Below are 114,440 nucleotides of genomic sequence, written 5' to 3' on the forward strand. Positions count from 1 at the left end.
CCGCTTTTTTTGAAGTTTTCATGAAACAAAAAAACCTTATTGAAACCGCTTTCAATAAGGTCTTAATATTTAATTCAATATCAGATAGTTAGAGGGTGTTTCACCAACTATTTTTGACCATTAGATCTTTATTTGTCACACCTTAAATTTCTCTTTTAGATAAGCTATCGCCATCCCGTAAGCTTCCTTACTGGCAGCTTCGTCATACTTTGGATTGCTTGGATTGGAAAATCCATGAACTGCCGGGAAGATTTTGTAAGTCAGTTTTTTGCCTGCTGTTTCCATGTTGGTAGCAAACTCCTTAATGACTGCTTCCGAGATGTACTGCTCAGTGGCAAAGAGACCCAATACATCCGAATTCAGAGTTTTGAGTTTTTCTACATCCCGGACGGGCATGCCATAATAGATCACCGAGCCGAGATTTTGCTGCCCATTCAGTAAGGCGGATTTCAATGACCATGATCCACCAAAGCACCAGCCTACATTGGCAATTTTTGCTTTGGCTCCGGCTAGCTGACGGGCACCTGCCACGATATTTTCCAAACGCGCTTCTTTTACACCCTGCATAAATTGGCCTGCTTCCTGTGGATTGGAAGTGACCTTTCCGTCATACATATCCAAGGCGATTACATTTACTTTTCCTCCCAAGTCCTCATAGAAAACATCAGCTTGATGCTTGATGTGGTCATTGAGTCCCCACCACTCTTGGTAGACAAACAGCCATTGGTCGGTAGGAGCAGTGGCGTTGATTACGTAACCTGAGCCGTTTTGGCCATCAGGGGTAGGAAAGGTGGTCATTGCTCCTTTTCCCTCAAAATCAAAAGCGACTGGAGAAGGGTGAAACGCAGCAAATCCCGGCGCGTTTACAAACTGGGCCATGTCGTCATTGTAAGAATGACATACTGTGATACCCGAAAATGGGTCGTTGTTTTCTGGTAGATCGGCAGCCTTAGGCCAAAAAAACCAGCTAATCAGAAAAAGAATGAGGGATAGAATTGATTTGATCATGAGTAAATGGGTTAATTGGATGGAGAATGAAAAATTAACCATCGAATTCATAAATAGGTTTGATGATTGACCAAAAGAATATGAATAGGGAGAATTACCACCACTATGTAGAAGCTGAACTTAGCCTGTGGCTGATGGAGGTAAAAAAGCCCCCTAGCTTCTTTGGTAAGATTTCGAGTGGCATTCAGGGAAAGGTAAACTCTTGGATTCCGGAGAAAGTGCACAAGGCGATTTCTGTGGCCATTGAAAACATGGTTAAGACCGTATTGGCTGGTTCAGATCTGGTGAAGCCCACTCCGAAGGCTTCGCTGACATTCATGGAGCGTGAACTCCTAGTGCGGAAAAGAATCAAATGGTTTCGAAACACAGCAAGTGCTGAAGGAGCAATTACAGGCGCAGGAGGGATATTGCTGGGCTTGGCTGATTTTCCGGCCTTTCTCACGATCAAAATGAAATTGCTTTTTGATATCGCTTCGATTTATGGCCTTGATGCCAAATCGTATCAAGAGCGTCTCTTTTTACTTTATGTTTTTCAGTTAAGTTTTTCCAGTCAAAGCCGAAGAAATGACCTGATAGGATTGATCGAAAATTGGGATATGCATGTGTCAGACTTGCCAAAAGAGCTGACGGATTTTGATTGGAAGACTTTCCAGTTGGATTACCGGGATTACATTGATTTGGCCAAACTATTCCAATTGGTACCACTCATTGGTGCGCCTGTTGGGGCAATCGCAAACTATAAGCTCACCGATCATCTTGGTCGGTACGCGATGAATTGCTATAGATTGAGAATGAAGGCTAAAGTTGATGTGGGATAAAAACAACAAAACCTCCCTTTTGAGGAGGTTTTGTTGATCCACTAGGGCTCGAACCTAGACTCTTCTGAACCAAAATCAGACGTGTTGCCAGTTACACCATGGATCAGTATTGAAAGAAAACACGTTCGTTTTCTTTAAAGTGTCACAAAGGTAGATTTATGAGTTATTTTTTCCAAGTGGCCTTGTAAAGATTTTTTGCCCAAAAGGCTAATATCCTTGAATTCAGACAGAAAAAAATCATGATCAGACTGGGTTGTTTTTCTGGTTTTTGAAGAATCAATACTGTTTTATGTGAGGATAAGATAGTTTGGAAATCGATTGAAATTTGTATTTTATCTAATTGAAAGCCTAATTATTTGCATTTTTTCAAATATTTATATTCTTTTGATAATAAATTGAAAACTAAATCAACAAAATAATACACAAATGGACGCAGTAAAAATTGAGAAAGTGGTGGCTGAAGTCATCGGTAAGTTGGAGAAAATCAAAGAAACTGAATTGGCTTCAGAATTAAGTTGGTGCTGGGTAAGTTTCCAAAATGATGGAAATCCGGTAGGTGTAATCGAAAAAGGAACTCTTGCCTTGGCGGCATTTAAAGAAGCTAGAGAGAAAAACAGCAAAGCAGTCGCTAAAAAGCTGGTTGACGATTTGGAAAAAGCCTTGGCTTAAAACTAAAAAAGGCTCGCAGAGATGCGAGCCTTTATTTTTTTGGATGTGGAGGGATTATTCTCCTACCACCACAAATTTCACTTTAGTTTTTACTTCCCTGTGAAGGTCAACGTCAGCGGTAAACTCACCGGCACCTTCTACAGGAACTGTAATTGCGATTTTCTTTCTATCGATTTCAAAGCCTTGGGTTGCCAAAGCATCTGAGATCTGAAGTGTCGTCACTTTACCAAAGATTTTCCCTGAATCACCGATTTTTGCTTTGATTTCAAGAGTTACCTCTGCAAGTTTTGCTGCAATGTTTTCGGCTTCAGTTTTGATCTTTTCAGCTTTGTGAGCCGCCTGCTTGATGTTTTCAGCAAGGATCTTCTTGTTTGAGTCAGTAGCAAGTACAGCAAAACCTTGAGGGATCAAGTAGTTTCTGCCATAGCCTGGCTTTACCTCTACCAAGTCATTTTTATATCCAAGACCTTTGATGTCTGTTTTTAGAATGATTTCCATTTGTAATGATCTTTTTTGATTGAACGATACAAGACCGAATTATTTCAAACCATCGGTTACGAATGGCAACAAAGCCAAATGTCTTGCTTTCTTGATAGCCTGAGCTACTTTTCTCTGATACTTCGCAGAGTTACCGGTAAGTCTTCTAGGAAGGATTTTACCTTGCTCGTTTACGAATTTCAAAAGGAAGTTTGGATCCTTGTAGTCGATGTACTTGATTCCATGCTTCTTGAAGCGGCAATACTTCTTTCTGATTTCGCCTCTGTTGATAGGTTCGTTTACTAGTGTCATTAGGCTTGCTCCTCCTTAGCTTCAGCTTTTTTGTTAAATTCTCCTTTTCTTCTTCTTTCGGCATACACGATAGCGTGCTTGTCCAATACAGTAGTAAGGAATCTCATCACTTTTTCATCACGTCTGAACTCCAGTTCAAACTTTCTGATGACGGTTGGATCAGCCTTGAACTCTACCAATACATAGAAACCAGTTGTCTTTTTTTCGATAGGATAAGCCATCTTCTTAAGACCCCAGTTTTCCACATTGATCACATCTGCCCCCTCTTCTTTTAACAAGTTCACAAACTTGTCGACAGTATCCTTCATCTGAACATCAGATAAAACGGGAGTTAAAATGAATACCGTCTCGTAACTTCTTTGGAACATTTCTTAATGTGTTTTAGGAAATTTGAATAAACAGACCGCAAAAGTAGGGGAATCACCACTGTATTCCAAATCCTTGCTGAAAATCAATTAGGAATAAATGAAAAAGGCCTCCAAATAGGAGGCCTCTGGTCATGTAATCAAATAGGATTGGTTATTTTACAGTGAAGGTTTTTGAACCCACTTGGTAGTTGTCTACGAAAAGCTTGATCTCGTGATTTCCTTTTGCATATTCGGAGCCTTTTTCATAATAAAACACCAGGCTCTGACCGGAATTATCAAAAATGATATCCTGCTTCACCGTGTAGAATTGTTCTTGTCCATTGATCATGAAAGTGCCTGAGCCTTTGGCTACATCAAATATTGGCTGGCTATTTGGACCTAATACCTGTACGTAGACATTTCTAGGCCCTTTTTCAGCAACTTTATTGTCGGAGATTTTGAAGCTCACTTTTAATCTTTCGATTTGACGGTTTCTAAAATCTTTGGTAGTCTCTACACGCTCTTTGCCTCTTGAGTTTACTGCTGCAATTACAATATTTTCGGCCTTTAGCATAGAGGCTACATCTACTTTGGCCTGCAGGTTTTGCTTTTGAATGTTAAGCTGTGCCACTTCCTCCTCAATTTGAGCCTGGGTGGTCTTGAGATCTTGGTTTTCTGAGAATAGTTGCTGGTTTGCAGCTCTCAACTCAAGGATTTCCTGATCTTTTTGTGCAATAAGGCCATTGAGGTTGTTGATTTTAGAATTCAAAGCTGATATTTCAGCATTGCTACGCTGTTTTGAAGAGTTTCTTTCTGAGATCAGTTGGTCTCTCACTGCTTCTAGTGCTTTAACATCCCCACCGAGCTTTTCAATTTCTTGAATGCGTAAGTCTAGTTGATAGGTGACTGAGTCAAGTCTTCGATTCAATTCATTGTTTTCGGTGGATAAAAGGAGGATCTCCTCAGTCTTTTTGGTTCTATCCACGTAGTCAGTGTACAGCTTAATACCGCTGATGATGACGAGCAAAACCAAAACAATGATGATGATATTCTTGCTTTGATCTTTTTTTTGATTGGATTCGTTTTCGAAATTAGAATTCATAATTGTGAGTAAAAGGGCTTATGAGATGTTGATTTTAGACGAAGAATTTTGGAATTCCAGATATGAAAATGGCTATACCGGATGGGACCTTGGCTCTCCTTCTCCACCACTTTATCAATATCTTTGCCAAATTGAATCAAAGGAAATTGAGGTATTGATTCCGGGTGCAGGTAATGGCTACGAAGTAGTTGCAGCCTTAGAGTTGGGTATCAAAAATGTACATCTCCTAGATATTGCTTTAACTCCTATTGTTCAGTTTTTGAAAAGCAATCCCTTATTTCCCAAATCACAAGTTCATCATCAAGATTTTTTTGATCATGAAGGGAAGTACGATCTAATTCTTGAGCAAACTTTCTTTTGTGCGTTGGATCCAAGTCTAAGGTCATCCTATGCTAAAAAAATGCATCATTTGCTCAAGCCTGCCGGCAAGTTGGTGGGAGTACTTTTTGATCGTGAGTTTGCAGGTGGACCACCCTTAGGGGGAACGGCCAAGGAATATCAGGCCTATTTTTTACCATATTTTAAGATTGAGAAATTTGAGCCTTGCTATAATTCAGTCGGACCTCGCAAGGGATCCGAACTATTTATGATAATGAAAAGGCTAGATGTCTAGAATCAAATGAGTTTTTGGTCCTGAATAATCAAAAAACAGGACTCCACATTCAAAAAAATCAAATGTCAGTTTCACGGTTGGATCTTCTTTAATTGCTTTCCAAGCCCTTTCCATTTCCTTGGACCAATGAATGTCTCCGATAATCATAATGCTCTTTGGATGGATTTTTTCCAGGCAAGTGTTAAATGAGGTCATTGTCCCGTGGTAAGTATGGTTGGCATCAATCAAGGCAAAATCAAGTTTGGGAATTTTTCTGATGATCGGAGGTAATTTTTTTGAGATTTCTCCTAATACAAATTCAGTTTTTTCAGGGCGGGGATTAGCTTGTGCAATTTGCCAAAGTGCTTCTGAACCCTCTATGGTCAATAGATTTCTCTCTGTGACCTTACTCAGATATCTAGTGGTGATTCCTACACAAGTGCCAAGCTCCAGGACGTATTCAGCGGGTGTTAGTTGGCAGAAGTATTGGTAAAGCGTAGCAAACTTGGCAGAACTCGTGGAGTATCGAGTGACTTTGCTGACGGTTCGGAATTGATCATTTACTTTCTTTGATCCTGCGCCAAAGTCTTGGATGGCAAAGCTTCTTTTTTCGCGCAGAAGCTGTTTTCTGAAATCTTCGATGTCTGAGTTGAATTCAGTAGTGGACTTAAGGTAGCGGGTAAGCTTAGAATAAACGGAAAAGACGAAGGTGGATTGCTGACTGTAAAGATCCTCTTTGCGAAGCCAATAGTTTAAAAAAGGAAGTAAAGGTTCTACTATTTTGATCAATATTAATTATCAAAAATAGTGGCAATCAATTGGAATTCGGGAATGGACACCTCCAAAAGCTGACCATCAAAAAGCTTTTCCATGGTAAAAGTACCCTTCATTTTACCCATTCCTGAGATTAGATTACATCCTGATACATAAGTATGCACTTCACCTGGTTCCAGAATGGGTTGTTGGCCTACCACACCGAGACCTTCTACCATCTTATGGTTATCTGCGGCATCAAAAATCTCCCATTTCCTTTTCAGCAACTGGAAGGTATGCTGACTCTTATTGATGATTGTTACTTTATAGGTAAAGACATAATGGTGCTGATGCGGGTTTGAAAATTCCGCTTGGTACTTTGCCTCGACGTCAACTTGAATGCCTTTTGTAACCGAAGTGACCATATTGTCTTTTAATTTGGGTTGAAATTACAATTTCTAATCCTTAATTCAACAACTAATCCATGGATGTCAAAATTGAAGATAGTTGGAAAAACTCATTAACAAATGTTTTCCAAGCTCATTTTTTTAAGGAACTGGCTGAATTTGTCAAATCTGAATACCAGAATCATCAGATTTTTCCTCCTGGGAAAGAAATTTTCAATGCTTTTTGGCATTGTCCTTTGCCTAAAGTAAAGGTTGTGATTCTAGGACAGGATCCTTATCACGGGGAGGGGCAGGCTCATGGACTTTCATTCTCAGTGAAACCCGGCATTCCTTTTCCTCCGAGTTTATTGAATATTTTGAAAGAGCTCAAAAATGATTTGGGAAAGGATATGCCACCAAATGGGGATTTGACTCGTTGGGCTGATCAAGGTGTGTTTTTACTTAATGCCACGCTTACGGTGAGAGCCAATCAGGCTGGTTCACATCAACATAGAGGTTGGGAGATTTTCACTGATGAGGTGATTAAAGTAATCAACAAGGAGCGTGATCATGTGGTCTTTTTACTTTGGGGTGCCTATGCTCAAAAAAAAGCGGAGCTTATTGATAGCTCAAGACATTTGATTCTTAAAGCTCCTCATCCAAGTCCCTTGTCAGCCCACCGTGGGTTTCTGGGATGTGGTCACTTTTCAAAAGCAAATGACTACTTATCGAAAACCAATCAAGACCCTATTGCTTGGTGAAGTTCGTATTCCAAATTGATTCCAATACAAAAAGAGGCTGCCTTAGTTAGACAGCCTCTTTTGCTTATTCAATTCCTTTCAGGAATCTACTCCAGCGTATTTTGCTAAACATAGATTCAAATTTGTCGAGGGATAACCATAAAAACCAAGCTTTGCCCACCACATGATCCTCAGGTACAAATCCCCAGTACCTTGAATCCAAGGAATCATGACGGTTGTCACCCATCATGAAGTAATAGTTTTGTTTGAAGGTGTAGCTATCGGTTTTTACACCGTCTATGAATAGAACGCCATCTTTTACTTCGACTTTCTGATGTCCTTCATACTTTTCGATTGTAAACGAATATTTTATGACATTATCCGGTGTCATTTCGACCTTCATATCTTTTCCAGGGATTAGAAGAGGACCAAAATTGTCGCGGTTCCAGCCATAATTGGACCCATTCGGAAAAATATTTGATTCACCTTCTCCTTTTGGCATGATCGCCTTTGTTACAGATGTAATTACCGGGGAGGATTTTAACCTTTCCACGGTTTGGTCAGTAGTCCAAATCATATATCTATTGCCTTCTGGAGCAGTGTAGAAGCTTTCTCTATTGATTCCATAATCCCCCAAAAACTCTACCGTCAAAGGTCTGTTTGTTTTGATTTCATAAGAATATTGCATCTCTTCTGGCTTCAAAGCGGGTTCATTATTGACAAATAATTCTCCTTCTTTGATTTCGATCACATCTCCAGGTACCCCAACTGCCCTTTTGATGTAGTTGGTCTTCAGATCATTGGGGTATTGAAACTCAACAGGGTAATTGAAAACTACCACATCATTTCGCTTCACTTCAGTAAATCCCGGAAGTCGGTAATAAGGTAATTGAATTGCATCGGAGTAGGAGGAGATTTCAGTTCCCCAGATTTTTTGATGGGTCAAAGGAAACTGAAGAGGAGTCTTGGGTATCCTCGTTCCATAGTGCATTTTGCTTACAAATAGAAAATCTCCCACTAAGAGGGATTTTTCCATAGATGCCGTAGGGATGGTGAATGGTTCTAGAAGAAGCCATCGAATCAATGAGGCAGCTACTACTGCAAAAATTAAGGCGTCTGCCCATTCTCTGGCGGCAGATTTTTTAGGTTTGGATTGGCTCATTAGTTCTAATTTGACTTAAAATAAAAGAAAATCGTCCATAGAAAGCACTCCTTTTTTTCCAGGGATCCACTCGGCTACCAAGACGGCTCCGAGAGCAAATCCTTGTCTACTGTGCGCAGTGTGGGTGATTTCTATATCATCGATAGGAGAGGAATATTTTACGATATGGGTACCTGGTGCAGGATCAATTCGCTTCGCAGTGATAGCGAGGGATTGGGAATTTTCTTCTCCTTCACCCACGAGATGCCATTCCTTCAGCGATTTGTAATTTTTTAGAATTCCTTGTGCTAACGTGATTGCTGTTCCGGAGGGGGCATCTTTTTTCTCTGTATGATGAATTTCTTCCAAAGAAACCTGATAACCTTTGGTTTCATTCATCAGTTTGGCAAGTAGTTCATTGACTTTGAAAAAGATGTTTACCCCGATGCTGAAGTTAGAAGCATAGAAGAAAGCGCCATTTTTCTCAAGAGTAAGTCGGTTGATTTCCGGTTTTTTGGAAATCCAGCCCGTGGTGCCAGATACAATCGGTATTCCCCGTTCCAAAGCCCATTTGATATTTTCGATGGCAGCCTCAGGCTGGCTAAATTCGATAGCCACATCAATTTTGCTCGGGTCGAGAGTTAGGAGTTTTTCTCTATTGTCTATGTTTATTTTGGCAGCGATGGTATGGCCTCGGGATTCAGCTAATTCGCTGATAATTTTTCCCATTTTGCCATATCCGAGGATTAGTATATTCATTATTTAAACTGAAGTTTTAATGTGATTCCGTAGGGTGAGGTAGATGCTGAAATACCGGAAGCACCAGGTTCTATTTTTAGGGCAAGATCATCAGAAATATCAAAACCTGAAAGATGGGCATCCACATTGGCATCTACCAGATTTAAGGCATAGATTCCAACCAGGAGAAGGATAGTCATGTCTCTATTTTGTCTCCAATAATCCACATTTCTTACTAAGGAGTTTCGATTGAGAGAGGGGAATTGGTTGGACTCACCTGCATCAAAGGCAAATAGTGCCTCTCGGAAAGTCTCGTATCGTTTGTTATTGAAATTGATGAAATAGATATCCGTCATGAATCCTGCATAGAGGATGGGTACTTTCCAGATTTTGCCGTTGTATACCTGCCCTGCTCCGGGTAAAATAGCTGAGAGAATGGTGGCTTTTCTAGGGTTTTTCGGAATTAGGGAATAGTCTGGTTTTTCTTTTTTGGCTTTTTCTGCAGTTGTATTGGTGATTTTTGTGGTTTGGCTATACCCAGACACAGAAAATACAAATACAAAAAGCAAAAGCCCCATGAAGAGCCATGGGGTCTTTACAAACTTACTTCTATCTGTAGAAATGCCTGTCAATCTTAAATGATCTCTAAAATTTCAAGAATTCTGTTAAGGTCGGAGGCAGATTGGAAAGGGATTTTTATTTCTCCCCTGTTTTTTTGATCTGCCTTAAGAGCCACCTTGGTTCCAAAATGAGAAGCCAAACGCTGCTGAATTTTATTCATCTCGTATTTCTTCACGGGATCGAGTCCAGGCTTTTCGCTTTCTTTTCCGGATTTCCCTTCATTCAAAGCTTTTACCAGTGCCTCTACTTTCCTAACGCTTAACTCTTCTTCTAGTGCTTTTTTGAAAATTGCCAATTGCTTGTCTACATCTTCAATGTTGATCAGGGCTCGGGCATGTCCCATGGAGAGCTGCTGATCTCGGATAGCTGCCTGAATGGTAGGAGGGAGTTTTAGCAATCTGAGGTAGTTGTTGACAGTTGTTCTGTTTTTTCCTACTCGATCTCCGAGTTCTTCCTGTTTGAGATTGCATTCCGCCAATAAGCGCTGATAGGATTGGGCGATTTCGAGAGCATTGAGGTTTTCTCGCTGGATATTTTCAATCAAAGCCATTTCCAGCATTTGCTGATCGTTGGCAGTGCGGACATAGGCCGGTACAGCTGTGAGCCCTGCTAGTTTGGAAGCTTGAAATCTTCGCTCGCCTGAAATCAACTGAAATTCATTTGGGGCTAGTTTTCGCACAGTGATGGGCTGTATGATTCCCTGAACTTTGATCGATTCGGCTAATTCCTGAAGTGCGTCTTTGTCAAAGTGGACTCGAGGCTGATAGGGATTGACTTGAATTTCTTCCAAGGGGATTTCAAAAATCCCTGTTTTAGCTACTTCAGGCAGGATATCCTGAGATTTGTGTTTTGCCGGGCTGTCTTCTAAAAGTGCCCCCAACCCTCTTCCTAATGCGTTTTTTCGAATCGGTTTTTGATCTGACATAATCAATTCACTTTTTGAAGACCATTTTTCTGGGCAATTTCACCTGCCAAGTTGAGGTATGCAATTGAGCCTTTGCCTTCCGCGTCGAATGCAATCGCAGGTAATCCATAGCTAGGGGATTCTGAAAGCTTTACATTTCTTGGGATAATGGTATCAAACACCATGTTTTTGAAGTGAAGTCGGACTTCCTCGACCACCTGGTTGGATAGTCTGAGTCTAACATCATACATAGTGAGTAATATACCTTCAATCTCCAAATCAGGATTAAGTCTGGTTTGGATGATTTTGATGGTGTTAAGCAGCTTCCCGAGCCCTTCCAATGCGAAATATTCACACTGTACCGGGATGATGACTGAATTTGCAGCAGTCAGCGCATTGATGGTGATCAAACCCAAAGATGGCGAACAGTCAATGATGATAAAGTCATACTCGTCCTTAAGATCCGCAATGACACTCTTCATTTTCTCCTCTCTGTTCTCCATGTTGATCATTTCGACTTCAGCGCCGACCAGATCAATGTGTGATGGTACCAAATAGAGGTTCTCTATTTCTGTTTTTGATACGATGCTTTTCACGTCAATACCCTCTACCATGCATTCATAAATGCTGGTTTCGATGGTTTTGGGATCGTGTCCAAGTCCTGAGGTTGTATTAGCCTGAGGATCGGCGTCGATCACCAGTGTTTTGTGCTCCAAGACTGCCAGACTTGCGGCTAGGTTCATTGCTGTGGTCGTTTTACCCACACCTCCCTTTTGATTGGCAATGGCAATTATTTTTCCCATGGATTGAATAAGGGTATTTTGAGCCCAATATTAAGCAAATTCGGAGCGAATCCTTGGATTGAATTTGCTTTTTTTGGCTTCAGTAGCTTGTGAAAAAAAGTTAACGGCTTGATTTTTTGGCTTGTAATGGAAAACTCGTTTCACTTTTGTCAATGGATGTCATAAAAAAACTGGAATCCGTCAGGACTCCAGTTTTCGGTTATTTTTTCTTGTTAGCGTCTGCTGCTTTCATCGCATCTTCCAATCGCTGTTGGAATTTTGACTTCTTCTTGTTCACATTCTTCAGCTTATTTTCCTCTACTTTTTGTCTTATGGTGGCATCATCCACAAAAAGCTTGATCAACGCCTGTTGACCAAAAGTGACCATGTTGGACACAAAGTAATAGAAGCTCAGACCTGCAGGATAGGAATTAAGTACAAACATGAACATCACCGGCATGATGTAGCCGAGATTTTTCATGGGTCCTGTGGCAGTAGTCAGCTGATTGTTGAAATGGGTATAGACAATCTGAGAAACAGTCATCAACAGGGTGAACAAGCTGACATGTGCTCCATAAAAAGGAATGGTGAATGGAAGCTTGATGAATTCATCATAGGTGGAGAGATCCTTAGCCCAAAGGAATGATTCCTGACGGAGTTCAATTGCATTTGGGAAAAAGAAGAACATCGCAAATAGGAATGGCATCTGAAGCAAAAGCGGCAAACAACCCGATATCGGACTGACTCCAAGTTGGGAGAAGAGTTTCATCTGCTCCTGCTGCATTTTGGTCGGATCATCGCCATACTTTTCCTTCAATTCGTCGATTTCAGGCTTGATGACCCGCATTTTTGCCATGCCTATGTAAGACTTATAGGTCAAGGGCATCAAGGCCAATTTGATAAGCAAAACGATGATGATAATGATGATGCCGTAGCTATTGAAGTATTTTTCCAAAAACTCAAAGAGGTGCACTACGATGTACTTATTGACCCAACTGACAAAGAAATACCCCATATCCACATTTTCCTCAAATCCTTCGGTGACTGCTTTGAGAGTTTTGTATTGGTCAGGTCCGAAGTAGTAGGAGAAACCTGCTTTTCCATTTTCCATTGGAATGGACAAGGAAGCTGTCATATCGCGCACAAAAGCGGAATCCGCCGGAGTGCTTTGGGTCAATTTTACGTTTTGGAATACCGAATCCGCAATAATTCCGGCTGTGAAAAACCGCTGACTGAATCCTATCCATTTTACAGGTTCTTCAACTGATGCTTCTTCAGGATCATCGCTCAATCCCAAATTTTCATAAGAGCCGTTGGAGAGATAGTAGTTTACCTGAGTTTTTCTTCTGGACTCTGCAAGATCCTTCTCTTGAGATCTGATTTTATCGGCCCACTGGAGCTGTAGGTTTTTACCGGTAAATACACCTTGGTAATTTTTCACCTCCCATGATTTTTCCACTACATAGCTACCTTCTGCCAAAGTTAGCGTCTGAACGATTTGGCCTGATTCTGTTCCGGCGCTTAGTGTTAAAACCTGAGTTTTTACTCCTTCAATTTCTTCGGATGATAGCGAGGGAGTAAAGTAAAAATCGTTCAGATCAAAAGTTCCAAAACGCGTTTCAGCTGTAAAGGACATAGTCGAATTGCCTTCCTCGAAGATTTTCAGAGGTTCATTTTTCCAGCTGGAATAATTTTTAAGGAGGACTTCCTTGATTTGCCCACCTTTGGTAGAAACAGTGATTTTTACCAAGTCATTTTCCAGGACTTCATCTTTTTCTTCTCCTAGCGTAAGTGGTGCAAGGACTCCATATTTAGCGGCTCTTTGTACATCTACCAGGCTGTCAGGAAGCACGGTTTCATTGGCTGCCGGAGGGGTAGAAGCGGGGCTTGATTCTACTTGTGTGGTTTTGGTTTCCTCAGTGGGCGGGATCTCTGGTCCACTCGCAAAAAATATCGAGTAAATCAGAATGACCGCTGCAAAAAGAATCAAACCTGTTGCTTGATTTCTATCCATACTTTTTCACTTCAAGGTTGATGGGATATCAACCGATTACACTTTTTTATTGTCTATGGCCGCTTGGATGAATTTGACAAACAAGGGCTGTGGGTTTAATACGGTACTTTTATATTCCGGATGAAATTGAACTCCAACAAACCAAGGATGATTTTTATGTTCTACAATTTCTACCAATCCGGTTTCAGGGTTTTTGCCTGAGGCGATCAGGCCTTTTGATTCCAATTGATCCATGTAATCATTATTGAATTCATAGCGGTGTCTGTGACGTTCCTGTATTTTAGTCTTGCCATAAGCTACTGCAGCCTTACTTCCCTTTTTTAGGTCGCAAGCATACGAACCAAGGCGCATAGTTCCGCCCATTTGATCTATTTTCTTTTGCTCTTCCATCAGGGCGATGACAGGAAATGCCGTATTTGGATCCATTTCAGTGGAGTTGGCTCCCTGAAGTCCCAAAACATTTCTTGCGAATTCGATCACTGCCACTTGCATCCCAAGACAGATTCCAAAAAATGGGACTTTGTTTTCTCGGGCATACTTAACAGTCTGAATTTTTCCCTCAAAACCTCTTTCGCCAAATCCTGGAGCGACCAAAATGCCGTCCAAATCCCCAAGCTTGGTTTGGTAATTATCGGAGTTGATTTCTTCGGAAGAGATGAGAGTGAGATTGACCTTGCATTCTACCGCTGCCCCCGCATGGGTAAATGATTCGATGATGGATTTATAGGAATCAGGAAGAGAGACATATTTCCCAATCAAGCCGATGTGAACTTCTTGTGTTGGGTTTTTCAACCTTCCCAAGAAGTCCTTCCAGTTTTCAAGGTCCAGAGGAGATTTGGAAGTTAATTTCAATTTGGAAAGAACCCGTTCGTCCAGTTTTTCTTTCTTCATCAAAAGCGGTACATCGTAGATGGATTCGGCGTCCATCGCTTCGATGACACTGTTTAGCTGTACGTTGCAGAAAAGTGCCAATTTTTTCTTTACCTCTGCAGGAAGCGGATGCTCTGTTCGGCACACGAGGATGTCTGGCTGGATACCTGCTTCCAGTAATTGCTTTACCGAATGCTGTGTAGGTTTGGTCTTAAGTTCTTTGGCAGCCTTTAGGTAAGGGATCAAGGTGAGATGAATTACCAAGAAATTGCCTGGCCCCAAATCCCATCTAGCCTGTCTCACCGCTTCAATGAAGGGAAGAGATTCAATATCACCTACGCAACCACCGATTTCCGTAATCACCACATCGTATTTTCCATCTTGACCGAGCTTGTAAAAATTGCTTTTGATTTCGTCTGTGATGTGTGGAATCACCTGCACCGTTTTTCCCAAAAACTCTCCCTTTCGTTCCTTAGTGATTACATTGTTGTAAATCCTCCCGGTGGTAATGTTGTTACTTTGAGAAGTAGCTACATTCAGAAAACGCTCATAATGACCCAAATCAAGGTCAGTTTCTGCACCATCTTCCGTGACATAGCACTCCCCATGTTCATATGGATTTAGTGTTCCTGGATCGATGTTGAGATAGGGGTCGAATTTTTGGATGGTTACACTTAAACCTCTGGCTTGGAGGAGTTTACCTAGGGAAGCAGCGATGATTCCTTTGCCCAATGAGGAAGTGACGCCTCCTGTAATGAAAATGTACTTAGTGGATGAAGCCATAAGAATGGTGTGCCGGGGATGATTTAGAGTAGGATTCTTATGGGGTTCAAAATTAGGGAAAATTCCCGATTAGCCTTCGGTTTACTTCGGTGAATTTTGGGATCGGTGGGATCAGTCTGTATTTTTTTTGAAAAGAAAGGCTTAAAACAACTTGTGACATTTTGTGTCAAATGATTTTTATTCTTATCTACTGGACATAGTTTAGCATCATGATTTACAGAAAGAATTTCTCACCGAAAAAGGAGGCTTATACCAAAGGCTAAAAGGTGAATAAATCAACTTGTGCTGATTATACAATCTATCGTTAACCCATATAAGGTCATGAAATCAATTAAGCAAAGAGTCGTTTTGACAGATTATTTAAGTGATGCCAATCCTCAGTCTTTACAATATAGCCAATGGTATGAACTTGATCCTTTGGTTTTATTTTCAAAATTGGATTGGACAAAATATGAAGAGGATGTTCAGGTCAATAATCAGATTTATTCTGAAGTATTTGATGAAATAGTGGTAAGTAAGAAATCTCTTCTTTGCTATTGGCCTTTTGATGATTTTATTGCTAGTGACTGGTTTGAATTACAAAAACTATTTGGCAAGAGAAAATTTGAGTTAGAATTTCATAAAAAAGAAAATGAATATTTTGAATCGAGCGAGATAAGCAAAACAATCTTAAAGAAATGGAAAGGATTTGTTGTTTTTTTGTTGGAAGCTCTTTTGGAGGATATTGCCATGAATGATCATATTGACCAAATAGCAACACTTACCAATGATGCAGGATCAATCGTACTATTTCGATTGGAGCATGAACATGGTTTAAGCTATTCGTTTGCCTCAACCCAAGTGTTTTTTGAACAGGTTCCTGTTCTTCTTCCAGATTTAGAACAATCTACCCATTCACTTCCGTTGTTTGATTCATTTGTGGATTTGCTTGAAAATTTAATGGGGGAGTTGGATTTGGAAGCTTACAAAACACAGTTTAGTGACAAACAACTTGAGAAAACTTATTACAATTGGATTTCTAAAGAATTTAAAATAAAAAATCTCATTCAAAATTGGTTAACTACCTATTCTCTCAATTGATTGAAATTATATAAGAATAGGTACTCATTGAACTTATTTGGTTTATAATTTTAATAGCGAATATGCTTAGTCAGTCATCTTGCCATCCCAAGTCAGATTATTTTATGTGAAATATCATTTCTTCCGATCAAATAATTTTTAACACAATTTTTTAGGATCGATTTTCGATTATGCAAATACTATTTTTATATTGCAATGATTTTTATTGTCAAATAAATTGTAAAAAAATGAGAGAACTAATTAAAGAATCCATTGTAGATCTAAAGAGAGCCGATGGATTTATTTATGTGACAGCTGAAGGAAAGAAAATCGATCTTCATGAAGCTGCAGCAAGAGGTATTGCAGTGACTCCGGTTAATCCAAAAGATGAAGTAATCAAAAAATTGGAAGCTGCAGGTTTATTTCTTACAGATAGTAAATTTTTGAGTGATCTTAATGATTTGATCTCTGCATTGAGCGGTAGTGCAGCAGCAAAATCAGGAGGAAAGAGAAGATCTTTCTCTGATTCAGAAAAAAATAAGATTGTCGAAGAGTGGAAAAAAGTAGAGGCGGCTGGCAAGAAAACCAAAGCAGCTTTTGCAAGAGAGATCGGCGTAGGTTATCAAACATTTATTAACTGGTTGAGAGGCTAATTTTCTCAATTCAAAGTAATCAAAAAGGCAGCTTAACGCTGCCTTTTTGATTATATCTAAATTTCAATTTTGAAATTCATCGATTACTTTATCCCTACACCGGATGTTCGCTTTTGTTGAGGTAGGATGATTCATTCAAAGTTTACCTGTGTTGGCCAGATAATATTTTTAATTTTGTAGCAAATATTTACACGCTTTGGACCCTATTTTATTAGTAAAGTCTTTTCGAGAAAGCGGAAAGATTGTAATCAAAGAAGGAAATGGCATTAATCTGACCATTTCTAAACCCGAATTATGGAAAGAGGAAATGGGTTCCGATTGGACTTATTTACTTTTTGACCTTTTCCAAATTAGATCGATTTGCGAGCCCTTCTCAGAGGTTTCACTCGATATAGTTGAGTTTGCTTCCAAGCCCACGGTATATCAAAGCCCTTCCAATAAACTGCTGACTAAGGGTCCTGTCACTAAGGGTATTGTCCGATTTTCTGTGATCCGTGATCCTGAATGGAATAAGCTCCTTTTTCAAATCGCTCAGCCTGTTATTTTGGGAATAGGGAAAGATACCACAGCCGATTTCATAACTGAAAAATATTTCCCACTCTTGGCACCTTCCACCAAAGAATTATTCCTTGGACCTGAAGGGGAAGTGAAAATCATTAAAGGATGAATCTAAAACATCGTCTGGATGAGCATGAGGTATTCCTACGCGTAGCCCAAGTTTCAGAACGATTGGGTTTGGAGACGTATGTGGTAGGTGGATATGTACGTGATTTAATTCTTGGAAGACCCAGCAAGGACATTGATTTTACCTGCGTAGGAAGCGGGATTGAGCTTGCACAACAAGTGGCAAGTACTTACGAGGAACATGTGCCGCTTTCGGTATTTAAAAATTTCGGAACTGCCATGCTCAAACTCCAGGATTGGGAGTTGGAGTTTGTAGGTGCAAGGAAAGAATCTTACAGATTGGAATCCCGAAAACCCATCGTGGAAGACGGTACCCTACTGGAAGATCTCGAACGCAGAGATTTCACGATCAATGCCATGGCCATTTCATTGAATCCATCCAACTATGGAGAACTGATCGATCCTTTTGATGGATTGGGAGATATGAAAAGGAAGCTTATCAAAACTCCACTTGAGCCAGGAATTACCTTCTCAGATGATCCATTGAGGATGTTGAGAGCGGTTCGCTTTGCAGCTCAGCTAAATTTTGACATTGAAGCTGACACCTTTTTTGCATTGTCAGAAAATGCATCCAGACTTCAAATCATCTCAGGAGAGCGGATTATTGACGAACTAAATAAGGTCATCCTTACCTCCAAACCCTCTTATGGGTTCAAATTGCTTTTTGCGTCCAGGTTGCTTCACGAGTTTTTTCCTGAATTGGTTGAGCTACAGGGAGTAGATTCAGTCGATGATAAATCTCATAAGGATAATTTCTACCATACGCTTCAGGTGTTGGATAATGTCTGCCAATTTTCAGCTGACCTGTGGCTGAGATGGGCTGCAATCCTGCATGATATTGCCAAACCCGCTACCAAGCGATTCAATCCTAAAGTAGGTTGGACATTTCATGGTCATGAAGACAAAGGTGCCCGCATGACTCCAGGAATATTCAGAAGGCTGAAGCTCCCGATGGATGATCGGATGAAGTATGTTCAAAAATTGGTGAAACTTCATCTTCGACCAATCGCTTTGGTGAAAGATGAAGTGACGGATTCGGCTTTAAGGAGGCTTTTATTTGACGCAGGTGATGATATCGACGACCTGATGAAGCTTTGTAGGGCAGATATCACTTCCAAAAACAATAAGAAAGTCCAGAAGTATCTTGATAATTTTGACAAGGTCGAAAAGAAACTATTGGAAGTGGAAGAAAAAGATCAAGTCCGAAACTTTCAGCCTCCCATAAGTGGTGAAGAAATCATGGAAACTTTTGGAATTTCACCCTCAAAAATTATCGGTGATATTAAAGAAGAAATCAAAGAAGCTATATTGGAAGGCCGAATCCAAAACAACCCGGAGGAGGCAAGAAACCTTATGATGAAAATTGCCCTGGAAAAAGGGCTTTCACCCCAAAGCAAATCTTAATCAGTATCAAATTATGTCAAAGCGAGTAGTACTAGTATTCTTAATGTTCATTTGTTCAGGTGTTGCTTTTAGCCAAACTGCCTCAGATTCTATTCCTAAACTGGACCCAAAAGTTAAAAACGCGCTCAATGTCGCCGACCAACTGGCATACCAGGCAGCATTGAAGTACAATGATTTGGAGGTAGCGAAAAATAAATTATTTGATCTCATCGTGCGCAATCCGGAAGACATCCGCTACATGGAGGCACTTGGGAGTTTGTATTTTGAATCAGGGATTAATGCCTCTGCTGCATTAGTGGCGATGGATATCCTCAAAATCAATGACAAGAATACAGGCGCCATGGAAATTGCCGCTTATGCTTTAGAGCAGCTAGGCGCTTTTGACCGTGCCTTGCCTTATTATGAAAGTTTACACTTGCTCACAGGTGATAATTTCAGCCTTTACAAATCTGCCTACCTTCAATATTCCATGAAGCGCTATGCAGAAGCGATGAATTCGGTAAACATGTTGGTAAAAAATGCGAAGCCAGATGAGAAAATCGGCTTTGCCGTGTCTGAGACAGAGACTCAGCAGGTGAATATGAAAGCTGCAGCGCTCAATTTGAAAGGTCTTATTTACCTAGATCAAAGTTCTAAAACAGAAGCCAAAGCCTCATTCAACGAAGCTATTTCACTGGAGCCCAATTTCAATCAGGCAAAAGAAAACCTTCAAAAAACAAACTGATCCTAGTAAAGGAATAGCAGCCGGACCACTTCCGGCTGTTTTTTTGGATGATATAATTAATATTTTAGGTATTCATCAGAATAAGATTAAAGAATTCACAACATAAAAGACTTTTTCAAAAAGAGGGGATTTCGTTACCTTGACCAAGCAGTAAAAATTATTCGGTATCCCCTTATCTCTCGCATGACTGATTTTAAATGGATTCTATTCCTATTTGCCTTCCTTATCACAGGCTCGTCTTATGGACAGAATCAAACCTACAAAGAACCCAAGTTTCATCAGGAATGGTCTAAGCCTAGTATTTATCCGGATCGAATCGTTTTAAATTTCGGACAGAACCCATCCTCAGAGGTCAATGTCACCTGGAGGACAAATTCTAAAGTAAAAAAAGCCTATGCTGAAATTGCTGTAGCCACCGCTGCTCCGGGATTCTGGAAAAATGGAAAAACGATTGTAGCCAAAACTGAACTTTTGGATGCAACTGCTATCGAAGATGCATCTGTAGTAGCGCACTATCACTCAGTGGAATTCAAAGAGTTATTGCCAAATACCATGTATGGGTATCGGGTAGGAGACGGAGAGCAATGGAGCGAGTGGTTTCAATTCCAGACTGCCTCAGAAAAGGCGGAAGATAAATTTTCCTTTCTCTACGTGGGAGATGCCCAGAATTATGTTTTGGAACTTTGGTCCAGATTGATCAGAGAAGGTTTTAGAAAGGCGCCCGAAGCGAGGTTTATTATTCATGCCGGAGACCTGATCAATCGGGCACATCGGGAACAGGAATGGCACGAATGGTTTACAGCAGGCGGTTTCATTCACAGTATGATCCCAGCCATGCCTACTCCCGGAAATCATGAGTACCGGGCTAAAGATCAAAAAGAAACTCTGGCTAAAGAACGAAGTCTGTCTGTCCAGTGGAGACCCCAGTTTACACTACCTCAAAATGGCCCTGAGGGATTAGAAGAGACTGTATACTACATGGATTATCAGGATGTCAGAGTGATTTCTCTGGATTCTAATCGAGATCAAGAAAGACAAGCAGCCTGGTTGGAAAGTGTATTGGCTTCTAATCCGAAAAAATGGACCATTTTGACTTACCACCACCCACTTTTCTCTGCTTCTAATGGTAGGGATAACTCAGAATTAAGGGCTCTTTGGAAACCCATTTTCGATAAATACAAGGTTGACTTGGCGTTACAAGGTCATGACCATGCGTATGCTAGAGGGAGAGTGGCGCCCGAAGGAAATGTCATGGATGGAGTAAATATTCAGGATCTTACTGGAACGGTCTATGTGGTCAGTGTCAGCGGTGGCAAAATGTACAACATGGGTGAGGATTGGACAGGTAAAGGGGCAATCAAAGATCGGGCTGCCGAAAATACCCAGCTTTTTCAAGTAATCACTGTGGAAGGAAATCGTCTAAAATTTGAATCCTTTACTGCCATTGGAGAGCTATATGATGCTTTTGGATTAGTAAAAGGAGAGAACGATCTCAATCAGTTTATCGAGCTCCGAGTCAATGCAGTTCCTGAAAAAAACAACTCAAACACGATTCCTTTTAAGGATTAAGGTTTATATAAAATAGAAAATAAGTTTTTTTGGAGGCCATCTTTTTCTTTTTCCGGCAAATAGGTATCAAAAAAATAGGTTCAGCATTTCTGCTGAACCTATTTTACTTACGGTCTTATTAACCTTAATCGAGTTTTACAGGCTCAATCATCACGCCAGCTCTTACTTTTGAGTCCAATGTACTTCCTACATCCACTCGCTCAAGCTGCTGATATCTAGCTCCGGAAGGTACTCCAGTGATCTGTTCAATTGCTTTTCGAAGCAGTAGCTCATTCACGTCTCCAAGTGGTTTTAGTCGCTCTGAAGACTCTTTTGCTTCAATGTTTGGCAGGAATCCATTGGTGTATTCCGATTGGTCTAAGCTATTGAAGCTTCTGGATACTATGGGTAGCATTCCATATTTATTGGCAGGGTTATCGTCATCTTCGAAAGGTACTGAGCCGACGTTTTTCCCTGTGGTTTTATCGCCTATGATAAAGACATCCATGTAAGGCTTGAGGCCATTGATGATTAATTCAGAAGCGGACGCTGTCCGAGTGGAAGTAAGTATATAGACTCTATTCCCTTTTAAAATTCTACCCAAATTCTCAGCCTTTTCTCTAAATGGAGTTTGAACATTTTTTAGGTTGTCAAACTGCATAAGGAAGCTGTTGTATTTGGTCTTCGAAAATATATCGGTGGTTTTTACCGAAGGGGCAATCAAGCTCGCGAGGTTTACTGCCGAAGATACAAATCCACCTCCGTTGTATCTGAAATCTAAGATCAAGTGTTGGATCCCCTTGGTTTTGAACTCGGCAAAAATCCCATCCATTTCTTGGTCATAGGCAGTGCTGTTATTGCCGGGTCCCGGAGCAAAGAAATGATAGATGACGTATCCTATTTTCTCACCATTTACAGTATATACCGAATCGAGGAAGTTTGGATTTTCGGACAATTCTACCGGTGTGAGAGAAATTTCAGGCTGCGCTACAAATCCGCCAGATGATTCATTAAACCTAAGCGTATTCAAGGTGTGCGGCTTGTCGATCAATCCCAGTACAGTTCGGTAATTTTCCAAAGTCATTTGGGTACCGTTGATCCGAGTGATGTAATCACCTCGCTTCATTCCTGCGGTAGCTGCAGGACTGTTTTTTTTGATGTAGGTGACTTCAGCGACGACATTATTATTAGATGAACTCTCCCGATAGAGGGTAAATTCATATCCAGCCTCAAGACTGATTCCGTTGAGGGATTTGATCAACTGCTGGTAATCAGGATAGATGACCGAAAATCGATCAGTAGGTCTATTTAGAAGAGATTCAAAATAATCCTTAGGCTCTGAAGTGTTTGCGATCGGTGTTTTCATTTCAGAAAGCCATAAGTACACTTCTTTCATGACATCATTGATCCATTTATTGATGGCAATATTTGGATTTGGCTCTTCTTTTACCGGTGGTTCAGTGTCCTCTTTTTCCTGACATCCCACGACTCCACCTGCTAGTAAAAAGAGGAGCATTAATCTGAACAGTGATTTAGTGATCATAAATAAAATGGTTGATATGTGCTAAACGGTCTGTGTAGAATACTTGTTTTTTTGACCCTCCAAAAATTCCGGATTCAATATGACGAACCAAAGGAAACATCGTGCAGTTGACTGTCCAGCAATTTTCCTTTTTCACATTTCAATACGCGATAAGGGAATTTACGAAGGAGCTCATGATTGTGTGTAGCCATCAAAATCGCTGTTCCTTGTTTGTTGATTTCTTGGAATAGTTTAAAAATACCATCTGCCACATCAGGGTCGAGATTTCCGGTAGGTTCATCTGCCAAAAGAATTGACGGATTATTTAGTAAAGCCCGGGCAATCACAATGCGCTGTTGTTCTCCACCCGAGAGTTGATGTGGCATTTTATTAAGGGCTTCCACTAGACCCACTTGAATAAGCACATCGCTGATGCGCTCTTTGATTTTGAGGGAATCTGTCCAGCCAGTAGCCTTGAGCACAAATGTGAGATTTTCACTGACAGATCGGTCGGTAAACAGTTGAAAATCCTGAAAAATGATTCCGATTTTCCTTCGTAGATAAGGGACTTCTTTGTTTTTGATTTTAGAAAGGTTGTATCCCACTACTTCTGCATGTCCGGATTTTAAAGGCAGATCAGCATAAAGTGTCTTGAGAAGTGAGCTTTTACCACTGCCGGTTCGGCCGATCAGAAATACAAACTCATGCTGTTCTACAGCAAAATTGACATCTGTGAGAACGGGATTTTCTCCCTGAAAAATGGTCGCCTGTGTCATAGACAACACGGGATGGGTACTGAAATCCATTGGTTTAGAGATCTAGTTTTTGAAGTTTTCCAAAAGGAAGGCTTTTGATGAGTTCCTCCAGCTTTTCTTCTTTGCCTTCCAATCCAAATTTTTCTACACTTTTCAGTGGACGGTCTGCCCTGAAGTAAGCCACGAGTACAAAATTTTCGTCCCGAATCTGAATGTAATCGGGGATTTTTGCTTTTCCTTTTACCTTGATGATGTACATAAGTTGGAATTGAAAAAGAGGCTGAATCTTTCCAGAACCAGCCTCTTGTGAGGTTTATTTGCCTGCTGCTTTAGCGTGGTCGGCAAGAAACTGTGCCAAACCTGAGTCGGTAAGCGGATGCTTCAGCAGTCCTGTGATGACTTTCAATGGACAAGTGGCTACGTCAGCCCCAAGCTCAGCACACTTGATCAGGTGCATGGTGTGTCGTACCGATGCAGCTAGAACCTCCGTGGTGTAGCCATAGTTTTGATAAATATGAACTATTTGAGCAATCAGGTCCAATCCGTCAAAGGAGATGTCGTCCAATCTTCCGATGAATGGAGATACGTAGGAGGCTCCGGCTTTTGCTGCCAAAAGCGCCTGACCTGAAGAGAAAATCAGAGTACAATTCGTCCGGATTCCTTCACTGTGGAAATATTTTATTGCTTTGACACCATCTCGGATCATCGGGATTTTTACCACGATTTTATCGTCGATTTTTGCAAGTTCTTTACCCTCTCGGATCATTCCTTCGTAGTCAGTGGCAATGACCTCGGCACTCACTTTATCATCTACGATATCGCAGATGGCTTTGTAATGAGCCTTGACATTGGCGTCACCGGTGATGCCCTCTTTGGCCATTAGGGAAGGATTGGTAGTCACACCATCCAATACGCCTAAATCATAAGCTTCGCGGATTTCATCCAAATTGGCGGTGTCAATAAAGAATTTCATATTAAAATAGGTTTTGGTTAAGAATCTCAATTTAAGCTCGCCCAGAAAAGGTGAATTCTAGGTAGCTGAACAAAGTTAGAAGATTAATCAGGAATAGGTAGCCGCCAAGGATTAGGATTTTGGAAAATGCGGACAAAAAAAGAGGCGACATCGCACCGCTACAACCGCCTACCCTTGCTTCCTTCCGGACCTGGGGGATTCAGCAGGAGCTGGTCGTGTCGCCGGTACAAAGGTAAGTCAAAATTCAGGCAAAGCAATGGGACTTTTTAATTTTGGTTTTATCGGTCAGGAAATCAAGTGTTAAATGTTTTAACTTCGGCATCTTCAAATCCTACAAGGAATAGATCACCCATGAAAAAATCCTTATATCTGCTGCTGGCAGCCACATCTTTATTGGCCTGCACCTCACAAAATAGCCATTACCAATTTCAAGTGGCTGACCTAGAACCCAACCTGATCACCTTGTCTTCGGATGAGTTTATGGGTCGAATGCCATTCACCGAGGGAGAAAAAATCACCACTTCTTTTTTGGAGCAAGAGTTTAAAAAGATGGGTTTGGAGCCAGGAAACGGTGATTCCTATTTTCAAGATGTACCCATGGTGTCCATCACCAGCAGCCCATCGGAAAAGATGGAATTTAAAGGTGCTAAGGGGAATCTCACTGCAGAAGGATTGAAAGATTTTGTGATCTGGACCCAGCGGACAGACAGCTTGGTGGCTGTCGAAAATGCGGAAGTAGTATTTGCCGGTTTTGGGATTGTGGCTCCTGAATACGGTTGGAATGATTACAAAAACCTGGATGTCAAAGGGAAAATCGTCGTGGTTATGGTCAATGATCCTGGATTTGGGACGGAGGATGCTTCACTTTTCAAAGGAAATACCATGACTTACTATGGTCGTTGGACCTATAAATATGAGGAAGCCGCAAGACAGGGTGCTTTGGGCTGCCTCATTGTTCACAATACCATTCCTGCTGGCTATGGTTTTAATGTGATTCAAAACAGCTGGAATGCATCCAAACTCTACTTGGATGATCGGGGAAAGGAGAAGTACAAATTGGGCTTCGAAGGCTGGATTACCTTACCTACTGCCAATAAACTTTTCGAACTCACCGGTATGAATGAGTCAGAATTATTGGCCAAAGCCAGAAAGGCTGATTTTGAACCTATTCCCATGGGAATCACGGCAAGTGCATCTATCCAAGTAAAAGCCGAATACAATGTCTCCCAAAATGTCGTAGCAAAAGTGACCGGAAAGTCTAAACCTGAGGAAGTAATCATTTACTCTGCCCATTGGGATCACTTGGGTATCGGCAAACCTGATGAAACAGGGGACACAATCTATAATGGCGCACTGGACAATGCTTCGGGAACTGCAGCGCTTTTAGCCCTAGCCAAAGCTTTCAAAACAGACGCTCAAACGGAGCGAACCGTGGTTTTTCTTGCAGTAACTGCAGAAGAGCAAGGGCTTTGGGGATCAGCGTATTATGCTCAAAACCCGATTTACCCCAAGGAAAAAACGGTAGCCAACATCAATATGGATGGCATCAACCCTTACGGGAAAATGAAAGATGTATCCATCATCGGGGTGGGTCAGTCCGAAATGGAAGATTTACTTAATGTAGAGTTGGAAAAATTGGGACGCTACAGTGCGCCCGAGCCTAATCCTGTCGCGGGCTATTATTTCCGCTCTGACCATTTCAACTTTGCCAAAATCGGGATTCCGGCATTGTATTTCGGTACCGGAATCGACCATGTAGAAAAGGGTAAAGAATACGGCAAACAGCTACAGGATGAATATACCGCGCAGTATTACCACAAGGCTTCTGACCAATACGATCCTTCTCGTTGGAATCTTGACGGAGCTGTTGACGATGTGCAGCTCCTCTATAATGTGGGAAAAAGCCTCTCAAACTCTGATAAATGGCCGGGCTGGAAAGAAGGCTCAGAGTTTAAAGCAGTGAGAGACGGGTACATGAAGAAGTGATCAATGACCAATTACCAATCCTCAAGTCTCTAAACAATTGATCATTGAAAATTGAATTTGCCCATTGATCATTTACCCCACCTTTATTCCCCACTTCCCCAACAATCCTGGAAGTCCCTCCAGATCAAATCTCGCGCCTTTGACTTTATTGATTTCAGGATCTAGGCGGTAATGAACTGCATCTCGGAAGTCGGCTTTTTCCAGATTAGTTCGGTCAAAAACGGCCCCGCTGAGATCTGAACCCTGAAAACTCACCTCTTGCAGTTCGGCTTGAGTGAAGTCGACTTCGAGTAGCCGGCTGTGGGTGAATTGGGATTTTTTCAGCTTCAGGTTGAAAAAATTGGAATAGTCCAGCTGACAGTGGTCAAACGTAAACTCCATCAAAAAGGCATTGGCGGTGTTAAAATGAACTCCAAGCACTTTGCAGCGCTCAAATCGGATATTCTGGAAACCAACTTTGAAAACCCTTGCATTGCTCAGGTCACAGTCACGGAAGGAACAATTTTCGAAGTTTGACCCATGAAAGTTCAGGTTAGAAAAATTGCAACCGATAAACGTGCATGATTCGTATTCTCCCGGCTCAAAATCGGAGGCGAGAAAGTTTTGGAAGGTTTGGTCGGAGTGGTTGGTCATAGTTAAATTATCAATAATCAATGATCAATGATCAATTCCATTAATTGAAAATTGAATTTGGTCATTGGTCATTGAAAATTTCACAACCCCGCCAAATCCCACTTCCGGATCGTCTCTTTGATCAATCCAGCGACTTTCGCATTGACTTTTTGAAAGTACTCTTTGGCTTGTTTTTCATCAAAGTTGGGATATCCTTGTCCTTCTTGGTAGAGTCCAATGGAAGAAGGAAAAGGTACTGCCGACCAAGTTCCTGTTTTGGGATAGGCAGTCGCTTGATCTGGGTTATAGCGGTCCTTGTGAACCAAGGTGGGGTCGATGGCCTGGATATAGGCCGTTTCATTTAATCCTGCATGTCCTCCGTCTTCCTTGAATACTTCCAGCGTCACATCGGAAGCATAAGACCACCAGTTGATGACCAAGGTCCGAACTCCAAGTTCATTGGCTATATCAGCTGCGACTTTTTGGAGTACTGCTGTCTGTCCACCACCGTGACCGTTGAGGATGATGATGTTTTTGAATTTGTTTTTTGCCAGGCCTTTCAAAATATCTCTGATAAAAGGGGCATAGGCTTCTTCCGAGATTTGAAATGCGCCGGGATAGGCAGCCATGCTCCCTGTGATTCCATAGTTTAGGGTAGGAGCGATCAGGGCATTGAGCTCATTGGCGATGGCTTTTGCCATGGCGAAAGGTGCCGTATTGTCTGCCCCATTGTTTACTACACCGTGGGGTTCTAGCGTACCGGTAGGAAGAATAACCGTGTTGATTTTCATGGGAACAAACTCGGCAAACTCCATCCAATTGATCCGATCCATCTCGCAGGTGGATGGGGATTGGGCAAAAAGGTTACTGGATAAAATGAAAAAGCCGAGTAGCGCAATAAATGATTTCATAGCAGGTGGTTTTGGATCCAAGTTAAAATAATCCTTTTTCAACAGGGCAGATTTTTTCGGGAAAACGAATTCAGCCAAGGCTATCCTTTCCAGCCTGATGAAAATATTTCCTTTTTTTTCAATTGCTCAAAATCCAATCCGATTGCCCACCTCGTAATTCCTCCCAAATCAAGCCAAGTGTTGATTTTTCCATGGAATCTAAACTGAGTATTAACCTAAACACAAGCCAAAAATGAATAATGAACTTTTCAAACCTCAGGGTTTGATTCAAAAGGCCGGCAGGAGGAAGTTTCTCAAAATGGGATCGCTCACTGTGGCAGGAGCCGGCCTACTGCTGATGGGGTGTAACGACGAGGACAATATGATGCCCTCTATGCCGGGAATGGTCAATTTGGGTTCAGGAGATGTCGGAATTCTGAATTATGCCTATGCCTTGGAGCAGCTGGAAGCAGCATTTTATGCGGAGGTAATGAAGGGAGGATATTTTGCCAATGCCAATGCGGAGGAAAAAACCATCATGGGTGATCTCGAAAAGCACGAGCGGGCGCACCGGGAGTTTTTCAAAGCGGCCCTAGGTACCAATGCTATCGGAAATTTGGAGGTAGATTTTAGCAGCATTGATTTCAACAACAGAACTTCGGTTTTGGCTGCTGCAAAGACCTTTGAAGACTTGGGGGTGGCAGCTTACAATGGTGCAGGTCAGTTTCTCACCAATGCAGACCTTTTGCTTATCGCAGGAAAAATCGTCTCCGTGGAGGCTCGTCATGCGGCGGCCATCCGTGACCTGATCAATCCCAACTCGGTGGATTTTGCCGGTGACGATCTGATCGATGCCAATGGGTTGGAGCGAACGCTCAATTTTCAGCAGGTGCTAACCGCTGCCAGTGCTTTTGTCAAAACTGAAATAGACTTCAGTCAACTTCCTCGCTAACCTTTTATCCTAAAATCAAGAACTCATGAATTTGATCAAGTTATTGGACAGACTCTGTCCTGATACCAAAGACGCAGATGCTAAAGACCGATTTTATTCCCGTAGGGATGCTTTCCGTCAGTTTGGGGATTTTGGGAAAAAAGTCGCCCTGGCGGCTGTCCCCCTTTCCGTTCTCAATTCCATTCCCCATATCGCCAAAGCCGATACAGCTTCCCTGATCAATGTCCTCAACTATGCGCTTACTTTGGAGCATTTGGAATACCGCTATTATCAGTTGGGACTGGATGCCGGCGTGGTGACGATGGCAGAGCGGCCAATTATTCAGAAAATACGAGACCACGAATTGGCTCACGTGCGATTTCTTACCGAAGTGATTGGCTCAGTGCTCAACGGGACACCCGTAGCTGAACCGGAATTTGATTTTACTGCAGGTGGCAACTTTAGGCCATTTCAGGATTATCCTACATTTCTCGCTTTGGCGCAAGCATTTGAGGATACGGGAGTGAGGGCTTACAAAGGACAGGCCGCCAATGTGATGGAAAGTGACGTGGTGTTGACGGCCGCTTTGTCCATTCATTCGGTGGAGGCTAGACATGCCTCCATGATCCGAAGACTCCGGTCCAAAAAAGGTCAGGATACCGTCAAAGGCTGGATTACAGGCAATTCGATCGGAACCCTTCCGGCTGCTGCAGCGGGGATTTATGCAGGTGAAGAAAACCTCACCCATGCAGGCGTAAATGTGTCTACGTTGACAGGAATCGATGCGGCTGGTGTATCAGAAGCATGGGACGAACCGCTCACCATGCAGGCAACACTTGGAATTGCAGGATTATTTTTGAAGAGCTCCAACTGACAGCTGGGTAGCAGTGGAGCTAGGCCATCCTCGAGAGGGGGTGGCTTTTTTTCTAGATGTTAGACACAAGACGAGAGACACAAGATATTAGACACAAGACAATAGACATAAGACAATACACATGTGATTTTTAGCCATGAAAAGAATATCGGTAGAGAGATTGGGGGAAATAGATTGAAGATAAAGAGATATAAAATTTAGGGATAGGATCAATGAGAATGGAAAATGGTCTTGGACTTTGTATTCAAGTGGGGGGAGCTTTTCCAGACTCAGATTGTGTTTTGAAAAATGGAAAGCCAGAAAGTGTTGGGTGAAATCATAAATCGGTACCGAACTAGGAGCAAATAAGGTTGGATTAAAAGAGAGACTTAGGGGTCCACTAGATGTCGTATCTCGTGATTCGTACATCTAAAATCCTAAATCATAGCACCACTTTATATAGCGTACATTGCCTCAACTGTGGATAGTCTTTGAGTTCGGAGTAATCAAACTCATAGCAGAAGTTCATACCGATTTTTTTCATTACCTGAACTGAGGCAAGGTTGGTTCCCGTAGCGTAAGAATACACCTCTTTGATTTTCAATTGTTGGGCAAAATCAAGGCAGGCTTTTGCGCCCTCAGAGGTCAAGCCTTGGTTCCACCATTTTTTTCCGATTCTCCAGCCGATATCCACGCAGGGAGTAAAGTCAGATTCGAAGGTCTTCCAGCCCAGCCCGATGGTGCCGATCAGTTCCTTGGTTTCCAATAGGTCCACAGCAAAATAGCAATGCCCTCGCTCCTCATACAAGCGCTGCATTCGATCCATCATGGCTTGTGTTTCTTCGCGGGTATAGGGTTTTTGGAAAAAATGCATCACCTCAGGATCCGCGTTGATTGCGGCAAAATCATCCAAATCAAAATTTTGCCAGGTTCGAAATCCCAATCTCTCAGTTGTAAACAAGTAGGAAGAACCCATACTAGGAGGCTTTTTCAAAAGTCAAATAAAGGGTGGTTCCTTTTTGATGCTCGCTTTCGATCACCAAAGTACCGCCGTTTGTCTCCATAAATTGCTTGACTAAAAATAAACCCAAGCCCGTTCCCTTCTCCTTGTTTGTGCCTTCTGTGGAGCTAACAATTGACTTCTTTTGTCTGATTTCATGAAGTTTCTCAGGTGTCATCCCGATGCCTTGGTCTTTGATGGTTAGATTGACTTGATTTCCCAGAACTGCAAGGTTTACGGTAATCTCACTGCCCACATGGGAGAATTTAATGGCGTTTTGGAGGCAATTTTGGAAAACGATCTGGAGTTGAGAAGGATCAGCAATGATTCTGAATATGGGTCCTTCTGTAGAGAATTTGATATGGATATTCTTCTTTTGAGCGATTACCTCATTTTGGTTGATGGTATCTTTGATCAGTTGGACTAGATCAATTGGTCGTTTCTCTGTCACAATCCCGCCCAATTGGGCATGGGACCATCTCAGTAGCTGTTCAATTTTTTGTTCAGTTTGCTTGACTTGTTTTAGTAATAATTTGTTGGATTCTTCTTTTTCCTGATCAGAAAGTAAATCCATTTCATGCAACTCGAGCATTTGTCGGATGGCATTCATTGGGGTTTTCAAGTCATGAGAGAGGATCGAAAAGAGTTTGTTCTTTTCCTCATTGAGTTGGTTGAGGGTGTCATTTTGTGCGATGATTTCCTTTTGCTTTTGCAAAAGCTGAAGGTTGAGTTCTTCTTTTTTATTCAGCCATCTTCTGTTCAATAAAATAATTACCACTAATAGGGCTAAAATGGCACTCAAACCGATAAGCGTGTAGTTGCTGATTTTGGCTTTTTGCTCTGCTATCAGATTTTTTTGCTCAAGAGTAGCCTTGTCTGCTTCCGCCATTTGGAGTTGGTGATAGCTGATTTCGGAGCTTTTATCATCGCTGTAGAGGGTGTCTGCATGGACTTTATTTAGTCTGGCGTATTGCAAGGCGTTTTTGTAATCTCCCAATTGCTCGTAGACCTTGGAAAGCAGACTGCTCGCTCGTTCCTGATCCCAATAGGCAGAGGCCAGTTTGGCATATTCATAGCCCCTTAGTCCGAGTTCCAGTGCTTTTTGGAGTTGGTTTTCTTCCAATGCGATGAGGCCCAGTCCGGTGGTGGCAAAAGCTTTTTCCCAGTTGGTAAGTTGAGGATATTCTTCCAAGACCATGTTAAAATGGGATTTAGCCTCGCTGAGGTTGCCAAGTTCAAGTAGGATTTGACCCTGCCGGTTGAGGATCATCATCCGTTGGGTAGATTCTTGGAAGTTGGTGGTAAAGTCATACCCCTTGGCCAATGCCTCCATTGCTTCCGAATACTTGTTTAACTCCGAAAGCGAAATCCCAAGATTCAGGTAATTAGCCCCGAGCGAAAGGCTGTCATTTCGTGCAAGATTGATTTTGATACATTGCTCAAAAAAAGAAGCCGCTTGGGCGTAGGCGTGCTGACTGAGGTAAATCAGCCCTCTTCCATTTAGGGCAAATGCTTTTTGATAGAGATCACTTTCTTTTTCAAGCAGTTCGAAAGCCTTAGAATATTCCTTGACTGAAGCAGAATAATCGCCCTTGATGTAATTGAGTGCGCCAAGTTGATTGGCAATCATTCCTACCTGGAGATTGGAGAGGTTTGGAATCGACTGAGCTCGCTGCATAGTTTGAAGAGCTCCTTCCAAATCTTTGTATCGAAGGTCCACGGCAACGAGTATCAAACTGTCAAACTCCGGATTGCCGGTAGGTTTGATATTTTGGGCGATTGCCTTGGTGCAAGAAAGGCAAATCAAGCCAAGAATAACTAGTGAAACTAATCTGGAAATCAAAGGCTAAAGGGTGTATCGCTTAAAGATAGGCGGATCCATATAAAAACAAAAATGCCAAGTGGTAGTCAGCCCATGTTTTTTGGAAGTAATGGAGTTTGAACGGGGGGGGGGGTGAAATTCCGATTGCTAAACGGTGTGATTTTCGTACAAATGAAATCTGGTATTTGAAGTAAAAAGGTTGCTTTTGATATGGAATCATCCTTTTTGAAAGTGTCTCTAGGGCAATTCTTTAGGAATCTAAAATTCTAACAGATGGGCATTTTTTTTTTCTCTGTTTGAAAAAGCTTAACCTGAACAGAAAAAGTATCCTTTTTTTCGGTTACGATTGTGCGATTGTTCCTTTTAGGTATTGACACTGACTTTCTTTCTACTGAGACTGCTTACTGACTGCTTTTTTCAACTTTCTCAAACCTCCATCCCATTAAACGGATTAAAACGTCTCCTTCCCACGCCCATGGCTACAGCGCGGCAGACGGTTTTGTCACCGTACTTCACGTTGAGCTTGTCGAGGGCTTGGTAGAGGTTGATTTGCTCTTGGCTGTCTTCGAAGAGCTTGATCTGATAATTGCCATAGACCAGATTACTGAAGCGCACGCCGATGAGACGGATAAGGAGTCGGCGGCTGTAGAGCTTTTTGAAAAGCTCCTTCACCACGGGCAAGAGCATATGGTCTGCCGAGGTGTAGGGGATGCGCTGCTGCATGGTATGCGTCTCAAAGTCCGAGTAGCGGATCTTCACGCTCACGCAGGCGGTGAGTTGGCCTTTTTGTCGGAGCTTGGAAGCAAGCTGCTCGCACATGGCGATCATCGTGGCTTCGAGTAGCTTGATGTCGATGGTGTCCTCTTCGAAGGTATTTTCGGAGGAGATCGACTTGGCCTCAGAGTAGGGGACCACCGGGGATCGGTCGATGCCATTGGCTTTTTCCCAGATCATCTTCCCGTTTTTGCCAAAGGTCGCTTCCAGGAGTTGGGAGGGCATCTGCTGCAGCGTATAGACTTTTTTGACCCCCATGTTGTAGAGCGTTTGGGAGGTTTTCTCGCCGATCATGGGGATTTTGCGCACAGAGAGTGGGGCGAGAAAGGGTTTTTCTTCCCCAAAAGGCACCTGCTTTTCATTGTTGGGCTTTGCTTCACCGGTGGCGACTTTGGAGACGGTTTTGTTTTCCGATAGGCCCATGGAGATATTCAGTCCACTCTCGCGGATGATGCGCTGCCGGAGTTCGTGGGCGAGCTTGAAGCAGCCGAAAAACCGATCCATCCCGGTGAGATCGATGTAAAATTCGTCGATGGAGGACTTCTCAAAGAGAGGGACGGACTCCTTGATAATCTCGGTGACTTCATGGGATTTTTGGCTGTATTTCTCAAAATCCCCCCGCACGATCACTGCCTCAGGGCAGAGTTGCCGCGCGGTCCGCATGGGCATGGCCGAGTGCACGCCAAACTTGCGCGCCTCGTAGCTGCTGGAGGCCACGACTCCCCGGTCACTCGACCCCCCGATCAGGATGGGTTTGCCATTCAGTCGGCTGTCAAAAAGCCGCTCCACCGACACAAAAAACGTGTCCAAATCCATATGCACAATACTTCGCTTCCCTTCCACGGCTTATTGTTAATTATTTTGACATTTTAATGTTTATAATTTAATCAAAAAGAGTAGATTTGGGTTAAGGAAGTGGCGTAAGTTGTCGGGGTTGGAGGAAATACGTGGAAATAGAGTAGAAATAAACCTCCCTATGGTCAGTGAAATAGGGCTCTTGAAATGCAATGGAAATACGCTTCGTGAAATACAGTTGAAATAATACCTCGCTTCGCTTGGTGAAATAAAATGGAAATACACTTTGCTGCACTTCGTGAAATAGGTTTAGCGAAATACTATGGAAATGGACTTTCTGAAATATAGTGGAAATAGGTCTCGCTACGCTAGATGAAACACAGGGGGTATCAAATTGATTATCAGGATTTTTCTAAATGTTTAAGTTATGGAACCCAATAGGAATTTTATCCCGCTTCCGGATTTGGAAGTCTATCGATTAGCGAGGAAGCTTTCAGCGATGGCTTGGGAAATTTATCAGCGACTGACTTATCAGCAGCGGAAAGTATGGGGAGATCAGATGCTTCAGGCAATAGATTCGGTAGGAGCGAATATTGCAGAAGGATACGCCAGGTATCACTATTTGGAAAAAAATCAGGTTCTATTACATATCCAGAGCTTCTTTGTCCGAAGGAGTAGAGCATTGGATTGATTTGGGTTTTGAACGGGGTCTTGTGTCTGACGTAGAATACGAATCATTCAATCGAATTAGGCCTGATATTCAAGTCAAATTAAATAACATGATCAAATCCACATACACAGTAAAGAATCAGCCTAAAAGTGATAATTAACCTCGTTTTCACCTTGCTTGTGAGGTTTATTTCAAGGCGTTTCTACTGTGTTTCTTCTTATAAATCAGTAAAAAACTATGTGTTGTCCCTCTATTTCGCTCCGCTTGCGGAGCTTATTTCCATCGTATTTCTACCTTATTTCAAATTCTTGATGACTTATGCATCTCCATTCCAACCTTAAGTTTTTGAGAAAAAAGAAAGGCTTGACTCAGCAGGAACTGGCTGATAGTTTGAAAATCACCCGTTCCAAACTAGCGGGTTATGAACTCAACATTACTCCACCTTTGGATACGTTGGTTCGGATCGCGGGGTACTTTAATGTCTCTTTGGATATTTTGGTTAAAGAAGACCTAACTACCTACTCGGAGTACAAACTCCGCGAACTGCTCGAGACAGATCAGTTTCTCCGAGGGCGAAGGCTACGGATTCTCTCTACCACGGTAGATGCTGAGGGACGTGAATTGATTGAGGTAGTGTCGCAAAAGGTCAAGGCGAGTTACTTGGCTGGATTTTCCGACCCGGAATTTATTTCCGAGTTGCCGCGATTTTCGCTGCCTTTTCTTCCCACAGACAAAAAACATCGGGTTTTCCAGGTGGATGGAGACTCCATGCTGCCGATTCCCGATGGGGCCTGGATCGTCTGCGAATACGTAGACGACTGGATGGCCATCAAAGACGGAGAGCGCTACGTGATCGTCACCGAGCAGGATGGGGTGACTTTCAAAATCGCTTACAACCGGATCAAAGTAGAGCAGAAGCTCTTACTTTGCTCCGCCAATCCAATTTACGTGCCCTTTGAAGTGTATATCGAGCAGGTGAGGGAAGTGTGGAAGTACCGTCTGGCGATAACGGGAAAATGACCAACGGGCAATTAACAATGTACAATGATCAATTACCAATGGATAATTATAAATGCGTTGGTCGGGGTAAACTTTGTCATTGAGTTTGGTAATTGATCATTGAGTTTGTTCATTGACCATTGAGTTTGATAATTGATCATTGAAATTGAATTATGCCCATCATCTCTTCTCCATTTGGTAATATCCTGCTCGAGTCCCGCGAAGGCTGTCTGAGCCGCTTGCAGTTTACCGAGGAGCAAACCGACGGTGAAATTCTCGATCAGGTGCTTTTAAGCGCGAAGGAGCAGCTAGAGGAGTATTTTACAGGGAAAAGAAAAAACTTCGATATGCCGATCGGCTTGGGCGGGACGGACTTTCAGCGCAAAGTCTGGATGGAAGTGGCCAAGATTCCTTTTGGGCAGACGACGACTTACATGAAGCTTTCGCAAAAGCTTGGAAATCCAGCAGCTATCCGAGCCGTGGGTGCAGCGATCGGTGCCAATCCAATTTTAGTCATTCTTCCCTGTCATCGTATTTTGGGAAGTGATGGTAGCTTGACTGGCTATGCGGGTGGATTGGACAGAAAAAAGGCCCTCCTGGAGTTGGAAGGCCATGCGTTTCAGGGAAGTTTGTTTTAGTGCTCAGTGGTCAGTGTTCAGTCGCATGTCTGTGAACACTGATCACTGCTTACTGAGACTGCTTACTTCTCCTCCAGCTCTACGATCACCTCGATCTCCACCGCCATGTTGTTTGGCAGGGAACCTACTCCGACGGCAGAGCGAGCATGTTTTCCTTTTTCTCCAAATACTTCCACCATCAGATCTGAAAATCCATTGATGACCGCAGGTTGGGCGGTAAACTCAGGGGTAGCATTGACCATGCCGAGTACTTTGACAAATTGCTTGATGCGGCTCAGATCGCCAGTGGCAGCTTTCAGCACAGCAATGATTTCTAACCCTGTGGCCCGGGCAGCTTCATAGCCTTGCTCCACGCTCAGATCAGCACCGACTTTGCCATAGATTTTTGGCCCACTGCCGGCCAGATAGAGGAGATTGCCCACTTGCTTCCATTTTACATAGTTGGCAATGGGCTGGCTCACCTCGGGTATGGTGAGCCCAAGTTGTTTGATTTTTTCCTCGGGGGTTTGGGCTTTTGCGGAGTGGGTGGCAAACGCAAAAATCATCAGGGAGAGCAGGAATATAACCTTTTTCATAAATCAGGGATAGAATTTACCGTTTCTAAGCTAATCCTTTCTTGCTACTTTTGGTAGGTTTTTCTCCTCATTCCTATGCAAGCTCTTGAGATTATTCCCTATTCATCCAGTCTTCAACCGCATTTTGAATCGATCAATAAGGCTTGGGTGACCAAGTATTTTTCCCTCGAGCCCTTTGACATCGATCAGCTTGAGCATCCGGAAGAGACTATTTTGGCTCAAGGAGGAGAAATTATTTTTGCTAAAGTAGGAGAGGATATCCTAGGTACGGTGGCATTAATTCCCAAAGAATCGGGAGATTGGGAAATGATTAAGATGGGGGTAAAGGAGTCAGCACAAGGCAAGGGAATCGGAATGGCCCTTGGCAAAAGACTATTGGAACTCGCAAAACAAAAGGGAGCAAGACGTGTAGTCCTGTATTCCAATACCAAGCTGGAAGCGGCCCTTAGAGTCTATGAGAAACTTGGATTTACACATTGCAACTTGGAGTGTGGAACGTATGGAAGATGTAATGTAAAAATGGAATTTGTTCTTTAAATACCTGATTTAGACTAACTTTTATCAGGTTTTGCACTGATTTTTCACAAATTAATTTCCAATAACTATGGGGAAATTTGGTCATACACCAAAATGATCTACCCCATGAAAACTATCGTCGTTCCTTTCGATTTTTCGGAATATTCGCTGGCTGCATTGCAGACAGCCCAAAGGATCAGTGTCAAGTCCGGAGCAAAAATTATCTGTGTCACCGTGGTGCCCTCTGAAGTTGATTGGGATTTATTACCTGTTGAAGGAAAGCAAAAATATCCCCAGCTCATCGAGCAAATTGAGGAAGCCAAAACTGTGATTCCCAATTACCTGAAGCAAATAGCTCCTGCAAAAGCTCCCATTGAAGTTTTAGTAAAAATAGGTGTTCCATCCGAACAGATTTTGCGTGTAATCGAAAAATTAAATGCCGACTTAGCTGTTTTGGGAGCCTACGGCAAAGGATTTTTAGACGGTAAATTCATCGGTTCCAATCTTCAAAAGGTGCTTCGTCTTTCTCCTTGTCCAGTGTTGGCTGTAAAAACGGCGATGGATGGAAATGCATTCCGAAAGATTGCCTTTGCCTCCATCTTTAATGAGTCCTCCAAAAAAGCATTTTCAAAAATCGTCCCATTTGCCAAGTTGTTTAAGGCATCTGTTCACTTGGTTTACATCAACACCCCGGAGAATTTTGTGAGCTCTACTGAATCCGAACACGAGATGTCCGGTTTTTCCAAGGGACACGAAGAATTGATTTTGCACACCCATGTATTTAATCATAAAAATGTAGAGCAGGGTATCATTGAGTTTTGCAAGTCTAAGGATATTGAATTGATGGCGGTAGTTTCCGGTGATCGCAAGGGAATGTCTTCCTATTTGATAGGTACTACTGATACGCTGATCTTCAAGTCTGATATGGGGATTCTCAGTGTCAAAGCTTCCTAAGTGAGCTTCTTTTTCGAAGCCACATCAATGAAAAGACCAAGCGAGAGATCTAGCTTGGTCTTTTGATTTTGTGCAATTTTTTGGTGATTACCAGAATCTGAATCGCTTTTCGTAAATCCTGTTTCGGAAGATCCAGTTGTCAAAAATATCCTCAGAAAGATAAATTTCCACTCCCAAACCTACCGTCATGTATCCGTCAAACCGGTGTGTGAGTCCGGAACCTCTACGTATCCTTCCTCCATTTCTCAAAATTCCATCCACATCAGGCTGACCATTATCCAAAACATACTTTGGATTTCGGATCGCTAGCCTTAGTCTGTCGGGATTTTGTCCCGATACATAATCCTGCACCAAATCCTGATAAAACTCGCTGACATTATACGCAGATATGTCATCCATGTAATCAGTGAGTGTCCATCGGTAATTTCCCTCAAACTTAAGGTCCATGTACACATTGAGCTTGTACTTGAATCCCAGTCCCATCGGGAATACCACGATGTATTTTTCATAAGGATTGTTTTCTAGCTGAAGAGGTCGCAGATCCACCCAATTTCCATCGAGTTGGGCTTGAGGATTATTGGTAGACATACCCACTCCAGCAAAAATGTAGGGATTCCACAAGTGACGGGTGATGTTGTTGACCTTTACGGGATGAAAATAATACTCGAAAATGCTTGATACCTCCCAATTCTTAGCTTGAAAATGCAGATTTCTGGGAGTCCGATAAGCTCGGGGATCAGAGGGTACATCTGTTCCTGACATTTTATAATAGGTCCCTTCCAGTCTTGTTTTGAGATGTGTGCCGAATATATAATTCACCGAAAAGTTAGCATGCCAGTCAGGTTGTACCCCTTCGTTATACCTCCAAAAGGAATATAATTCACCAAAGTATTGGGTAGGTCCAATGCTGGCTGAAATCGACCATGGCTCTTCAAATCGGTAGCGATAAAAACTTTGTGAGTGCGCTCCCAAAGAGATACTAAAGAATAAAACAATGAGTAACTTTTTCATTTTCACACTGGTCGAAGATATGCCAGTCTTATCCAACGCACAAAAATTAGCCTAATTTCCCAATTATTCAAATCCTTGAGTCTGAGTAATATCATTTCCATTGGAAGTGTAATGATCCGATTGAAGCCTTTGTTACAGTTTGTTTGATCATTTACCCGATTGAGATCCTTTCTTTACAATCTTGATCGGACTGATTCTCACGTTTGCCATAGGTGCATTTCCGGGTTATCCGTCTTAACATCTGGGTGAATTGATGTAATTTTGGCACATGAGTAAGCAAAGAGAAGAATTAGAACACCGACTCCGACTCCGCAACATCAAGCTGTCTGACTATGAGGATATCCGAGAGATCATGGTATCTATCTATAGAAATCAGGGCGGTGCCTGGACTAAGGCAGAACTTAAAAATCAGCTGAAAGTATTTCCGGAAGGCCAAATCTGTATCGAGGACAACGGAAAAGTAATTGCCGCTGCGCTGAGTATTATCGTGGATTATGCCAAGTTTGGAGATAATCACACCTATGATGAGATTACCGGCTATGGCAAATTTGACACTCATGATCCGGATGGTGATACCTTATATGGTACCGACATTTTCGTCCATGCCGACTACCGAGGGATGCGATTGGGTCGCCGACTCTATGATGCCCGAAAGGAGCTCTGTGAAAATCTTAATCTCCGCTCCATCATTGCAGGAGGCAGGATTCCCGGCTATTCCAAGTATGCAGATGAAATGACCCCCCGCAAGTACATTGACTTGGTTAAGAACCGTGAAATCTTCGATTCGGTGCTTTCTTTTCAGCTTGCTAATGAATTTCACGTTCGAAAAGTAATCACCAAATACCTCCCAGAGGACACTGACTCCCGAGCGTATGCAACCCTTCTGGAGTGGATCAATATCTACTACGAAAAGGACGAAAAACTCATCGGTAATAAGAAGTCGATTGTCCGTCTCGGACTCGTGCAATGGAAAATGCGTCGATTCTCCAATGTGGATGATCTGATGCAGCAGGTGGAGTTTTTCGTGGATACAGTCTCCGGTTATAAATCGGATTTTTGCCTGCTTCCAGAGTTTTTCAATGCACCCATGCTTGCCGAATTCAATGACATGGATGCTTCTGAAGCGATCCGAAATCTGGCTGATTATACCGATGAAATCGTCGGTCGAATGAGCGAATTGGCTGTATCCTACAACGTAAACATCATCGCCGGGTCAATGCCTGAATATGATGGTAAAAAACTTCGAAATGTCAGTTACCTCTGTCGCCGTGATGGCACTCAGGATAAACAATACAAACTCCACATCACCCCAGACGAAGCGGCCTATTGGGGTTTGCAGGGAGGCAATGGCATCAATGTATTTGATACCGACGCCGGACGCATTGGGATTTTGATCTGTTACGATGTGGAATTCCCCGAGTTGGGCAGAATTCTGGCGGAGCAGGAGATGGACATCCTCTTTGTGCCTTTCTGGACGGATACCAAAAATGCCTTTCTCCGAGTAAACACCTGTGCTAAGGCTCGGGCGATAGAAAATGAATGCTATGTAGCCATTACCGGTTCGGTGGGTAACCTTCCCAAAGTGGAAAACATGGATATTCAATATTCCCAAGCGGCTATTTTCTCTCCTTCGGACTTCTCATTCCCTCACGATGCTACCGTAGCAGTAGCTTCGGAAAATGCTGAGACGACCATCGTAGCCGATGTGGACCTGGATTTACTTACCAAGCAGCGTAAAGCAGGCAGTGTGCGAAACCTCGAACAGCGCCGACTTGACCTATATTCTATTCAATGGAAACAGAAAAAATAATTCAGGATTACCTGAGTCATGTACCCCAAGAGGTATTTGAAAAAGCAAAAGGGATCAAAGTCCTGATTACCGATGTTGATGGTGTGCTGACCGATGGAGGAATCATTTACGACGACCTCGGTACTGAGTATAAAAAGTATAATGTGAAAGATGGTCTGATTGTGCAGCATCTGAAAAAAGCCGGATTCTTGGTGGGTGCCATTACCGGTAGAGCTTCGCAAGTAGTCGAAAATCGATGCGAAGAGCTTCGGTTTGACTTTCATTACCATGGGGTCAAAGACAAGTGGAAAAAGCTGACTGAGGCTTTGGAGACGATGGAACTTACTGCTGAGGAAGTGGCCTACATCGGAGATGATCTGATCGATTTGCCCGTTTTGACCAAAGTGGGCCTGTCTGTAGCACCGGCCGATGCCTTGCCTTATGTCAAGTCACAGGTTCATTACACTTCTCCCTTTACCGGTGGAAAAGGGGTTTTCCGGGAGTTTGCAGATATACTTTTGCATGCCAAAGGGCAGCTGATTCCATTAATTGAAACTTTATCCCACAAGGAATAATGATACGAAATACCAGTCCCATGAAGATCCGAGAGGGTGTCGTTTTGGGAAGTGACAAACCGGTTCTATTTGCTGGCCCCTGTGCAGTGGAGAGCTTTGATATCTGTCTGGAAATCGGGACCAAGGTAAAAGAATGGGCCACTGCGCATGGATTTTCCTATGTGTTCAAAGCTTCTTTTGATAAAGCCAACCGCACCTCCTCCGGATCATTCCGCAGTATTGGCATGGACAAATCGCTGGAAGTTCTGCAGCGGGTTGGTCAGGCATTGGATGTTCCTTTGGTTACCGATATTCACGAAAGTTATCAAGCCGCTGAGGTTGCAGAGGTAGTGGATGTGCTCCAGATTCCTGCGTTTCTTTGCCGTCAGACAGACCTGTTGTTAGCAGCAGGCAATACCGGAAAGGCGGTAAAAATTAAGCGTGGTCAATTCATGGCTCCCGAAGACATGCAATATGCGGTCAAGAAAGTACGGTCGACTGGAAATGAAAATGTCTGTCTGACAGAGAGAGGATTTTCTTTAGGTTACCACAATCTTGTGGTGGATATGCGTGGCCTTCCGATTATGCGGCAGTTTGCTCCGGTGGTGTTTGACATCACGCACTCCGTACAGCAGCCTGGAGGGCAGGGCGGAAGCTCTGGTGGTCAGCGCGAATTTGCTCCGATCTTAGCAAGAGCGGCTGCGGCCACAGGGATTGACGGGTTTTTTATCGAGACCCATCCCGAACCTGCCAAGGCGCTCAGTGACGGACCCAACCTTATCCCTTTGCACCGAATGGCAGACTTCTTGGAAATGCTCAAAGAAGCATGGGAATTAGGTAGGAAATACCAAGAATTTAAGGTAGAATAGTAGAATATGATCAGATTCGGAGATGTCTTCTTTACTGTTTGTTTAGTTTTAATAGCTCCATTCAGTTTTGCTCAAGGGCTCTCTGATCAGATCCGAATTAACCTCGAAAAAGCCACCCAAGAAAAACCTCATGTCTTGGGTGGTGTTTTTTTGAAAAATGTAGGCGAGGTCTATCAATTTTATGCTCAAAGAGGCTTCGAACCAGTCTGGAGTCGGGAATTTGTCCTCACCGAGCGTGCCTATGAAATGCGGTACGAAATCCGCCAATCCCAATTTGACGGGCTCAAGCCGGAGGATTACCATTTGGGAGTTTTGGAAGCTTCTTTTGCGCAAGCTGAGCAAAAAAAGAAAGATGGCGGAGTGCTTAGTATCCTAGAGCTCACTCAACTCGAAATAGTCTTGACAGATGCGTTTTTTGAATTGGCAGATGATTTGGCCATTGGAAAAGTAAATCCTTCCTCTCTCAAAGCATCATGGAATATTCCTCGAAGGAGCAGAAGTATAGATCCAAGTACGCTATTGATTGAATCTCTTGCGCAGGAGGATCTTCGCGCCGGACTTGCTAAGCTCTATCCTAAGACTTTGCTTTATGCCGAAGGAAAACAATTGATGAGGGAGTTGGACGAAAAGCAAAAAAAGGAGCCTGTCAACTGGAAATCAATCAAAACTGATCGGGCATTCAAAGTTGGAGATTTCAATCCGGTGATCAGTCAAGTCCGGGAAAGGTTGGCTTATTGGGGCTTTGTCCCGAGTAGGGTTTTGGAAGATCCCAAAAAATACGATTCACTTCTCTTGGATCGTGTATTGGATTTTCAGAAGTCAAAAGGGATGACTGCTGATGGGGTTTTGGGTACTCTGACATTAGAAGCACTCAATGATTCACCTTCTGAATTGGTCGATAAGATTGCCCTGAATCTTGAGAGACTGCGATGGATTCCAGATGAATTTTTCGAAGGGGAAGCCATTTTTGTCAATATTCCGAGTTTTCAGTTGATCTATCGATCAGGTGCGGATACGTTATTTTCCACCAAAGTGATCGTCGGTACCGTCAAGCATCAGTCACCCGTGTTTACCGCGCCGATGAGTTATTTGGTGATGAGTCCCTATTGGAATATTCCTCCTTCGATCGCCAGAAATGAAACCATACCTGCCATCAAAAGAAACCCAAGTTACCTGGAAAGTAATCGAATGGAGGTGGTGAATAGTGCAGGAAATTCGGTCCCTCCATCTGCTGTCAACTGGAATGCCCGGCCTTTTCCCTATTTGATCCGACAAAAACCCGGAGAGGACAATGCTTTGGGTCTAGTCAAGTTTATGTTCCCCAATCCTAATAATGTGTATCTGCATGATACTCCTGCTAAGCAACTTTTTGATCGGGAAATTAGGACATTCAGTCACGGGTGCATCCGAATGCAAAATCCAAAGACCTTTGCTGACTTATTGTTAAAAAACAAGCCTGGATGGACTTCAGATAGGATTTGGGAAGCGATGAATCAGTCCAAAGAGCAAATCGTCCAGTTGGATAAAAAAATTCCTGTAGTGATTACCTATTTAACATTGACCATGGATGCCAAGGGCAACCCACAATTTAGGCAGGACGTGTACCAAAGAGATGCTGAGGTCCTATCGCTCTTGAAGCGGTAATAATCATGGCTGTAAAAGAGGGATTTGCGAAAGGTAAGTCTGGTCTGGTGCATAGATAAAAAGTAAGGAACCTTCCTTCATTAGGTCAATGACCTCTCTGGAAAGTTCAGTCGGAACGGCAGGGCATCCTAGACTTCTCCCCAATCTTCCTGACATTTTGGCGACTTCTTCCCGCGCATAGTCTGCTCCATGAATGACGATTGCTCTGTTTCTAGCTTGGTCATTTATCCCTTTTTCCAGTCCATCCAGACGGAGAGAATACCCATGTTTACCTTGATAGGTCTCCCCGGTTTTGTAAAATCCAAGGCTACTTTGATTGGATTCGGGAATATTGGAAAATTTTTCAGCCATCAGCATCCCTGAATTTCTGCCATGGGATACTACCGTGCGTAGCAGGATGTCCTGTTTGGCGACATCAATGATCCAAAGCCGCTTTTCGGTGGAGGGAAGTGAGAAATCAATCACGCTCAAAATTGGCTTTTTGAGCTCATTTTCAAGTTTTTCATACCCTTGTAAGGCAAGATCCAAAGCTGCATGAGAAGGAAGATCAGCATGTTTTTCTGACAGATTATCGATTAAGATTTCTGATTGTGCCTTTGAACCTGAGGTGTTAGTGGCGATTGACTCTTTGTCTGATAAACCTAGATTTGAGATCAACCAAATCAACGGAATTAGAAATCCTTGTGATACAGTCATAGTTGGGTTGAGGTAGGTTAGGTGATCGCCTAGTAAAGCTATGTCCCAGATTGTCAAAAACTTTGCCAGGCTAACTTTTGTCAGGTGCCAAAACGGAACCAAATGCCTACTTCAAATAGTTCTTGTCGTGATCTGTAAATGAGCTGTTTTTGGGCAGAGGTTTAATTCTGGTTACTTTTGCAATCTTGCCTTAAATTAAACGACTGACTTGCAGAACATTGAACTTTTTGTTTAAAAGAATTTTGAATCTGTTAAACAAAAAAATCCTTTACCCTGTTCTTATCCTCAATGAAAGTATCCGTATTTAGAAAAGAGCATTTCAATGCAGCTCATCGCTTAGCTAACCCAAGCTGGTCAGCAGAAAAAAACGAGGCTGTATTTGGAAAGTGTAACAATCCCAACTATCACGGCCACAACTATGAGTTGATTGTGAAATTGAAAGGGGAAATCGACCCTGATACAGGGTACGTTTATGATATGAAGGTACTGAGCGACCTGATTAAAGTGTATGTTTTGAATAAGTTTGACCACAAAAATTTAAACTTGGATACCGATGAATTTAAAGATCTTAATCCCTCAGCGGAGAATATTGCAGTGGTTATTTGGAATATTCTGAGAGAAAAAATTGATCGTAAATTTGAGTTAACCATTCAGCTCTATGAAACAGAAAGAAACTTTGTTGAATACGATGGCAATTAATATTGCACGCGCGTCATTCGAAGAAATCGGGGAGGAGCATGTTGGCACCTCTCTTCAAACTCCACTCCGTGAGGATGCATTCAAAATGGATGACGAACTCAAAGTAGAGCTGATTGAAAAGCACTTTAGAGAAATCATGCACATTCTTGGGCTTGATTTGACTGACGACAGCCTAAAAGGCACGCCGCACCGAGTGGCTAAAATGTATGTTAAGGAGGTTTTTGCGGGGTTAAATCCTAAAAATAAACCTGCCGCGAAGCTGTTTGAAAACAAATACAAATACAATGAAATGCTTGTGGAAAAGGATATTACTTTCCATTCCCACTGCGAGCACCACTTTGTTCCGATCTATGGCAAAGCACATGTCGCCTACATCTCTAATGGCAATGTGATAGGACTTTCCAAAATCAATCGGATCGTTCAATACTTTTCTAAGAGACCGCAAGTACAGGAAAGATTGACCATGCAGATCGGTAATGAACTCAAGGAAGTTCTCGGCACAGATGATGTAGCGGTGATTATGGATGCTTACCACATGTGCGTAAGCTCCAGAGGAGTCAATGACACCAACAGTTCTACGGTGACCTCATTTTTCTCGGGAAAATTTGAAAAAGACGAACAAAGCCGCAATGAATTTCTTAAGTACATCAGTCTTAAGAAGTAATAGAGTAACCGCTTGCTAAACCAACATAAAACCCTGCCAACTGCAGGGTTTTTTTTGTGAGTAATGCAAACAAAAACATCCTAATCTGATTTAAGTAAAAAATTAAATTACTCATGGAAGGCAAGAATGTTGTGATTATTGGAGGCAACTCCGGAATAGGAAAAGCTACTGCAGAACTGCTTCAAGCGGCAAGAGCCAATCTCTTTCTATACTCTAAAAGCGGGTCAGGAACCACAGCTTTGGATACTTCAGTAGATTTTGAGGAAATTCCGGGATTGCCTGAGGTCATCGATGGAGTAGTCTATGCACCTGGTACGATTAACCTTAAGCCTTTCCACAGAATTTCCATGGATGATTTTAAAAGGGAAATGGAAGTCAATTTTTTTGGAGCTGTAAGGGTGCTTCAGGCTTGCCTTAAGGGACTCAAAAAATCATCGGCACCTTCGGTGGTTTTATACAGTACCGTAGCGGTACAGACAGGCATGGGCTTCCATGCCGGGATAGCCTCCGCCAAGGGTGCGATCGAAGGCCTTACCAGATCCCTGGCTGCCGAATGGGCTCCATCCAAAATCCGTGTGAATGCCATCGCGCCATCATTGACAGAGACTCCATTGGCTTCTGCCTTACTTTCTACACTAGAAAAGAAAGAGGCTTCCGACAAGCGGCATCCCTTGGGAAGAGTAGGCTCGGCCTCGGACATTGCTGCTTCCACCCTATTTTTGCTGTCTCCACAATCGAGCTGGATGACAGGACAAATCCTTCATGTAGATGGAGGTATGTCTACATTAAAATAATTTAAACAATTACCCTAGGCATATTGTCTGTATTGCGGGTATGGTCCCGAGATGAAAGCGCTGTGAATATGAAGACTCCACCTGAATCATTCCTGTTGTTTAAGGAAGAATTGAGGAAGGCCCAACTCGAGAAAGAAAGGCTTCAACACTACTACGAGCAAAAACTGGCAGAAGTCAATCAGGAACTTTGTCGCCTGAAGGAGCAGATTCAGTCCCAACAAGATATGATGCGGACTACGCTTGAATATGCCTCCAACCTAGAAAACCGATTGACAGAAGTCAAAGAGGAAGTGGCTCATGCTACCTCCAGAAGTCGTAATTCCATCTATTAATTCTACACTTTCAGCAATGAACGAGACGATAAACTCTTCCGAAATTCAAGACTTTGTAGTAGCCTTTGAGCAGCGTTATGCCAGGGTTTGGGTCAGCCATGAAAGAAAGACCATCATTTGTGAGCTTTTGGCTGATTACATTCCGATCGAAGATTTCAAACTCACGTTTGGTCAGATCGGGGAGATAGTCAAGGCAGGTGATTTTGAAAAATTCATCTTCGATAAGCGATCCCTGAGAGCTTTCCACCAACCGACTATGGAGTGGTACTTCATTTTTTGGAAAAAGGAAATGCTGGAATATGGGGTCAAAACCCATCGAAAAATCCTCCCTGCAGAGAAGTGGTTTGAAAAAATGGTACAAATTGCCAAAGACCAGATTCTCCAAACTTATCCAGACAATATCATCGATCAGCTGGACATTCGGTACTGCGATACCATCGAGCAGGCTATTGAGATATGATGAAGCACTGGACACTGGATCAGGTTATGGAAGAAGATTCTTTTTATAGAAGGAATCTCATCAACTGTCTGTCCGGCTACAAAAGTCTCAATCTCATCGGCACTAAAAACGCGGAAGGGGTCACAAATCTTGCCCCATTTTCTCAGGTTTTCCATATCGGAGCAGCACCTCCCTTGGTAGGAATTCTTTTTCGCCCACACACCGTCAAGCGGGATACGTTAGAAAATATACTGCAAACCGGCTTTTTCACACTCAACCATGTCATTCCCACATTTTTCAAAGAAGCCCATTGGACAGCAGCAAATTGGGAAGGCAGCGAGTTTGAAGGCACAGGACTAATCGAGGAATTCAAACATGGTTTTTACGCGCCATTTGTGAAAAGCAGTCCCGTGCAGTTGGGTTGTTCCTTAGTAGAAACTCAGACGCTCCAAGTCAATCAAACGGTTCTTCTGATTGCTAATGTGGATCATATTTTTGTGGAGGAAATAGGCCTTCGATCTGATGGTTCCTTGGATTTGAATACTTTGGAAACAGTCACAGTAAGCGGATTAGATGAATACCACGTTGGTGAAAAATTAGGTAGATTGGCGTACCCAAAACCTGGAATACTTCCAGCAAAATTCTAATTCTACTAATTTATTGCTCAACAAAGGGTTTGAGATCAAGTGTTTTTTGAAAAATCTGAAACCCGAAATCAAAAATCTCATATCCAACAACTTGCAGCTTCTTGAACTCACCGACGCCGGACTTTATTGTCCTCCTGCCGGGATTTTCATCGATCCTTGGAAGCCTGTGGATCGTGCCGTAATCACGCATGCGCACTCGGACCATGCCCGTTGGGGAATGAAGCATTACTTAGCACATCAAGATTCAGCAGAGGTGATGAAGTTGCGTCTTGGAGCGGATATCAGCCTCCATACACTCGAATATCAGGAAAAACTTGAGGTAAACGGCGTTAAAATCAGTCTTCATCCTGCGGGACATATTCCGGGTTCGGCACAGGTCAGGTTGGAATATCAGGGGAAAGTGGCCGTGGTCAGCGGGGATTACAAAGTCGAAAATGACGGATTTGCTACACCCTTCGAACCGGTGAAGTGCCACGAGTTTGTCTCCGAATGCACCTTTGGACTTCCGATCTACAAGTGGGAATCTCAGGTTGAGATTTTTTCACAAATCAATTCCTGGTGGAAAGAAAATGCTTCTGAAGGACGTAATTCGGTACTTTTTGCCTATTCTTTAGGAAAGGCCCAACGCATCCTCCAAAACCTCAACCGGGAGATTGGGGAAATCTTCGTCCATGGAGCCATCTGGAATACCAATCAAGCGCTGATGGCGAATGGGATTCCGCTTTGGGATGTGCCCAAAGTGACTCAGGACATTCCAAAAAATCGATTCAAAGGGGCCTTGATTATCGCTCCGCCCTCAGCAATGGGCACGCCCTGGATGCGGAGATTTTCTCCTTATCGAACTGGGATTTGTTCGGGTTGGATGGCGGTGAGAGGTACGCGAAGGAGAAAAGCAGCAGATCGGGGATTCGTGCTCTCTGACCATGCCGATTGGGAGGGATTAATCTCGGCTATTTCTGCTACCGGAGCTGAAAAAGTGTACCTCACACACGGTAGCACGGCATCTTTTGGTCGCTTTCTGCAGGAGGAAAAAGGAATTGACGCAGTCGAGCTTCAGACGCTTTTTGGCGTGGAGGAAGTGGAATAAGAAGGAGAGTCCGATGCTGTATGTCGGATGACCGCTGTTACGAATACTTGGAAGGGTTGCCAGATTTGTTTCGGGGCTCCTTATATTCATTCCTCTTATGTGGTACAAGAGGTAGAAGAAGGGAAGTTGATCAGGATTGAAAAATTGGAAGATTGCAAAATTGATGAGCCACCAATACCTTAGATTTACTTTCAAATTTTCTACTCATGTTCAAATTTTTGATTTTCCTTTTCCTAGGCATCTTTTTAGCATCCTGCCAAAATCCTGCAACAACTACTTTGGACAGCTACGTGCATACCGTCACTGGACCGATTTCCATCGACTCGATGGGCTTGACGCTGATTCATGAACACATGTTGGTGGACTTTATCGGGGCAGATTCAATTAGTACGGATCGCTGGAATCGAGATTCCGTCGTTGCTAAGGTTCTTCCTTTTCTTTTGGAGGTGAAAAAGCATGGGGTTCGTACCATTTTGGATTATACGCCGAGTTATTTGGCTAAGGATCCCTTACTTCTGAAAACCCTCAGTGAAAAGTCCGGAATTCAGATTCTGACCAATACCGGATTTTATGGGGCCGTGGGCGGGAAATACCTTCCCGACTTTGTCCAAACCGAAACTGCCGAACAATTGGCCAAGCGGTGGATAGATGAATTCCAAAATGGAATCGAGGGCACGGGGATCAAACCCGGATTCATTAAGATCTCCGTCAACGAAGCGGACACGCTTTCAGCAATCGATCAAAAGCTCGTTCGCGCTGCCGCCATCACGCATCTGAATACAGGTTTGACCATTGCTTCCCACACCGGAACTTGGAAGACTGCGGCTCAGGAAGTGAGGATTCTTCAGGAAATGGGAGTGGAGCCTTCCGAATTTGTATGGGTTCATGCACAAGCCGAGAAGGACTTTAATAACTATCGAAAAGCTGCCGAAATGGGCGTTTGGATCAGTCTGGATGGGATTGGCTGGTCGATTGATCCGTATGTGGACCGTCTAGTTTTTGCCAAGGAAAATGGGATTTTGAGGAATATCCTGATCTCCCATGATGCAGGCTGGTATGACCCTGCCAAAGCGGGTGGAGGAGATTTTCAGCCGTTTACCAACATTTTTGAAAAGCTGATTCCAATCCTGAATGAAAGGGGTTTTTCCGAGAAAGATTGGGATTTACTTTTAAACAAAAATCCAAAGTTAGCTTTTGAAGAAACAATAAGCATTTGGTTAGTTGAGTCAACTACCTTTTCATTATGGTAGAAATTGGGATAATCCTCCAATCTCCTCCCAAATTTTCTTTGCCTTATTTCTGCAAGCCAGTTCGCCTGCTTACCTTTGCGCATGGCAGAACAAATCCTGATCCTAGATTTTGGATCTCAATACACCCAGCTGATAGCAAGACGAGTCCGCGAACTCAACGTTTATTGCGAAATCCACCCCTACAATAAAGTTCCCGAAATCACTTCCGATATCAAGGGAATCATTCTTTCCGGTTCGCCTTGCTCCGTGCGAGACGAAGGTGCTCCTGATGTCAATACCGATGCTTTCCGCGGCAAACTTCCTGTATTGGGGGTGTGCTACGGAGCTCAACTTTTAGCCAGCAAGTACGGGGGAGAGGTTCTTCCATCCACCATTCGTGAATACGGACGGGCTAATCTCGATCACATCGATCTGCATCACGACTTGCTCAAGGAAATGACCCACGGATCCCAAGTGTGGATGTCGCATGGGGATACCATCAAAGAGCTTCCTGCAGGTTTTGAAGTCATAGCCAGTACGTCTTCCGTCCGTGTAGCGGCTTTCAAAGTCGAGGGAGAAAAAACCTATGGCATTCAGTTTCACCCCGAAGTGACTCACTCTTTGGAAGGCAAAAACCTGCTCAGAAACTTCGTGGTGGGTATTTGTGGCTGTTCTCAGGATTGGACTTCTGATACTTTTATTGATTCTACAGTTGCCGAGCTAAAAAAGAAAATCGGTTCGGATAAGGTGGTCATGGGCCTATCCGGAGGGGTAGATTCTTCTGTGGCTGCGACTTTAATCCACAAAGCAATTGGCGATCAACTGACTTGCGTGTTTGTGGACAATGGATTGCTTCGCAAAAATGAATTTGAGGAAGTCCTCGATTCGTACAAGCACATGGGCTTGAATGTGATCGGAGTGGATGCCAAGCAGCGTTTCTACGATGCCTTGGCGGGTTTGACTGATCCAGAAGCGAAACGGAAAGCAATCGGTCGCGTATTTATCGAAGTGTTTGACGACGAAGCGCACAAGATTGAAGGAGTGAAATGGTTGGGACAAGGAACTATCTATCCTGATGTGATTGAGTCTGTTTCTGTCAAAGGTCCATCCGCTACCATCAAGTCCCACCACAATGTAGGAGGCTTGCCTGATTTCATGAAGCTTTCTGTAGTCGAGCCTTTGAATACCCTTTTCAAAGATGAGGTACGAGAAGTAGGTCGGGCTTTGGAAATTGTGGAAACGATTATCGGTCGTCACCCTTTCCCGGGACCAGGTTTGGCTATTCGTATTTTGGGAGATATTACCGAAGAAAAAGTGAAAACCCTCCAAGAGGTGGATCATATTTTCATCCAAGGATTAAAGAATCATGGCCTCTACGATAAGGTTTGGCAGGCTGGAGCGATTCTCCTTCCGATTCAGTCGGTAGGTGTCATGGGAGACGAAAGGACCTATGAGCGAGTGGTCGCACTCAGAGCTGTGGGTTCTGTCGATGGGATGACAGCGGATTGGATTCACCTTCCCTATGAGTTTTTGGGCAAAATGTCCAATGAGATCATCAATCGGGTGAAAGGGGTGAATCGAGTCGTGTATGACATCTCCTCCAAGCCACCGGCAACCATCGAGTGGGAATAAGATTGCAATAGACTTAAACCGGGCCAAACGCCCGGTTTTTTTATTTGTACCCACAAGGTGTCATTCATTTACATAGCGATGCAATCAAGATCAAGGGTCCAGATTCATGCCTACTTTTAGACATTGGTTTTGCAACATTAGGATCAAAAAAACACAGTATGGGTCTAGAGAATTTGTTGATGTTTTCGGTTCTACTCTCCACAGGAATCGTCCTCGTCTACAAGCAAGTGAGTTTGTTTAAGCTGGCAACAGAATCCTCGGCAGAATCACAGGAGAATAAATCAGTGTCTATAGAACCTCATCAAAAAATGGAAACATCAGCTATCAAATCACAATTAGAAGAGATTCCTTCTTTTCAATTAGATGAATTCCAATTGACAAAAAGGATCTTTGACCTGTTTGGTGAAGAAAAAATTTACCAAAACCACAGCCTGAATGTGGGAGAGTTTGCAGACCGCCTTGGGGTCAAGCCAAGGGTCGTTACACAAGTTTTGGATAAACTTTCCGGTACATCATTTAAGGAGCTGACCAACTTGTATCGTATCAAATATGCAGTAGAAAAAATTGAAGAGGGATACCTCGAAAAATATACCTTGGAAGCATTGGGAAAAGAAGCTGGATTTAATTCCAGAATCACATTTTTCAATGTATTTAAAAAGGAAATGGGAATGTGTCCAAGAGAATATTGGAAAAAGTGTTTGTCCATAGCGGCATAATAGGTAGATAGTTTGTTTGTTTCTTTTTGAGACCTGCATTTTGTTGAGATGCAGGTCTTTTTTTTGAAATATTGAAGAATTTATTCAGCTGTTTTTAGGAGCTATTTTACTATAGATAGGATTATTATTTAGTGCTTACTTAAGGTGATTGGTTTTGATCAAATGTGACTTTTGGCACACTTGAGGCCTTTTTTTACAGTTTTTTAATGGATGATACCATTCATTAGCATCAAGATGCAAAACTCGTTTTTAGATCAGTCAATTATTGGTGTGGGATAATATATTTTATTCCTTTACTCCCAGTAAGCTTTCTCTTAAATACATCAGAAGATGAGCTCTTTAAACTCGATAGTGTCAGGTAAAAATAGAATCAGCGACCCGCTATCTAGCTGTAGATTAAATCTACATAATGCTATTCGTTTACAATATTTAGCAAATCTGGAAATAATATTCAGATTATTTTATGTTATAAAAAATAACTCTAGTATAACTTCCTTATATAAAGTTTTTCTTTTACTCTCATTTATCTTTTTTTCATCTAATTCATATCTCTACGGTCAATTTGCAGGTGGAAATGGTTCCCTCCAAGATCCTTATCAGATCCAAAATTGGGAACAACTCAGCAAGGTCAATCAAAAGCCAAATGCATACTTTATACAGATTGCAGACTTGGATGCCATGTCTCCCGGTTATGGAGCGTTGGCTGGACCTCAAGCTAATTCCGGTAAAGGCTGGATTCCGGTTAGTAACTTCAAAGGTAGATTTTCAGGAAATGGATACGCCATCAAAGATCTTTTCATCAATCAACCCCAGCTAGGTAACCTTGGTCTTTTTGCAAATGCTGCAAACTCAGAGTTTTCTCAAATCAAATTGAGAAATATCCAAGTCAAAGGAAACAGTAACGTGGGTGCGCTGATTGGTGTAGCAGTGAATGTGAAGGTGAATGCGTGTTCCTTTACCGGATCAGTTAATGGTAAAACCTATGTGGGGGGTCTCATCGGAACCCTTGGCAACTCCATTATTAATGACTCCTATTCCTTGGGAGAAATTTCTGGAGACAAGGCCGTAGGAGGATTGGTAGGAAATGCATACCAAACTGATGTTTTCAGAAGCTTTTCTACCGGTAGTGTTTCAAGTGAATCTGAAGCTGGAGGGTTGATTGGCCTTTTCCAGTCCAACTCCAAAAATAAAGTTGAAAATTGCTACAGTTTAGCTTCCCTGGAAGCCGGTCAGATTGCAGGTGGACTAATCGGAACTATGGCAGGAGGCTTGATCAACAACTCCTTTTTTGCCGGTCAAATTCCAGCTGTACCCCAAGCTTCCGGTTTGGTGGGAAAAGGTGATGCCTCAGCGGGTGTCAACCATTCCTTCTGGGATCGTTCTCTTTCTCAAGTTGCCTCAAGTAGTCCGTCCAAGGAGGCGAAGACTACTATGGAACTAAAATCTCAATCCTTTTCTGAGGTAAGTGAGTGGGATTTTGAGGGAGTTTGGGCAATCAAAAAACCTACTGCAGAATCTCCTTATGTATCCTATCCTTACTTGAGATCTATCCCATATGATCAGGTGGGTTTGGTACCGCCCTTTAATCCTATTCCTGGTCTAGAAAACCTGAGAGTGCCTCGAGAGTGGGAATTCCCCAGTGAAAAATCAGTTTCCTATGGAGATCCTGATTTCAAACTTGGAGATGAAGTCGACTCTTTCTGGTATCCCATTTCTTACAGTAGTTCTGATACCTCCGTGGTAAAAGTTATCGGTAACTACGCCTCCATCAAAAAAGCCGGTTTTGTGAGGATCACCGCCAAAATCCAAGATGGCAGAAGCCCCGCCAAAGAACAAGTAGTTCATGTGAATCCTGCTGTATTGAAAATCACTGTGAACTCAGGAATGGCCAAAGTATATGGACAAAAAGATCCTGAATTTGGCTTTGAAGCCATAGGTTTTAAAAATCAGGACAAACTGGATCTACTAAGTGGGGCAGTACAACGACAAGCAGGAGAGCAGGTAGGTACCTATCCAATCCAGCAAGGCTCTTTGGATGCAGGTCTCAACTACCAAATAGAATTTATTGGGGCAGAATTTGTCATCAATCCTAAAGACCTCAAAGTGAGTGTAGCAAAGGCTCAAAAATCATTTGGTGCTGCAGATCCATCTTTTATTCTAGAGGCGGAGGGGTTGATCGAAGGAGAAAGTCTATCCGCTGTGTTGGAAGGCAAACCAAAAAGACAGCCTGGTGAGAATGTAGGGAAATACCTCATCGAACAAGGTGATTTGATTGCTTCTGACAATTATAAACTGGTTTTCAATAGCGATAGTCTGGAAATTATTCCTGCCTTGCTGATTTCTATGGAATCTGCAGGTGAAATCAAAACCTCCTGGTCTGTGGTTCCTTCTTTTCCCAAGTCTGGAAAATTCTTAACCCAAGAAGCTCAATGGGTAGAGCTTCCTATAGAATGGCAAAACCAAGGGTTAGATTATTTCAAAAGAGGTTCTCACCTGGTTAATGGAAAAATTAACTCTCCAAACTATGCGTTGGCAGTGGGCTTGCAGGCCGACGTTAGAGTAACCGTACTTCCTAAAGTAGCTCCTCAAGATCTTCTTTTCCAAGCAAATCTCTCTCAGGCTGGACTGGTGGGTGACCTGCAAGTAGTCGACTCCATTGATGATCAGCATGAGATCAGAATTCCAAATGGCCTCTTGGATAATTCATTATTCGAAATCAGAGAGAACAGGCTCTGGTGGGTAGGCAAGTCAAAGATAGAAAGCAAGGCAAACTACTCCCTCGAAATTGAGGTGGAAGATAGGGATGGTAACATCTTGAAGAAAAAACTGAGCTTGGAATTCAAAGCAGTCGAGAAGCAGCAAGAATCAATCGAGGTATTCAACTCTTTCTCTCCCAACCATGACGGAATAAATGACTCCTGGATGATCTCTGACAGAGTTATCGAGGGTCAATTCAAAGTGGTGGTCATAGATGGTTCTGGACAAGTGGTCTTCGAGTCTCATTCTCCTGAGAAAAGATGGGATGGCAACTACCTAGGCCGCCCAATGCCAGACGGTACTTACTATTGGATCTTTGAAAATGCCGGAAATGTCCGACGAGGATTTCTTAACCTACTGAGAGGTAGATAAACCATTTCTGCCATGAATATTTTAAAGTTTTTTCAGAAAAACAGGAGTTGGGGTCTAGGCCTTTTATTCCTACTTGGTTTGATGCCGGATGCCAGCGCACAAACCAGAAAATTCACCTCCCAGTTTTCCCACTTCCAAGGATACTTTAATCCCGGATTGGCAGGGTATGAAGGCTCCACCGTACGTGGGTTTGTCCGTAATCAGTGGGCTGGGATGGAAGGGGCGCCCAAGACTTTTTTCTTCAGCACTGAAGTGGATTTTGGGGAAATGGCAGGACTGGAAGATCCGGCCTTGATGGGCAAAAACGCCATCTCAGCCAGTGTGCTCAGTGAGTCCCATGGGACATTTCGTGAAAATGAAATCATAGTATCCTACGCTTCCAGAATCCGATTGTCGGAAAGTCATAACCTCAGACTTGGTGCCGGAGTCATTCATCAGTCGATTCGATTGGATGGAAATGCCCTGACTTGGGAAGAGCAAAATGATCCAGTTTATAGAGAATACATGGGACAATTTTCCAATATGCAGGTGGTAGACTTCAATATCGGTTTAGCGCTTACCCATAAAAAATACTACCTCTCCTATGGTATTCATCGGGTGAATGGAGGTCAGCTAATAAAAGGTGACAAATTTATAAATGCCTATCCTGCCGAAAAGATGATCCAATTTGGTGTGAGAGAATCGCTGACTGATCAACTGGCCTTGATTATCAACGGATTTTACAGATCCAGAAAAGATCTGCCGGAAGTGCTGGAGCTCAATGTCAAAGCCCTGCTGATGGACAAAGTGTGGATAGGAGCTGGTCAGCGGGTGAGTTATGCCACCAATTTCAATTTTGGATTTTTGACCCAAAACATGCGGATCGGCTACCTTTATGAGCTGCCTGTTCAGAATAGCTATCTCATGCCTGGAGGCACTCATGAAATCACCGCTGTGATCAACCTCTTCAATTCCTACAAGCCCAGATATCAAAGGGATATTCTGATTTGGTAAGCTAGAAGGACGGGAAGTTCAAATTCCCGCTATACTCCAAACAATCCCATATATGGATTGCCTATTCCTTCAGGTTTGAAAATATTGGCTTAAATTTGGCACTCTGATAAGCCCTATCAATTCTGCCTGAACATGCGAAAAACTCTCCTACTCCTTTCTCTATTTTTTGTATTAGGAAATGTAAGTGCTCAAAACTTGCCCGAAAACTACACCAAGGCAAAGTCTGCACTTTCCACCCAGGATTATTGGTCTTCCATCAACCTGTTCAAGGAGTTTTTGGATGAATCCAAATTTGGTAATCTTTCTTATTATGCGGCTTTTCACACAGCAGAGGCGGCATTGAAAGTCAATCAACCTGCCTTGGCTATTGAGTCACTCCGGCCCATCTATGGCAAAGCATGGGACCAATCCGATGAAATGATTTACCTCCTCGCGGTTGCATATTTTCAAAACAGCCAGCCTCTGGAAGGTTTGAGAATGATCAAGCAGATTAAAAACGAGGCAATTTTGGCCAAATCTTATAAAGCTACTTTTGAGTTCTTAAAAGGCTCTACTCCAAATTTTTTGATCACCAATCTCGAAGAATTTAAGACCAATGAAGGGTACACCGCAGCCTTGGCGAAGATGTTGGAAGAAAAAACAGTCATGTCGGCCTCCGAGCGTATGGCATTAAATCAGGTCCTGAAGTCTGGGGTAAAGGGGCTCCCAAAAGATGAAATTTTGGATTTGGTGGTGATCTTGCCTTTCACCAATGGCTCAGGTCAAGCCATATCTTCCTTGGGGGCAACGGATTTTATGTGGGAACTTTACCAAGGCATCGAGGCAGGTGTAAAGCAACTCAAATCGCAGGGAGCACAGATTAATTTGAATACGTTTGACTCCAAAAGGGATCTCAATCAGTTGAATGTGATCTTGAAAGATCCAGCTGTTTTAGCGGCAGATGTGATCATAGGTCCTATCTATCCTGATGAATCTGAGCAAGTAAGTTCATTTGCAGAGGCGCAGAAAATTCCATTTATCCATCCGCTTTCTAACTTGGGGGAGCGATTTGAGCAGACTGAATTCAGTTACTTGTTTCGACCATCTGTAGCATCACTTTCCAAAGGAGTGGTGTCTTCTATTAAAAGCCAAAATTGGGGGAAATCAGTAGCGATTGGATTTAGTGGTAGTGCCCGTGATGAGCGAATGGCTCAGCTGCTACAGGAAGAACTCACCCAAGCCGGGTTCCGGATCGCAAAATCTCAAAAGGTAGATCCAAAATCAGTAGCTTCCTTCCTCCAAGGACTAGGTGTTCGCCGAGGTAATAATCCTGACGTCAATCAAGTTATTCTTTTGACTGATGATCCGGCGATTGCCCAACCTGTCTTTGCTTTGATGGAAAGTATATCCACCTCAGTTCCGCTCTTGGTTATGGACTCTTGGCTGGGTTTCAATTTTGCCAATTACGAGATGCTCGAGTTTCCCAATTTTTACTTCATCTCCAATAATACACCGAAATTTGAATCGGAGGAAATGACTCAATTCAGGAAGTTATTTTATGATACTTACCTGGTAAATCCATCTTTGAATGTCATTCTGGGAGCTGAATTAGTCAATTGGATCTCGGCCAATGCCCTTTTTGTAAATGACTATGATCTTCGAATCTCTCTCGATCAAAAAGGATATCATCCAGGAAAATTGACTTGGGGCTTTAATTTCCAAAACACAAACAACAACACCTATTCACCGGTTTTCAAACTTGAATCCGGGGAATTGATTCCCTTACGTTAAATCATGCAGATTTCTGAAAGCAAGCGGCTTTTTGCCCATGCAAAAAACTTTATTCCAGGAGGAGTCAATTCCCCTGTTCGTGCCTTTCGTGCCGTAGGTGGCGAACCGATTTTCATCCAAAAAGCAAACGGTGCCTACCTATACGACGAGGATGGCAATTCCTACATTGAGTTGATCAATAGCTGGGGGCCGATGATTCTTGGACACAATCATCCCATGATCCGCGAGTCAGTGATCCAAGCCATGGAAAATGGAACTTCTTTTGGCGCTCCTACTGCTCGAGAAGTGGAAATTGCCGAGCTGATTGTAAGTATGGTTCCTTCGGTGGAAAAAGTGCGCATGGTCAATTCCGGTACTGAAGCTACCATGTCTGCCATACGTGTGGCAAGAGGCTATACGGGTCGGGACAAGTTTATCAAAATGGAAGGGCACTACCACGGGCATGGGGATTCTTTCTTGATTTCGGCGGGTTCGGGCGCGATCACCATGGGCAATCCCGATTCTCCTGGAGTAACCGTTGGCACGGCAAAAGACACCTTGCTTGCCCCCTACAATGACCTCCAAGCCATCGAGACCTTGGTTGCAGCCAATAAAGGGGAAATCGCGGCCTTGATTTTGGAGCCAGTTCCAGGAAATATGGGCCTTTGCCTTCCAAATCCGGGATACCTTCAGGGATTGAGAGAGATCTGTACTCGTGAGGGAATTGTATTGATTTTTGATGAGGTGATGACCGGTTTCCGTTTGGCTAAAGGTGGTGCACAGGAGCTTTTTGGAGTGACTCCCGATATGACCACCCTTGGCAAAATCATCGGTGGTGGGATGCCTGTTGGAGCTTACGGAGGCAAAAAAGAAATCATGGAGTTCGTTTCCCCAGCTGGCCCGGTTTATCAGGCAGGGACACTTTCCGGTAATCCTATTGCGATGGCTGCTGGATTGACCATGTTGAATTACCTGAATACCCATCCTGAAGTGTACACCAGACTCAACGAAATCGGAATGCAACTCGCCTCCGGAATCGCTTCCATCAATCATCGATTGGGGCATGATTTTACGCTAAATCAATTGGGAAGTATGTATTCCCTTTTCTTTACCGAGGAATCAGTGGTGGATTTTGAAACAGCCAAGAAGTCTGATACGGCATTGTTTGGCAAGTATTTCCAAGGCATGCTAAAGCGAGGGGTATATTTGGCGCCGTCTCAATTTGAGAGCTTGTTCCTTTCTACTGCCTTGACAGATGATCTGATCGCTCAGATTTTGCAAGCGCATGAGGAAAGCATGAAGGAGATTTTAGGATAAACAGTTTCGAGAAATGGCAATGAAAGTATACGGCATCAAGAATTGCGATACGATGAAGAAGACCTTCACTTTTCTGGATGAAAAGGGCGTGGTTTACGACTTCATCGATTACAAAAAGCAAAAGCCAACCGCAGCGTTATTGACTTCCTTTTTGGAGAAAACTTCGTTGGCTACCTTGGTCAACAAGCAGGGAACGACCTATAAGAAAATGGAAGAAGCTCAAAAAGCAGCTTTGGAAAAAGTAGAAACAGCACTTCCCATTTTGATCGAAAACTCCAGCATGATCAAGCGACCTTTGATTGTGTATTCTGACGGAAGTATCACATTGGGATTTGTGCCTGATCAAATCCTAGCCAAGATTTAATACACGATGGTATCACTGGGGATAGGGGGCAGTTCATAGCTCCCTGTCTCCAGTTTGAACTTGAATTTTTTCAACGGTTCATTGCCAATAAGTCCTGTTTCGTAGGCAAATACTTTTTCCAACATAGGCAGTTGGTCAAGCTTCTCCAGATCGGGTTGGGTGATGGAGATTCCATTGAGGTATAGGGACTTGAGATTTTTTAATGACTTCAAGCTTTCCAAATTTGCTCCCTTGACTTGGGTGTGGCTGAGCTTGAGTACAGTCAGTTGTGGGAAATCTCCCAATTTTGTAAGAATCTGATCCGTGACCTGAGTTCCTCCAAGATCCAGATAGGCCACGTTACCTTGGATGTAAGCCAAATCTCCAAGATTTTGATCTTGAAAATCCGGAAAATTGATGCAGCTCACTTTCAGCAGAGCGCTTCCCTGCGCAATGGGCTCCACGTAGAATCCTTTTTTTCGAAGTAGGGCTAAGGTGTCCTCTGCTATTGGCGAAAGGGTTAAAGTTGGATAAAAAGCGATTTCTTCCCGTTGGAAAAAGGGTTCCAGCCATTTCTTTTCCGGTTTGGCAGCTCCTAGTTTGATGTCAAAAGAAGCCTCATTTTCCAACCAAAGGCGAATCAACTCCAGTTCCTCTTTTTTAGGTTGACGCTTCTCGCTCGGAGGCATGTGGTCTTCGTGGTCCAGCGGCAGCTCCATTCTACTGATCAGATGGCTTTTCAGATACTCATGCGGGTCAATCACGGGTCCGTTTTCCCCACCTTTCAGCAAGGCTTCTTTGGTGCTGAGGTCCAGTCCTCCTTTTTTGTTTCGGGGATTGTGGCAGCTTTGGCAGTTGGAATTTAAGATCGGCTGCACCACCTCCTCATAGTAAGCCAATTCTTCCCAACCCACTTCAGGCAAGGTCAATGGAGCTGCTGAGGAAGGTGCTCCTCCAAATAGGGATTGGAGATTTTCGGGCATCACTTCGGTGAAGTAGCCTTCGCCATGGGTGATCGTTCCCCCCAAGTGGCCAGTAAACAAGAGTGCTCCGATCAGTACCAAAGAGCTCCATTTCAGCTTTACGGGATCGCTTGTTTTTTTACTCTTCCCATAAAAGAAAAATCCCGCCGCCGTAGTCAGCACCCCAAAAATCAGGTGAAACTGAACCGTGCCCCAGGAAAAGCCTTCGAATTGGTATTGGAGAAATCCTGAAATAGAAGCCAAAACCCCTCCGATCGAACCCAGCAAAAAGGCCAGCTGAATGGCAGGCAGAAAGGTTTTGTCCTGCTTTTTCGAAAGGAAAATAAGTAGGACACCAAAAACCAAAATCCCAATGGGGAGGTGGACCAAAATGGGATGAAATCGACCCAAAAGCGGAAAGATGAAACTCAGCATATCAGGCGATTACGGATCGGATTAATTCGCCATGAACATCTGTGAGTCGGAACGGCCTGCCCTGAAACTCGTACGTAAACCTCTCGTGGTCAAAACCCATCAAGTGCAAAATCGTGGCGTGCAGGTCATGCACGGATGTTCGCTCGTCTACCCCTGCAAAGCCAAAGTCATCTGTGATGCCGTAGCTCGCGCCTTTTTTGACTCCGCCTCCAGCCATCCACATCGTAAAAGCATCCACGTGGTGATCCCGTCCAAGGAAACCCATCTTCTTGCCTTCCCGGTTTTCCTGCATCGGTGTGCGCCCAAATTCCCCTCCCCAGACGACCAAGGTTTCTTCCAAAAGTCCCCGCTGTTTCAGGTCCAGCAGTAAGGCTGTCATCGGTCTGTCAATGGTGCGGCACTTGTTACGCAAGCCCATGTCGATTGAGCCATCGTGATCCGTACCGTGAGTATCCCAACCCCAATCGTAGAGTTGGACTACGCGTACGCCCTTTTCCACCAGTTTTCTGGCCAAAAGGCAATTGTTGGCGAAGGATTCCTCTCCGGGCTGAGTGCCGTAGAGCTGATGGATATGCTCGGGTTCGTCGTTGATGTTCATCACCTCTGGCACTTCGATTTGCATTCGATAAGCCATCTCGTATTGATTAATTCTGGCGAGGATCTCGGGATCGACGAAGTTTTCAAAATCTTCCTGATTGGACTGATTTATCGCGGAGATGACCTGCTTTTTGAGATCGCGGGACATGCCGCTTGGATCCTCGAGATACAATACAGGATCGCCTTTGGATCGGCATTGGACGCCTTGATAAACGGAGGGAAGAAATCCCGAACCCCACACGCTTTTGCCTGCGTCGGGTGTTTTTCCACCTGAAGTCAAGACGACAAATCCCGGTAAGTTTTGATTCTCAGTGCCCAATCCATAAGTCACCCAACTGCCCAAACTCGGTCTTCCCAACCTCGGTGAACCCGTCTGCATAAACAGCTGTGCCGGTCCGTGATTAAACTGGTCGGTGTGCATGGCTTTGAGAAAGGCCACTTCGTCGGCAACTTTGGAGAAATGAGGCAAGTAATCCGAAATCCAGGCGCCGCTTTCCCCATGCTGGGAAAATTTGGCCTGGGGACCGAGCATTTTGGGCACTCCTCTGATGAAGGCAAACTTCCGTCCTTCCAACAAGCTCTCCGGACAGTCCTGATCATGGTATTTGGCCAGCTCGGGCTTGAAATCAAACAACTCCAACTGCGAAGGCGCCCCAGCCATGTGGAGGTAAATGATGGATTTTGCTTTGCCCAAAAAAGGCGGAGGAAGGGGAGACAAAGGATTCAAATCCCGGTCGCTGAGCTGAAGGCCTGTTTTTAGGGTTCCATTTTTCCCCAACTCACAGCCGAAAAGTAAAGGAGCTAAGGCAAGCCCGCCCATTTTGCTTACGCACTCGAGGAGAAAATGCCTTCTTGTCTGTGTTTGCAGTTTTTGGTTGACCAATTCATTCAGTAGCTTTTCCACGTTCATGGGATCAGGGCTTGGTTAAAAACTCGTCTAAATTCATCATTGCATTGGTGGCTACGGCCAAGGCAGCTAAACTGGAATCGGCTCCTGGGAAAAATTCTCCCAAGGCTTTTTGGTCCTGATCAAAGTTTGATTTAGCTGACTTATATAGGTTCATTAGGTTAGCTTTTTTGCTTTCTGAGATAGGCAAAAGCATTAGGTTTTGGTAAATGGTTTGAATGGCCAGTTCGGGTTTTTTCCCCGATTCCTCCCATACTTTTTGGCTCAAGGCTTTGGCAGCATCGAGGTAAACGGGATCATTCAAAGTGGCCAAAGCCTGAAGAGGCGTATTGGTCACCAGTCGCTTGCTGAGGCAGACTTCCCGACTTCCCGCATCAAAGGTGATGAAGGAAGGATAGGGGCTGGTGCGCTTCAGGAAGGTGTACACACTTCGGCGGTACTTGTCTTCGCCCTCGCTTTCTTTCCAGGACTCCCCATTGTAGACTGTCTGCCAAATGCCCTCCGGCTGGGCAGGCATCACGGGCTTTCCATACATTTTTCGGCTCAATAATCCGCTTTTGGCAAGGGCTTGATCGCGGATTTGCTCGGCAGAAAGCCGGTATCGAGGCCCTCGGGCATACCATTGGTTTTTGGGATCTTTTTGAAATGCCTCCGAGCTGATTACGGAGGATTGCTGATAGGTAGCCGAAGTGACTATCTCCCGAATCAGTGATTTGATGCTCCAGTCGTAGTCATTGACTGTTTTCCAAGCCAAGTAATCCAGTAGCTCGGGATGGGAAGGCGGATCGGATTGGGTGCCCATGTCCTCTAGCGTCGAGACCAACCCTCTGCCGAAAAGCTGATCCCAAACTCGATTTACAAGTGTGCGGGAGGTCAGGGGATTTTCTGGGGCGGTGAGCCAATAGGCAAATCCCAAGCGATTGGATGGCCATTCCGATTTCCATGTTCCCAGTTCCTTTGGAACTTTTGGACTTACTTTTTCTCCAGGTACCATCCAGTTGCCCCGCTCAAAGACAAAGGTTGGTCGGGCCATATAGTCCGGATTTTCGATCAGAATGGGAAGGCGCGTTCCACGGAAATGAAGCAGCTCTTCCCAAGATTTTTTCACAGTGGAGAACCCGGGCTTTTTCTTTCCTTTCAGACTTGGGACAAAAGCAAACCACACGATGGAGGAGGTGTTTTGCTGGGTTTTTGCTCGTGTATTTTGAGCTTCGATGTAGAGATTGACTTTCCCTTGCACAGGCTTGAAGGGGATTTCCTTCACGACCTCTCCTTGGGTTTTGTTGATCATAAAGCTGGCGAGAATTTCTCCTTCGGGGCCGTCTTTTCGGATGGTCATTTTGGTGCCATCCACTCCGGACCAATAATCGAGCAGGAGTTGGTCAGAACCCTGGGTGTCGATGTTTTTATAGACGGCAGAGCCTCCTGGCCAGAGCCCGAGCCATTTGGTGTCGATCAACTCGGATTGTTGGAAGTCCGTGGCAAGGTGAGCGGCGTATTTGGGTTCGTGGAATTTTAAAAAGTCAGCCCGCTGCATGGCGGCAGTTTTTCCTTCATTTTCTTCAGCCCAAGCCACAATCTGGTTCATTTTGGCCTGATCTTCCGCTTCGTAAAATCGTAAGCGAGGCTCTTCGTCGTGGGTGTCTTCGTCTCTTGTATTATTGAAAAAGGCCAGGGACTCGAAGAATTCTTCGTGTCGGATGGGATCGTAAGGATGACTATGGCACTGCACGCAAGCCATGGTGGTACTTTGCCAGACTTCGAAGGTCGTGCTCACCCGGTCCAAGACAGCGGCAACGCGGAATTCCTCGTCTTCCGTTCCGCCTTCGTCATTGTTCATGGTGTTGCGGTGAAAGGCCGTTGCGGTCAGTTGATCTTGGGTAGGATTGGGTAAGAGGTCGCCTGCCAGCTGCTCGATGGTAAACTCATCGAAGGGTTTGTCGGTATTAAAAGATCGAATTACCCAGTCTCGATAGGGCCAAAAGGTGCGGGAAACGTCCCGTTCGTAGCCTTTGGTATCGGCATAGCGGGCGAGGTCCAGCCACCAAGTCGCCCATTTCTCCCCATAGGCTTCTGAGGAAAGCAACTGGTCCACGGCTTGCTCGTAGCTGATTTTGCCGGAGGAAAAGTCCCGAACCAAAGATTCCGAAGGAGGCAAACCTGTGATGTCCAAGGCCACTCTGCGAAGGAGTCTCATGGGATTTTCGGGTGAGGATGGACTCAAACCCAGACTTGGCAGTTTTTCTTGGACAAAAAAGTCAATGGGAGCAAGCGAGGTGTTGTCAGTTCCACCGAAACTGGCAGCCGTGGGATTAGCGGGAAGTTTGGGTTCTTGGACCGGCTCATAGGCCCAATGTTTACCCCATTTGGCGCCTTGATCGATCCATTCTTTCAGTAATTCAATTTCTTCCTCGCTGAGTTGGGCACGCTGGTAAGGCATTCGGAGTTCGGGATCGGAATGCGTCAGCCGCTTGATGAGTTCGCTGGAGGAGGAACTTCCCGGTACGATCGCGGGATGTCCGGATTCGGTTGGAGCAAAGGCTTCTTCCTCGAAGAGTAAGCTAAATCCTCCGCTTTTTTTCACGCCTCCATGGCAGGAGATGCAGTGCTTGTTGAGGATGGGTTTGATATCAGTGCTGTAGTCAACCTCTTTTTCAGCCCCGAAAAAGAAAAAACCGATCAGGGAAATCCCGATCAAAACACTGAGAAGAATAGCTAGGCGGTTGGTGAGCATGGTCCGAAATGAATCGGAGGAAAAATAGCCAATTTCGAAATAGGAAGGAAGAGAGGATAAGGAATAGGAATTAAAAAAGCCGCTTTTCATTAAAGCGGCCCAATTCTATTTTAGATCAGCGTTTTTTTGGGAGGAAAGTAACTTGGTAGATTTTTCAAAATATCCGTCGTCATTCCATCCAAGTCATAATCCGGTTGCCATCCCCAGTCTTCCCTTGCACGGCTATCGTCGATGCTATCCGGCCAGGAGTCTGCGATGGCCTGACGGAAGTCGGGATTGAACTCAATCTGGAAGTCAGGAACGTGCTTTTTGATGCTTTCGAAGATTTCTTTGGGAGAAAAACTCATCCCCGCGAGATTGTAGCTGGAGCGGATTTTTACCGATTCCCTTGGTGCATTCATCAGGTCCAATGTGGCCTTGATCGCATCGGGCATGTACATCATCGGCAAGTAGCTGTCCTCGCGAAGGAAGCAGTTGAATTTTTCATTCGCAATTGCCTTGTGATAGATGTCCACTGCATAGTCAGTCGTGCCGCCTCCCGGTAGGGATTTGTATCCAATCAGCCCTGGGTAGCGAAGGCTTCGCACGTCCACCCCATGTTTCTCGAAGTAGTATTCACACCAGCGTTCTCCTGCCTGCTTGCTGATGCCGTAGACGGTGTTGGGTTCTTTTACGCAGAATTGAGGAGTATTGACTTTTGGCGTATTTGGCCCAAATACGGCAATGGAGGAGGGCCAATAGATTTTGTCCAGTTTCTGTTCTTTGGCCAGTTCCAAGACATAAAGCAAGCTCTCCATGTTGAGATGCCAGGCAAAAAGTGGGTTCTTTTCCCCCGTAGCCGATAGGACTGCAGCCAAGTGATAAATCTGAGTGACTTTTTCCTCTTTGACCAAATCTCGAAGTGCCTCTTTATTCATCACATCCAAGGTCTGGAATCGGCAATAATCAAAAGCAGATCGGGCTGAATCTCTGAGGTCGGTCGCGATGACCTGTTCTCCTCCAAACTGATTGGCTAAAGCCTGTGTAAGTTCTGAACCTAGCTGACCTGCAGCTCCGATGACAAGGATTTTTTCCATAGAAAGGTTTTCGAAAAACCCAGAAAGTCGCCTTGAGGGTTTTTGTCTATATTTGGGTTTGCTGCGCAAAAGTAGTAAAAAACACCTGTCCGCATCGTTTTTTTGATCAGTGGATCAGCAAACTTTAGCAATCATTCATACCCTTCAAATAGCATGTACGATCAGTTTAAACCCAAATTAGAACAAGAGTTAGCCTCCATCGAAGAAGCCGGTCTTTTCAAAAGAGAACGTATCATCACCTCTCCACAAGCAGCGGAAATTACCATCGCTGGAGGTCAGCAAGTGCTGAATTTTTGTGCAAATAATTACCTCGGACTTTCTTCACATCCCCGAGTCATTGAAGCGGCTAAAGCTGCCATTGATTCTCATGGATTTGGCATGTCTTCCGTGCGGTTCATTTGCGGTACGCAGGATATTCATAAGGAGTTGGAGCAGAAGATCTCCGAGTTTTTGGGGACAGAGGATACTATTCTTTACGCGGCAGCCTTTGACGCGAATGGAGGTGTATTCGAACCGCTTTTTGGGCCGGAGGATGCGATCATTTCCGATGCGCTAAACCATGCCTCAATCATTGACGGAGTGAGATTATGCAAGGCCATGCGCTACCGCTACGAGCATAACAATATGGCCGACTTGGAAAAGCAGCTTCAGGACGCCATCGCTGCCGGTGCCAAGCAAAAGATCATCGTAACAGACGGGGTATTCTCCATGGACGGTACGATTGCTCAGCTGGATAAAATCGTGGAGTTGGCTGAGAAATACGAAGCTTTGATCATGTCCGATGAGTGTCATTCCACCGGATTTATGGGCAAAACCGGTCGTGGTGTCCATGAGCACTGCGGAGTAATGGGTAAAATCGACATCATCACAGGTACCTTAGGCAAAGCCCTTGGCGGTGCTTCGGGAGGATTTACTTCCGGGAGAAAAGAAATCATCGAATTGCTTCGTCAGCGTTCGAGACCTTACTTGTTTTCAAACACTTTGGCACCATCGATCACCGGAGCTTCTATTGCCGTGTTGGATTTGCTGTCAGAGACTACTGCTCTTCGCGATAAACTGGAGTCAAATACGGCTTATTTCAGAGAGAAGATGAATGCGGCAGGATTTGATATCAAGCCGGGAACACACCCAATTGTGCCTGTTATGCTGTACGATGCCGTACTTTCGCAAAAGATGGCCGAGAAGCTGTTGGCAAAAGGAATCTATGTGATCGGGTTCTACTATCCGGTGGTTCCCAAAGGTCAGGCTCGAATCCGTGTGCAGATTTCCGCAGGGCATGAGCAGCATCATTTAGATCAGGCGATCGCGGCGTTTATTGAGGTTGGAAAAGAATTGGGAGTGATCAGTTAACTCGATAAGGGGCCATCCGCATGATTGGCTTTTCACGTCAGTTGAGACACTCACTTGGGCTGAATTTTTCAACTGAAACAAAAAATCCGACTGAATAGTCGGATTTTTTTATGCCCGTTTGCTGATGGCTAGATTCTTTTTGGCGGTGAGGTCGTATTCGGAGAGGTTTTCAAACCGGTCGTCCAAGTCCAGATTGTTGAGGTAGTCATTGATGATTTCTCGGATTTCCTGAAAAGAGAGGTTGTGAAGTACCTTTCCATTTTTCATCATGGAGATTTGGCCTGTTTCTTCTGATACCACTAAGATCAAGGCATCAGTTGCCTCAGACATGCCGATTCCAGCTCGGTGACGAAGTCCAAACTGAGCTGGCACTTCCCGTTCGGTCACAGGCAAGATACATCTTGCAGCTTTGATTCTGCCTTTGTGGATGATCACTGCCCCGTCATGAAGTGGACTGTATTTGTTAAAAATGGAGATGAGTAATCTTTTGGAAAGCTCCGCATCGAGAATGTCACCACTTTCGGCATAGAATTTCAATTCGACGGTACTGGAAATGACAATCAAGGCTCCTGTATTTGAACCAGCCAATACTTTGGCTGCATCGATGATCGGAGCAATGTTAAATGCGGAGTTTTCTTTTTTCTTCCAAAAGAAAAGGATGTCTTTCCAGACATTGTCATCAGAGAAAATAGAAGACCGACCCACGATCAGGAGGAATTTTCGGATTTCAGGAGCAAAAATGATAATTGCAGCAATTACCCCCACACCCATAAATTGTCCCAAAATTGCTGAGAGTAGCTCCATTCGCACAGCTCTTACCAACAGGTAAATCAAGTACAGCGAGAGGAAACCCAAGAAAATCTTGATAGCCACACTGCCTTTCAGAAGCTTATAAACTTGATATAAAAGAGCCGCTACCAGCGCAATATCAATCATATTGACGATGGAGACATCTAAAAATCCTATTTTAAAGAGTAGGCTCAATGGTAGAGTTGTTCAAATAGTGTGACTGTTTCTTTTGCTTCTTTTACATCATGTACTCTCAAGATATTCGCTCCTTGCGATAAAGCAAACATATTTAATGCAGTAGTACCATTTAAGGCTTCAGATGGGTTGATTTGCAGTGTTTTGTAAATCATTGATTTTCTAGACACCCCTGCTAGAATCGGTAATCCCAATGCGTTGAACCTTTTCAGATCACGCAAGAGTTGGAAGTTTTGTTCTCTTGTTTTTGCAAACCCGAATCCCGGATCAATAATTACATCTTTAATGCCAAGTTTACTGAACTGCTCCAGCTTTTGGGAGAAATAATAGAGGATTTCGGGAATTAGATCCTGATAGATTGCTTCTTCCTGCATGGTCTGAGGAGTTCCTTTCATGTGCATGGCAATGTAGGGTACATTCAATTGGGCGACCGCTGCAAGCATTTGAGAATCCAAATTACCTGCAGAAATATCATTGATCAGGTCTGCTCCAGATTCGACTGCATGTTTGGCTACCCCAGACCTGAAAGTGTCCACAGAAATCAGGGTTTCGGGAAATTCTCGTTTGATCAGTGAAATGGCCGGAACTACCCGCTGGACCTCTTCCTCCATGCTAATATCCAAAGCTCCTGGCCTCGTGCTATACCCTCCAATGTCCAGGAAATCCGCACCTTCCGAAATCATTTTTTCGGCAGTGTTGAGAATCATTTTTTCTTCCAAGCGTACACGACTACCCTCAAAAAAAGAGTCTGGAGTGAGGTTGAGGATACCCATTATTTTGGGTTTGTCCAAGGAATAAACCCTTCCCTTGATTTGGAATGTATATTTTTGGGGAAATAATTTATCTTCGATCGGAGAAGACGGAGTGGATCCGGAAGGCATTAAACAAAAATATTTTGGAGACTAAAACCAGCAACGAATATAAGCAAGTAATTGCCCGATGTAAAGACTTATTCCGCAAGAAGACCCTTGATTATGGGACTGCATGGAGGATTTTGAGGCTATCGTCGATTACAGATCAGATTTTTATCAAAGCACAGCGTGTTCGTTCTATTCAGGAAAAGGGCAGTCAAAAAGTTGGAGATCCCATTGTGGACGAGTTTGTCGGAATTATCAATTACTGCCTGATCGCTTTGATTCAAATATCATTGAAAGAGGACGAACGCATGGAGATTCCATTTGCGGAACTGGAGCCGCTCTATGACCAATGGGCTGCCGATACTAAAGCGCTTCTGGAAAATAAGAACCATGATTACGGAGAAGCTTGGAGAGATATGCGGGTGAGCTCGATGACGGATATTATCTTGATGAAGCTTTTTCGGGTCAAGCAAATCGAAGACAATTCAGGAGTAACGATTGTTTCAGAAGGTATCGAGGCCAATTACCAGGATATGATCAATTACTCCGTGTTTTGCCTGATCAAGCTTGGGTATCACGAAGGTGTTATTCATTGATTTTTAACTAAAATAACGCTTTAACTGGGCGGTTCATTTAACTTGGATTGCTCTTAAAAACATAAAACTCCTATGAATAAGCAAGCAATCCTTTGGCTACTTCGCATCCTAGTTGGTGGCCTCTTTATATTTTCAGGTTTGATCAAGGTCAATGATCCTGTGGGTACAGCCATTAAGCTGGAGGAATATTTTGATGTGTTTTCCAACGACATTGCTGGATTCTTCTACTACTTTAAGCCATTTGCATTATACATCGCGCTGGTTTTGGTGGTTTCAGAGGTGGTTTTGGGGATCATGTTGATTTTGGGAGTGAGACTGCAGCAGACAGTTTGGGCTTTGGCTTTAATGATTTTGTTTTTCACGTTCCTCACCTTTTACTCTGCGTATTTCAACAAGGTAACCGACTGCGGTTGCTTTGGTGACGCAATCAAATTGACTCCTTGGGAATCTTTCTACAAAGACATTATCCTGTTGGTGATGATTTCTTTCCTTTTCTTTTTCAGATCAGATCTTCCTGAAGAAACTCCAAAATGGGCATCTATTGCGGCGATGGCCAGTTTGGTCATTTCTACTGGAATTGGTATCTGGGCCATCCAAAATCTTCCATTTATCGATTTTAGAGCCTATAAAGTGGGCGTAAATATTCCAGTCAACATGCAGCCTTCCGCACCTTTGGAATACACCTATGTGATGAAAAAAGGAGGGGAAACCGTTTACTTGGATCAGTACCCTACCGAGGAGGGCTATGAGTTTGTCGAGATGGTATTGAAAAATCCTGATGCTCTTCCTAAAATCTCAGATTTTGCGGCATGGAATGCCGAGGGGGATCAATCCGAGTTTCTTTTTGCGGGCAACAAGGTTATTATTCTAAGCAGTAGCATGGCAAAGATGAGTGATGCTAATCTTGATGAAATCGGTTCACTTGTGAAAGCCATGGAAGGGGCCCCTGTAGATGTGGTGTTTATTGCTGCTGCCACGCAGGAGGAGATAGACGCCTTTTTGAACAAAAACGGTTGGAGTATCATCGGACTTCAAGCGGATGCCACGGTAGTGAAAACCATCATGCGAGCCAATCCCGGGATTATGATCTTGAAAGATGGTGTGGTCATCCAAAAATACCATCACAACAATACTCCGGAAGCTACCGAGGTGATTGACCTTTTTCTATGAATAAGAACCTGAAAGTCGTCTTGGTGGGTCTTCCCGGATCTGGGAAAAGTACCTTTGGTAGGCAGCTAGCTCAGGAATTGGGTTTTCCGTTTCTGGATCTCGATCAGCAGATAGAGGAAAAGTATGTGAGGAAAATTCCTGAGATTTTTTCTATTTATGGAGAGGGGAAATTCAGAGAATGGGAAACAGAGACACTTTCAGATTTATTGGATAGAGATACGTCCTTTATTTTGGCATCTGGAGGTGGTGCGCCCTGCTTCAATGACAACATGGACTTGATTAATTCAAAGTCGGTTTCGGTTTATTTGGATGTGCCGCTAGAGTCCATTTCACAGCGACTTCAGGCTTCCAAAGTTCAAAACAGGCCTATGTTTCAAGGCTTGGATCAAGGAGAAATTATCCTAAAGCTTAAATCCCTTTTGGTATCCAGGGAGTATTTTTACAATCAGGCAAAAATAAAGCTCAGCGGGGAAGATTTTTCCGCTGAGCTCTTGATGCATGAACTGATCAATTTGCTTAGAAGCTGATTCCTAAGGTTAGGATCCCTGAAGTGATGGAGTGGTTTACTTCATTAACAGGGCCGAAATTGAACCCATTGTCATCGAATACCTGATAGCTTCTGTACAGTGTCTTGTAGCTTTGATTAGCTACAGAGAGATCTAAGCTCAATGTATTGAACCTAATACCAATGCCTCCTGAGAGGATTTGAGTACTTTGATCTATACCTGAGGTGTTGGAAAAAGGATCACCCAAAAGCGAATAGCCTGCACGGAATCTCAGTTTGTTCAAGATAGCTTCTCCACCTAGTCGGTAATTTAACGTACTGCCGTATAGATCCCGAATAGCTTGGTTGTCCGGCCTTTCATTGAAATCATTCGAGCTGATTCTAGCCCTGCTGTAATCAACAAAATCTACGTCTGCTGAAATGAATCCATTTTTTCCAAAGAAAAAGGTAGCTCCCCCTCCAATTTTCAAAGGGGTATTGATGCCGTAGCTGCTGATAATCAAGTCGGTCACAGCCTCCTCAGTGCCTAAAGTGACATCTTCTTGTTCGAAATAATAGTTATTGTAATTGGCTGTCATGCCGGCCTCATATTCTTCACTCATCGCAAACCAAGTTGGGCTTTGAAAGACAAATCCAAGGTTCACAAAGTCAACCGGTTTGTAGATCATACCTAGGTTCACGTTGACACCTGTTCCATTGATGAACAAGCTTTCTCGCAAGGAAGAAGTTGCGAGGGGCTGATTCACAAATTCTTCATTGTAAACTTTAAATGAGGAGAAATTAATGGTACGAATGCCAAGACTGCCACCTACAAAAAATTTGTGAAGAAAGTTTGCACCATATCCGAAGGTCACCTGGTTAGCGCTCCCTTCCTGTGAAATGTTTTCATCCTGAAATGGGAAGCCAAGTACAAAAGAATCGTATGAGTTAGGATTGTTAATTGGTCTCCCATTCTCGTCAACTGTTATCGGATTAATCTGATATGTCTGGTATGCCAATCCCGTAAGTCCTCTGTTCTCGATTTGATTTTCAGGAATACCAAATGCATCATCTAGGTAAAAGTCGATAATGGAGCTTTCACCTAAAACATCTGAAAAGTATCCAAATTCGGTATTGAAGTTGGCTATTCGCTGAAAGCTAAATCCCCAAGAGCCGCCTTTAAATGCTTTGGATTCCAGGTTACCTTTTGGTTTTGCGCCGACATAGCTAAGGTTGGGAAGAGAGAAATTCGAGGTACTGTAGGATTTATTTTGATCCAAATAACGTGTATCTATTGCCCAATTAGAATAACCCAAACTGAAGCTGGCTTCTGAAGATCTGAAAAAGCCTAGGCCTGCTGGATTTCCCACAATATTGGACACATCTCCTCCCAATGACCATTGTGTACCCCCTATGCCTACCATTCTAGCTGAACCAGCAGGCACAACTCTGCTGAATCGATAGGCATCTTCAAAATAGCCGCTTTGAGCAAAAGAAGTCAAAGCCGGAAATAGGGCTAAGAATACGAGTGATGCAATTATCCTCATTGATAATTAGATTTTAGAGAAATAACGATGTGATGCTTATTGACTGTTTAGTCTATACAAAAAAAAGGGGGGAATTAATTCCCCCTTCCTCCTCTGGAGCCTCCTGAAGAGCTGACTCCGGAAGATCCGCCACCTGAGCTTCTGCTCGGTGCACTAAAGCTGCTTCCTCCTGAGTAACCTGAATTTGATCTACTAGGAGCACTGTAAGATGGTGTATTGTTGTTATAAGATCTGCTAGGCGAACCTGAATTATTGTAAGTTGGGCTTGTACTTCTGTTGTAAGATGGAGAAGTGGAGCGAGAATTATTTCCAGGTACGGTAGATCTGTTATAAGATGGTGAAGAACTTCTATCATACCCAGACGGGTAGGATGAGCTTCTGGTTGGGGAATCGTAGCTTCTAGTATTGTTTGGATACGCAGTTGACGGCCTTGCGCTAGGCGCAGCACCACGGCTACCCGAAACGCTTCCTCTGTCAGAAGCTGCCGAATTCATGTTTCTTGTTGTGCCGGTATTTGCCACTCGACTTCTTCCGGAATTATAATAGTCATTTTGAGACGAGCTGAAGTCCCTACTTGCACCTCTTGCGTTTTCGGAGGAGATAACTCTTCTTGGTGAATTGGCAGTTGCGTTAGTGGCATTGGCTCTGGCTTGAGCTCGTGCAGTACTTGGTACAATACTCGATTGTCCCATACCTCTAAGGTCAGATACCATAGAGGAACCTCTAGTAGGTCTGGAACCATATACTACTCTTCGATTCCCAAATTCGCTACCCGGTAATACTACAATAGGACCAGTAGCATAAATTGGTCTACCCCATCCCCAAGGTGAACCCATGAATCCACCTCCCCAGAATGGATCGTAGAAACCACCCATTCTTCCAAATCCGAAGAATGGATTAAATGGATCATAAAAAGGTCTTCCCCATCCAAAGTTTAGCCCCACGTTGAATCCTGGTCTAAATCCCCAAAAAGGATTAAAGAACGGATCATAAAATCCCATTCCCCAAGGGCTGAAAGCTCCGAAACCAAATCCCATCCCCATGTTGAAGGCAGTATTTCCCCAACCTCTATTGTTATTGAAATTGTTTACTGAAAAACTGTTATAAACATCGATATTAGGCTGATTGGTCGAATTCGTTTGGGTCTGATTGTCATCAAAATAAACTACTTCTTCCTCATCGATTGCAGAAGTCTGTCCATATCGAGAAATGTACTCCGGATTCACATTTCTTGAACTGAAACTTTCCTGAGGAGCTGTAGGCTCTTTGGCTAGGTTCTGAAAGGTGGAGGGATTGTTATTTGCAACAGCGTATTGTGTAGCAATTTTGACATCTGAAGCCATGAAATAAAGATTGTCATTATTGCTACTTGCTGCCATTTTATTTGAGCTACATGACGAAATCGCCAATGAGCCCATCAATAAGGAAGCAGAGATAATTAATAGATTCTTCATAATTGAAGTGGATTGTTGCATGGTTATACGAGTCGACAACTTAGAGGTTGTACTTTTTGGGTTATATTTGCCTTTCCCAATAAAGCAAAAATAAGCACATTTTAATATTTAACAACTCCATGAGTAAAGGACTTCCAAAGCGTAGTGAGGATTATTCCCTCTGGTATAATGAATTGGTAAAAAGAGCTGATCTAGCTGAAAATTCACCCGTACGCGGCTGTATGGTGATCAAACCTTATGGCTATTCCATTTGGGAAAAAATGCAGGCCGAACTGGATAGAATGTTTAAAGAGACCGGACATACCAACGCCTATTTTCCACTCTTCATCCCCAAGTCCTACCTGAGCAAAGAAGCTAGTCACGTAGAAGGATTTGCAAAGGAATGTGCAGTAGTGACGCATTACAGACTCAAAAATGCTGAAGATGGATCAGGTGTAATCGTAGATCCGGAGGCCAAGCTTGAGGAGGAACTTATTGTCCGTCCGACTTCAGAAACTGTAATCTGGAGTACCTATAAAAACTGGATCCAATCTTACCGTGATCTTCCTCTTTTGGTCAATCAGTGGGCAAACGTGGTGAGATGGGAAATGAGAACCCGACTTTTTCTCAGAACTGCTGAATTCCTCTGGCAAGAAGGTCATACTGCTCACGCCTCAGCAAAAGAGGCGATGGATGAGACTGTCCAAATGATGAATGTATATGCCCAATTTGCGGAGGAATTTATGGCCTTACCGGTGGTGAAAGGCAGAAAAACAGCCAATGAACGATTTGCAGGAGCGGATGAAACTTTTTGCATTGAGGCTATGATGCAGGATGGAAAAGCACTTCAAGCGGGTACCTCTCACTTTTTGGGACAGAATTTCGCTAAAGCTTTTGACGTGAAATTTGCCACAAAAGAAGGGGGGCTGGATTATGTATGGGGTACTTCTTGGGGTGTAAGTACCCGACTGATGGGAGCCTTGATCATGGCTCACTCGGATGATAATGGATTGGTTCTTCCACCTAAATTGGCTCCTCACCAAGTCGTGATAGTGCCGATTTACAGAGGAGAAGCCGAATTAGAGTCCATTTCTGTTAAAGTAAAGGAAATCATGGCTGAGTTGAGAAAAGCTGGAATATCCGTGAAATACGATGATCGAGATACCCAAAAGCCAGGTTGGAAGTTTGCCGAATATGAGCTCAAAGGAGTTCCTGTGAGAATCGCAATGGGCCCAAGAGACCTTGAAAATGGCACTTTGGAAATTGCTAGAAGGGATACCTTGACGAAAGAAACTTTCCAACTTTCAGAAATGCCGATTGCTGAAAAAATCGGGGGGCTATTGGAAGAAATTCAAAACTCGATCTATCAGAAGGCATTTAACTTCAGGGCTGAAAAAACTACAGAAGTCAACTCCTGGGATGAGTTTGTCCAAGTATTGGAAGAAAAAGGAGGATTTGTTTCGGCACATTGGGATGGTACCACAGAGACCGAAGAGAAAATCAAAGAACTCACCAAAGCCACTATCCGATGCATTCCGCTTGATCAAAAACAAGAATCAGGCTCATGTATACTTACCGGAAAACCCTCGACAGGTAGGGTTCATTTTGCAAAAGCCTACTAAGATTTAAACCCGGATTTATCCGGGTTTTTTATTTGCCTTGGTGGGACAATCTCAAGTTAATCTTGTATTTTGCTCTCATTCAAACTGGGATTATGGAACTATTGATACTTAGTAGCCTTTTGCTCACAGGATTAATTTTGCTATTGGTAGAAATCCTTTTCATTCCTGGAACTACCATTGTGGGAATTTTAGGTTTTGCCGTGAGTCTTATTGGATTGGCATTTGCCTTCTTGAATTTTAACTATTCTGTTGCCCTTTGGATCACCGGAGCTACTGTTGTGGTCAACTTTGCTGCGGTTTGGTATGGTTTCAGTTCTGGAGTTTGGAAGAGATTTTCGCTCAAATCCTCTATGCAGGGTGGCGCTTTCGATGGTCGTACCCTTGGATTGGAAGTTGGAATGAAAGGGATATCAATTTCTGATATCAAGCCTTTTGGCAAAGCCTCTTTTTCCGATGAGCTCTATGAAGTCAAATCTGAATCAGGATTTATAGAAGTGGGGAAAACGGTAGAAATCATTAAAATTGAAAACAACAAAATCATAGTAAAATAATTATGGAAGCAGATAGCTCATTGTTCGTGTTAGTTGCCGCATTTGCGGGGATAGTCTTACTCTTTATCTTTCTCTACTTCGTTCCGGTCAATCTTTGGATTACGGCCCAATTTGCCAATGTAAAAGTTGGAATCGGTGAATTGATCGGAATGCGAATCCGTAAAGTGCCGCCAAGTGTCATAGTAAATTCCATGATTACGGCCACTAAGGCAGGGCTTCAATTGACGACCAATGATTTGGAAACTCACTACTTGGCAGGTGGCAACGTTCCAGCTGTAATCCGGGCTTTGATATCGGCTGACAAGGCAAATATTAATCTCAGTTTTAAGCAAGCTACAGCCATAGATTTGGCAGGTAGAGATGTTTTTGAAGCAGTGCAGATTTCTGTTAATCCTAAAGTGATCAACACCCCCAGTGTGGCTGCTGTTGCGGCAGATGGGATTCAGCTGATCGCCAAAGCAAGAGTAACTGTTAGAGCTAATATCGCGCAGTTGGTGGGTGGAGCAGGAGAGGAGACTATTTTGGCTCGTGTAGGCGAGGGGATTGTTACATCAATCGGTTCTGCAGCTACGCACAAATCAGTTCTAGAAAATCCTGATAAGATTTCTAAACTGGTCCTCCAGCGTGGGCTCGATGCTGGAACTGCTTTCGAAATTCTTTCAATTGATATAGCGGATATTGATGTGGGGACTAACATCGGGGCAAAACTTCAAATCGATCAAGCTTCAGCTGACTTGAAGGTGGCAGAAGCTAAAGCTGAAGAAAGACGAGCCATGGCCGTTGCTTTGGAGCAGGAGATGAAAGCCAGAAATGTGGAGATGAGAGCAAAAGTGATTGAAGCTGAGGCGGAGGTGCCTAAAGCTATTGCTGATGCATTCCGCTCTGGTCAATTAGGGGTGATGGATTACTATAAAATGGAAAACATTAAGTCTGACACCTCAATGCGCGATTCTATAGCAAATTCGGACAAGGAGAATAAAGATGGTGGAGCCTCTAAGGCAGACAAAAAATAATCAGAGGGAGCTTTTCGCTCCCTTTTTTCTTTTGGTTCCCGGCTCTTCTACTGGAATGACCACAGGAATGTACATTTCTTTGGCCAACACTTTCTGATCTGCCCAATCCAGCTGGATTTGCTGGTATTGAATTGGGAAGAGCGTATTTCCCGCTGTGTTGATTATTCCAGCCAAGCCATTTTTGTGTACGATAATCAAATCCTTGGAAACCACTTCCACCTGATCATATTCTAGAGAAAGAAGGATATGTCCATTACTATCGAGGATTCCTTTTTTGCCTTGAGATTCGACCAAAAGAAATCCTTCTTTCAGACGACAAATCTTTTCAAATCCGGTTGGATTAATCACGTTTCCAGATGAGTTGAGAAGGTAATAAGAAGTGTCCTCTGATTTGGCGATTGCTGTGCCATTTTCAAATTTCTTCAATTCCTTCCATTTTGGATCATTGACAATCCGTCCATCAGCATTGATCAAGCCCCAGGAATTACCTTTTCTGAAGGAAGCTATTTTCTCTGAAAAATTTCCAACTTCTTCAAATTGAGGCTGTATAGCCCAAGTTCCTGCTTCAGATAAAAACCCTGTTTTTCCATTCTTTTTAGCAGGGAATAACCCTTCACTCCCGGCACCAATCCATTCCGCATCAGATATAGGCTGCACTAACCAGCCTTTTTTACCTAGCAGACCAAGTTTGTTATCTCTGAATCGTACATTGTAGAGATCATTTCCAATTAGGGTCACAGATTCCATTCCTACTGCATCCAGCAAAATCCCATCCTCCTCAATTATTCTCCGTAGTTTTCCATGAATGTATTCCAACATCAGGTTTCCTTCTTTGGTAATCCTGTGATAGGAGTTATAGCTTACCTGAGCACGGATTTCGTCACCTTGGATGAGTAAGTACTGATTTTCATCAAACCCATAGAAAAAATTACCTCGGGTGTGCTCGAGCTGATCTATGACAGGTTCCAGCACAAAGATCCCTTCCCGATTGATCAATCCAAACCCGGTGGATTCCTTGGCAAGCAGGAAATTTCCTTCATTTTCCTCTAAATAATCATAACCTCTGTCAGGCTGACTAGATAAGGGTAAATAAAATTTTTCTCCTTTTTTAAGGATGATCATCCCATGATGGGTCAATTTAGCCTCTTCCGCGGATCCTAATGCCGTAATTTTATTTTTTCCTCTTTCAAACATCCAATATTCTCTTCCTTTTCTGGCAAGAAGAAGATTAGGGTAAGTTTTGATCTCTTCATATTCAAGCGGTAAGGCCAACTGGCCGTATTCGTGAAATGCACCAAGTCCTTTTGGACCTTTTACTACGATCCAAGGCTGAAGGTATTGATATACTTCATCGCCTTGTAGGTCCAGCATCGGGCGAAGATCAGGTGACAATAAAAACAATCCCGATTCATTTTTTCCAGTGATGACTGTTTCGCCCAAGATTTCAATTCTATCAAAGATTGCACGCTGCTGAAGTGTTCCTTTCAAATCAAAAACCTCCCAAGTTTGAGCAAATACAGGGATTGAAGTCAGAAAAAGTAATGTAAATGCAAGGATAAAGGTTTTTCGCATAGCTGTTTGATAGTGGCCTAAATATAAAATGACCAAAGGATTTTCAAAGGCTCCTTTGGTCATTTGCGTGGTTGTAGGCTTGATTTATTTTTCAGATTTTACTTTTTCGAGATCAAATAGGTCTGTGATGATTTCGATCATTTCCTCAGCCTGGTCTCTTTGACAGGCAGCTCTTAGTTGGACGACTGGCACCTTGAGGATCTTTTGCATCATGCTCTTGGTGATCTTGTCGATGAGGACGTACTCTTTTTCATCTGCGTTTTTGAGGTATCGGCTAAGTTCTTCTTGTCTGATTTGTTCAAGGGACTGCTTTAGCTTATTGATGGTAGGGGATACCATCATTTCCTTTTTCCAGTTGTGAAACTCTTCGATGCTTTCTTCAATGATTGATTCTACTTGAGGGATAGCCTCCAATCGTTTTTCCAAAGCTTCCGAAGCTTTACTTCTGATGTTGTCCACGTTGTAAAGAATTACACCTGGGACATCCTCGATCGAAGTTTCAATACTTCTTGGCACCGAAAGGTCCACAAAAAGTTTGTAGCTAGGGATGTTAAATTTCTTAACCAGATCCTTCGTGATGAAAGGCTCATTTTTCATGATCGAGCAAACAATTACGTCTGCCTCATCCATCGCTGATTGAACATTTTCAAAAGGAACAACTTCAAATCCCAAAGGACCTGCGATTTCTTCTGCTTTGGATTGGGTTCTGTTGGTGATTTTGACTTTAGCCTCCGGGAGGTATACCATGTTTTTGGCCACATCCTCTCCGATTTCTCCAACGCCAATCAGTAAAATTCTTGGTTGAAATGTATTTGAGGTAAGACTTTCGATCAATTCAATAGTGGCATAAGAAAGGGAAGCTGCTCCATCCCGGAAAGCTGTCTCTTGCACAATCCGCTTATTGGTGAAAAATATGGTGTGCATCAAACGGTGGAGGAATGGCCCTGCCATTTCTAAATCTGCAGCGGTTTGATAGGCTCTTTTTACCTGATTGGAGATTTGAATATCACCTACTACTTGAGCTTCCAATCCCATAGAAACCCGGAACAAATGAGAAATAGCCAATCGATCTTCATTGAATATCTCGAAATACTCCAGATAATTGACCACATCCGCCAAACCTCTTTCGAGTCCGATGAGCTTGATGATTTCAGTGCTAAGGTCAAGATCGTGACTGTAATACACTTCTGTCCTGTTACAAGTAGACAGAATCAAGGCATCACTTAAGCTGAAAAACTCTTTCAGCCTCAATAAGATACGCTGAATAGACTGCTCATCGAGAGATATTAACTCTCTGATCTGAACAGGTGCTGTTTTGTGTGATAAACTGATTGCTCTGAATTTCGTCTGCATTCTTGCAAAATCTCGGTCACAAATTTAACAGATCAACTTGCCGTAAGGGTTTCTTTCATGTAAGTCTGAGTTAATTTGGAATGAATCTAAATAATTGATTTAAGCAAGAACTCGAAGTCCTTTCAATTTGCAATGAAATTCCAATTGCATTAACTTATCCGTTATTGAACTTTTCTAGGTGGATTTTTATGAAAGACAAGGTCTTTTTCTGGCTTAAAACTACTCTTGGATTTTCTCGAAAAGAGGCGAGAGGCTTTCTGTGGGTCATTCCTATTCTTATTCTACTTTCATTTAGTGCTGACTTGCTCAGGTATTTCAAAAATCAAAAAGCCAATCGTCTTTATGAACGCTACATTGACTCTTTAGATAGCATGGAAAAGGCAGGATTTACCTTGGTATCCTCTCCTTTGCCGACCTTCAATCCACAGGATACAGTAAGGAATTCTTCCTCCGAATTGGTGAAAAGTAGAATCAACAGGCTTCCATTCTCTGAAGCTGATTCTGTTACCTTGCAGATTGTTCCTGGAATTGGTTCAGCTACCGCTTCTCGGATTATCAAGTATCGAGAAAGGCTGGGTGGTTTTCATTCCAAAGACCAATTAAAAGAGGTATTTGGCCTAAAACCTGAAGTTATTGAGGGGATTTGGGAGTATTTTGATTTTGATCCGGGTATTTCCAAAAAAATCAAAATCAATACCGTGGAGCTCGAGGAACTTTCCAAACATCCTTACATCAGCTTTCAGGAAGCTAAAGTTCTTATAGCCTTCAAGAAGCAACATGGGAATTTTAATAGTCCTCAAGATCTGTTGAAAATCAAAATTTTTAGGGAAGAATGGGTGAAGAAAATAGCCCCATACCTTCAATTTGACTCAAACTGACCTCCTCTTCTCGGACAAAATGTGCAACTTTGAATCGATAATTGACCCTCCCCTCATTGCTTTCGCTTCCAGTCCTTAATCTACCTTCTTTTGAGCCGCAACTTCAGCGAGAAAATGATAAATATTTCATTTTTGACAGTCTGAGAAAAAAGTTTTTGGCTTTGACTCCCGAAGAATGGGTGAGGCAGCATTGGATCAATTTTTTAATCGAGCATCAGGGATATCCCAAAGGATTGATATCCCTAGAAAAAGGTCTCAAATACAATCAGCTTCAGAAACGAACTGACTTAGTGGTTTTTGACAGAACTGGGCATCCCTACTTGCTCATCGAATGTAAAGCTCCGGAAATAGAACTCAATCAAAATGTACTACAGCAAGCCTTGGCTTACCGTTCAACCTTGTTGACCTCCTTTGTGATCTTATCAAATGGCATAAAGCACATTTCGCTGGAATTTGAAAAAAGTCAGAAAAAATTCATTCAAACCCCGAATTTTCCACCATCTCCCTGAATTTTTTAGTAAAAAGTATGACTTATGTCAGTATTTTTCTAAATTTTAGGTAGAATTTTTACCCAGCAATTAGAAGTATGAATACGCATTCCCACAATACCCCATGCGAGCTTTGCGCAAGCAGAAAACAGTCGCTGTTCTCTGACCTTCCGGAAACTCAACTTTGTTCGATCTCCGATCATAAAAATTTGATATCCCACCGCAAGGGTCAAATCCTCTATTATGAAGGTACCAAGCCATTGGGGATTTTTTGTATCAATTCCGGTGTGGTGAAAATTTACAAAACGGCCTCGAATGGCAAAGAGCAAATCATTCACCTCGCCCAAAAAGGTGATTTCCTTGGTTATGCAGCCTTGTTAGGTGAAGAGAATTACACCAATTCGGCCATGATTATTGAGGATGCTAAAATTTGTTTTGTGCCTCGTGAGCCCTTTCTCAATACACTTTTGAAAAATACAGAATTCTTCAAACGAGTGACCAAGCAGCTAAGTCATGAAATCGGAGTGATGGAAGAAAAGCTGACCGATGCTACCCAAAAAAGCATCCGTGAGCGCTTGGCATTTGTCCTACTTCAACTTGCCAATTCTTACGGTGTAGAAGGTGGAGGAAATCAGAAAATTGACCTTGTACTCAGCAGAGAGGAGATTGCTGGCATCGTTGGTACAGCCACAGAATCGGTCATCCGACTACTCTCTGAATTTAAAAAAGACGATCTGATCGATCTGGATGGAAAGAAAATCATTGTGAAAGATAAAAGAGGTCTCGCTCGTCTTTCTGATTTCTACGCTTGACAGAACCACTTGTGTGTTTTTCGGGTTTTTTGAGAAACTTCATTCATCTATGAATCTTCAAAAAACCCGAATTCTTTTTTTAATCACTTTCCTATCTGTTTTTTCCTCTTTTGGGCAATCGGTAGCCTATAAAACACTCTTGGAAGGTCTTTATGATGACCGGTTTCCGGTGATCCAACCCAAGCAGATTTCTAATCTCAGCAATTATCAAGTTCTGGATGCGCGTGAAAAGGCAGAGTATGAGGTTAGCCACCTTCCAAAAGCTAAGTGGGTTGGTTACGAAACTTTTGATCTGAAAAATGTCGCTGACTTGGATAAAAATCAGCCTATTTTGGTTTATTGTACGGTTGGCGCTAGGTCACAGGAGATCGGTAAAAAGCTTCAAAGTGCAGGATTTACCCGAGTTTTTAATCTTTATGGAGGCATCATTCACTGGGTCAATGAGAATCAGCCTTTAGTTCAAAATGAAAAACTCACTCTAAAAGTCCATACCTACTCCAAATCTTGGGGTGTTTGGCTGAATAAGGGTGAAAAAGTATACGATTGATTGTGTCGGGTGGAAGACACAAATCTTTTTTGAAAAAACTTACCTTTCTATTCCCTTCGTATATCGAGTAAAATCTCACCATATGTCCTTTCCTAAAATTGTATCACTCGTCTATTCATTTCTTGTTTTTTCTTGCCAAAGTCCATCATTGGGAATGGCAGGAACAACCCCACCCAGCCATCAAATTTGGGATCAACTGGTGAAAACCCATGTCAAACCCAACGGGATGGTGGACTACAAAGGTTTTATCAAGGACAAGGCAAAGCTGGAACAGTACCTAAAACTAATCTCAGAAAATGCCCCTGATCGCAAAACCTGGTCAAAAAACCAGCAGCTCGCCTATTGGATTAATGCCTACAATGCCTTCACGGTAAAGCTGATTGTGGATAATTACCCCACTAAAAGCATTCGGGATTTGGGCCCCAAATTGAAAATCCCACTTATCAAGGATGTTTGGCACTATAAATTCTTTAAAATCGGAGGAGTGGAATCCAGTTTGGACGAGATTGAGCATGCTATCCTGAGAAAGGAATTTGATGAGCCTAGAATCCACTTTGCCATCAATTGCGCTTCGGTTTCTTGCCCTCCTTTGTTGAATGAAGCCTTTGTTCCTGAAAAGCTCGAATCTCAATTGCAAAAGGTAGCCGTAGCATTTATCAACGATCCCACCCGGAATAAAATCACTCCGGATCAGGCACAGATTTCCTCCATTTTCTCTTGGTTTCAGGGAGATTTCACCAAAAAAGGAAGCCTGATCAGTTTTCTCAATCTGTACTCTAAGGTCAAGATTAAACCCAACGCCAAAATATCGCACTTGGATTACAACTGGAACCTCAACGAGTAACCCGAATTTTTAGGTAACTTTTGCCTTCAACTCACCCTTATGCTCGCTCGTCATCTTGTTATTATCGGCAACGGAATCTCCGGAATTACCCTGGCCCGACACGTTCGGAAAATGGATTCGGATACCCACATTACGGTCATTTCTGGTGAGTCTGACTACTTTTTTTCCCGCACAGCCCTCATGTACGTCTTCATGGGCCACATGAAATTTGAACATACTCAACCCTATGAGTCTTGGTTTTGGGAGAAAAATCGAATTGAGCTAAAGAAGGCTTGGGTTCAGAAGGTTGAATTTGGTGAAAGGACCTTGGTTTTTGATTCAGGTGAAAAGATGACCTATGATGTTTTGGTCATCGCCACGGGTAGCAAACCCAATAAATTTGGTTGGCCGGGTCAAGACTTAGAGGGTGTGCAGGGCTTGTATTCCAAGCAAGACTTGGAGCTGATGGAAAAAAATACGCATCAGGGAGTGAATCGGGCAGTCATTGTAGGCGGCGGCTTGATTGGGATTGAGATGGCCGAAATGCTGGCTTACAAAAAAATCCCCGTGACTTTTTTGGTGCGAGAAAAAGGATTTTGGGACAATGTTCTTCCCAAAGAAGAATCCGAACTGGTAGGCAGACACATTCTCGAGCATCACATTGACTTACGTTTGGAGACCGAACTGAAGGAAATTCTTTCAGATTCAAAGGGAAGGGCTCGGGCTGTTATCACTTCCAAAGGAGAAGAAATTTCCTGTGAGTTTGTGGGATTGACAGCTGGAGTAAGTCCGAATGTGGATTTTCTGAGAAATACCGAATTGAATGTGACTCGAGGAGTGAAGGTGGATACTTTCTTTCAAACCAATATCCCGGATGTCTATGCCATCGGGGACTGTGCGGAATTTGAAAATCCTCCGGCTGCAGACCGAAGGAACATCGAGCAAGTCTGGTATACCGGACGAATGCATGGTGAAACCTTGGCTCACAACCTTTGCAAAAAGCCTGTTCCCTACCAACCCGGAATCTGGTTCAACTCGGCCAAATTCCTGGATATCGAATACCAAACCTACGGCACGGTTCCTCCGATTTGGAATGATTCGGAGGTCAAAAGTTTTTACTGGGAGCATTCCTCAGGAAAAGTCTGCTTTCGCATGCTCATGAATTTGGATCACCAAATTCTTGGAGTGAATAATTTTGGTTTCCGATTAAGGCATGAGTTCTTCGATCAGGTCATCCGGGAAAAGTGGTCTGGAGAAAAAGTGATCTCCAAACTCGACAAAGCCAATTTCGATCCGGAGTTTTTTGCTCCTTATTACTTGGAGATTCAAAAAGCCTTCAAGGCGCAATTCGGAGGCAACTTCCAGCCTACCAAAAAATCATTCATCCAAAAACTATTCGGAGCAAGCGTATGAAGACGATCGAAAAAATAGGATTGGGGTTGTTTCTGATCGGATTGACTGTGTTTACGGCGGTTCCTTTTTTGGGAAACTACACGCTTACCGAGGAGCTGGTTTTGGTTAATACCAAGGATATCCATCGGGAGAAAATGGCCGAAATCCTCGCTCCGATGTATGGTCAGGAATATGGTTCCAATTTTTCCTTTCTTTCCGCTTTTGGAGAAAACTTCAATACCTACAATGACAACCTGAAAGCTCAGCAACACTGGGATCAGGTCATTTGGGATGATTATGGATTTGCATTGTCCAAGGCTGCCGCGAGTAGTCCGGTCCGAGAAAACCCATGGCTTTGGTTGGGTTTGTCGATCGGATTGGCTGTATTGGGAGGTTATTTGTACAATTTCAGGCAGTATTCCGATGAACCTTCAGGAATTAAAAACAATGGGATTTTCCACTCCAAACTGAAAAACAAAGGTTGGTTGGGGATGATCACCGGAGGCTACCTGATTCTGTTTTACATCTTGCTCTACTGGTTTCCGGCTTATTTGGTCAACTTGGTTTGGATGGTAGAGCCGGTTTCCAGAATGCTTTCCGGCGGTCCTGCCAGCCAGTGGTTTTTGTATGGATTGGTGTACACCCTGGCGATTTTGGTGATGGGAGTGCGAATGTTCCGGAAATACAGGGGTAATCAATACCAGCAACTCCGCACCGCTTCGGTCATGTTTTTCCAGACGGCTTTTGCCTTTCTGATTCCCGAGATTTTGGTTTTGCTCAATCAACCTTATTACGATTTCAAAAATATCTGGCCACTCGACTACGATTTCTTCTACGATTACCAGATTTCCACATTCCTCTCAGGTGGAGGCATGGGCATGTTTATGCTGATTTGGGGCATTTTGCTGATTATCGTAGGCGTGCCGGTATTTACCTATTTCTTTGGAAAAAGATGGTATTGCTCTTGGGTCTGCGGTTGTGGAGGCTTGGCGGAGACAGTGGGAGACCCTTTTCGGCAGCTTTCTGACAAATCGCTTAAAGCTTGGAAATACGAACGGTGGATCATTCACAGCGTGTTGGTTTTGGCAGTAGTGATGACTGTGGTGACGATCGCCAACTACTTTTCAGGCTTTAGCTTTTTGGGTAATGTGACCAATCAGCTGCATTCGTTTTATGGTTTTGCAATCGGTTCTACCTTCGCAGGAGTAGTGGGGACGGGATTTTATCCCTTTATGGGGAATCGGGTTTGGTGCCGATTTGGTTGTCCTTTGGCAGCTTATCTTGGCATCGTGCAGCGATTCAAATCGCGTTTCCGAATCACAACCAACGGTGGTCAATGCATTTCCTGCGGCAATTGCTCGACCTATTGCGAAATGGGGATTGATGTTCGCGCGTATGCCCAAATGGGACAAACCATCGTTCGCTCCTCTTGTGTTGGATGTGGCGTATGTTCGGCTGTGTGTCCTCGTGGGGTGTTGAAGTTGGAAAACGGGCCGGAAGAGAACCGAATTATCGATTTGCCTATTATTATTGGCAACGATTCCATCAAGCTCAATGCCTAAATGATTATCCTCTATTTCCTTTGCGGACTGTATTTCTCGGGAATGCTGTTTATCCTGATGTACAGTTTGGCGCAAGGACATTTGTTGTTTCATTTTCTGAAAGCCCGGAAAGAATGGGCTTCTACACCTCAAGTCACACCTTCCAGCTGGCCAAAAGTCACCGTCCAGCTTCCCGTATTCAATGAGCTCTATGTCGTCGAGCGCCTGATTGATGCTGTCGCAAAGCTGAATTACCCTAAGGAATTACTTGAAATCCAGATTCTCGACGACAGTACCGATCAGACGGTGGACTTGATCCAAGCTAAACTCAAGGAATATCCAGATATCAACTTCCGCTACCTGCATCGAACTGACCGAACAGGCTTCAAGGCAGGAGCCTTGCGGGAAGGATTGAAGCAAGCTTCAGGAGAATTTATCGCCATTTTCGATGCAGACTTTGTGCCCGATCCAGACTTTTTGATCAAAACGAATCCTTTTTTCTCTTCTGAAAAAGTCGGGATGGTACAAACCAGGTGGACACATTTGAACCGAGACTATTCCCTCCTAACACGATTGCAGGCCTTTGCCTTGGATGCGCATTTCTTCATTGAGCAGATGGGGCGAAACCGACAGGGTGCTTTTATCAATTTCAATGGCACAGGAGGAATCTGGCGAAAAAGCTGCATCCTCGATGCGGGCAACTGGCACGATGATACCTTGACGGAAGATTTGGACTTGAGCTATCGAGCCCAGCGAAAAGGCTGGCAGTTTGTCTATAGACCCGAAATCGAATCGCCTGCCGAACTCCCACCGATCATGTCTGCCGTGAAGTCCCAACAATTCCGCTGGACAAAAGGTGGGGCCGAATGTGCTGTAAAGCATGCCGGCAAGGTGAGTCAGGAAAAATTACCCTTTCGGATCAAGTTTCATTCCTTCGCTCATTTGTTCAATTCCACGATTTTCATCGTGGTGCTACTGACCAGTTTGAGTAGCATTGGGGTTTGGTGGGCAGGAGTGCAGGGGCTTATTCCAGAGTGGATGGTAAGGCTTTCGGGGATTTTCCTGATTGGATTTGTCCTGATTGCCGGAGTGTATCTGGCCTCGTATTTTATTGCCAATAGGTCATTTCTCTCTTCTTTTTTGGGAGTGATTTGGCAGCTGCCGCTGTTCCTTTCAGTGTCCATGGGTTTGGCCTTACACAACGCCCAAGCCGTATGGGAAGGATTGACCGGAAAAAAATCCCCCTTTATCCGCACCCCAAAATTCAATCTTGAGTCCGGGAAAGTTTCTTTGAGCTCCAATCGATATATCCTGCATCGCATGCCGATTACCACTTGGTTTGAAGGGCTTTTGGCCTTGGTATTTTGGGTGATGGTGGGATTGGCATTTCGTGAGGGAAATTTCCTTTTCCTTCCCTTTCATGCCATGCTCGCCTTTGGCTATAGCTTGGTCTTTGTCTCCTCCTTTAAATCCTACGGCCTAGGTCGCTAATATTTTCCATGAATTACCCGCCGATTATTGACGTCATCATTCCTGCGTACAACGAGGAAAAATCCATCCCCAAAGTCATTGCCGAGATTCCAAAGTTTGTCCGTTACATCGTCGTGGCCAACAACAACTCCACCGATCAAACCCAACTAGTAGCAGAAACAGCAGGGGCCAAAGTCGTCTTTGAACCTCAAAAAGGCTACGGAAAAGCCTGCTTGACCGCGATGGATTGGATCAAAAATCAGGAAATCCAACCAGATATCGTGGTCTTTTTGGATGGGGACTATAGTGACTATCCCGAGGAGATGAAGGATTTGGTGCAGCCGATTTTGGATGGGAAAGCCGATATGGTGATCGGGTCAAGAGCCTTGGGGCAGCGGGAAAGTGGATCGATGACGCTTCCTCAGGTCTTTGGCAACTGGCTGGCGACGACGATGATGAAGTACATGCAAGGGGCAAAGTTCTCTGATTTGGGGCCTTTTCGGGCCATAGTTTGGAAAAAACTCTTGTACCTGAATATGATCGATCAAAACTTCGGCTGGACCATCGAGATGCAGATCAAAGCCCACAAAGCCGGCCTTCGCTACACTGAAGTTCCGGTCAACTATCGCAAACGAATTGGAGTCTCCAAAGTGAGTGGGACCGTGAAGGGAGTGATTGGAGCGGGGTATAAGATTATTTTTACGATCTTCAAGTATTGGTAAATAAGTAGGTAGTGATCATTCGCAGTTGGCAGTTTGGAAGCACTATCGTGTAATTTGAAATCATTTCTAATTCAGAAAATGAACACCTATCACCAAAATCACCGAAACCCGAATTCTGAAATCCGAAATTTCAAATCATTTATTCCCCTTTTTCTAATTTTGGCTTTCCTTTTTTCTTGCAGTTCCTCTGGCCGAGAAGGGGTAGAAGAAGAGCAATTCGCCAAGTATTGGTATCAGGGAAAGGCCGAGATCAATGTCTTTGACCTGCAGCAAAGTCGCTATGGAGAGATTCGGCCAGGAAAAGCGGTAATGATCTTTGTGACGGAGGACTTTTCCAAATCCAAACAAGTCAAGCTCGATAATCCTCAGGATCGACCTTCGGATGCCCAAAAGGTGATGAAATTGAACATGACTCGGGAGTTTCTGACTGGCGTCTATCCCTATCACACCATGCTTTCCGTTTTCACGCCTGTCTATGAGGAAGTTCCTTCTCCAAAATTGACATCCTCGGTAACTGAATGGTGCGGGCAGTCCTTCACCCAACTCAATTTCAAATCCGGAAAATACAACGCCAAGCTGTTTTCCTATTTCGAATCCGAAGGCGATGTGGAATCGAAAATCGATGCAAAAGCCGAAGAGGAGCTTTTCAATCTGATCCGACTCAATCCGAATCTGGTGCCCATGGGAAATGTCAGTATGATTCCCAGTTTGATCTTTCAGCGCTTTGCCCACATTCCTCTGAAAGCTGAGCAAGCCACCATTTCCAAGAAGGACTTGGGTTCCAATCAGTCCGAGATTGAAGTCGTTTATTCTGAAATCGGCCGAAAACTTACCATTCGATACAATCAGTTTTTTCCTTTCGAGATCTTAGGTTTCACTGAAACCTGGACCAAGTCTGATGGAAAGCAAGAAGTCACCACTGCCACCCGTACCAACATGCAACTGCTTGAGTATTGGAAGCAGAATGAGAAAGTGTACGAACCCTTGAGAAAGGATTTGGGGCTTTGATCAGCAGGATTAAAACACCCTTCAAGTATGCTCTGATTCTCGCAATGTCGGGAATCTTGTTTTTCCTTGCGCAGGTGCCAAGAGAAGCGTTTGGCTTGACTTTTTTGCTGTTTTCATTGGCTTTTGCGGGGATGTTGGGGCTGTTTTTTTTAGCAGGGGAAAAGAACAGCTTTCGCAACGTGTTATTTGCCGGACTGCTACTTCGATTGGCTGTTTTTCCATTTGCTCCTCAGTGGTCAGATGACTTTGTTCGATTTCTCTGGGATGGAGAATTGCTGAAAATCGGCCAAAATCCCTATTATCTAACGCCAAAGGAATGGCAGGAGAAAAATCTTGATCCTGATAATGCCTACAGAAATCTTCTGTATGAGAATCTAAATTCTCCCGATTACTATTCCGTCTATCCACCGCTCAATCAGGTGATTTTCTGGTTGGGAGCCAAAGCTTCAATGGGCTTCGTTTGGAATGGGTATTACACGCTCCGGTTGATTTTGCTTTTGGGTGAAATTGGGGTTTTTGTCCTGCTTTGGAAGTTGCTGATGGCATTTCAACTTCCCACCCAACGAATTTTCTGGTATTGGTTCAATCCTTTGGTGATTATGGAAATCACCGGGAATTTACATTTTGAGGGTTTGGTGCTGCTTTTTCTGATAGCGTCGATTTGGGCTATTCAAAAAGGAAAGTTGGGGCTTTCCGGTAGTTTTTGGGGCTTGGCGGTTGGGATTAAACTTCTTCCCTTAATGCTCGGCCCGGTATTTTTAGCTTTTGAAAAATCGAGAAAATCGGCCTGGTTCTGGGCAGGAATGACACTCGCCATCGTCATTAGCTTTATCCCGCTTTTGATTGACGATTCTTGGGTCAATTTCGCTCAAAGCCTCAAATTATATCAGGGCAAATTTGAGTTTAACGCCTCGATCTATTACTTGCTTCGTGAGGTGGGGTATTGGATTGAGGGATACAATACGATCGCTTTTTTGACGAAAATCCTCAGTTTGTCCACGGTTATCCTGATCGGGTATTTTTCCTGGAAGAGGCAATCAAAATCCCTCTTCGAACTGGTCGATTTGATAGTACTGATTTACTTGGTTTACCTCCTACTTCAGCCCGTGGTGCATCCTTGGTATATCCTGCCGGCCTTGGGATTGAGTGTAATGCAAGGAAAAATGACGATTTTGCTCTGGAGCTTTGGAGCAATCTTCTCCTATCAAGCCTATGGAAATGCTGATTTCCAAGAGCAGTCTATTTTTCTGATTTTGGAGTATGGTCTGGTAGTTCTGGGAATCTATTTGGATTACTTTTCTAAAAGGAACAAAACCACATACATAGAAGTCACATAGCTTTTTCATTAATTCTATATACTATGTTTTCTATGTGACTATGTGGTAAAACAACACTCCCTTTTTTAGAATAGACAAATCAATTTTCGGTCTGGTAAAAAAAACATGTCATCTAAGGCCATCTCTAATTGAATTTACAATTGACCAGAATCTCTAATTTCGCTGCATGAAACCATTCCTTCGACTTCTTATCCTACTCAGTCTTCTTATTCAGTTTTCGTGTACCAAAAGCCCTGAGCAGCAAGCCCAAGACCTGTTGGAAAAATCCATTGAAGCTCATGGAGGTCAGGAAGATTGGCAGAATCTGTCCCAACTTAAATTCCGGAAATGGACCCGGATTTTGGACGAAAACGGCAACGTAGAGTCCGAACTCGATCAATGGCACGAGTTTCGGTTTCAGCCCTATTTCGAAGGAAAAATCTCGTGGGAAAAGGACAGTATTGAGCATGTCATCAGTTGGGATGGAGCTAAAATCCGCTATCAGATGGGCGGTAATGAGGTGCAGAATGAAGGTTTTTTAGCGGCCAAAAAGAAGGATTTTGACGCGGCATTTTACACCGTGGCACAACCTTGGAAATTGATGGACAAAGGAGGGAAGTTGATTTATGAAGGAAAAAAGACCTTGGAAAATGGCTCAGAGGTAGAAACGATCCGAGTAGATTATGGTCCGAATTCGGATACATGGTGGTACTTTTTTGATCCAGTGACTTTCTTGATGGTCGGAAATGAAGTCCAACTCAAAGATCACCGTAGCTTGATTTATGACCTTTCCGGAGAAGAGGTAAACGGACTCAAACTACACGGAACCAGAGAAAGCTGGCGAGTAAATGAAAAAGGAGATCGCTTATTTCTAAGAGCAGAGTACAAGTACTCGGAATATCAGGTTGAAAAACTGTAGAAAGAAGATTGAAATACATTAGAAATACATAGAAATAAAACCTCTTTCAGAGGTTGAAATAAATGGAAATATTTCGCGAAGCGTATTTCTCCGAGCGGAGCGAGGTTTATCTCCATGTATTTCAACAATATTTCCATCGTATTTCCCATTATCTTTAAGACTATGAAAATCACCCAATTCCTTTTCTTGTTGGTTGTTGTTGCTTCAGTTATTTCCTGCAAGCAGCGAACAGAAGCCGAAAAAATTGTCGATGCCGCTATCAAGGCACATGGTGGAGAGATCTACGAACAAGTCAAGATCGATTTTGACTTTAGAAATATTCATTACACGATTTTCAAGACTCCCCACGCTTACGAATACATTCGTGAATTCTCCGATTCTACTGGAACAGTGCGAGATGTTTTAAATAATTCAGGATTTACGAGGACAGTCAATGGGGTCAAAATCGATACCTTGACGGAAGAGCGCATCGGTGCTTTTTCGCGTTCAGTTAATTCGGTAGCCTATTTTGCCTTTTTGCCTTATGGCCTCAATGATCCAGCTGCTGTGAAAACCCTAGTGGGAGAGACTGAGATCAAAGGAGAGAAATACAACCTCATCCGGGTAACATTCAAAGCGGAAGGCGGAGGAGATCATTACGAGGATGAGTTTTTGTATTGGTTTGGCAAGGATGATCACCTGATGGATTACATGGCGTATTTGTACTTTACCGATGGAGGTGGAGTGAGGCTACGTGAAGTCAGTGGAGTGCAAGAAGTGGGAGGAATCCGATTCCAAAACTATCTCAACTACAAACCTGCTGACAAAGACACGCCACTAGACAAGATGCAGGAACTCTTCGAAGCAGGAAACTTGGAAAAACTCTCCGAGATCAATCTGGAAAATATCCGAGTCGAAGCACTTCCCAAAAACTAACTTATGGCCAAGCCCACGCACGCAACTTATCTTTTTAGCTCAGTGGGCTTTATTTTTTTATTGGCGCTGGTTTGGTGGGTTTTTCCTGAAGAGAATTTAATCAAAGCAGAAGAAAAGTGGAAAGGCGTTTGCTGGGTGGGCAGCAGGCAGCCATTAGCAGGAGGAGAAGTGGAGGAGCTTTCTTCTACCGGTGCCAATGCTCTTTCCCAAACCCCTTTCGGTTGGCAATCAGCCAAGCACTCCCCGGAGATCCGCTGGGATATGAGCAATGAGCGTCGCTGGTGGGGAGAGACTCCGTTGGGAATTAAAGCCACTTTGGATTCCACTTCCCGGTTTGGGATGATGAATATGATGAAGCCGCACCTCTGGGTGAGAGAAGGCTGGGTAGGAGAGATCGAGATGAATTCAGAGGAAGATTGGAAAAGCTGGTTTGCCAATTATCAAGCCTTCATACTGGATTATGCCCAACTGGCGGAGGAGCTAAAAATGCCCATGCTGTGTGTGGGAACGGAGCTGGAAAAGACTTCTACCAAGGAAAAAGAATGGAGAGCGATCATTGCTGAGGTCCGAAAAGTCTATTCCGGTAAATTGACCTATGCTGCCAACTTCACAGAGTTTGAGCAAGTCAAATTCTGGGATGCGCTGGATTACATTGGAATTCAGGCCTATTTTCCTTTGGCGAAAAATCATAACCCTTCGCTTCAAGAACTCACCCAATCGTGGAATAATCACTTGCCTCAGATAGAGAAGGTAATTCGAAAATATAAGAAACCTGTACTATTTACCGAAATTGGCTATTGCAATACAGTGGATGCAGCCGTGCAGCCTTGGGTCTGGCCAAATGAGCGCCGTGAGACTGAATTTTCGGAGGAAGTTCAGGCACTTTGTTATGAGGCATTTTTTCAAACTGCCTGGAAAAAGGACTGGTTGGCAGGAGTGTTTTTTTGGAAGTGGTATCCGCAGCGACATGATCGCGAACCGGATTTTACACCACAAGGAAAGCAAGCTGAAAAAATCTTATCCAGGTATTTTTTAGCAGACTGAAAATCACCCCTCTTTGTGACTTTTGTCATGGTTGAATAGGGTATGAGGACTTAGCTTTACTTCAGTTTTAAAGCCAAACAGTCCTTCTTTTTACCTAATCACACGACGTCATGAAAGCAAATATGGGAAGTATCGACAAAACAGTGAGATTGTTAATTGCTGCTCTATTGATTGTGCTTTACTTTCTTGGCCTCGTGGAGGGGGTGCTTGGTACTGTGGCATTGGGGATAGCGGCCGTGTTTACTCTGACGAGTGTCATCAGCTTCTGTCCGCTTTATGCTGTTTTTGGGATAACAACATGCAAGACTAAGTCCGCCTAAAGGTGGTTTGGGTTATAGATAATTGATAGTGCTTTCAAATTGAGGGAAAGACCGGGGGCAATAGCTTCCGGTTTTTTTGTTGCTTTCTGATCTACGGTACGGACTTTTTTGATTTTTTCACTATCTAGCTTTTGAAAACCCAAAAAAGCACCCCTTACTTATGAATAAAAGAAGAGAATTTTTGAAATCCACCGGACTGGCTGGATTAGGCCTCTTTGGCGCAGGAAGTGCCATGGCCGATTCTATGAAAGTCCTTCCCTTTGAAGCCAGCTACGGAAATTCAAGAATCCAAACCTTCAACATGTCCGGCTTTGCCGCGCCTAAAATTGAAACTGTTCGAGTCGGAGTCGTAGGACTGGGGCAGCGTGGTCCAGGTGCAGTTGACCGATTGAGCAAAATCGAAGGGGTGGAAATCAAAGCCCTCTGCGACCTTTTGCCCGAACGGGCAGAAAAAGCTAAAAAGTCACTGGAGGGAACCATTCACAACCCCGAACTCTATTCGGGAAGTGCTTACGCCTGGAAGAAAATGTGCGAGCGTCCGGATTTGGATTTGATCTACATCGCTACACCTTGGGAATGGCACGTGCCGATGGCTGTTTTTGCCATGGAAGCTGGAAAGCATGCTGCCGTGGAAGTTCCCGCCGCCCGTACCCTAGATGAATGCTGGCAGCTAGTCGAGACTTCCGAACGCACCAAAAAGCACTGCATGCAGTTGGAGAATTGCTGCTATGACTTCTTTGAGCTGATGACTTTGAAAATGGCCCGTGAGGGATTTTTTGGAGAGGTCGTTCATGTGGAAGGAGCCTATATTCATAATTTGCTTTGGTTGAATTTTGACAAGGATAAAGGCTACCAAGGCATGTGGAGACTGGAAGAAAACTTCCGAAATGGCAATCTTTACCCTACCCATGGACTAGGACCAATCTGTCAGATTTTGGACATCAACCGAGGGGATCAGATGGACTATCTGACCTCGATGTCTTCCAATGATTTCCAAATGAAGAAAAAAGCTCAGGAACTGGCTGAAAAGGATGCTTTTTGGAACTCCTACGCGGCTAAAAACTACAGGGGTAACATGAATACCACGGTGGTGAAAACCAAAAAAGGAAAATCCATCATGATACAGCACGATGTGACTTCTCCGCGTCCGTATTCACGATTGCATGTGGTGAGTGGCACTGAGGGTTATGCCCAAAAATACCCTGACCAAAAAGTTTCCAAAGGTCACAGCTGGATGAAAGAAGACGAGATGATGGCGTTGAAAGAAAAATATACTCCAGAAATCGTCCAAAAAGTAGGTGAGCTCGCCAAGCAAATCGGCGGACACGGTGGTATGGACTTTATGATGGATTGGAGGCTCATTGATTGTCTAAGAAATGGACTACCGCTTGATCAGGACGTCTATGATGCGGCACTTTGGAGCTGTATTACTCCGCTTAGCGAGTGGTCAGTAGCCAATCGATCCAATTCCATCGACATCCCGGATTTCACAGGAGGTCATTGGAAAACCAATAAGCCTGTGGAAATTACCCTAAAGGGTGGAGGTACTACGAAAGTCAGAGTTTGATAGCTCTTGGACTGGTTAGAAAATATTAGGGAGGTCATTTGACCTCCCTTTTTTATTTTGTTTTCAGTGCATTTTTGACCGTTTCAGTTAGTTTTTTCTGATCATCCTTTATGGATGTCAGATCCATCAGGGCCACTCTTCTAAAATCAATCGGGTGGCTTTCGCTTTGAAGACTGATGTAACCACCTTCGATCAGTTTGCCATCGATTTTCACTTTAGGATTTACAGGTGATACGTTGCCACCACCGATTTGAGGTTTATAGTAGCTGATGACCGTGTCCGTTCCTACCAGATGGTGGATTTCTCGGTCACCCAAAACGATAAAATTGGCCTTGACCCATTGGTCTCCATGGTAAGTTTCAGACTTGGAGTTGATGCAGTGAGGAGTAAACAATTTGTCATCCATGACCACGTTGGTCCCAGGTGTACATAGGTTGCAGGTACTTCGCTTATCCTTTCCATTTCCTCCTAGGAATTGTGCTTCGATGGAGATCGGGAAATCCTGATCTTTTAGCATAGTTTTGGGATCTTGCCCATGAAGCATTGCTCCACTGTTTCTCAAGGCCCACCCTTCGCCTCCAGGGCATTGGTCACCGACAAAGCGGTATTCTACCGTAAGTAGGTAATAAGAAAAGGGCTTTTTATAGAAAATATGCCCATACTGACGGTCAAATTGCTCATAGCCTTCATAGCGAACTTTCATCAATCCGTCTTCTACCCGAAAAGTATTGGCATAATTGACTCCCAAGTCATGGGTTCGGATTTTTGGGGTCCAATCAGCTAGGTCTTTGCCGTTGAAAAGCTCGATCCATTTGGGAGAGGCTTTTTTTGGAAATAGAAATGCAGTGCAAAAGAGCACTAAGATCAAAGGAATAATCCAAAGGAGTTTTTTGAAGTGTGCTGGGTTCATTGGGTTTGTTTTTTGAGTCTTAAGACTGCCCAAACCGGATAGTGATCCGAATAAGGTACGTCGATGACCTTGTATTCTACTAATTCGAATTTTCTGGAATCATACCAGATGTAGTCGATTCGGGCACCTGCCTCGGGTTTGCCATAGGTGTTTTGGAGGTTGCCGGCTTCTGAGCCCGCTTCTTTCCAATAAGAAGGAATACTTCGGTATTCTTCCGAATCAGCTTCAAAGTTTAGGTCTCCCGCCCAAATGACCGGTTTGTCGAGTGTTTCGGCATAAGATAGGATGGAATCCAATTGGGCTTTGCGATTTTCGGGGAATTCATGACAGAGATGTGTTCCTCCAAAATAAAACTCTTCCAAGGTTTTTAATTCTGCCCTGACCCAAGCCATGACCCGAGGTTCTCCTCCAGCTGGGTTTGGAAGTTTCAACGTGTGGTATTTGGATCCTTTTTTCACCAGAAGCCCTTCTCCGTAACCTCCACCATCGTAATCCATGGCTTTTCCAAAGTATCCCCTATAGCCTGTTTCCTGAACAAGCTTTTTGATCATATCTACCGAATCCGGATAGAGCGCCAAGTGTCTACCAGTCAAAGAATCTACTTCCTGAAGTGCGATGACCTCAGGCTGCAAAAGGACAAATAAGTCACTGATTTGCTGAAAATTTGGGGTTCTAGGTTTGTTCGGGTTTTCCCCATGGAAGATATTGTAAGTAAGGATTTTGATCTCTTGGGCATTGCCGCTTCCCATTGAAACTAGGATTGCGAAGAGAACAAGGAAAAGGTGCTTCATAATCAAATGTATAAAAATGTCAGGTTTGAGATAGGCAATTTTTTCTAACGGAAGTATGGGGTAGATAAGTAGGCTAAGTTATGGAATAACGCAATTTGGCGAATCCAAAATAAAGATTTTCCTTCTATTGGTGGATGGGCTATTTTCTGCACTACTAGTTAAAAGGAGAGGAAAGATACTATAAAGTAGTTCGAGTTTGAATTCAAATTTTTAATGTGCCGACCTCTTAAAAAACAAAAATATATGAGGGCTTCCCTTCGAATAACAATTGGAAAACAGGTAAGCTTAGATGTAAAATAGGTGACAACAGGTTAATTTATTAATTAATTAAATAGGTAAATTTTAAATAAAAAGTGATTTTAAATTCATTAAAAGCATTAAAAAATGTTCAAAAAAAATATTTGGTTATTTAAAACCAGATTTTGGTAATAATGTGGGTAAATTCTACCTTACCTAAAATTTACCAACCTTATATACCTTATGAGAAAACTTTATTCTGTGCTGTCTTTTTCCGCCATGTTAGGCGTAGCAGCCTCCTGTACTGATGTCATCGAAAATGAGATGACAGTCTCTGATGCCGTGGAGCGAGTAGCCCAGCAGGAGTTTGTACCCGGTCAATTGTTGATCAAGTACAAGACTACTACAGCAGGATCCAGACTTTCCCAGGACATTTTGGATATGATCCAAGCTAATGTCGTAGAGGAGATTAAAACTGGAGCGATGGAACTTGCCAACGCCCGTAAAGGCGGAGAGTCAGGCGACCTACTTTTGGTTCAAAGTAACCTAGGAACAATGGAGGCTATCGAGCGCTTGCGCAACATGCCTGAGATCGAGTATGCCGAACCCAACTGGATCTATCATCACTATGCTTCCAATGATCCTTATTTTACAGGAGGTCAGCTTTGGGGTATGTCTGCAAATAATAACACCAATGGTTCTAGAGCAGCAACGGCTTGGGCAGCCGGAAAGACAGGATCTTCAAATGTTTACATAGGTATCATCGATGAAGGCTACATGTTTAATCATGTGGACTTAGCTGATAATGCAGGAGTGAATCCTGGCGAAGTTGCTGGAAACAATGTAGATGATGATGGTAATGGTCTTATCGACGATGTATATGGTTGGGACTTCGCTGGAAATAACAGTTCCCTATTTGATGGGGTAGGTGATGACCATGGAACTCACGTAGCTGGTACCATCGGTGGTGTAGGTAATAACGGAATTGGTGTTGCAGGTGTGGTATGGAATGTGAAAATGCTAGGAGCAAAATTCCTTGGAAGTACAGGAGGTACAACAGCAAATGCGATTAAAGCAATAGATTATTTCACTGATCTTAAGGCTCGTCATAATTTGAATTTGGTAGCCACTAATAATTCTTGGGGTGGTGGAGGTTTCTCTCAAGCATTGATGGATGCCATTGAAAGAGCTAATCAAGCAGGTATTTTGTTTGTTGCAGCTGCTGGAAACTCAGGAACTAATAATGATGCAACGCCTTCTTATCCTTCTTCTTATTCTAATTCAAATATCATCGCAGTAGCATCCATCACCAGTACAGGTGGATTGTCTTCTTTCTCCCAATATGGAGCAACTAGTGTTGACCTAGGTGCGCCAGGTTCTGCGATTTGGTCGACTGTTCCAGTAGCAGTGGGTAAGGGCAAAAATGCTACCGTTGGTTCAGGCTACGCTAGCTACAATGGTACCTCCATGGCTACTCCTCACGTGACTGGTGCTGTGGCACTTTATAAATCTCTTAACCCATCTGCAACAGCTGCTCAAATCAAAGCTGCTATTCTGGGAGCTACAACTCCTACCCCTTCCCTTGCTGGAAAAGTGGTAACCGGTGGCAGACTAAACGTATCCAGCTTCTAAGCTTGATCAAAAAACTTAACACGATAAGAGCCCCAAACGGGGCTCTTTTTTTTATCAACGTGGCAGGTTTTTAAAAAACTGCCACGTTTTTTTCCGAAACTCAACTTAAGATCTTCTTTTCCTCATCTCATCTGCCAACTCTTTATCCATCGGAAATTCGCTTTCTTCCAGTTTATGGATGATGTTTTGGTAGTTGTAATCATCCCGGTTTTGGGAAAGCTTGGCGCTGGCTTGTACTTCTTTGATGGTGATTTCTATTCCTACCAAGGCTCTGATTTGCCCTTCTACATATGTCTCACTCATCGTTTCTACATGTACTCGATTTGGCCTACCTTCCTCATAGATATCTACCAGAGACTTGAGGTGATGCATCAGTTCTTCTCCTTCGATGATCCGGATTTTTCCATACACATGCACCGCTAGGTAATTCCAAGTGGGTACATTTTCATGATTGTACCACGAGGAGGAAATGTAGGCATGAGGCCCTTGAAAGGTCACCAAGACTTCCTCGTTTTCCCGGATCGATTTCCATTGCCGATTGGCTTTGGCCAAATGCCCGTGAAGGACCGCTTCACCGCTATGATTTTTATCCAAAACAAAAGGCAAGTGAGTTGCCCAAGGCTTCCCGTCTACCTGAGAAACTAACGTAGCGAAAGCGTTCTTTTGGATAAAATCAATGACTTCGGGTTCATTTTCCCACTGATTGAGGCGGTGGATATACATAGGTGTGTGTGGTTTTCGAGCTGAATTTGCCCAAACTTCCAATCCCGACAAAAAATCTGCTTCAATTTTCTGTTTCCACATACAACACACTCCCGAAAAAAGTAATTTAGTTACATGAATACATCCACTGACCGACTGGAGTTGGCGGCACGTTTTGTGAATAACACCGGCGCTCCGATTTTTTTGACAGGGAAGGCAGGGACAGGAAAGACGACTTTTCTCCGAGCTCTCGCCCATCGCACGCACAAGCGATTTGTGATCTTGGCACCCACTGGCATTGCCGCGCTCAATGCCAAAGGGGTCACGATTCATTCGCAGTTTCTGTTGCCTTTTGGTTCCTTTTTGCCCGTACGTGATGCAGAGGGGCATTACACCGATCGCAACGGTTTTTTTACCCAACAGACACTTGCCCGCAGACATCCGCTGAATCAGTTTCGTCGAAATGTCCTCAAATCCATCGATCTTCTGGTGATTGATGAAGTCAGCATGCTGCGAGCAGATATCCTGGACGCCATCGACTACCGGATGCGCAGCGTAAAGCGAAATTACCAAGTGCCTTTTGGGGGAGTGCAGGTCTTGTTTATCGGAGACTTGTACCAGCTGCCTCCGGTAGTAAAGGATGAGGAATGGTCTGTCCTGGGCAGATTTTATAAATCCATGCATTTTTTTGAGGCCAAAGCACTTCAAAACACTGGATTGGTCTACCTCGAACTGGATAAGATTTTCCGGCAGCAGGATGAGACGTTTATCCGAATTCTCAATAACCTCCGCGACAACAAATCCACCCCTGAGGACGTCCGAATCCTCAATCAGCACTATAAAACTTTGGATGAAATCAAGGATCTACCTCCCTGTATCACGCTTACGACACATAATTATAAGGCGGATGAGATCAACCTGCGCGAGCTCAGAAGCTTGGATGTGCCATCATTTTTCTACGATGCCGATATCGAGCGGGAGTTTCCCGAGAATCTGTACCCCTTACCGGAATCCATCGAACTCAAAGTCGGTGCTCGGGTCATGTTTATCAAAAATGATACTTCTGGACTTTCCTCCTATTTCAATGGAAAATTGGCTACGGTTTCCGAACTCACTGCCGAGCAAGTGGTAGTCGAAATGGACGATTCCCGAGAGGAATACACCCTGAAAAAGGAGCTTTGGGAAAATAAAAAATACCGGATCAATCCCGATACCAAGGAGCTAGAGGAGGAGGTGATCGGTACCTTTTCCCAGTTTCCGATCAAACTCGCCTGGGCCGTTACGGTGCACAAAAGCCAAGGACTCACCTTTGACCGGGCCATTGTGGATGTGGGGCAGGCTTTTGCTCCCGGACAAGTGTATGTGGCACTCAGCCGACTGAGAAGTCTCGAAGGATTGGTGCTGCGTACACGGGTGCAGACGGACGTGATCTATTCGGATGCCAAGGTGGTTGAATTCACCCAAGACAAATCCTCGACCCAAGATCTTTCTGAGTTGCTTCGTTACAATCAGCTCACCTACCTCAGTCAACTTGTAGAATCGACCTTTGAGTTTGATTCGCTGATGACTTCGCTCAGTCAGTTTGATAAGGATCAGGAGACTTCCTTTGAGTTTGAGGAAGAGGATCTGCGTAAGGATCTGCCTGCGATTTTTGAGGTTCTGGAAAATGAAAAAGAAAATACCCGCAAGTTTCGTCAGCAACTCCAGCTGCTGATTCAGACCAAGCAGGAGGAAAAGCTGCTGGAACGAGTCGAAAAAGGAACAACCTATTATCTTGATTTGCTGGTGAAGGTCCTCGAAATTCTATTGAGACATCAGCTTCGCATCGAGGAATTTTCCCGGATCAAAACTTATCAAAATGGTATAGAAGAACTTGAAATCGAGCTGCTTCGAAAATATACCGCCATCGCCAAAAGCGGCAACCTCATTCAGGCTATCCTAAAGGGAGAGGTGGCCGAAAAAATGGAGGCCATCGATCTTATAGTGAAGCAGTTGCGAATCAATCTGGTTGACATGATCCGAAAAGAGCTGCCAGAAAGGGCTTCTTCCAAAAACAAAACAGGCCGCAAAAAGTCCAAAGAATCCAAAGAGCCTAAAGAGAAAAAAGAAGACACCAAGGCTTGGAGTATTCGACTGTTTCAAGAAGGAAAAACCCCTGAGCAGATCGCAGAGGAACGTGGCTATGCGGTTTCCACTATTTTGGCCCATCTCGCGCATGGAGTAAAGTCGGGAACCATTCCTTTAGAGGATTTGGTGTCTGAGGAGAGCATTCGGGAGATCCGTCATGTGGATGAAAAGCTGGATTCTTTGAAGGCTTATTTTGAGCATTTCGGAGGCAAATATGACTATAGTACCCTACGATTGGTCTTGTATAGCGGGGGAGAGGAGTGAGGAGAATTTATAGAAAGTGAGTCAACCTTTGGTATTCAACCCAACTTCGCTAATCAACAATAGGCGTTCGATATTCCTATTTAAAAACCTCCTTTTTATTTTATTCAATAAAATATAGAACACTGAATGATGAACTTCGAATAGTGAAGATTCAGCAGTCTGAAGACTGCCAACAGGTTGGTCCAAGACTGAAGTCTTGAACCAACTTTAGTTTTTAGGTCCAAGCTCGCCTACCGGAAGGCAAGTCAAAAGTCTTGAACCAGTCTGTATGCAATTTCACCCTCTCGATTTCTTCAATCGTAATAAGTCATTCGTAAATCATAACTTCCCAACTCCCATTCTTCCTGACTTTAATACATCTTCTCACTCAACACACTCATGATCGTCAAAATCCCTTCCTTGTAGTTTCCAAGTCTGAGGTTTTCATTGGGACTGTGTTGGTTGTTGTCTGCATTGACGGTGGGGATGGTGACCGCAGGAATGCCTAAAGCATCCACGAAAGGTGAAATCGGAATCGATCCGCCTGAAATCCGAATCTGAACTGGATCCTGACCGAAGGCTCTATTCATCGCCTTTCTCAGCCAAGCGCCAGTAGGGGAATCCATCGGGGTTCGGAAGGCCTGATAGGAAATCGAAGTATTGACTTTTACGATTTTGGGATAAGTCATCCGTTCTTCATCGGTTGGGTCTTTTTCCACTATGTGAAAACCCTGCTTTCTAATATGGTCTTTGATCAGGCCAAATAGCCTCACCGGATCAGATTCGGGTACCAATCGCATGTCCAGTTCAGCTGCAGCTATGGCAGGGATGATCGTAGTCGCCTGTGCACCAGTGTAGCCAGCAGACATACCGCGGATGTTAAGCGATGGGTAATTGATGCTTTCCTGATAGCTTTTTCCGACTTGATCGGTCCGACCTAGTCCTAATCGTTTTTTTACTGCAGGTTCATTATCAGGTACTGCTGCGAAAATCTTCTGCTCGGCTTCGGTAAAAGTGATCCCGTCGTAAAATCCCTGAATGACCACCCTTCCATTTTCATCTTTCATGGAAGCCAAAAGTTGAGACATTAACAAAGCCGGATTTGGAGCGTAGTTTCCGTAGTGACCGCTGTGTTGGGGTAGCTTCGGGCCATACGTGGTCAGGAAAAGTTCGGAAATTCCACGGGCACCATAGCTGAGTGTGGGCAGGTTGGAGGTATGTCGAGGACCATCCATGATGAGCATGAGGTCCGCGGTAAGTTTGTCTTTGTATTGGATGACTGCCGCGGGGAGTCGGGGAGAGCCCTGTTCTTCCTCAAAGTCAAGAATAATCTTCACGGAATAATCCGGAAAAATTCCCGCCTCCGTCAATGCATCCCAAGCGGTTATCAGCATGGCCAAAGGACCTTTATCGTCTGAGGTGGACCGTCCGAAAATCCTCCAGTCGGGATGGTATTCTGACTTCAAACGCTCCATTGGCAGGACTTCCCAGGTTCCGCTTTCAGTTTGCGCTTTGAGTACGGGTTCGTAGGCATTGGGCTGATCCCACTTGCTGATATCTACCGCCTGTCCGTCTACGTGAAAATAGAAAAGTGCCGTTTTCTTGGCGTTAGGCTGCTTTTTCTCTACCAAAAGCAAAGGAATCCCTCCTGTTTCCAATCGCTCGGCGGTCCATTTTCTTTCCAAGAAGACTCGCTCACACCATTGAACATTGACTTCGATTTGCTCGGGAAACACCGCGTCATTGGGCATCGAGACGATCTCATTGAGCAGTTTGAGACCATCCTGCCAGTGTTTTTCGGTAAGAGATTCCAGTTTGGCTCGGTCAGGAGTCTGTGCAAAAAGTCCTGTGGAAAATAGGAAGGCAAGAAGAAGGGCGAATCTTTTCATAAAGGGTGATTTTCTATTGCAGAGATACACAAAAAATGGGAGAGGTGTATCCTAGTTTTGCTGCCAAGTGCATAGCAAATAATGGAGAGCCCGCAAAGATTTTAAATCACAGATGAGCACAGATGGTTCAAGACATTAAGTCTCCTTGTGGTTTTTTAAATTTTTAACCCGATAGTTTACCAGAGCCCACATCGCTATAGATCCTAGTGGTAGAAATTAGAGACTAGCTTAGTCAGTTTAAAGGAATAAATACTCCGCGACCTCTGTGTCTCCGCGGTCAGTCATCTATTACTCTTCCGAGGTCAGATTCAGTTGTCTGTCTTCTTTTTTCGCTTTTTCATCCAAAGCGGTACCAACTGCAATACCAATGGCCATTCCCATTGGTAAGCCTATTCCCAAAAAGGCCATATTTCCAAGGCTTACCCCAAATATTACCCCAAACGGAAGTCCAAAAGCAGACATGCCCAATGCCATCCACTGGTTACGGAAGTGATACTTGGGAACCAACTTGAGTTCTTTTTCTAAAAGTTTCAGTAACTCACCTAGGGTTGTGGAAACTAATTTTTCAAAAGGTTTACCTAAGAGGGTGGAGGTGTTGATACGGTCGATCTTGGAGTTGATGGTTTGAATCAGATCAGCAGGCAAGGGTCTTTTTTGGAGATCTGTTATCAGTCGGTTTAGCTTTTGAGTCGCCTCTTTGAGGGTTGTATTACTGATAAATTGCTCATTGGGTTGAAGTTCGAAGAGTGTCATGGTTGAGGAGGAAAAGTTTTGGTTTTCTGAGTAAGCGATTTTCTAGTTTTGCTATGTTTTAGCCCAATCGCTTCAAAAGTTCAAGCCCTTCGTCCCATTTCGTATGTCCGGAGGCTACATTGATATGTCCCGCCGGACCAAGGGAGACAAACTCGCTGCCCCAGGCTGAAGCGAAAAATGCTGCTCGCTCAAATGATACCCAGGGATCATCCGTGCTTGCCACCACTAAGGAAGGGAAAGGGATTTTTTCTAATGGGATTGGCGAAAAGCCAACCGCAGGAAAGGTGTATACCGGGTTTTCTATATCGCTGGGAGCCACGAGCATGGCGCCTTTGATCTTTCTGCCAAATCGTTGGACCCAGTGTGCGATCGCCGTACAGCCCAAACTATGCCCAATCAATATTACCACCGAAGGGTCGAACTTCTTTACTTCTTCCTCAATTCGCTGCACCTAAGACTCACAATCTGGTGCATCCCATTCTTTCTGTTGGATTCGGCGAAATTGCTGTCCAGACTCCTCAAAGTAAGTTTGCCAGTGTTCAGGTCCAGAATTGCCAAGTCCGGGTACAATCAGGTTATAGTTTTCTTTGGCCAAGTAAAAATTCATTTTTTATGTAAAGTTTACCTATGCAAATCTCACATTGGTTTTTCTGTTTTTTTCTTTCCAAAAAATCCAACTCCGATTAATGCTCCACCCAATAAGGCAAAGTATTTTCCGTATTCAGCTAGTTTGAAAAGTAATTCATTTTGAAAATTATCAGCCAAAATAAGGAAGAGGGAAGAGATGAAAAGGATTACTCCTAAAATTCCTACTGTTCTATTTTTCATATTTGTTTTAGTTGTAATTTATTCGGCTTGCCTTTTTGCTTAGGGAAGACTTTCTTTTTTTTAGACTTTCTAAATATAATAAATTGGATATAACATTAACTCTTGCGGAATGGATTTGGTGTCAAGTAAGGTTCTGGAAGGTAAACACTTACTTTTCTTTCAGTGCCTCTCCTTCAAACCGAATTCCTTCCCAACCTCCTTGGATAAAGTTGCGAATGTTTTGGTGGTCGGTACCTTCAGGATGGCCGAGCACATCCACGCGGTAGTAGTCTCCGAAAAGGGCAAGCGTTTGATCTTGGTGCAGTCCGTGAAGCTTCGCAAAAGAAAAAATCTTGCAGCTGCCATTGTTTTGTCCGGCTTCATTGACTGCTGTGCCATTGGTGAATCGGGTAGGGGTGAAGTCGTAGTGCGCATCGATGTGGGCGATGACCTCAGGAAAGGTGATGGTCTCGGGGGCTAGTTGGATTTTTTCTTCTAAGGTCATGGTGTTCTAGTTTTGGGGCGAAGATCTTCTTTTTTCACCGCAGAGACGCAAAGGGCGCAAAGAAAAAGAAGGTAGTGGTCAGTCTCAGTTTCCAGCATTCCTGTTTCAATGCTTACTGAGACTGATCACTGAACACTTATAAATCTTCGTGTTCTCCGCGTCTCTGCGGTGAATCCATTAAAGACCGGATTTGAAAATACGATCCATCAGTACCCATTTCTCGCCAGGTTTGGCCCAGGGGAGTGGCTGCTGGAATCCCCACATCAGGGCTTCCCACTTAGCGATGATGGGGTTGGCGGCGTCCATTTCGGCTTTTTTCTCAAAGGTAAAGTCGTCCACCGTCTCGAGAATCATAAACATCCGGTTGCCGGTACGGAAAATCTCAATGTTCAAAATCCCGCAGTCGATGTCGTGCTGGGTGACTTCGGGCCAAGCGGCACCGGGAGCGTGGTGGGCTTCGTATACTCGGATGGATTCGGCGTCATCGATCAGGTCAAGGGCTAGGCAGAAGCGTTTCATTTGATTTCGGGTTTCGGATTGTTGATTTCGGATTTGTAAAACTTCAGGGTTCGGTGTTCAGTGTTCAGTATTCGATATTTAAAGGTTGTCGGGTTGTCCGCTATGCGTTGTCGAGTTGTCACGTCATTGCGAGGGGCATTTTTCAAACCTGAGATTAAACGATAAATTTTCAAAGCCCCGAAGCAATCTTTTGAGATTATTGGGTTGTCAGCTATGCGTTGTCACGTTCCAAGTTGTTCGGCGTTCGATGTTCAGTGTTCAGTATTCGATATTTAAAGGTTGTCGGGTTGTCCGCTACGCGTTGTCGGGTTGTCACGTCATTGCGAGGGGCATTTTTCAAATCTTAGATAAGTAGATTTAGTGTTGGATGCCCCGAAGCAATCTTTTGAGATTCTCGAGTTGGCCGCTTCGCGTAGTCAGGTTATCAGGCTGAGCTTAGAAGAAGCCTCGTCGTTTGGTTTGCTCGTATTTCGTACTTATCTAAAGAATTTGCGAAAGGACTCGATGGTTTGTTTAGCCGCGGCATCGGGATTGGGAAAAGGAAAAGCTTCCGCAGAGACATAGCCTGAATATCCAATTTCTTTTAAGGCTTCGGTAATCGGTCCCATAGCTGTATGCCCAAAACCCATGGGTTTTCGGTTGGAATCGGCGAAATGGACGTGCCCGATGTGGTTTCCAGATTTTCTAATGGATTCGGTAAGGTTATCTTCTTCGATGTTCATATGAAAGAGATCTGCCAGGAGCTTTACATGGCTAAACTCATTTCTTTCCAGAAATCCACTTCCTGCCTCCAATGTATTGAACAGGTTAGTTTCGTAGCGATTGAGAGGTTCGTAGATGAGCGTGACTCCAAGAGAAGCCGCATGTTTTCCCAGAACTTCAAGTCCCTCGGCTAGTAGCTTGAAGGTTTCCTCCCGATTGCCTGAGGGCAGTACATTTCCCTGCATCGAACCAATAATCGCCGGCGCATCGAATTGGGCTCCAAAGCTGATCATCTCAGCGATAAAGTCAATCGCCTTTTGACGGATCGCAGCATCAGGGTCAGTCAGGGTCAAGCCATGCAGCACTTTCCCTGCACCCGTGCCCACAGCGGCGAGTTGCAGTCCATAGTGGTCGAGTCGTTGTTTCAGGTGATTCGCATCGAGGTCTGTTCCGGATCGGGTGAAAAGTTCCACTCCGTCAAAACCCAGGTTGGCGACCTTTTTTAAACTTTCTTCTAAGTCATGCCAAAAGATCCAAGGACCTTGAGTCATGGTTTCGATCAGGTTAAGGGTGACAGCGGATCGGATCATTGGTCTTCGAGGTTGAGCATGATTTTGATGATTCCCTGTGGGTTTTTGGCCCAAGCGTCCATGGTTTCGGGTGCTTCATCGATCGCGATCACTTTGGATATGACGGCATCCACGGGAAATTTTCCTGCTTCGAGGTAGGCGATCACCTCAGGGAAGTCGCTCTTCCCAACACAATTTCGCGAACCCAAAATCTCGATTTCCTTCTGAACAAAGAGGGAAGTGTTAAACTCCACTGGAGCTTTGGCATAGCCGATGCAGACCACCCGACCCAAGAAGGCCACCTCTTCCACCGCACTTCGGTAGGTCTGTGGACTTCCTACTGCTTCGATGATCACATCGGGTCCGTCTCCATTGGTGATTTCCTGCAATCTTGCGTGAAGGTCTTCTTTTCCGGGGTTAATAGTATTTGCCACACCGATTTTGCGGGCGATTTCAAGTTTGGAGTCGTCAAGATCCACGGCAGTGACTTGGGCGCCTTTGTTTACGGCTGAGGCTACTGCACCCAAACCCACAATCCCGCAGCCGATCACAGCTACCCGGTCTTCCGAGCTGACTCTGCCTCGACTGGCGGCGTGAAAACCTACCGTCAGTGGTTCGACGAGTGCGAGCTCGCTGAGGCTAAGTTTATCAGAGGGGAACACATCCTGCCAAGGTGCGGTGATGTATCGGGTCATGGCACCCGGGCGGCGCACGCCCATGGTTTTATTGGTTTTGCAAGCGTTGGGACGGCCTTTGCGACAGGCTACGCAGGTGCCGCAGGCCAGGTAAGGATAGAGGGTGACCCTGGTACCGAGCTGGATGGATTCAGGAACTTCATCGCCCAGCGCTACAATGGTTGCCCCGACTTCATGACCAAGCACGTTGGGGTATTCCTGCAGGGGAAAAAGGCCTTTGAAGCCATTCAGATCGCCACCACAAAAACCGACCTTGCCGACCTCGAGAAGGACTTCGCCGGATTTTGGGCTGGGTTTTTCAATTTCACGAACTTCTGTTTTACCGATTTCGGTAAGGAAAAATGCTTTCATCTTTATTTACGATTTACGAAGTACGAGTTACGATATGGAGAGCGAATTTTGACCTTCTTTCCTTTTCAATCTTTGTGGTTTATTAATTTCTAAATCTCTCAATCTCATTATTTTCAAGAAATATCGAATACCGAACATCGAATGATGAACACCGAACGTCGCACTCCGATTGTAGGAAAATCCGAAATCCGAAATCCCAAATCCGACATCATAAATTATTCTCCTCCTTCCCCTCAAACCACATCCTGTTTTTGACGGGTTCGACGAGGGTGATGATCTTGTTCAGGAGTTCTTCGGGGATTTCCAGGTCCACGGCTTCCAGGTTTTGCTGCACAACCTTGACCTCGCACATGCCCACGATGGTCGTAGCGATCAGGGGATGGTCCATGGCAAATCGTAAGGCGACCTGACTCAAGGAAAAGCCATAGCTTTTGCAAAGCTCCAACAAAATCGGCTGCATGGCTTTGACCTCAGCTGGTGATCGGTGCCAGGGTGGAAGCGAGGCATCCGACAGGATTCGCTGCATCAGCGGGGCGGCATTCATCAGGCCAAACCCCATTTCCTGAGACAGCGGCACGAGCTCATCGTTGATCTCGTCTTCCAGCAAATTGTAATGCGCCCAGGAGAGCACTGTGTCGGGATTGGTTTCTCGGGCGATCTGAGCGAGATAGCGTACAGGAAGGCCTGTGATTCCCCAGAATCGGGCCTTTCCGGATTGGACTACCTCCTGAATGGCAGGTACAGCTTCCTCCATAATGATCTGCTTGTCCACAAACTCGATGTCGTGAAGCTGAAAGAGGTCGAGGTAGTCGGTTTTCAGACGGGTGAGGGATTCGTCTATGCTTTGGAGGATTCTTTTCCTGGAAAAGTCAAAGTGCTGCAAGTCGTAGCGACCGCATTTGCTGGCGAGGATGACCTCTTTTCGCTTTCCTTCGAGGGCTTTTCCAAGTCGGCTTTCTGCCAAAGTCAGTCCATAAAAAGGGGAAACGTCTACGAAATTGACACCATGGTCGAGGGCGAGATGAACAGCAGCGATGGCTTCTTTTTCATCTACAGGATCAAAGACATTGCCCATGGGAGAGGCACCAAAACCAAGGATGGAAACGTCAAGACCGGTTTTGCCTAAGGTGCGGTACTGCATAGGTTATGGGGTAGGTTTGAAAGAATAGGATTCTTTTCCAAGATAGGAGAATTTTTAAAGGATGGAATCCTGAAATGTGTGGAGCGTGCCAAAAAGAAAATGGACTGCTGATTGGGTTGCTGGGGTGAGAAAAAGAGGACTTATGGTTCCTAATGTACTAGGTTGAAAAACAGGGCCAAAGTTGACCAAAGTGGCTTAGAGTTTTTTTAATGGATAAGCTTTTTTCTCCCTATTTTGGGTTTGGATTAATCTCTGGAAAATCAATAAAAGTGGGCTACTTACAGATCATCGCATTTTTGACGTATTTCTCTTGGATGGGAATAACTCAGCAAAAAGACTGCGAACTCCGGAAATCTGCAGAGGGAATAGAGGTGTACACCTGTAAAATGGCAAATTCCAAAATCAATTCCATCCAGTCTACCTTCACGGTTTCCTCCTCCTTATCAGCACTTTCGGAGGCATTATTCGATTTGGACAACTTCCACAAGTGGCAATACAAAATCGTCAAAACAGAGCTACTGAAGAGCATCTCGAAAAACGAGTTTATTTATCGAGCAGAGCTGGAGACTCCTTGGCCTGTATCTAATCGGGATTTGATTCTGCATGTGAAAATGGCGCCTACTTCCAATCCCAATGAGTTCCATTTCTCTGCCATTGGTAAGCCTGATTTCATTGCACCTCGAGAGGACTTTGTACGCGTTCCGGTGAGCGAAGCCCATTGGTACATCAAGGTTGTGGATAAGAATACCATTCATATCAAGCACAGCATTTTGATCGATCCGGGAGGGGTTATTCCTGCTTGGCTGATGAACCTTTCGCTCGCAGAAGGACCGTATGAGACCTTTAGAAATCTGCGATCCTATTTGGGTTCAGGAAAATGACCATTGAGCAATGAGCAATGGCCAATTATCAATGATTAATTATCAATGACCAATTATCAAGGAATCCAATAGACAATCTGAAATGGTTTTACCTATCATTTTATCTTTGAATTAGTCAATTTTATAAAAATGAAAACCCTGTGGATTACGGCTGAAGGCCTCGAAAAACTGAAGGCTGAATTGGAACACCTGTGGAAAGTAGAGCGTCCGGAGACCACCCAAAAGGTGGCTTGGGCGGCTAGTTTGGGGGATCGCTCGGAAAACGCCGATTACACCTACAATAAAAAGCGCCTTCGGGAAATTGACCGACGGGTGCACTACCTGCGAAAAATGCTGGATAATTTGAAGGTGATTCCCTACACGCCGTTTCAAGAGGGAAAGGTCATGTTTGGCGCTTGGGTAGAAATCGAAAATGCCAAAAAGCAAAAGATCCGCTTCCGAATCGTGGGTGGGGAGGAGATTTTTGAACGAAGGGATTACATCTCCATTGATTCACCCATGGCCCAAGCCCTGCTCAAAAAGGAAGTAGGTGAGGAGGCGGTGGTCCAAACCCCCACCATGCAGATGACGTGGCGGATTGTAAAGATTGAGTATGAGAAATAAGGCTTGGCCTTCGTGAGATTTTAAGGAAAAAGGGAATTGCAAATTCCCCAAAATAGAAAAGCGGAGTAACAAACTCCGCTTAGAGAGGGGAATAAGGAAGAAAGAATGTAGAAGCTAAATTTCGCAGATTAATATAACTTGAAGTTTTCAGGACTTCCATCCCATTCATCAAGTCCATTTGTGACAATTTCCAAAAATTCAATTTTTCCTTCCGATAGATTAAACTCGTAGCTCAATTCATTTTCAAGCCCATTTATCTTTTACATACCGAAGATACACTGATATATCGAAAAAATAAATTTAATAATATATTAAATCGATACATTTTGAAAAAAAAGATACAATAAAAAAAGGTACATTTTGTTTTAAGGAATTGCTTTTTTCTTCAAAAACTCTTATCTTGAATCGTAGGTAATTAAATGAATAAAAAAAATCAATTTGGAATACTATATATATATAAATTAAAAAATTAAATAAAATGGATTATAGACAAATTTTAGAATTTATTGTTAGCAATAGTAGTTTGCTATTCACCTATACGGATGAAAATCCTTTAAAAACAAAATTTAACAAGAAGGGATTTTTTTTTAGTCATGAAGCGGAACAAAAATATAGTCTAATAAAAAATAAACCACATATTTATTTTGCATG

General features: G+C 43.7%; 112 protein-coding genes, 1 tRNA gene, 1 other RNA gene and 1 pseudogene (1 of these 115 running past the window's edge). 65 read left to right on the top strand and 50 right to left on the bottom strand.

Annotated features, from left to right (window positions below; genetic code table 11):
- Window positions 1-135: 135 nt before the first annotated feature.
- Window positions 136-1,008, bottom strand: coding sequence for a dienelactone hydrolase family protein (locus tag ACFPIK_RS13475; RefSeq protein WP_377916135.1), 873 nt, complete (start codon window positions 1,006-1,008; stop codon window positions 136-138).
- A 62-nt stretch (window positions 1,009-1,070) separates the two neighbouring features.
- Here ACFPIK_RS13475 and ACFPIK_RS13480 point away from each other — a divergent pair, with 62 nt between their 5' ends.
- Window positions 1,071-1,826 (top strand): EcsC family protein, encoded by a 756-nt coding sequence (locus ACFPIK_RS13480; RefSeq protein ID WP_377916137.1) that lies wholly within the window; start codon window positions 1,071-1,073, stop codon window positions 1,824-1,826.
- A gap of 33 nt (window positions 1,827-1,859) precedes the next feature.
- Here ACFPIK_RS13480 and ACFPIK_RS13485 read toward each other — a convergent pair.
- A tRNA-Gln gene (locus tag ACFPIK_RS13485) sits at window positions 1,860-1,932 on the bottom strand.
- Between the two features lie 320 nt (window positions 1,933-2,252).
- Here ACFPIK_RS13485 and ACFPIK_RS13490 point away from each other — a divergent pair.
- Window positions 2,253-2,495 (top strand): hypothetical protein, encoded by a 243-nt coding sequence (locus tag ACFPIK_RS13490; RefSeq protein ID WP_377916139.1) that lies wholly within the window; start codon window positions 2,253-2,255, stop codon window positions 2,493-2,495.
- Between the two features lie 54 nt (window positions 2,496-2,549).
- Here ACFPIK_RS13490 and rplI read toward each other — a convergent pair whose 3' ends face one another.
- From rplI to ACFPIK_RS13510, 4 genes are all read right to left on the bottom strand, one after another.
- Window positions 2,550-2,993 (bottom strand): 50S ribosomal protein L9, encoded by a 444-nt coding sequence (gene rplI / locus ACFPIK_RS13495; RefSeq protein ID WP_377916141.1) that lies wholly within the window; start codon window positions 2,991-2,993, stop codon window positions 2,550-2,552.
- A 39-nt stretch (window positions 2,994-3,032) separates the two neighbouring features.
- Window positions 3,033-3,284 carry a 30S ribosomal protein S18 gene (rpsR, locus tag ACFPIK_RS13500; RefSeq protein WP_092729973.1) on the bottom strand — a complete coding sequence of 84 codons (252 nt, stop codon included), beginning with the start codon at window positions 3,282-3,284 and terminating at the stop codon, window positions 3,033-3,035.
- Window positions 3,284-3,652 carry a 30S ribosomal protein S6 gene (gene rpsF / locus ACFPIK_RS13505; RefSeq protein ID WP_377916143.1) on the bottom strand — a complete coding sequence of 123 codons (369 nt, stop codon included), beginning with the start codon at window positions 3,650-3,652 and terminating at the stop codon, window positions 3,284-3,286. Before rpsF ends, rpsR begins: the two co-directional genes overlap by 1 nt.
- Window positions 3,653-3,803: 151 nt before the next feature.
- Window positions 3,804-4,733, bottom strand: coding sequence for a hypothetical protein (locus tag ACFPIK_RS13510; protein WP_377916145.1), 930 nt, complete (start codon window positions 4,731-4,733; stop codon window positions 3,804-3,806).
- Between the two features lie 4 nt (window positions 4,734-4,737).
- Here ACFPIK_RS13510 and ACFPIK_RS13515 point away from each other — a divergent pair, with 4 nt between their 5' ends.
- Window positions 4,738-5,346 carry a class I SAM-dependent methyltransferase gene (locus ACFPIK_RS13515; RefSeq protein ID WP_377916147.1) on the top strand — a complete coding sequence of 203 codons (609 nt, stop codon included), beginning with the start codon at window positions 4,738-4,740 and terminating at the stop codon, window positions 5,344-5,346.
- Here the strand turns inward: ACFPIK_RS13515 and ACFPIK_RS13520 are convergent.
- Together ACFPIK_RS13520 and apaG are read right to left on the bottom strand one after the other, a co-directional pair.
- The gene (locus ACFPIK_RS13520; RefSeq protein ID WP_377916149.1) at window positions 5,335-6,114 is read right to left on the bottom strand and encodes a class I SAM-dependent methyltransferase; all 780 of its coding nucleotides are present in this window, start codon (window positions 6,112-6,114) and stop codon (window positions 5,335-5,337) included. The two genes, ACFPIK_RS13515 and ACFPIK_RS13520, sit on opposite strands and share 12 nt — an antisense overlap.
- A gap of 2 nt (window positions 6,115-6,116) precedes the next feature.
- Window positions 6,117-6,503: a Co2+/Mg2+ efflux protein ApaG gene (gene apaG / locus ACFPIK_RS13525; protein ID WP_377916151.1), complete on the bottom strand. Its 387-nt coding sequence runs from the start codon at window positions 6,501-6,503 to the stop codon at window positions 6,117-6,119.
- Window positions 6,504-6,562: 59 nt separating this feature from the next.
- On the opposite strand from apaG, the gene ung reads away from it, so the two are divergent.
- Window positions 6,563-7,225: a uracil-DNA glycosylase gene (gene ung / locus ACFPIK_RS13530; RefSeq protein ID WP_377916153.1), complete on the top strand. Its 663-nt coding sequence runs from the start codon at window positions 6,563-6,565 to the stop codon at window positions 7,223-7,225.
- Window positions 7,226-7,289: 64 nt separating this feature from the next.
- On the opposite strand, the gene lepB is transcribed toward ung, so the two are convergent.
- The 7 genes from lepB to ACFPIK_RS13565 all read right to left on the bottom strand — a co-directional run bounded on the left by lepB (window position 7,290) and on the right by ACFPIK_RS13565 (window position 15,057).
- Window positions 7,290-8,366: a signal peptidase I gene (lepB, locus tag ACFPIK_RS13535; protein WP_377916155.1), complete on the bottom strand. Its 1,077-nt coding sequence runs from the start codon at window positions 8,364-8,366 to the stop codon at window positions 7,290-7,292.
- A gap of 15 nt (window positions 8,367-8,381) precedes the next feature.
- Window positions 8,382-9,104 carry a 4-hydroxy-tetrahydrodipicolinate reductase gene (gene dapB / locus ACFPIK_RS13540; RefSeq protein ID WP_377916157.1) on the bottom strand — a complete coding sequence of 241 codons (723 nt, stop codon included), beginning with the start codon at window positions 9,102-9,104 and terminating at the stop codon, window positions 8,382-8,384.
- Window positions 9,104-9,661, bottom strand: coding sequence for a DUF5683 domain-containing protein (locus ACFPIK_RS13545; protein ID WP_377916159.1), 558 nt, complete (start codon window positions 9,659-9,661; stop codon window positions 9,104-9,106). Before ACFPIK_RS13545 ends, dapB begins: the two co-directional genes overlap by 1 nt.
- Window positions 9,662-9,717: 56 nt before the next feature.
- Window positions 9,718-10,629: a ParB/RepB/Spo0J family partition protein gene (locus ACFPIK_RS13550; protein WP_377916161.1), complete on the bottom strand. Its 912-nt coding sequence runs from the start codon at window positions 10,627-10,629 to the stop codon at window positions 9,718-9,720.
- Between the two features lie 2 nt (window positions 10,630-10,631).
- A complete protein-coding gene (locus tag ACFPIK_RS13555; protein WP_377916163.1) occupies window positions 10,632-11,411 on the bottom strand; it encodes a ParA family protein in 780 nt (259 codons plus the stop codon).
- A gap of 199 nt (window positions 11,412-11,610) precedes the next feature.
- Window positions 11,611-13,404, bottom strand: coding sequence for a membrane protein insertase YidC (gene yidC, locus ACFPIK_RS13560; protein ID WP_377916165.1), 1,794 nt, complete (start codon window positions 13,402-13,404; stop codon window positions 11,611-11,613).
- 36 nt (window positions 13,405-13,440) lie between these two features.
- Window positions 13,441-15,057, bottom strand: coding sequence for a CTP synthase (locus ACFPIK_RS13565; protein WP_377916167.1), 1,617 nt, complete (start codon window positions 15,055-15,057; stop codon window positions 13,441-13,443).
- A gap of 321 nt (window positions 15,058-15,378) precedes the next feature.
- Between ACFPIK_RS13565 and ACFPIK_RS13570 the strand changes: the two genes are divergently transcribed.
- The 6 genes from ACFPIK_RS13570 (at window position 15,379) to ACFPIK_RS13595 (ending at window position 21,150) form a co-directional block, all read left to right on the top strand.
- Entirely contained in the window at window positions 15,379-16,137 is a 759-nt protein-coding gene (locus ACFPIK_RS13570; RefSeq protein ID WP_377916169.1) for a hypothetical protein, read from the top strand.
- A 170-nt stretch (window positions 16,138-16,307) separates the two neighbouring features.
- A complete protein-coding gene (locus tag ACFPIK_RS13575; RefSeq protein WP_377916171.1) occupies window positions 16,308-16,769 on the top strand; it encodes a hypothetical protein in 462 nt (153 codons plus the stop codon).
- A 196-nt stretch (window positions 16,770-16,965) separates the two neighbouring features.
- Entirely contained in the window at window positions 16,966-17,436 is a 471-nt protein-coding gene (locus ACFPIK_RS13580) for a hypothetical protein (RefSeq protein WP_377916173.1), read from the top strand.
- The gene (locus ACFPIK_RS13585; protein WP_377916175.1) at window positions 17,433-18,857 is read left to right on the top strand and encodes a CCA tRNA nucleotidyltransferase; all 1,425 of its coding nucleotides are present in this window, start codon (window positions 17,433-17,435) and stop codon (window positions 18,855-18,857) included. Before ACFPIK_RS13580 ends, ACFPIK_RS13585 begins: the two co-directional genes overlap by 4 nt.
- 13 nt (window positions 18,858-18,870) lie before the next feature.
- Window positions 18,871-19,581 carry a tetratricopeptide repeat protein gene (locus ACFPIK_RS13590; RefSeq protein WP_377916177.1) on the top strand — a complete coding sequence of 237 codons (711 nt, stop codon included), beginning with the start codon at window positions 18,871-18,873 and terminating at the stop codon, window positions 19,579-19,581.
- Window positions 19,582-19,764: 183 nt separating this feature from the next.
- Window positions 19,765-21,150: a purple acid phosphatase family protein gene (locus ACFPIK_RS13595; RefSeq protein ID WP_377916179.1), complete on the top strand. Its 1,386-nt coding sequence runs from the start codon at window positions 19,765-19,767 to the stop codon at window positions 21,148-21,150.
- 124 nt (window positions 21,151-21,274) lie between these two features.
- Here the strand turns inward: ACFPIK_RS13595 and ACFPIK_RS13600 are convergent, their stop codons facing one another.
- The 5 genes from ACFPIK_RS13600 to ffs form a co-directional block, all read right to left on the bottom strand.
- Complete coding sequence (locus ACFPIK_RS13600) at window positions 21,275-22,672, bottom strand: S41 family peptidase (protein WP_377916181.1); 1,398 nt, start codon at window positions 22,670-22,672, stop codon at window positions 21,275-21,277.
- Window positions 22,673-22,746: 74 nt separating this feature from the next.
- A complete protein-coding gene (locus ACFPIK_RS13605) occupies window positions 22,747-23,457 on the bottom strand; it encodes a cell division ATP-binding protein FtsE (protein ID WP_377916183.1) in 711 nt (236 codons plus the stop codon).
- Between the two features lie 4 nt (window positions 23,458-23,461).
- On the bottom strand, window positions 23,462-23,665 hold the full coding sequence (locus tag ACFPIK_RS13610) for a fructose-6-phosphate aldolase (RefSeq protein WP_377916185.1): 204 nt from the start codon (window positions 23,663-23,665) through the stop codon (window positions 23,462-23,464).
- A gap of 54 nt (window positions 23,666-23,719) precedes the next feature.
- The gene (gene fsa / locus ACFPIK_RS13615; protein ID WP_377916187.1) at window positions 23,720-24,379 is read right to left on the bottom strand and encodes a fructose-6-phosphate aldolase; all 660 of its coding nucleotides are present in this window, start codon (window positions 24,377-24,379) and stop codon (window positions 23,720-23,722) included.
- A 137-nt stretch (window positions 24,380-24,516) separates the two neighbouring features.
- Window positions 24,517-24,605: signal recognition particle sRNA small type (gene ffs, locus ACFPIK_RS13620), an RNA gene on the bottom strand.
- Between the two features lie 125 nt (window positions 24,606-24,730).
- Here ffs and ACFPIK_RS13625 point away from each other — a divergent pair.
- Complete coding sequence (locus ACFPIK_RS13625; RefSeq protein ID WP_377916189.1) at window positions 24,731-26,365, top strand: M28 family metallopeptidase; 1,635 nt, start codon at window positions 24,731-24,733, stop codon at window positions 26,363-26,365.
- 72 nt (window positions 26,366-26,437) lie between these two features.
- On the opposite strand, the gene ACFPIK_RS13630 is transcribed toward ACFPIK_RS13625, so the two are convergent.
- Complete coding sequence (locus ACFPIK_RS13630) at window positions 26,438-26,998, bottom strand: pentapeptide repeat-containing protein (RefSeq protein ID WP_377916191.1); 561 nt, start codon at window positions 26,996-26,998, stop codon at window positions 26,438-26,440.
- An 80-nt stretch (window positions 26,999-27,078) separates the two neighbouring features.
- On the bottom strand, window positions 27,079-27,888 hold the full coding sequence (locus ACFPIK_RS13635; RefSeq protein ID WP_377916193.1) for a creatininase family protein: 810 nt from the start codon (window positions 27,886-27,888) through the stop codon (window positions 27,079-27,081).
- A gap of 232 nt (window positions 27,889-28,120) precedes the next feature.
- On the opposite strand from ACFPIK_RS13635, the gene ACFPIK_RS13640 reads away from it, so the two are divergent.
- A complete protein-coding gene (locus tag ACFPIK_RS13640; RefSeq protein WP_377916195.1) occupies window positions 28,121-28,819 on the top strand; it encodes a ferritin-like domain-containing protein in 699 nt (232 codons plus the stop codon).
- A gap of 25 nt (window positions 28,820-28,844) precedes the next feature.
- Entirely contained in the window at window positions 28,845-29,672 is an 828-nt protein-coding gene (locus ACFPIK_RS13645) for a ferritin-like domain-containing protein (protein WP_377916197.1), read from the top strand.
- 421 nt (window positions 29,673-30,093) lie between these two features.
- Here ACFPIK_RS13645 and ACFPIK_RS13650 read toward each other — a convergent pair whose 3' ends face one another.
- From ACFPIK_RS13650 to dinB, 3 genes are all read right to left on the bottom strand, one after another.
- On the bottom strand, window positions 30,094-30,627 hold the full coding sequence (locus ACFPIK_RS13650; RefSeq protein ID WP_377916199.1) for a GNAT family N-acetyltransferase: 534 nt from the start codon (window positions 30,625-30,627) through the stop codon (window positions 30,094-30,096).
- Window position 30,628: 1 nt separating this feature from the next.
- The gene (locus tag ACFPIK_RS13655; protein ID WP_377916201.1) at window positions 30,629-32,494 is read right to left on the bottom strand and encodes a tetratricopeptide repeat-containing sensor histidine kinase; all 1,866 of its coding nucleotides are present in this window, start codon (window positions 32,492-32,494) and stop codon (window positions 30,629-30,631) included.
- Between the two features lie 405 nt (window positions 32,495-32,899).
- Complete coding sequence (gene dinB, locus ACFPIK_RS13660) at window positions 32,900-34,090, bottom strand: DNA polymerase IV (RefSeq protein WP_377916203.1); 1,191 nt, start codon at window positions 34,088-34,090, stop codon at window positions 32,900-32,902.
- Window positions 34,091-34,469: 379 nt separating this feature from the next.
- Between dinB and ACFPIK_RS13665 the strand changes: the two genes are divergently transcribed.
- The 3 genes from ACFPIK_RS13665 (at window position 34,470) to ACFPIK_RS13675 (ending at window position 36,349) form a co-directional block, all read left to right on the top strand.
- Window positions 34,470-34,733 (top strand): four helix bundle protein, encoded by a 264-nt coding sequence (locus tag ACFPIK_RS13665; RefSeq protein WP_377916205.1) that lies wholly within the window; start codon window positions 34,470-34,472, stop codon window positions 34,731-34,733.
- Between the two features lie 297 nt (window positions 34,734-35,030).
- The gene (locus ACFPIK_RS13670; protein WP_377916207.1) at window positions 35,031-35,732 is read left to right on the top strand and encodes an XRE family transcriptional regulator; all 702 of its coding nucleotides are present in this window, start codon (window positions 35,031-35,033) and stop codon (window positions 35,730-35,732) included.
- Between the two features lie 152 nt (window positions 35,733-35,884).
- Window positions 35,885-36,349 carry a methylated-DNA--[protein]-cysteine S-methyltransferase gene (locus tag ACFPIK_RS13675; protein ID WP_377916209.1) on the top strand — a complete coding sequence of 155 codons (465 nt, stop codon included), beginning with the start codon at window positions 35,885-35,887 and terminating at the stop codon, window positions 36,347-36,349.
- Window positions 36,350-36,411: 62 nt separating this feature from the next.
- Here the strand turns inward: ACFPIK_RS13675 and ACFPIK_RS13680 are convergent, their stop codons facing one another.
- On the bottom strand, window positions 36,412-36,924 hold the full coding sequence (locus ACFPIK_RS13680) for a RidA family protein (RefSeq protein ID WP_377916211.1): 513 nt from the start codon (window positions 36,922-36,924) through the stop codon (window positions 36,412-36,414).
- Between the two features lie 75 nt (window positions 36,925-36,999).
- Here ACFPIK_RS13680 and ACFPIK_RS13685 point away from each other — a divergent pair, with 75 nt between their 5' ends.
- Window positions 37,000-37,461, top strand: coding sequence for a GNAT family N-acetyltransferase (locus ACFPIK_RS13685; protein WP_377916213.1), 462 nt, complete (start codon window positions 37,000-37,002; stop codon window positions 37,459-37,461).
- 105 nt (window positions 37,462-37,566) lie between these two features.
- Window positions 37,567-38,394 carry a universal stress protein gene (locus ACFPIK_RS13690; protein WP_377916216.1) on the top strand — a complete coding sequence of 276 codons (828 nt, stop codon included), beginning with the start codon at window positions 37,567-37,569 and terminating at the stop codon, window positions 38,392-38,394.
- Window positions 38,395-38,481: 87 nt separating this feature from the next.
- On the opposite strand, the gene ACFPIK_RS13695 is transcribed toward ACFPIK_RS13690, so the two are convergent.
- A complete protein-coding gene (locus ACFPIK_RS13695) occupies window positions 38,482-39,405 on the bottom strand; it encodes a DUF6089 family protein (RefSeq protein ID WP_377916218.1) in 924 nt (307 codons plus the stop codon).
- A gap of 268 nt (window positions 39,406-39,673) precedes the next feature.
- Between ACFPIK_RS13695 and ACFPIK_RS13700 the strand changes: the two genes are divergently transcribed.
- From ACFPIK_RS13700 to ACFPIK_RS13715, 4 genes are read left to right on the top strand one after another with little or no spacing between them, the layout of a single operon-like run.
- Window positions 39,674-41,215, top strand: a complete 1,542-nt coding sequence (locus ACFPIK_RS13700) for a GNAT family N-acetyltransferase (RefSeq protein ID WP_377916219.1) — start codon at window positions 39,674-39,676, stop codon at window positions 41,213-41,215.
- Window positions 41,197-41,769: a KdsC family phosphatase gene (locus ACFPIK_RS13705; protein WP_377916221.1), complete on the top strand. Its 573-nt coding sequence runs from the start codon at window positions 41,197-41,199 to the stop codon at window positions 41,767-41,769. The genes ACFPIK_RS13700 and ACFPIK_RS13705 overlap by 19 nt, the downstream gene beginning before the upstream one ends.
- Entirely contained in the window at window positions 41,769-42,617 is an 849-nt protein-coding gene (gene kdsA / locus ACFPIK_RS13710; protein ID WP_377916223.1) for a 3-deoxy-8-phosphooctulonate synthase, read from the top strand. Before ACFPIK_RS13705 ends, kdsA begins: the two co-directional genes overlap by 1 nt.
- A gap of 6 nt (window positions 42,618-42,623) precedes the next feature.
- Window positions 42,624-44,261 carry a L,D-transpeptidase family protein gene (locus ACFPIK_RS13715; protein WP_377916225.1) on the top strand — a complete coding sequence of 546 codons (1,638 nt, stop codon included), beginning with the start codon at window positions 42,624-42,626 and terminating at the stop codon, window positions 44,259-44,261.
- A 3-nt stretch (window positions 44,262-44,264) separates the two neighbouring features.
- On the opposite strand, the gene ACFPIK_RS13720 is transcribed toward ACFPIK_RS13715, so the two are convergent.
- Window positions 44,265-44,957: a murein L,D-transpeptidase catalytic domain family protein gene (locus ACFPIK_RS13720; RefSeq protein ID WP_377916227.1), complete on the bottom strand. Its 693-nt coding sequence runs from the start codon at window positions 44,955-44,957 to the stop codon at window positions 44,265-44,267.
- A 288-nt stretch (window positions 44,958-45,245) separates the two neighbouring features.
- On the opposite strand from ACFPIK_RS13720, the gene ACFPIK_RS13725 reads away from it, so the two are divergent.
- The 15 genes from ACFPIK_RS13725 to ACFPIK_RS13795 all read left to right on the top strand — a co-directional run bounded on the left by ACFPIK_RS13725 (window position 45,246) and on the right by ACFPIK_RS13795 (window position 60,748).
- The gene (locus ACFPIK_RS13725) at window positions 45,246-45,656 is read left to right on the top strand and encodes a 6-pyruvoyl trahydropterin synthase family protein (protein ID WP_377916229.1); all 411 of its coding nucleotides are present in this window, start codon (window positions 45,246-45,248) and stop codon (window positions 45,654-45,656) included.
- Complete coding sequence (gene folE, locus ACFPIK_RS13730; protein ID WP_377916231.1) at window positions 45,616-46,320, top strand: GTP cyclohydrolase I FolE; 705 nt, start codon at window positions 45,616-45,618, stop codon at window positions 46,318-46,320. Before ACFPIK_RS13725 ends, folE begins: the two co-directional genes overlap by 41 nt.
- Window positions 46,321-46,433: 113 nt before the next feature.
- Window positions 46,434-47,114: an SDR family NAD(P)-dependent oxidoreductase gene (locus ACFPIK_RS13735; RefSeq protein WP_377916233.1), complete on the top strand. Its 681-nt coding sequence runs from the start codon at window positions 46,434-46,436 to the stop codon at window positions 47,112-47,114.
- Window positions 47,115-47,182: 68 nt separating this feature from the next.
- Window positions 47,183-47,446 (top strand): hypothetical protein, encoded by a 264-nt coding sequence (locus tag ACFPIK_RS13740; protein ID WP_377916235.1) that lies wholly within the window; start codon window positions 47,183-47,185, stop codon window positions 47,444-47,446.
- 16 nt (window positions 47,447-47,462) lie between these two features.
- Window positions 47,463-47,906 (top strand): hypothetical protein, encoded by a 444-nt coding sequence (locus ACFPIK_RS13745; protein WP_377916237.1) that lies wholly within the window; start codon window positions 47,463-47,465, stop codon window positions 47,904-47,906.
- Complete coding sequence (locus ACFPIK_RS13750) at window positions 47,903-48,532, top strand: flavin reductase family protein (protein ID WP_377916239.1); 630 nt, start codon at window positions 47,903-47,905, stop codon at window positions 48,530-48,532. Before ACFPIK_RS13745 ends, ACFPIK_RS13750 begins: the two co-directional genes overlap by 4 nt.
- A gap of 91 nt (window positions 48,533-48,623) precedes the next feature.
- A complete protein-coding gene (locus ACFPIK_RS13755) occupies window positions 48,624-49,619 on the top strand; it encodes a ligase-associated DNA damage response exonuclease (RefSeq protein ID WP_377916399.1) in 996 nt (331 codons plus the stop codon).
- Between the two features lie 206 nt (window positions 49,620-49,825).
- Entirely contained in the window at window positions 49,826-50,869 is a 1,044-nt protein-coding gene (locus ACFPIK_RS13760) for a phosphotriesterase family protein (RefSeq protein WP_377916241.1), read from the top strand.
- 81 nt (window positions 50,870-50,950) lie between these two features.
- Window positions 50,951-52,480: a glutamine-hydrolyzing GMP synthase gene (gene guaA, locus ACFPIK_RS13765; protein ID WP_377916243.1), complete on the top strand. Its 1,530-nt coding sequence runs from the start codon at window positions 50,951-50,953 to the stop codon at window positions 52,478-52,480.
- Between the two features lie 158 nt (window positions 52,481-52,638).
- A complete protein-coding gene (locus ACFPIK_RS13770) occupies window positions 52,639-53,196 on the top strand; it encodes a helix-turn-helix domain-containing protein (protein ID WP_377916245.1) in 558 nt (185 codons plus the stop codon).
- 678 nt (window positions 53,197-53,874) lie between these two features.
- Complete coding sequence (locus ACFPIK_RS13775; protein ID WP_377916247.1) at window positions 53,875-56,325, top strand: MBG domain-containing protein; 2,451 nt, start codon at window positions 53,875-53,877, stop codon at window positions 56,323-56,325.
- A 12-nt stretch (window positions 56,326-56,337) separates the two neighbouring features.
- Window positions 56,338-57,318, top strand: coding sequence for a PorP/SprF family type IX secretion system membrane protein (locus ACFPIK_RS13780; protein ID WP_377916249.1), 981 nt, complete (start codon window positions 56,338-56,340; stop codon window positions 57,316-57,318).
- Between the two features lie 132 nt (window positions 57,319-57,450).
- Window positions 57,451-59,088, top strand: coding sequence for an amino acid ABC transporter substrate-binding protein (locus tag ACFPIK_RS13785; RefSeq protein WP_377916251.1), 1,638 nt, complete (start codon window positions 57,451-57,453; stop codon window positions 59,086-59,088).
- A 3-nt stretch (window positions 59,089-59,091) separates the two neighbouring features.
- Complete coding sequence (gene hemL / locus ACFPIK_RS13790; RefSeq protein WP_377916253.1) at window positions 59,092-60,384, top strand: glutamate-1-semialdehyde 2,1-aminomutase; 1,293 nt, start codon at window positions 59,092-59,094, stop codon at window positions 60,382-60,384.
- A 13-nt stretch (window positions 60,385-60,397) separates the two neighbouring features.
- Complete coding sequence (locus ACFPIK_RS13795) at window positions 60,398-60,748, top strand: Spx/MgsR family RNA polymerase-binding regulatory protein (protein WP_377916255.1); 351 nt, start codon at window positions 60,398-60,400, stop codon at window positions 60,746-60,748.
- Here the strand turns inward: ACFPIK_RS13795 and ACFPIK_RS13800 are convergent.
- From ACFPIK_RS13800 to ACFPIK_RS13815, 4 genes are read right to left on the bottom strand one after another with little or no spacing between them, the layout of a single operon-like run.
- On the bottom strand, window positions 60,745-62,124 hold the full coding sequence (locus ACFPIK_RS13800; RefSeq protein WP_377916257.1) for a c-type cytochrome domain-containing protein: 1,380 nt from the start codon (window positions 62,122-62,124) through the stop codon (window positions 60,745-60,747). The two genes, ACFPIK_RS13795 and ACFPIK_RS13800, sit on opposite strands and share 4 nt — an antisense overlap.
- A 1-nt stretch (window position 62,125) precedes the next feature.
- Entirely contained in the window at window positions 62,126-63,631 is a 1,506-nt protein-coding gene (locus ACFPIK_RS13805) for a DUF1501 domain-containing protein (protein WP_377916259.1), read from the bottom strand.
- Window positions 63,632-63,635: 4 nt separating this feature from the next.
- Window positions 63,636-66,452: a DUF1553 domain-containing protein gene (locus ACFPIK_RS13810; protein ID WP_377916261.1), complete on the bottom strand. Its 2,817-nt coding sequence runs from the start codon at window positions 66,450-66,452 to the stop codon at window positions 63,636-63,638.
- A 20-nt stretch (window positions 66,453-66,472) separates the two neighbouring features.
- Window positions 66,473-67,438: an NAD-dependent epimerase/dehydratase family protein gene (locus ACFPIK_RS13815; RefSeq protein ID WP_377916263.1), complete on the bottom strand. Its 966-nt coding sequence runs from the start codon at window positions 67,436-67,438 to the stop codon at window positions 66,473-66,475.
- Between the two features lie 153 nt (window positions 67,439-67,591).
- Here ACFPIK_RS13815 and kbl point away from each other — a divergent pair, with 153 nt between their 5' ends.
- On the top strand, window positions 67,592-68,788 hold the full coding sequence (gene kbl, locus ACFPIK_RS13820; RefSeq protein WP_377916265.1) for a glycine C-acetyltransferase: 1,197 nt from the start codon (window positions 67,592-67,594) through the stop codon (window positions 68,786-68,788).
- A gap of 108 nt (window positions 68,789-68,896) precedes the next feature.
- Here the strand turns inward: kbl and cdaA are convergent, their stop codons facing one another.
- Window positions 68,897-69,772, bottom strand: coding sequence for a diadenylate cyclase CdaA (cdaA, locus tag ACFPIK_RS13825; protein WP_377916267.1), 876 nt, complete (start codon window positions 69,770-69,772; stop codon window positions 68,897-68,899).
- On the bottom strand, window positions 69,769-70,653 hold the full coding sequence (gene folP, locus ACFPIK_RS13830; protein WP_377916269.1) for a dihydropteroate synthase: 885 nt from the start codon (window positions 70,651-70,653) through the stop codon (window positions 69,769-69,771). Before folP ends, cdaA begins: the two co-directional genes overlap by 4 nt.
- A 14-nt stretch (window positions 70,654-70,667) precedes the next feature.
- On the opposite strand from folP, the gene ACFPIK_RS13835 reads away from it, so the two are divergent.
- From ACFPIK_RS13835 to ACFPIK_RS13845, 3 genes are all read left to right on the top strand, one after another.
- On the top strand, window positions 70,668-71,225 hold the full coding sequence (locus ACFPIK_RS13835) for a DUF1599 domain-containing protein (protein ID WP_377916271.1): 558 nt from the start codon (window positions 70,668-70,670) through the stop codon (window positions 71,223-71,225).
- 72 nt (window positions 71,226-71,297) lie between these two features.
- Entirely contained in the window at window positions 71,298-72,395 is a 1,098-nt protein-coding gene (locus ACFPIK_RS13840; protein ID WP_377916273.1) for a BT_3928 family protein, read from the top strand.
- Window positions 72,392-72,922: a shikimate kinase gene (locus tag ACFPIK_RS13845; protein ID WP_377916275.1), complete on the top strand. Its 531-nt coding sequence runs from the start codon at window positions 72,392-72,394 to the stop codon at window positions 72,920-72,922. Before ACFPIK_RS13840 ends, ACFPIK_RS13845 begins: the two co-directional genes overlap by 4 nt.
- Here ACFPIK_RS13845 and ACFPIK_RS13850 read toward each other — a convergent pair.
- Window positions 72,912-74,426 (bottom strand): OmpP1/FadL family transporter, encoded by a 1,515-nt coding sequence (locus ACFPIK_RS13850; RefSeq protein ID WP_377916277.1) that lies wholly within the window; start codon window positions 74,424-74,426, stop codon window positions 72,912-72,914. The two genes, ACFPIK_RS13845 and ACFPIK_RS13850, sit on opposite strands and share 11 nt — an antisense overlap.
- A 74-nt stretch (window positions 74,427-74,500) precedes the next feature.
- On the bottom strand, window positions 74,501-75,880 hold the full coding sequence (locus tag ACFPIK_RS13855) for a hypothetical protein (RefSeq protein WP_377916279.1): 1,380 nt from the start codon (window positions 75,878-75,880) through the stop codon (window positions 74,501-74,503).
- Between the two features lie 119 nt (window positions 75,881-75,999).
- On the opposite strand from ACFPIK_RS13855, the gene proS reads away from it, so the two are divergent.
- From proS to floA, 3 genes are all read left to right on the top strand, one after another.
- Window positions 76,000-77,481: a proline--tRNA ligase gene (proS, locus tag ACFPIK_RS13860; protein ID WP_377916281.1), complete on the top strand. Its 1,482-nt coding sequence runs from the start codon at window positions 76,000-76,002 to the stop codon at window positions 77,479-77,481.
- 92 nt (window positions 77,482-77,573) lie between these two features.
- A complete protein-coding gene (locus ACFPIK_RS13865) occupies window positions 77,574-78,032 on the top strand; it encodes an NfeD family protein (RefSeq protein ID WP_377916283.1) in 459 nt (152 codons plus the stop codon).
- 2 nt (window positions 78,033-78,034) lie between these two features.
- Entirely contained in the window at window positions 78,035-79,045 is a 1,011-nt protein-coding gene (gene floA / locus ACFPIK_RS13870; protein WP_377916285.1) for a flotillin-like protein FloA, read from the top strand.
- Here the strand turns inward: floA and ACFPIK_RS13875 are convergent, their stop codons facing one another.
- Together ACFPIK_RS13875 and hemA are read right to left on the bottom strand one after the other, a co-directional pair.
- Complete coding sequence (locus ACFPIK_RS13875) at window positions 79,046-80,680, bottom strand: WG repeat-containing protein (protein ID WP_377916287.1); 1,635 nt, start codon at window positions 80,678-80,680, stop codon at window positions 79,046-79,048.
- Window positions 80,681-80,701: 21 nt separating this feature from the next.
- Window positions 80,702-81,970 (bottom strand): glutamyl-tRNA reductase, encoded by a 1,269-nt coding sequence (hemA, locus tag ACFPIK_RS13880; RefSeq protein WP_377916289.1) that lies wholly within the window; start codon window positions 81,968-81,970, stop codon window positions 80,702-80,704.
- A gap of 188 nt (window positions 81,971-82,158) precedes the next feature.
- On the opposite strand from hemA, the gene ACFPIK_RS13885 reads away from it, so the two are divergent.
- The 16 genes from ACFPIK_RS13885 to ACFPIK_RS13960 all read left to right on the top strand — a co-directional run bounded on the left by ACFPIK_RS13885 (window position 82,159) and on the right by ACFPIK_RS13960 (window position 97,732).
- Window positions 82,159-82,848, top strand: a complete 690-nt coding sequence (locus ACFPIK_RS13885) for a ComEA family DNA-binding protein (protein ID WP_377916291.1) — start codon at window positions 82,159-82,161, stop codon at window positions 82,846-82,848.
- Between the two features lie 41 nt (window positions 82,849-82,889).
- Complete coding sequence (locus tag ACFPIK_RS13890) at window positions 82,890-83,357, top strand: type I restriction enzyme HsdR N-terminal domain-containing protein (RefSeq protein ID WP_377916293.1); 468 nt, start codon at window positions 82,890-82,892, stop codon at window positions 83,355-83,357.
- Window positions 83,358-83,434: 77 nt separating this feature from the next.
- Entirely contained in the window at window positions 83,435-84,148 is a 714-nt protein-coding gene (locus ACFPIK_RS13895) for a Crp/Fnr family transcriptional regulator (protein WP_377916295.1), read from the top strand.
- Between the two features lie 49 nt (window positions 84,149-84,197).
- Window positions 84,198-84,695, top strand: coding sequence for a rhodanese-like domain-containing protein (locus ACFPIK_RS13900; RefSeq protein ID WP_377916297.1), 498 nt, complete (start codon window positions 84,198-84,200; stop codon window positions 84,693-84,695).
- Window positions 84,696-84,777: 82 nt separating this feature from the next.
- Window positions 84,778-85,539: a DUF547 domain-containing protein gene (locus ACFPIK_RS13905; protein WP_377916299.1), complete on the top strand. Its 762-nt coding sequence runs from the start codon at window positions 84,778-84,780 to the stop codon at window positions 85,537-85,539.
- 39 nt (window positions 85,540-85,578) lie between these two features.
- On the top strand, window positions 85,579-86,931 hold the full coding sequence (locus ACFPIK_RS13910; protein ID WP_377916301.1) for an NAD(P)/FAD-dependent oxidoreductase: 1,353 nt from the start codon (window positions 85,579-85,581) through the stop codon (window positions 86,929-86,931).
- Window positions 86,928-88,472 (top strand): 4Fe-4S binding protein, encoded by a 1,545-nt coding sequence (locus ACFPIK_RS13915; protein ID WP_377916303.1) that lies wholly within the window; start codon window positions 86,928-86,930, stop codon window positions 88,470-88,472. Before ACFPIK_RS13910 ends, ACFPIK_RS13915 begins: the two co-directional genes overlap by 4 nt.
- Window positions 88,473-89,942: a cellulose synthase family protein gene (locus ACFPIK_RS13920; protein WP_377916305.1), complete on the top strand. Its 1,470-nt coding sequence runs from the start codon at window positions 88,473-88,475 to the stop codon at window positions 89,940-89,942.
- 8 nt (window positions 89,943-89,950) lie between these two features.
- Entirely contained in the window at window positions 89,951-90,643 is a 693-nt protein-coding gene (locus ACFPIK_RS13925; RefSeq protein WP_377916307.1) for a glycosyltransferase family 2 protein, read from the top strand.
- A gap of 78 nt (window positions 90,644-90,721) precedes the next feature.
- Window positions 90,722-91,651: a hypothetical protein gene (locus ACFPIK_RS13930; RefSeq protein WP_377916309.1), complete on the top strand. Its 930-nt coding sequence runs from the start codon at window positions 90,722-90,724 to the stop codon at window positions 91,649-91,651.
- A 44-nt stretch (window positions 91,652-91,695) separates the two neighbouring features.
- Window positions 91,696-92,988, top strand: a complete 1,293-nt coding sequence (locus ACFPIK_RS13935; protein ID WP_377916311.1) for a glycosyltransferase family 87 protein — start codon at window positions 91,696-91,698, stop codon at window positions 92,986-92,988.
- Window positions 92,989-93,154: 166 nt separating this feature from the next.
- Entirely contained in the window at window positions 93,155-93,886 is a 732-nt protein-coding gene (locus ACFPIK_RS13940) for a hypothetical protein (protein WP_377916313.1), read from the top strand.
- A gap of 162 nt (window positions 93,887-94,048) precedes the next feature.
- Complete coding sequence (locus ACFPIK_RS13945) at window positions 94,049-94,801, top strand: DUF6503 family protein (RefSeq protein ID WP_377916315.1); 753 nt, start codon at window positions 94,049-94,051, stop codon at window positions 94,799-94,801.
- A gap of 3 nt (window positions 94,802-94,804) precedes the next feature.
- On the top strand, window positions 94,805-95,845 hold the full coding sequence (locus tag ACFPIK_RS13950) for a glycoside hydrolase family 113 (protein WP_377916317.1): 1,041 nt from the start codon (window positions 94,805-94,807) through the stop codon (window positions 95,843-95,845).
- A 122-nt stretch (window positions 95,846-95,967) separates the two neighbouring features.
- Complete coding sequence (locus ACFPIK_RS13955) at window positions 95,968-96,165, top strand: YgaP family membrane protein (protein WP_377916401.1); 198 nt, start codon at window positions 95,968-95,970, stop codon at window positions 96,163-96,165.
- 160 nt (window positions 96,166-96,325) lie between these two features.
- Window positions 96,326-97,732: a Gfo/Idh/MocA family protein gene (locus tag ACFPIK_RS13960; RefSeq protein WP_377916319.1), complete on the top strand. Its 1,407-nt coding sequence runs from the start codon at window positions 96,326-96,328 to the stop codon at window positions 97,730-97,732.
- A gap of 52 nt (window positions 97,733-97,784) precedes the next feature.
- Here the strand turns inward: ACFPIK_RS13960 and ACFPIK_RS13965 are convergent, their stop codons facing one another.
- Together ACFPIK_RS13965 and ACFPIK_RS13970 are read right to left on the bottom strand one after the other, a co-directional pair.
- Window positions 97,785-98,642, bottom strand: a complete 858-nt coding sequence (locus ACFPIK_RS13965; protein ID WP_377916321.1) for a 3-keto-disaccharide hydrolase — start codon at window positions 98,640-98,642, stop codon at window positions 97,785-97,787.
- On the bottom strand, window positions 98,639-99,433 hold the full coding sequence (locus ACFPIK_RS13970) for an endonuclease/exonuclease/phosphatase family protein (RefSeq protein ID WP_377916323.1): 795 nt from the start codon (window positions 99,431-99,433) through the stop codon (window positions 98,639-98,641). Before ACFPIK_RS13970 ends, ACFPIK_RS13965 begins: the two co-directional genes overlap by 4 nt.
- Before the next feature lie 480 nt (window positions 99,434-99,913).
- Here ACFPIK_RS13970 and ACFPIK_RS13975 point away from each other — a divergent pair, with 480 nt between their 5' ends.
- Window positions 99,914-101,302 carry a S8 family peptidase gene (locus ACFPIK_RS13975; protein WP_377916325.1) on the top strand — a complete coding sequence of 463 codons (1,389 nt, stop codon included), beginning with the start codon at window positions 99,914-99,916 and terminating at the stop codon, window positions 101,300-101,302.
- 105 nt (window positions 101,303-101,407) lie between these two features.
- Here the strand turns inward: ACFPIK_RS13975 and ACFPIK_RS13980 are convergent, their stop codons facing one another.
- Window positions 101,408-102,025 carry an FMN-binding negative transcriptional regulator gene (locus ACFPIK_RS13980; RefSeq protein ID WP_377916327.1) on the bottom strand — a complete coding sequence of 206 codons (618 nt, stop codon included), beginning with the start codon at window positions 102,023-102,025 and terminating at the stop codon, window positions 101,408-101,410.
- Window positions 102,026-102,139: 114 nt separating this feature from the next.
- On the opposite strand from ACFPIK_RS13980, the gene ACFPIK_RS13985 reads away from it, so the two are divergent.
- Window positions 102,140-104,395, top strand: coding sequence for a helix-turn-helix domain-containing protein (locus ACFPIK_RS13985; protein WP_377916329.1), 2,256 nt, complete (start codon window positions 102,140-102,142; stop codon window positions 104,393-104,395).
- A 350-nt stretch (window positions 104,396-104,745) separates the two neighbouring features.
- Here the strand turns inward: ACFPIK_RS13985 and ACFPIK_RS13990 are convergent, their stop codons facing one another.
- From ACFPIK_RS13990 to ACFPIK_RS14030, 9 genes and pseudogenes are all read right to left on the bottom strand, one after another.
- A complete protein-coding gene (locus ACFPIK_RS13990) occupies window positions 104,746-106,263 on the bottom strand; it encodes a M20/M25/M40 family metallo-hydrolase (RefSeq protein ID WP_377916331.1) in 1,518 nt (505 codons plus the stop codon).
- Window positions 106,264-106,551: 288 nt separating this feature from the next.
- Entirely contained in the window at window positions 106,552-107,016 is a 465-nt protein-coding gene (locus tag ACFPIK_RS13995; RefSeq protein ID WP_377916333.1) for a hypothetical protein, read from the bottom strand.
- 58 nt (window positions 107,017-107,074) lie between these two features.
- Window positions 107,075-107,623 (bottom strand): annotated as a pseudogene (locus ACFPIK_RS14000) (RBBP9/YdeN family alpha/beta hydrolase).
- A gap of 29 nt (window positions 107,624-107,652) precedes the next feature.
- Entirely contained in the window at window positions 107,653-107,844 is a 192-nt protein-coding gene (locus ACFPIK_RS14005) for a hypothetical protein (RefSeq protein ID WP_377916335.1), read from the bottom strand.
- Between the two features lie 148 nt (window positions 107,845-107,992).
- Entirely contained in the window at window positions 107,993-108,328 is a 336-nt protein-coding gene (locus ACFPIK_RS14010; RefSeq protein WP_377916337.1) for a HopJ type III effector protein, read from the bottom strand.
- A 177-nt stretch (window positions 108,329-108,505) separates the two neighbouring features.
- Entirely contained in the window at window positions 108,506-108,847 is a 342-nt protein-coding gene (locus ACFPIK_RS14015) for an L-rhamnose mutarotase (protein WP_111392043.1), read from the bottom strand.
- A gap of 476 nt (window positions 108,848-109,323) precedes the next feature.
- Window positions 109,324-110,139: a TIM barrel protein gene (locus ACFPIK_RS14020; protein WP_377916340.1), complete on the bottom strand. Its 816-nt coding sequence runs from the start codon at window positions 110,137-110,139 to the stop codon at window positions 109,324-109,326.
- On the bottom strand, window positions 110,136-111,164 hold the full coding sequence (locus ACFPIK_RS14025; protein WP_377916342.1) for a zinc-binding alcohol dehydrogenase family protein: 1,029 nt from the start codon (window positions 111,162-111,164) through the stop codon (window positions 110,136-110,138). Before ACFPIK_RS14025 ends, ACFPIK_RS14020 begins: the two co-directional genes overlap by 4 nt.
- Before the next feature lie 208 nt (window positions 111,165-111,372).
- Complete coding sequence (locus tag ACFPIK_RS14030; protein ID WP_377916344.1) at window positions 111,373-112,305, bottom strand: aldo/keto reductase; 933 nt, start codon at window positions 112,303-112,305, stop codon at window positions 111,373-111,375.
- 209 nt (window positions 112,306-112,514) lie between these two features.
- Between ACFPIK_RS14030 and ACFPIK_RS14035 the strand changes: the two genes are divergently transcribed.
- The 3 genes from ACFPIK_RS14035 to ACFPIK_RS14045 form a co-directional block, all read left to right on the top strand.
- Complete coding sequence (locus ACFPIK_RS14035; protein WP_377916346.1) at window positions 112,515-113,186, top strand: SRPBCC family protein; 672 nt, start codon at window positions 112,515-112,517, stop codon at window positions 113,184-113,186.
- A 129-nt stretch (window positions 113,187-113,315) separates the two neighbouring features.
- Complete coding sequence (greB, locus tag ACFPIK_RS14040; protein WP_377916348.1) at window positions 113,316-113,789, top strand: transcription elongation factor GreB; 474 nt, start codon at window positions 113,316-113,318, stop codon at window positions 113,787-113,789.
- A gap of 478 nt (window positions 113,790-114,267) precedes the next feature.
- Window positions 114,268-114,440, top strand: partial view of a hypothetical protein gene (locus ACFPIK_RS14045; RefSeq protein ID WP_377916350.1) — the 5' end (the start) only. It continues 400 nt past the right edge of the window; 173 of the gene's 573 nt are visible here — the first part of the coding sequence; the start codon lies at window positions 114,268-114,270; the stop codon falls past the right edge of the window.

Origin of the sequence: Algoriphagus aquatilis (assembly GCF_042657405.1) — a bacterium.
GTDB classification, from domain to species: domain Bacteria; phylum Bacteroidota; class Bacteroidia; order Cytophagales; family Cyclobacteriaceae; genus Algoriphagus; species Algoriphagus aquatilis.

Excerpts from the sequence above, each read along its gene's own strand:
- ACFPIK_RS13550 (WP_377916161.1), bottom strand. The coding sequence starts at position 10,629 with ATGTCAGATCAAAAACCGATTCGAAAAAACGCATTAGGAAGAGGGTTG.
- ACFPIK_RS13725 (WP_377916229.1), top strand. The coding sequence starts at position 45,246 with ATGAAAGTATCCGTATTTAGAAAAGAGCATTTCAATGCAGCTCATCGC.
- ACFPIK_RS13910 (WP_377916301.1), top strand. The coding sequence starts at position 85,579 with ATGCTCGCTCGTCATCTTGTTATTATCGGCAACGGAATCTCCGGAATT.
- ACFPIK_RS13480 (WP_377916137.1), top strand. The coding sequence starts at position 1,071 with ATGATTGACCAAAAGAATATGAATAGGGAGAATTACCACCACTATGTA.
- ACFPIK_RS14035 (WP_377916346.1), top strand. The coding sequence starts at position 112,515 with ATGGATAAGCTTTTTTCTCCCTATTTTGGGTTTGGATTAATCTCTGGA.
- yidC (WP_377916165.1), bottom strand. The coding sequence starts at position 13,404 with ATGGATAGAAATCAAGCAACAGGTTTGATTCTTTTTGCAGCGGTCATT.
- ACFPIK_RS13800 (WP_377916257.1), bottom strand. The coding sequence starts at position 62,124 with ATGCTGAGTTTCATCTTTCCGCTTTTGGGTCGATTTCATCCCATTTTG.
- ACFPIK_RS14005 (WP_377916335.1), bottom strand. The coding sequence starts at position 107,844 with ATGAAAAATAGAACAGTAGGAATTTTAGGAGTAATCCTTTTCATCTCT.
- ACFPIK_RS13675 (WP_377916209.1), top strand. The coding sequence starts at position 35,885 with ATGCCCATCATCTCTTCTCCATTTGGTAATATCCTGCTCGAGTCCCGC.
- ACFPIK_RS13955 (WP_377916401.1), top strand. The coding sequence starts at position 95,968 with ATGGGAAGTATCGACAAAACAGTGAGATTGTTAATTGCTGCTCTATTG.
- ACFPIK_RS13785 (WP_377916251.1), top strand. The coding sequence starts at position 57,451 with ATGCGAAAAACTCTCCTACTCCTTTCTCTATTTTTTGTATTAGGAAAT.
- ACFPIK_RS13590 (WP_377916177.1), top strand. The coding sequence starts at position 18,871 with ATGTCAAAGCGAGTAGTACTAGTATTCTTAATGTTCATTTGTTCAGGT.
- ACFPIK_RS13895 (WP_377916295.1), top strand. The coding sequence starts at position 83,435 with ATGAATACGCATTCCCACAATACCCCATGCGAGCTTTGCGCAAGCAGA.
- ACFPIK_RS13760 (WP_377916241.1), top strand. The coding sequence starts at position 49,826 with ATGTTCAAATTTTTGATTTTCCTTTTCCTAGGCATCTTTTTAGCATCC.
- ACFPIK_RS13950 (WP_377916317.1), top strand. The coding sequence starts at position 94,805 with ATGGCCAAGCCCACGCACGCAACTTATCTTTTTAGCTCAGTGGGCTTT.
- apaG (WP_377916151.1), bottom strand. The coding sequence starts at position 6,503 with ATGGTCACTTCGGTTACAAAAGGCATTCAAGTTGACGTCGAGGCAAAG.
- ung (WP_377916153.1), top strand. The coding sequence starts at position 6,563 with ATGGATGTCAAAATTGAAGATAGTTGGAAAAACTCATTAACAAATGTT.
- ACFPIK_RS13595 (WP_377916179.1), top strand. The coding sequence starts at position 19,765 with ATGACTGATTTTAAATGGATTCTATTCCTATTTGCCTTCCTTATCACA.
- ACFPIK_RS13855 (WP_377916279.1), bottom strand. The coding sequence starts at position 75,880 with ATGAAGAATCTATTAATTATCTCTGCTTCCTTATTGATGGGCTCATTG.
- ACFPIK_RS13885 (WP_377916291.1), top strand. The coding sequence starts at position 82,159 with ATGAAAGACAAGGTCTTTTTCTGGCTTAAAACTACTCTTGGATTTTCT.
- floA (WP_377916285.1), top strand. The coding sequence starts at position 78,035 with ATGGAAGCAGATAGCTCATTGTTCGTGTTAGTTGCCGCATTTGCGGGG.
- ACFPIK_RS13685 (WP_377916213.1), top strand. The coding sequence starts at position 37,000 with ATGCAAGCTCTTGAGATTATTCCCTATTCATCCAGTCTTCAACCGCAT.
- ACFPIK_RS13720 (WP_377916227.1), bottom strand. The coding sequence starts at position 44,957 with ATGACTGTATCACAAGGATTTCTAATTCCGTTGATTTGGTTGATCTCA.
- ACFPIK_RS13780 (WP_377916249.1), top strand. The coding sequence starts at position 56,338 with ATGAATATTTTAAAGTTTTTTCAGAAAAACAGGAGTTGGGGTCTAGGC.
- ACFPIK_RS13990 (WP_377916331.1), bottom strand. The coding sequence starts at position 106,263 with ATGAAAAGATTCGCCCTTCTTCTTGCCTTCCTATTTTCCACAGGACTT.
- ACFPIK_RS13965 (WP_377916321.1), bottom strand. The coding sequence starts at position 98,642 with ATGAACCCAGCACACTTCAAAAAACTCCTTTGGATTATTCCTTTGATC.
- rpsR (WP_092729973.1), bottom strand. The coding sequence starts at position 3,284 with ATGACACTAGTAAACGAACCTATCAACAGAGGCGAAATCAGAAAGAAG.
- ACFPIK_RS14030 (WP_377916344.1), bottom strand. The coding sequence starts at position 112,305 with ATGCAGTACCGCACCTTAGGCAAAACCGGTCTTGACGTTTCCATCCTT.
- kbl (WP_377916265.1), top strand. The coding sequence starts at position 67,592 with ATGTACGATCAGTTTAAACCCAAATTAGAACAAGAGTTAGCCTCCATC.
- hemL (WP_377916253.1), top strand. The coding sequence starts at position 59,092 with ATGCAGATTTCTGAAAGCAAGCGGCTTTTTGCCCATGCAAAAAACTTT.
- ACFPIK_RS13650 (WP_377916199.1), bottom strand. The coding sequence starts at position 30,627 with ATGGGTTCTTCCTACTTGTTTACAACTGAGAGATTGGGATTTCGAACC.
- ACFPIK_RS13995 (WP_377916333.1), bottom strand. The coding sequence starts at position 107,016 with ATGACACTCTTCGAACTTCAACCCAATGAGCAATTTATCAGTAATACA.
- ACFPIK_RS13770 (WP_377916245.1), top strand. The coding sequence starts at position 52,639 with ATGGGTCTAGAGAATTTGTTGATGTTTTCGGTTCTACTCTCCACAGGA.
- ACFPIK_RS13625 (WP_377916189.1), top strand. The coding sequence starts at position 24,731 with ATGAAAAAATCCTTATATCTGCTGCTGGCAGCCACATCTTTATTGGCC.
- ACFPIK_RS13745 (WP_377916237.1), top strand. The coding sequence starts at position 47,463 with ATGAACGAGACGATAAACTCTTCCGAAATTCAAGACTTTGTAGTAGCC.
- ACFPIK_RS13805 (WP_377916259.1), bottom strand. The coding sequence starts at position 63,631 with ATGAACGTGGAAAAGCTACTGAATGAATTGGTCAACCAAAAACTGCAA.
- ACFPIK_RS13845 (WP_377916275.1), top strand. The coding sequence starts at position 72,392 with ATGAATAAGAACCTGAAAGTCGTCTTGGTGGGTCTTCCCGGATCTGGG.
- ACFPIK_RS13575 (WP_377916171.1), top strand. The coding sequence starts at position 16,308 with ATGCAAATACTATTTTTATATTGCAATGATTTTTATTGTCAAATAAAT.
- ACFPIK_RS13960 (WP_377916319.1), top strand. The coding sequence starts at position 96,326 with ATGAATAAAAGAAGAGAATTTTTGAAATCCACCGGACTGGCTGGATTA.
- ACFPIK_RS13925 (WP_377916307.1), top strand. The coding sequence starts at position 89,951 with ATGAATTACCCGCCGATTATTGACGTCATCATTCCTGCGTACAACGAG.
- ACFPIK_RS13570 (WP_377916169.1), top strand. The coding sequence starts at position 15,379 with ATGAAATCAATTAAGCAAAGAGTCGTTTTGACAGATTATTTAAGTGAT.
- ACFPIK_RS13475 (WP_377916135.1), bottom strand. The coding sequence starts at position 1,008 with ATGATCAAATCAATTCTATCCCTCATTCTTTTTCTGATTAGCTGGTTT.
- ACFPIK_RS13695 (WP_377916218.1), bottom strand. The coding sequence starts at position 39,405 with ATGAAAAAGTTACTCATTGTTTTATTCTTTAGTATCTCTTTGGGAGCG.
- ACFPIK_RS13545 (WP_377916159.1), bottom strand. The coding sequence starts at position 9,661 with ATGGGGCTTTTGCTTTTTGTATTTGTATTTTCTGTGTCTGGGTATAGC.
- hemA (WP_377916289.1), bottom strand. The coding sequence starts at position 81,970 with ATGCAGACGAAATTCAGAGCAATCAGTTTATCACACAAAACAGCACCT.
- ACFPIK_RS13815 (WP_377916263.1), bottom strand. The coding sequence starts at position 67,438 with ATGGAAAAAATCCTTGTCATCGGAGCTGCAGGTCAGCTAGGTTCAGAA.
- kdsA (WP_377916223.1), top strand. The coding sequence starts at position 41,769 with ATGATACGAAATACCAGTCCCATGAAGATCCGAGAGGGTGTCGTTTTG.
- ACFPIK_RS13980 (WP_377916327.1), bottom strand. The coding sequence starts at position 102,025 with ATGTATATCCACCGCCTCAATCAGTGGGAAAATGAACCCGAAGTCATT.
- ACFPIK_RS13905 (WP_377916299.1), top strand. The coding sequence starts at position 84,778 with ATGTCCTTTCCTAAAATTGTATCACTCGTCTATTCATTTCTTGTTTTT.
- ACFPIK_RS13565 (WP_377916167.1), bottom strand. The coding sequence starts at position 15,057 with ATGGCTTCATCCACTAAGTACATTTTCATTACAGGAGGCGTCACTTCC.
- ACFPIK_RS13680 (WP_377916211.1), bottom strand. The coding sequence starts at position 36,924 with ATGAAAAAGGTTATATTCCTGCTCTCCCTGATGATTTTTGCGTTTGCC.
- ACFPIK_RS13975 (WP_377916325.1), top strand. The coding sequence starts at position 99,914 with ATGAGAAAACTTTATTCTGTGCTGTCTTTTTCCGCCATGTTAGGCGTA.
- ACFPIK_RS13665 (WP_377916205.1), top strand. The coding sequence starts at position 34,470 with ATGGAACCCAATAGGAATTTTATCCCGCTTCCGGATTTGGAAGTCTAT.
- ACFPIK_RS13630 (WP_377916191.1), bottom strand. The coding sequence starts at position 26,998 with ATGACCAACCACTCCGACCAAACCTTCCAAAACTTTCTCGCCTCCGAT.
- ACFPIK_RS13915 (WP_377916303.1), top strand. The coding sequence starts at position 86,928 with ATGAAGACGATCGAAAAAATAGGATTGGGGTTGTTTCTGATCGGATTG.
- ACFPIK_RS13900 (WP_377916297.1), top strand. The coding sequence starts at position 84,198 with ATGAATCTTCAAAAAACCCGAATTCTTTTTTTAATCACTTTCCTATCT.
- ACFPIK_RS14020 (WP_377916340.1), bottom strand. The coding sequence starts at position 110,139 with ATGATCCGATCCGCTGTCACCCTTAACCTGATCGAAACCATGACTCAA.
- folE (WP_377916231.1), top strand. The coding sequence starts at position 45,616 with ATGAAACAGAAAGAAACTTTGTTGAATACGATGGCAATTAATATTGCA.
- ACFPIK_RS13645 (WP_377916197.1), top strand. The coding sequence starts at position 28,845 with ATGAATTTGATCAAGTTATTGGACAGACTCTGTCCTGATACCAAAGAC.
- ACFPIK_RS13740 (WP_377916235.1), top strand. The coding sequence starts at position 47,183 with ATGAAGACTCCACCTGAATCATTCCTGTTGTTTAAGGAAGAATTGAGG.
- rplI (WP_377916141.1), bottom strand. The coding sequence starts at position 2,993 with ATGGAAATCATTCTAAAAACAGACATCAAAGGTCTTGGATATAAAAAT.
- ACFPIK_RS13930 (WP_377916309.1), top strand. The coding sequence starts at position 90,722 with ATGAACACCTATCACCAAAATCACCGAAACCCGAATTCTGAAATCCGA.
- ACFPIK_RS13795 (WP_377916255.1), top strand. The coding sequence starts at position 60,398 with ATGGCAATGAAAGTATACGGCATCAAGAATTGCGATACGATGAAGAAG.
- ACFPIK_RS13935 (WP_377916311.1), top strand. The coding sequence starts at position 91,696 with ATGTCGGGAATCTTGTTTTTCCTTGCGCAGGTGCCAAGAGAAGCGTTT.
- ACFPIK_RS13970 (WP_377916323.1), bottom strand. The coding sequence starts at position 99,433 with ATGAAGCACCTTTTCCTTGTTCTCTTCGCAATCCTAGTTTCAATGGGA.
- ACFPIK_RS13690 (WP_377916216.1), top strand. The coding sequence starts at position 37,567 with ATGAAAACTATCGTCGTTCCTTTCGATTTTTCGGAATATTCGCTGGCT.
- ACFPIK_RS13840 (WP_377916273.1), top strand. The coding sequence starts at position 71,298 with ATGAATAAGCAAGCAATCCTTTGGCTACTTCGCATCCTAGTTGGTGGC.
- ACFPIK_RS13875 (WP_377916287.1), bottom strand. The coding sequence starts at position 80,680 with ATGACCAAAGGAGCCTTTGAAAATCCTTTGGTCATTTTATATTTAGGC.
- guaA (WP_377916243.1), top strand. The coding sequence starts at position 50,951 with ATGGCAGAACAAATCCTGATCCTAGATTTTGGATCTCAATACACCCAG.
- ACFPIK_RS14015 (WP_111392043.1), bottom strand. The coding sequence starts at position 108,847 with ATGAAACGCTTCTGCCTAGCCCTTGACCTGATCGATGACGCCGAATCC.
- ACFPIK_RS13640 (WP_377916195.1), top strand. The coding sequence starts at position 28,121 with ATGAATAATGAACTTTTCAAACCTCAGGGTTTGATTCAAAAGGCCGGC.
- ACFPIK_RS13510 (WP_377916145.1), bottom strand. The coding sequence starts at position 4,733 with ATGAATTCTAATTTCGAAAACGAATCCAATCAAAAAAAAGATCAAAGC.
- lepB (WP_377916155.1), bottom strand. The coding sequence starts at position 8,366 with ATGAGCCAATCCAAACCTAAAAAATCTGCCGCCAGAGAATGGGCAGAC.
- proS (WP_377916281.1), top strand. The coding sequence starts at position 76,000 with ATGAGTAAAGGACTTCCAAAGCGTAGTGAGGATTATTCCCTCTGGTAT.
- ACFPIK_RS13945 (WP_377916315.1), top strand. The coding sequence starts at position 94,049 with ATGAAAATCACCCAATTCCTTTTCTTGTTGGTTGTTGTTGCTTCAGTT.
- ACFPIK_RS13750 (WP_377916239.1), top strand. The coding sequence starts at position 47,903 with ATGATGAAGCACTGGACACTGGATCAGGTTATGGAAGAAGATTCTTTT.
- greB (WP_377916348.1), top strand. The coding sequence starts at position 113,316 with ATGAAAACCCTGTGGATTACGGCTGAAGGCCTCGAAAAACTGAAGGCT.
- ACFPIK_RS13985 (WP_377916329.1), top strand. The coding sequence starts at position 102,140 with ATGAATACATCCACTGACCGACTGGAGTTGGCGGCACGTTTTGTGAAT.
- ACFPIK_RS13715 (WP_377916225.1), top strand. The coding sequence starts at position 42,624 with ATGATCAGATTCGGAGATGTCTTCTTTACTGTTTGTTTAGTTTTAATA.
- rpsF (WP_377916143.1), bottom strand. The coding sequence starts at position 3,652 with ATGTTCCAAAGAAGTTACGAGACGGTATTCATTTTAACTCCCGTTTTA.
- ACFPIK_RS13775 (WP_377916247.1), top strand. The coding sequence starts at position 53,875 with ATGTCTCCCGGTTATGGAGCGTTGGCTGGACCTCAAGCTAATTCCGGT.
- ACFPIK_RS13850 (WP_377916277.1), bottom strand. The coding sequence starts at position 74,426 with ATGAGGATAATTGCATCACTCGTATTCTTAGCCCTATTTCCGGCTTTG.
- ACFPIK_RS13865 (WP_377916283.1), top strand. The coding sequence starts at position 77,574 with ATGGAACTATTGATACTTAGTAGCCTTTTGCTCACAGGATTAATTTTG.
- ACFPIK_RS13490 (WP_377916139.1), top strand. The coding sequence starts at position 2,253 with ATGGACGCAGTAAAAATTGAGAAAGTGGTGGCTGAAGTCATCGGTAAG.
- ACFPIK_RS13705 (WP_377916221.1), top strand. The coding sequence starts at position 41,197 with ATGGAAACAGAAAAAATAATTCAGGATTACCTGAGTCATGTACCCCAA.
- ACFPIK_RS13810 (WP_377916261.1), bottom strand. The coding sequence starts at position 66,452 with ATGAAAAGCGGCTTTTTTAATTCCTATTCCTTATCCTCTCTTCCTTCC.
- ACFPIK_RS14010 (WP_377916337.1), bottom strand. The coding sequence starts at position 108,328 with ATGACCTTAGAAGAAAAAATCCAACTAGCCCCCGAGACCATCACCTTT.
- ACFPIK_RS13670 (WP_377916207.1), top strand. The coding sequence starts at position 35,031 with ATGCATCTCCATTCCAACCTTAAGTTTTTGAGAAAAAAGAAAGGCTTG.
- ACFPIK_RS13600 (WP_377916181.1), bottom strand. The coding sequence starts at position 22,672 with ATGATCACTAAATCACTGTTCAGATTAATGCTCCTCTTTTTACTAGCA.
- ACFPIK_RS13920 (WP_377916305.1), top strand. The coding sequence starts at position 88,473 with ATGATTATCCTCTATTTCCTTTGCGGACTGTATTTCTCGGGAATGCTG.
- fsa (WP_377916187.1), bottom strand. The coding sequence starts at position 24,379 with ATGAAATTCTTTATTGACACCGCCAATTTGGATGAAATCCGCGAAGCT.
- ACFPIK_RS13610 (WP_377916185.1), bottom strand. The coding sequence starts at position 23,665 with ATGTACATCATCAAGGTAAAAGGAAAAGCAAAAATCCCCGATTACATT.
- ACFPIK_RS13555 (WP_377916163.1), bottom strand. The coding sequence starts at position 11,411 with ATGGGAAAAATAATTGCCATTGCCAATCAAAAGGGAGGTGTGGGTAAA.
- ACFPIK_RS13700 (WP_377916219.1), top strand. The coding sequence starts at position 39,674 with ATGAGTAAGCAAAGAGAAGAATTAGAACACCGACTCCGACTCCGCAAC.
- ACFPIK_RS13605 (WP_377916183.1), bottom strand. The coding sequence starts at position 23,457 with ATGGATTTCAGTACCCATCCCGTGTTGTCTATGACACAGGCGACCATT.
- folP (WP_377916269.1), bottom strand. The coding sequence starts at position 70,653 with ATGCCTTCCGGATCCACTCCGTCTTCTCCGATCGAAGATAAATTATTT.
- dapB (WP_377916157.1), bottom strand. The coding sequence starts at position 9,104 with ATGAATATACTAATCCTCGGATATGGCAAAATGGGAAAAATTATCAGC.
- ACFPIK_RS13585 (WP_377916175.1), top strand. The coding sequence starts at position 17,433 with ATGAATCTAAAACATCGTCTGGATGAGCATGAGGTATTCCTACGCGTA.
- ACFPIK_RS13735 (WP_377916233.1), top strand. The coding sequence starts at position 46,434 with ATGGAAGGCAAGAATGTTGTGATTATTGGAGGCAACTCCGGAATAGGA.
- ACFPIK_RS13940 (WP_377916313.1), top strand. The coding sequence starts at position 93,155 with ATGAAACCATTCCTTCGACTTCTTATCCTACTCAGTCTTCTTATTCAG.
- ACFPIK_RS14025 (WP_377916342.1), bottom strand. The coding sequence starts at position 111,164 with ATGAAAGCATTTTTCCTTACCGAAATCGGTAAAACAGAAGTTCGTGAA.
- ACFPIK_RS13635 (WP_377916193.1), bottom strand. The coding sequence starts at position 27,888 with ATGAAATCATTTATTGCGCTACTCGGCTTTTTCATTTTATCCAGTAAC.